The following is a 115343-nucleotide window of genomic DNA, read 5'->3' on the forward strand; positions in this document are numbered from 1 at the left end:
TTTCTCGACCGCTTCAATAAGAAATTTTCATATTAATAAAAAAAGGAATGAACCGGGGGAAACGGGTTTATTCCTTTTTTCAAAATACTGTGCAAATATAGTTACATTTTTAACTGTAAATTCAACGGCAGCCCTATCACGGCAACAATCGCGGACACGGGTGTTTCATAGGGTGAATGGATGGTCCGGCCAAGTGTATCGGTAAACAGCATAAAAGCACTCAGGAAATCGCACTCATTGGCAGGGTCAACCGATTATCCGTCCCGACCATTGCCCGCACGACATGTGGAACCATTAAGCCAATAAAGGCCGTATTTCCGACCAGTACAACAGAAGCACCGGCAAGCAGAATAATTACGATAAAAAGAATCGTCTTTATTTGTGTAATTTTTTGCCCCATCCCGAATGAGATGAACTCTTTGGACTCTCAACAGCCTCTGTTAGGCTTGTTAATTAGTTTCAATTTTCTTCTATTCTTTTCACATCGACAGTTACTTGCAAATGCTGTTTATTGGTGCCCTGATATACGCCTTTAACCGGCACGATATCACTATAATCCCGCCCATGGCCGATTTTTACATAACGCCAGTTTACTTTACCGTTATTGGTAGGGTCGAAACCCATCCACCCTGTTAATGGGACATAGGCTTCTACCCAGGCATGAGAAGCGTGCTGAACCTCGGTTTGACCGTCGTTTAAATCACCAATAAATTGATAGCCGCTGACATAACGGGCTGGGATATTAAACATCCGGCCGATGGCAATCATCAGGTGGGCGTAGTCCTGGCAGACCCCGCTTTTTAACTGGAGGGTTTCCTCCACTGTTGTATGAACATGAGTGACTTCAGTATCATAAGTAAAATATGAATAAATGGTGCTTGAAATTTGTTCTAGCAGCTCATATACATTGCCAGCGTTCCGTTCGTTGATTCTTTCCCGACAAAATGTTTTTAATTCAGGAGTGATGCGGGTGTAACCAGTTTCCATTAAATATTCCGCATACTTATTTTGAAACGGTTCACTGCTTAAAATATCCCGCTCGGTTGCAAAGGGAAGCCGATTTTTGGCGTCATGATTTTTCTCATCGGTTTCCACAATGGAATAAGAATGAATCAAAAGCTCCCGATGAGGGGAAGGTACGGTAAAAAAATGAGCGGTATTGCCAAAATAGTCTTCGTATGTAAACAGAGGGACCGAGGGCTCAACCACAATCGAATGTTTACAGCAGGATTGGCGGTCATCTGTTCTCGGTGAAAGCCGAATCTCATTGACACTGTCCGTTACTGGCTCCTGATAGGTATAATGGGTAAGGTGAGATATTTGTAATTTCACGCTGTAATGGTCTCCTCCTGAAAAAAGGTTTTTGAAATATCGATTCCTAGTTGATGGCAGGAAATTAACATATCGTTAAGCGGGAGCAGTCCGTCGAATTCAGGATGTCCGCCAGCAAGAATAGCTTTGATTTGCGCTGTCAATTGAATCACTTGTTCTGATAATATCGCAAAATGATAGTCTTGCTGCTTAATTGCATTTAAACAACTGTCCAAAGAGGTTAATGCGAAATGGACGGAACGCGGAAACCCCGGATTTAGCATCATAAATTCCGTCACTTTTGTGAAGGTTACTTCATCCGCTTGAAGCTTGCGGAAGGCTTCATAGCCGCCGACCGACTTGAGCAGAACAATCATGCGATTATAGTGATCCTTATCCCTATAAGGAAAGCCATCTTTTATAAAATTCGTAAAGATGGAATGGAGAATACGCACGGTGTTTTCCGCCCGCTCCAGATATTTGCCGGCTTGGATAAAATTCCACTCCATTCCCCGAACCATAACAGATTCTGCTATTCCATTGAACAGAGAGATCCATTCCCTTACGCGTTGATAGAATATATGAGGAGATTGGATCATCACGGTGTTGACCGTTTGTTCCTTTAACCACAGGAAAAAATCATTTATCGTATCCCATAGTTCGCTTGGCAGCAGCTGGCGTAAAGCCCGCATATTCGTTCTTGTTTGCTGGATGCAGGAAAAAATAGAATTTGCATGGCGCCGGTCAAAAGTTAGAAATTCCAGAACGGATGTTTCGTTAATATCCAGGTGACGAGTCTTAAAAAGATCAACATCCCCAATCGCGGAAACGAGCCTTTCCCAGATATAGTCCTGATTATTGTCTATTCCTTTCAGTTCATGGCGCATATGATAATTAACATCGATCAATCTCGTATGGTTTTCTGCTCTTTCCATATAACGGCCTACCCAAAACAACAATTCAGCGCATCGATTCATCATGATTTTTCACCTCATTAAATTTTTATAGACTTTGAGAATTGTCCCGCTCCTGCACCTAACTCCTCGGGTTCAAATAACCTTCGGCAATAAAAGTCAAAAGGCGGACTTTTCTTGCCGAAGAACATTTGCCTGTCGAAGCTGGTGGGAGGCGCCTCCGCTTTTCTTACAACACCCAAGTATCCTTGGTCCCGCCGCCTTGTGACGAATTAACGACGAGGGAGCCTTTTTTCAGTGCTACTCTAGTAAGCCCGCCCGGGACAATATGAATATCGTTCCCCATAAAGACAAAGGCGCGTAAATCAATATGGCACGGGTACACTTCTCCATCTGACAGAGAAGGGGCGCATGATAGCTTGATCGTTGGCTGGGCAATATATCGATCGGGAAAACGGACAATATTTTCGGCGAATACCCGGCGTTCGTGTTCCGATGCAGTAGGGCCGATCAACATTCCGTATCCTCCGGAAAGGCTCCTTTCCTTGACCACCATTTCAGATAAATGAGAAAGAACATACTCTCTGTCTTCCTGTTCCGAAAGAATATAAGTAGGAACATTTTTTAAGATCGGTTCTTCCTTCAGGTAGTACCGGATCATCTCCGGAACGTAAGCATAAATCGCTTTATCATCGGCGACTCCTGTTCCTGGGGCATTAGCGATAGCGATCTGGCCTGCCCGGTAAGCATTCATCAGTCCGGGAACACCTAATAAGGAATCGGGGCGGAAAGCAAGTGGGTCAAGGAATTCATCATCAATTCTTCTATAAATGACATCTACCTGCCGAAGTCCTTGAATTCCCTTTAAGTAAACTTTTTGATCAATAACGGTTAGGTCTCTTCCTTCCACAAGCTCAATCCCCATTTCTTGGGCCAGGAAGCTATGATCATAATAAGCTGCGTTATGTACACCCGGTGTAAGCAGAACAACGAGAGGATCCGGTTTGCCATTGGGAGCAAGGCTTCGTAAACTGCTTAATAAGGCGTTCAAACCATAATCAATATCCCGAACCTGGTATTCAAAGAATAACTTGGGGAAAAGATGCATCATCAAAGAGCGGTTTTTATAGACATAGGACAAACCGGAAGGGCTGCGCAAATTGTCTTCAAGAACATAAAATTCCCCGGTTTCACTTCGAATCAGATCGATTCCAGACAAAGGAATATAAACGTTGTTCGGAATATCCAACCCTGCCATTTCCGGGCGGAAATAGGGATTGGTAACAACCATTTTTCTAGGAATTACCTGGTCCTTAAGAATGTTTTGTTCATGGTAAACATCCCGTATGAATTCATTTAAGGCCCTCACTCTTTGTTTGAGGCCTTGCTCCAGCTGCTGCCATTCATTGGAAGTGATAATTCTTGGAATCATATCAAAAGGAATGGTTCGTTCTAGAGAGGAATCGTCCTGGTTGTCGCTGTACAGCGTGAAGGTTATTCCTTGTTTCACCATTTGCGATTGCATGAATGAGTTAAGATGATGCAGCTCTTCTGTCTCCATCTTTGAGAATTGCTGGTACAGTCTTTGATAAGGGGGTCTTACAAAACCGAGTTGATCAAATGTTTCGTCATAGAATGTAAGATTTGTATAATCGGAAAATACATGATTTTTCTTCTTCTTTGCTACCATGTCTATCATTTTGTTCCTCCACCTTTTTTTCATTGGTCACCTTTTATATGTAAGTTTTTATAACACGACATTCAACATGGATAAGTATATGCTAAACAGAATCTGCCAGTTTGTCGAAAGAGGTCTCGAAATTGTGACGATTTTGTGACAATATTGTGAACACTAGAAATAGATGGTAAAAAATGCATTATGATAGCAGGTGATTAAGTGACATATTCATGTTATGTTTCTTAACGCTCGATATGTTATCATAGGAAAAGACAGAGTATTTTGAAAAGAGGTACAGTAGGAATAGTGTAATAGGCGGGGGTTTAGTGTGAGATTAACAATCGGGAAAAAAATGTTCATAGGGTTCTTAGCAGCTGCGATATTTTTTGGAAGCATTAGTTTAATTTTCTATTATTACATAACCAAGGTCAACGAATCCTATTCGGAATTGATGGATCGGCGGGTACAGATTTTATCGAATACAAAAGATATTCAAGTGTTGGCCCTGCAGCAGACAAGCAGTTTACGGGGCTATCTTTTGACGCAAAGTCCGGATTTTTTATCGGAACTGCGGACAGCCAATACTACTTTACATAATCTAGTAAATGAAACGAAGTATTTGGTCATCAGACCGGAGACGAAAGAGGCTGTAGCAAAGTTAGAAGGACTTAATAAGGAATTCCAGAAACAATATGAAATTTTACTTGCGAACTATGAAAACAGTCATGATCAGCAAGCGGCTTCGGATTATTTCGTTAGGCACGTTTTGCCGATCGGTAAACAGCTGCAGCCTACTGCCAAATTCATAACCGAGCGCAACCAGCAATTAATGGAGGAAGGGATCAAAAAAAATACAGAGCTGGTTGATAGGGTGATGACAACGACCCTCCTATTAAGTATTTTGGCTTTTATTTCTACTATTGTAATTGGACTTCTGTTATCCCGGAACATTACACGCAATCTATTTAAAATAACGAAAGTGATTGCTGATGTCACATCCGATTTTAAAGCTAGTACGCCATTGCCGCGCATTGAGGTCCGCTCCAAAGATGAAACCGGAGATATCGCCCAGGCTTTTAATGAAATGGCCAAAGCTCTTCATGAACAAAGCTGGTTAGAGACAAATATTACCGAAATGGCGACCATGTACCAAGGTATTCATGATTTGGAGACGTTAGCGGAGCTATTCATTACGAAGATCACGCCGATGATGGGAGCGAGCTACGGTGTTTTCTATGTCACACAGGGGGTCAGGGAGCAAAAACGTCTCCGTAGGGTGGCCGCCTATGCGTATCGCGGCCAGGAAATGATTTCACCGGATGTACGCTTCGGGGAAGGACTGGTCGGACAAGCTGCATTGGAGAACAGAATGATGCTGCTTACGAATATTCCAGCGCACTATATCCAAATTTCTTCCGGGACAGGGGCGGCCCAGCCGGCCAGCATAATCATTATGCCGGTAGAATTTGAAGGGCAAGTGATCGCAGCCATTGAGCTGGCCTCATTTGATCAGTTCAGTTCCATCCAGCAAACGCTGCTTAAACAGGTATTAAACGATGTGGGAATTACCATTAACAGTGTGGCCGGCCGGATGCAGATTGAAAAATTGTTAAAAGAATCAAAGGCGTTAACCGAAGAGCTTCAGAGCCAATCGGAAGAGTTAAGACTCCAGCAGGAAGAACTGCAAAGCATTAACGAAAAACTCGAAGAACAATATAAGCACGCCGAACAAAAGTCAAACGAACTGGAAAAAACCAAAATGGAGCTCGAAGAAAATGCAGAACAGCTTGAGCTCAGTTCAAAGTACAAATCGGAATTTCTCGCCAATATGTCGCATGAACTGCGGACTCCGCTTAACAGCTTGCTGATTTTGGCCCGCCTGCTTGCAGACAATGACGATGGAAATCTAAAGGAGAAACAAGTGGAATTTGCCCGCACCATCTATTCGTCCGGAAAGGACCTCCTGCAGTTAATCAATGACATTCTGGACTTGTCCAAAGTAGAGTCGGGAAAAATCGATATTATTCCGGATGCAGCCAGCCTGATGAGCATTGGTACTTCTTTGGAAAAACAGTTCCTCCCTGTGGCACGTCAGAAGGGCCTGAAGTTTACCGTTCAGCAGGAGGAAGGATTGCCTGAAACGATCATTACCGATGAATACCGGCTGCTTCAAATATTAAAAAATTTGCTGTCCAATGCGATGAAATTTACCGATCAAGGCAAGGTAATGCTGCGGATCTTCAAAGCGGAGAAAGAGGCGTTATCCCAATATCCCGAAATGAAAAATATCGACTCAGCCCTTGCTTTTTCGGTCACAGATACAGGAATCGGGATACCGAAAGAGCAGCAAAACCTGATTTTTCAAGCATTTCATCAAGGGGATGGCACAACGAGCCGGAAATATGGCGGAACGGGACTGGGATTATCGATTAGCAAGGAAATCGCCCTGGTGTTAGGCGGAGTGCTTCAGATGGAAAGCATCGAAGGCAAAGGAAGCACGATTACCTTATTTTTACCTATAGATGGAGTGGACGATCCTGCTGCAGCGGGAAGTTTTCAGTTAGAAGCTGCTGCGGCCCTTGAAGAACCAGCCACAATTGAGGAAGAGACTCCTTTGTTACAGAGCAGTGATCCCTTCTGGTATGGCAAAAAAATCTTGATTGTCGATGATGATATGCGCAATATTTTTGCGCTTACGACAGCTCTCGAGAAAAAGCAGATGAAAGTCGTGTTTGCCGAAAATGGCTGCCAGGGGATTAAGCTCCTGCAAGAAAATCCTGACATTGAGCTCGTCCTGATGGATATCATGATGCCGGAAATGGATGGATATGAGGCGATTACCGCTATTCGGCAAATCCCTGTATACCAAGCCTTGCCGATTATTGCCCTTACTGCCAAGGCGATGAAAAATGACCGGGAAAAATGCATTGAGGCGGGTGCCTCCGACTACATCAGCAAACCTGTTCAGCTTGATCAGCTTTTTTCGCTGATGCAGGTTTGGCTGTACAAATAGGTGGAAGCAATGGGAAACGAATCATTAGACAAAAAGATATTATGTGAAACAGAAACGGCAGATGAGCTTGAGAAAATCGAAATGGAGCTGTTACTCGAAGCGATCTATCGGCATTATGGATTCGATTTTCGAAACTATGTGTTCTCGTCCGTTCAGCGGATAATTTGGCATCGAATTCAAGCTGAAAAGCTGGCCACTGTATCGGGTTTACAGGAAAAAGTTCTCCATGATCGCCAGGCCATGAAGACTTTGGTGAAGGACTTTTCTATTAATGTAACGGAGATGTTCCGTGATCCGGATTTTTTTCTGTCCTTTCGCCGAAATGTCGTACCGCTTTTAAAGGAATATGAGTTGATTCTCATTTGGCATGCAGGCTGTTCTTCAGGAGAAGAGGTCTATTCGATGTTAATCCTGCTGCATGAGGAAGGCTTGCTTGAAAAAACGCGAATTTATGCGACAGATATGAATGAACCAATCCTAAAAATAGCAAAACAGGGGGCCTTCCCCCTAAAAAGAATGCAGTTATATACCAAGAATTATTTAAAGGCCGGAGGAACAAGAGCATTCAGTGAATATTACACCGTAAAAGACGGACAGGCGGCCTTTCACTCCTTTCTGTGTGAAGATGTCGTGTTTGCTCCCCATAATCTGGCGGTCGATCACTCGTTTAATGAATTTCACGTGATCATTTGCCGAAATGTGATGATATATTTTAATACCAAGCTGCAAAATCGTGTCCATGACTTGTTTTTTGAAAGTTTAATTGTATCCGGAATTCTGGGGCTTGGCCAAAAAGAAAGAATTGCCTTTACCAGTAAGGCCGGGTGTTATGAGGAGATAGATTCGAATGAAAAACTATACCGCAAAATTAAGTAGTGAAACACGAAAAGTCAATATATTAATCGTCGACGATCGTCCTGAAAATCTGCTGGCGCTTGAAGGGGTGCTTGACTCTCCTGAATATGATTTAGTCAGTGCCTATTCCGGGGAGGAAGCACTGAAACAGGTGCTGACTAAAAACTTTGCCGTCATTTTGCTTGATGTGCAAATGCCGGGGCTGGATGGTTTTGAAACAGCCAGGCTCATCAAATCCAGGGAAAAGTCAAAGCATATTCCGATTGTTTTTATCACCGCGATTAGTCAGGCGATGGAGCATGTGAGACAAGGCTATTCTGCCGGGGCAATCGACTATATATTCAAGCCGTTTCATCCGGAAACCCTGAAAATGAAGGTTGAAGCAATTGTGACCATGCATCGGTACCAGGAGCAAATTAAGCTCCAAAATGAATTGCTGAAAGTCATCGGGGAAACCTCGATTGATACCATTACTACTCTGGATGAAGAAGGATACGTATTAACGGTTAACCCCGCAGCAGCGAGCATGTTTAGCTATACACCGGAGGAACTGATCGGAAATCATATCAGTATCATCGTTCCGGGGCTGATGGTAGAAGGGGATCATGAGTCCTGTTTAGGAAAGACGATTGAAACGTTTGCCCTTCGGAAGGATGACTTCCGGTTACCTGTAGATGTTCAGATTGGCGAGGCAAGGATGGAGCATCAGCGTATTTACGTTTGTTCCATTCGGGATGTTACCGGGCGTAAACAGACGGAGGAAGTACGTTTCCGGAAAATATTTGACGCCACACCATGCATGGTGTCATTAAGATCACTGACGGATAAGCGATATATCAATGTGAATGAAAGCTGGGTGAATAATACCGGTTTTGATTATGATGAAGTGATTGGCAGGCAGTCTGACGTACTGCAGTATATTATCGATACGGATGACAGCTGTGGAACCGATTTTGCACCCCTCGATGCGGAGAAACAGGTCCGCAATGCGGAGATGAGCTTTTTGACAAAGTTCGGCGATCTCCGCGAGGGCTTATTATCAACGGAAATTGTAAAAATTCATGGGGAGGAATTCCTTCTTAGTGTCATCACCGATATTACTGATAGGGTTTTTTTGGAGAAGGAAATGGTCCGTTTTGACCGTCTCAATATAATGGGGGAAATGGCGGCAGGCATTGTCCATGAGATTCGCAATCCGATGACAACCGTTCGTGGTTTTTTGCAGATGTCGAGAGATGCCTCCAGCCCTGAGTATTTTGATATTATGATCGAGGAACTCGACCGCGCCCATAACATCATTACGGAGTTTCTTTCAGTTTCGAAACCAAATCCGGAAAAACGAAAATTGAAGGATCTTAACTCTGTCATACAGGTATTATTCCCACTCATCCAGGCAAAGGCCATGTGCACAGGCAACCATGTCAGCCTTGAATTGAGTGAATGTCCGTTATTAAAATTAGATGAAAAAGAGATTCGCCAATTGATCCTCAATCTTTCGCTGAATGGTATCGAGGCGATGCCGGACGGCGGAACGCTGACAATCAAAACATTCCATGAAGCGGATGAGGTTGTCCTGCAGATACAGGATCAAGGCTGCGGCATCAAGGAAGAGCTGCTTGAAAAAATCGGCACCCCTTTCTTTAGTACAAAGGTACACGGCACGGGATTGGGTTTATCCGTTTGCCATAGTGTAGCTGCCCGGCACAATTCCAAAATAAAGGTGGAAACAAGCGGGCAAGGGACGACATTTAGTGTTTGTTTTAAGGCGGAGCAAGTATAGAGGGGGCTGTCCGAGAGTAAACTAGGTTTATCAAACATATAGAACAAGCGTTAACTGATATTCTTTAGAGACAGGTGTAGAGAAGCGGGTTGAAAAATTGATTGAGGTGCTATCCGGTTGGACAGAGATTACTTATGTGATTAGCCGTGATGTTGAGGAAAGTTCGCAAAATATGAAAGTGGAATTTATTAATCATCCATTTTATAAAACCTATGAATACATCATTCCTGTTCAGTTAATCTGTGCTCAAATTCCGCCGTTAAGAGGAGTGGATCCAAGTATCCCGAAGGATCCTAGATTTCATCAGAAATTGGAAAGTAAAAAAATTAGTTAGCTTTCTTTCGGAAGTACTAGGCCTTGGGCTTAGTACTTCTTTTTGATGGGATGAGAGAATGAAATCAGCACAATCATCGCCCCCGGTAATGCCACCGAAAACCCAATCCCAACCAGCACTAACCTTACAGGCGCGAGACCTTTATTCCTCTGAAAGGCAAATAGGTAAATTAAGCAGGCCGTAACAATGCACTAAGAAAGGCGACAAGCGGCAGGAGATATTCTGATGTACGATGGGAAAGTCCATTTAATAGCGGGCGCTTTTCAGGATGCCACTAATGCGGTTAATAAACAAAACAATTTATCCAGCCGGATGCTCAAAAAAGTGCGATGGTGTCTTCGCATAATGATGTGTTTAAACAGCGGAATAAGGAGATAGTAAGGCAGTTATTAAAATAGAGTGTTTTGCGAATTGAGTTAGGGTGAATTGTGCCCGTGGAATAGAAAAAGTTATGGCGGTACGGTCACAATAAAGAAATAATTGTGCCCGAAGTAGGTTGAAGTAAGGGCGTTACGGTCACAAAAAGAAATAATTGTGCCCGAAGTAGGTTGAAGTAAGGGCGGTACGGTCACAAAAAGAAATAATTGTGCCCGTGGAAGGAAAAAGTCATGGCGGTACGGTCACAAAAGGAAATAATTGTGCCCGTAGCAGGAAGAAACCATGGCGATACGGTCAAAAAAAAGATTAATTGTGCCTATAGAAGGAAAAGGCATGCAGGTTGGGGCAAAAAAAAGCCAGTGGCCACCGAAAAAATACCGGATAGCCCACTGACAACTTTTGTTAAACATCCACCAACTTACTACGCCGGCACTCCTCATGAAAAGCACGCAATCTTTTCGTCCGATCCATCAGCGTCTCCAGGAAATACTCCCAATCATCCACACGCTTCAACTTCTTATACAACGTACGCAGCTTCTTCAAATGCCGCACCGCCATCTTATAGCTCGACCGGTTCTTCTGATCAATCTCCCGCTGCGCCGTCTGATGAAGCATCCCCAGCAGCACCTCAGGCCGCTCCTTCTCAATCACCTTCAAGCGATCCTTCGGCAAATCATAAAAATCCAGCCCGACAAACGCCTGAAGCTCGCCCCAGCGGTCATACTGCTTGCGCTCAAACAACAAATACTCATACTCCCCAAAACTATATGGCAGCATCACAAGCAAAGCACGCTCATACAAATCGAACCGCTCATTCTCCCCACAATAGTTGGTCACACTTTTAATCGCACTCCGAGCAAACGTCACACAGCTATGATAACCGCCTAACGCCGCCAAATACGCCTTCACTTTTTGCAAAAATAACTCAATCAAAACTCCAACCCGGCGCCACGCCTTCAAAACAGACAAATACTCAATCCAATAAAGCAGATAAGGAACAATCTCCTCATCGGCAAACTGGCCGATCAGCTTCAGCGCCGTCTCATCATTCCCAATAAGCAGATTGAGGTGGACACCGGCGACCATCAGTACCAATGGGCTCTCCCAATCCTGAAGCCCTTTTAGTGCGGCCTCAATCTTCGTCAACTCAGCCTCACGCCACGCCTTCTTTTTGAAAAATACCACCCATAAATGCCGGTACAAATGAATCCGCTCACTCTCCAACCCATTCGCACACCGCAAGAGGTCAAACGCATCATCCTTCAGCCGCTCAATAAACTCATCAAACGCAAATGGCAGAGACTGTACGCCAATTTTAATAGCCAGTTCTTCCGCATCATCTAACAAATTGTGAAATAAGTGAAGATAGGCACGCCTTACCGTATCCTCATCATGCCCAAGAGATTCACTTAGCGCCGCCAGCTTTCGGAATGACACCACAATCGCAACCATTTCATATAGCAACCGCCATTCTTGCTCAACTGGCGCGCTCGCATGGATCCGTCGCTCATAAATCCCGTACAACTCTGGAATCACATAAGGGCTTGTATACTTTTTCGATGCAAGCAGCGTATCAAAGCTCACCTCAAACGACTGCACCCAGCGGCTGTAGTCTGGCTTTAAGATACCGTTCGCCTTAATCAAATCCTTGGCTGTCTGCATACCCCAGTCGGAAGCCTCCTTCTGCTCGCGTGCAGGCTCACGCCAAGCAGTTATCCAGTCCCCGACACTGCCAAACTTGGAAAACGCGGCGAAAAAGGTCGCCACCTGGTGGCGGCAAAAGCCCTCAGCTGGACAGGTACACGTACTCATCGAGGCAAAGACTAAATCCAGCTTTACATAGCAAGGCGTCACGTCTTGGACGGTAGACGTGATTTTATCATTAAATATTTGTAATTGCTTCACCACCCCTTGGCGGTACAGCATTAATCCCTTTTGGACAAGCTTCGCATCCTCTGTATCAGTGGGAACGAGCAGCTCCCGAACTTGTTCCTCAAAATATTCCATTTGTTCACTAGCAGGTGTGGACTCCAAGGCCGCAACCCCCTTTTAAAAAAATCCATATTCCTCTATTATAACCAAAAATTCAAGATTAGGTAATTCGTCTATATTCACACAAACTAATTTCTGAATTAAGTTCGAAGGGAAGGATAGCAGAAATAATGAAAAATCCCACCTTTATGGTGGGATTAGTGGTATTTAACTGAATTTAATTCTTAGAGAATATAAAGTGGAAAAAATCGCTGTATTAACTCGTTGTTTGGCAGATGAAATTAGTTTCACACTTATTGGATTGAACTCCATTGCCAGTATCTTCAAATGGCTGGCGATTCTATACGCAAGAGAAATTACCGTAACAATCTGATTGAGAAGTAGACTCGAGGGAGTGTTGCACAACATGATGCTTGATTTGAATGAAAGTGGTTAGCTTCATAGTGGAGATATGGAAAAATGAGCTATTTCCCGCTTCCATTAATCTGATTCTGCATAAGCCTCTATTGTTGTGTCTCTACACTCCCAGCATTCCACTCGATTCCTTTCCATAATCGCTAATTCTTCTCCACATTTGATACAAGTATCCATTAACAATTCCTCCTTCTGTGTTTTTTTGTAAACCTCCAACTTTATAATATATATAAGTTGGTAGAGTAATTATAACACAAAATATTCAGATAATATATATTAATTAAGTTACAAAAATTGCAGTCCTATCACAATGCCATGGGTAGTTAAATTACAAACTTTACTTTTCTATTAAAAATGACAAAAACAATAGCATGAAATAATTCTTTTTATTAGAATGAGGTTCAAATCAAGATTCTTTAATGAAATTTGTTTCATTTGGAGGGATTCATATGTTATTCAAAGCGAAAAAAAAAGCAGAAATAGGCGACCGTATCTTTTTTAAAAATGGAGTCAAAGGGATCGTTGAGAAGGTTTATGATAATTCTGTGATTACGAAGATAACCGAAAATAATACCGAATTAGAGTTTAAAGAAAATATAACAGTCATAGCACACAAAAATTATAAAGTTTTGGCATAGAAGTGCTGGATAGTCTTAAAAGGCTATCCAGTTTTTATTACCCAAGTTTTTTTTTACCAGGAGAAAAGGCTTATTTTAAAAAAAACGAAGAAGAAAAAAGGAAATAGACATTTATCCGAGAACTTAATTTGTATTAATAATAAGGAGTGTGCGAATTGGAAAAAATCCATTTTTTAGTAAGTGAATTTTTCTTTAGTATAGCCTTATGTGTTGTTGCTCTGTTTTTCGCCTTAAGATCCGATGTTTTTTCAATAACAGTTGTTTTTTTAGGTTTGATTGCTGGGTCCTTGATTGATATCAATTTACGTTCTATTTATAAAAATAAGTCGGTTAAAATTAGTGGGTATCTTGAACATAAACAAAGAGTTGCTGAAAAAGAGACAAGTATGTAATTTTCTTCAATGAATGAGTATTAAGATTTAAAGAAAGGCTGCCACATAATGGCAGCCTTTCTTATTGAGTAATGGTTTCATTCCTGACAAAAGCATTAGAACCGTCCCCATGCTCCAAAATGTTACAAAACTATTAAAAAATTTACAAATTCATTTATAATTCTAGTATTCTCTCTATTTTAACTTTGTAGTTGTTATAATGGAAAAAAAGAGAAGTGCTGGAGGATACATACATATGAGGAAAATAATCAGTATGGCAGCTGCTGCATTTATTGGGTTTGGTCTTTTTACGGCATCGGCCGAAGCGGCTACCGTTGTCAATGCAAATGTATTGAATGTACGTCAAAGTCCCGCTACGAGCTCTCTCATCATTGGAAAAGTAACAAATGGTCAGGCATTGGACGTGAAGAGTCGTCAAAATGGTTGGCTAAAGATTAGCTATAAAGGTAAAATCGGTTATGTAAGTTCACAATATACAAAAGAAACCAGTACATCAACTGGAGGAACCTATTACGTTAATGCCTCATCTCTAAACGTCCGTTCCGGAGCTGGGACGAACTACGCCCTGATGGGCAAATTAAACCGAGGACAAGCTGTTAACGTAAAAAGTGATCTTGGAAACGGCTGGTATCAAATTAGTTATAATGGCAGAACAGGTTATGTAAGTAAGCAATATGTAGTTAAAACCGCAGTAAAAGCAGCAGCAGAGTTCATTGTTGAAGCGACGGCATATACACCGTTGGAATCTTCTAGTGGAATGACAGCTGCAGGCTACAATATTCGTAAAAATCCAAACATGAAGCTGATTGCGGTAGATCCGAAAGTGATTCCGCTCGGTACCAAAGTCTGGGTAGAAGGCTATGGAGAAGCGATTGCAGGCGATACAGGCGGCGCAATTAAAGGGAATAAAATTGACGTTCTTTTTCCTACTGTAAAGCAAGCACTTCAATGGGGCCGCAAAAATGTAAAAGTAAGAATATTAAACTAAGGTCGAAGCGCGGGGACGGTTCTATTGCTTCTTTGGAAGCAGGAGAACCGTCCCCGTGCTTCTTTTTACTATTGTAATTATTAGTGGAACCGTCATGATTAACATAAGAATTAAAATACCACCGCTTATGTAGTATTGAAAATTAGGTTTATATCCAAAGCTACCAAAAATAAAAAAAGAAAAGATGAACAAAAAAGATAAAAATAGTTCAAAAATGAAGGTAAGGATAAAAAATAATAGATAAGGAATAACCACCTCTTTATAAGTCACGTGTTGTAAAGTTAGGCCTTCCCAACATAAATCGGCTAATTTATTTAGTTTCCTCATTTTTACCACCTCTATTAATCCTCATATTCTCTTCTCAGTTTTGACAATATTATAAGTTTCATAACAATAAATTATTATTTTTTAACTGATGGGTGAGGCAGCGTGAAGGCATGCTTAAAAACGATTAATATATAAATATGAAAAAACTCGTTAAAAAAGAGCATTGCTTACGAAAGCAATGCCCTTTTTAATTAAGGGTTTATTTAATTTGCATGCCTAGATTGCTGCGGTTTCGATCTCATTTCCACCACTTCCACCATTTCTTCTGGCTGGCGGCTGCAATCTGCATTCTTGTTTCTTCCTCTATTTTACTTCGTTCAACCAGCAATTGCTCAGTACGTTTTACATAATTTAAAATTTGATTAAGCTTCTCTTCTAGGGAAGCTTCCCGCACCGCCTTCTCCTTCAAATGTATGAGTAAATCTAAGTTTACTTGCTCCAAATGTTCGATACGGCCTAATAGCTCATCATGGTTACAATCCAGCTTAATATCCTGGTCATTAGTCGTCTCTAAGGGTACTGCTTCTTCAAGAGTTTCCGTACTATCTTTTTCAGAAACAATTGTCATCACAGATATAGCTGCCTGTTCTAAAGGCACACCGTCTTGCTTACTGAATTCTATTAATTTGCGGAGAGTGTTAACATCTTTATCAAAATAGCCTCTGTGTCCTTTAGTATTACGTTGAATAGGATACCCATGGCCTTCCAAGAGAATGGCATACTTCCGTAAAGTACTGCTATCTATTCCGAGCAAGTCTTGGACGTTTTTAGGTGAATATATTTCACTCAAAACATTACACCTCCGCTAGAAACTTTTAAATATACTAATTTTTACTTTGGGCTAGATAAAGCCATTATAACAAAGAAAATTTTTGAAGTTTGTCGAACTAATAGAGAGTAACCTATTTTTAAAAAGACTGTTAACTAGACTTAATAAAAGAACAAGAAAAAGGTGAGCTGGACTTACTCATGAGGAAATAGAGCCAAATTTCCCGCTTTTTTGTTATGACTCTATTAATGTTTCTGGCAATTAATTGATGTGTTTTGGCTTTGACAATTAAAATATTATCGACAAGTCCTATCCATTTTCATTCTTTGTCGTGGAGCTCTGCTGCATGGAGACTCTTCATCTTTCCTTTACTTTTAAATTGATTGAAAAGTGACATTATTCACGGATATTAAATAACAAATAAATTAAAATGAATTTTAGTTATTTAGCTAAGGTTGTGTCATTAAGAACACGTAGCTTAGTTAATCAAAAGACGTAAAGGGGGATAAAACGGTGAAAAAAAATGACTTACCGATTGTGTATTCATGCTCTGGATGTTCATCAGCCGCACAAACTGCTAACATGATTGCAATAAAAATGGATCGAGAAAAATTAGCTGAAATGTCTTGTATCGCTGGTGTTGGGGGTGATGTCAAACCACTTGTCAGAACAGCAAAATCAGGAAGAGATATCATTGCAATTGATGGATGTCCCTTATCTTGTTGCAAAAGTTCTTTAGCAAGACATGAAGTTCAGCCCAAACATCATTTTGTACTTTCTGACTTTGATGTACCAAAGATAAATGGTAAAGACCCTGACCAAGCCCTTTATATAAGTGTATACCAACGTATTTTGGAACTTATTAATCATCCTTCTTAATCGTTGATTGTATTTCTGAAACAATATTATGGGTTGAGAGAGAAAACACAATAATAAATAAAATAGTCGAGCCTGAAATATGCAAGTTCTTATGCACTTCTTGTATATTTGGGCTCTTTTTTCATTCATAAAATAGACTGCCAACACATTTTTGATTGCCGAAGCCGAAGCACGCTATTAATTATAAAAAAGGAATAGACCCATCAAGCTCAGGTGTATTCCTTCATATGATTCATTTAAAAAAATACTTATTGAAGCGGTTGAGAAATACTACTTAACGCATCCCCAGCTTCGTTGATATGAATGTCAACTGTTGCCAAGTCACCAATTGCACAAATTCCGACCATTTCTCCATTTTGTACTACTGGAATACGGCGAATTTGATGATCAGCCATCATTCGAGCACATTCATGGGCATCCGTTTCAGGAGAACAAGTAATAACATCCGATGTCATACAATCATGGCAATGTACAGAACCACAGTCTTTTCCATCAGCCACACAATTAATGACAATATCACGGTCGGTAATCATGCCTACCACTTTTTTACCTTCACAAATTGGTACGGAACCACAATTGATGTCACGCATAATTTTTGCTGCAGCTGTTACAGGATCATGGGGTGTACAGCATTGTACATTTTTTGACATTATATCTTGTACTATTGTCATTTTGTATTCCTTCCTTTTCTACTAAAAATTGATCGTTTTGATTATCTCAACTTATTAATTTTCAATTAGATTGGATATAGAAACACTTAGTTTATCATTTCGATTATCAAGATGATGAATTGTAGCTGTTCCATTTTGTTGATCGACATGTTCAATGTAGACCTGTCTTCCGTTACAGGTTACATTAGCCATAATTGGTGAACATGAAATTTCTTGTGCTCTTTGTGCGTCCATTTTATCTACCCCCTTTTTGCTTTGGAACAAATATAATATTTCCTTTTGTGAATTCGTTTATGTGAAAAATCCACTAAGAATGTTTTTATTGTCATTAACAAATTATAAAAAAGATAACTTAGAGAATTCAATCCAATACCTTGGAGGTAATCATGAATAAAGAAAAAATGATCGCAGACGAATTACAACATATGTTTTTAGAAGGTAAGCTAAAAGGTTATAAAGAAGAATATATCAATTTCGTTACGAGAAAATTAAGAACAGGGGACACAAGTATTGATGAATTAATGCAAGAGGATTCCGGATTGAAAGAAAAAGTGCTGGAAGCTTCGGAACATTTATGGAATCCCGAAATGAATGACAAAAATCACTATACTCAAATTCCTGGATACTTAAAGGGGATGCATCACTAAAAATAAAAAGGATGTAAATACATGTCTAAAAAAATCAAAGGTTACTTAATTTTATAATGGTATTACTACCGTGGTTATCGATACCTTTTATGGGATGGCATAACATAAAAAGATTTTTCACAGCATCCATCCTAAAGATATCGCCGCTGCTAAATTCCAAGCTTAGCGACAAAATAAAAGGTCGGTTAATGCTAACCGGCCTTTTATGTACATATTCAATTAGGATTTAGGTTTTTTGGATTTTATTAGCGGAATGTTTACTTAATTATTGCGAAAGAAGAACCAGTGGATACATTACCACCGGAATACTCAAAACTATCAGTCCCCTTACCATCGACCGTTCCGGAAACCGAGACATTATAGTAATCTTTGAAAGTTCCCTTTGAAAGTTTAATGTACTGGTTGAAATCGATCTGGACATTTTTGTCAGTGTATTTTGAGGTAGAATAACTCTTTGAATTAAACGCCCAGGTAAGATTGATAGATTTAGTACCAGCAGGAGTTTCATCGCCAGTGCAATTTCCTTCTTCATCGCAAGTAAAATCAACTTTATTTACTTCTACTGTCTGATTCACTTTGGCTGTACCTTTGTTAATGTCAAAGACCACTTTGGTTGCTGGTACTACAGCACTGCCATAATAGTATTCATCTTTTTCATTATCGTAGGTTTGGTAATAAAGGATATAAGAATCCTTACCTTCAAAGTTAGTAGAAAGGTATACAGAGGTATCGACAGTACCTTCTGATCCATAGAATGAAGCATCTTGAAAAGAACCTTTGTATACAGGGGAATTGCTTTGTGCCATTGCTGGCAGAGCCATAGTCAAAAGGAACACAACCGTCAGAATCAATACTTTTACTTTTCTCATTACGAACCTCCAGTTATTGGAAACCTAAACCGCTGTAATAATTTTACAATATAGTAGAAAAAAAGTATTTAAGTAAAGTTCGACAATTTTCACACTTTGAAGAAATTGATAGGGACGTGTATTGAGATTTGGTGGGTAATTAATAAGCTATTTAATATTCAATTAAAGGCTGTGTTTGATCCAGGAGGATCCGGCCTTTTTTGTTGAAATCCTTCTTGAAAGTCCTGAAAAAGAATCTTGTATATTTCGGATCTTTTTTCTTACTGCAACAACATTTTTGATTGCCTAGTACACACTATTAAACAAATATGTGCTATTTTAACTATTTTTAACAAGTAGGTAGGACTTAACTGGACAATATGATTAATGTTACTTAGACTAAACAATAACCACGATAACCTCTTACATATCTTTACTTCATCAGGTGCTATCAGAGAACGTCAAAGTATTCTCCATTGCAATCTACTAGACTTAAAAAGTAAAAATTAGTTCTTCGGGTAACTTTGATTTGTACAAAGATCAAATCAATTTGGATAACGAGGAGGAGTAATCATGTATATGGACCAATTGGCCACGATTAAAGTGATCGGTGTTGGCGGCGGGGGAAACAACGCCGTGAACCGTATGATCGAGGACGGAGTGGAAGGTGTAGAATTTATTGCTGTTAATACAGATGCACAAGCCATTCATCAATCAAAAGCAGAGACTAAGATGCAAATTGGGACATCCCTGACACGTGGTTTAGGAGCAGGTGCCAATCCCGAAATAGGAAAATTCGCAATAGAAGAAAGCAAAAATCAGATCGATGAAGTATTAAAAGATGCAGACATGGTTTTCGTTACGGCTGGAATGGGCGGTGGAACAGGCACAGGGGCAGCCCCTGCCATTGCTAAAATGGCTAAAAAGCAAGGTGCTCTGACCATTGGGGTAGTTACCCGTCCATTCAAATTTGAAGGCAAGAGACGGGCAATGAACGCGGAAATTGGAATTAACGCCATGAGGGAAGCTGTAGATACCTTAATTATTATTCCAAACGATCGCTTATTGGAAATAGTCGAACAGAATACACCTATGCTTGAGGCTTTCCGTGAAGCGGATGCTGTACTTCGCCAAGGGGTTCAAGGGATTTCCGATTTAATTGCGGTGCCAGGTTTAATCAACCTTGATTTTGCTGACGTGAAAACAGTTATGTCCCATAAAGGAACGGCCTTAATGGGAATTGGTATGGCTACTGGCAGCAATCGTGCTGCTGAGGCTGCGCAGAAAGCCTTAAATAGTCCTTTACTCGAAACGTCTATCAATGGAGCTCAAGGTGTTATTATGAACATAACGGGCGGTCAAAATCTAAGTCTTTATGAAGTACAGGAGGCAGCTGAAATAGTTGCTGCTGCTTCTCACGAGGAATTAAATATGATTTTTGGTTCGGTCATTAACGAAAACTTAAAGGACGAAATGATTGTAACGATCATTGCCACTGGATTTACTGAGCAAGAGGCTAAAGAAGAGAGTACTGTAATACAAAATTCTCCCGTACCATCAGAGGAAAAAATGTATAATCCATATCAAAGGGAACGACCTAGGCGACATAAACAACCCTATCCGATAAACCATGGCACACCCGTTCAAGATTATGATCGACACTCAGAAAACTCGGCAGAATCTCTTAATATTCCTACGTTCTTGCGCAATCGAAAAAGACGATAATTAATAAAATGCAAAAATTCCTGCTTACGACTAAAAGGCAGGAATTTTTTTTGCTCTCCAAATTACAATAGTATTTTGTTTCAATAGTTTTTTAGCAGCATTTGGTCTATGGAACGTACTTTATCATATGATTTTAATAATCTCTCAGGTACCAAGGTTCTGCCGAATTCCCAGGAATTCCTTTCTATTAAAGCTAGAAGCTGTTCTTTTTCTTCATCCTCACCATACTTTAGAGTGCGTAAATCATGTTTGTTTTTCTTAAAATCTAAATAATAGCCGAGCTGATGATAAAGAATAAGTTTAACACAGTCTTCATCTGTCTCTTTAATTTTAAAGTTAATATTGGCTATGTATCCATTTATCTGCAGGTAGTTAAACTTAATAGTTTTTGTAGACACGTTAAAACTCATCGGTGCAGGTAATTTATTGTTTATTTCATAATTAAGATCTAATTTGTGCTCTTGCAATGTATTTTTAATGATCTCCTCAATATCCCATATATAAAGCAACTTTCCCATCACTACCTTTCCGAAGAATTTAATTCACAGCAATTTGATGCTCTTCATATCTTTATTTTTAAAAAATGAAGGTGGAAAGTAAATCCTGCTATTTTCCTTTAGCCTTTATACCTATGTCAGGACCGAACCATATTTTTCTATTACATGTTTTGTGCATAGTTGCAACCTGGTTAAAATAAACAAAATGAAATACTCAAAAGGCTGTAGATTGGATGAAAGCAAAAGCCGCTATTTATCACACATAAAAGAGGTAAGCACCCTAAGAGTGCTTACCTATTAAAACCTCATCCAGAGAAATGATTCTATGCTTTAATTCTTCATTCGAATCTAGCACACCTATAACGATCTGATTATCTTCTGTTATTGTCGCATATCTAAAATGTTCGTCCTCATTAATGAGTAAAGTGGTTTCCTGTTTTGCCTCCATCCTCGCAAAGACATTCTCTGTGTATTCAAGTGGGAGGAAGTCATCTAATCCTTCTGCTGGTTCACCAACCCATCTAAATAGGAAATCCTTGATAGAAAATTGCTCAATCATCGACAATTTTTTCTTAAATGTTAGCTCGTTTACGAGTACAGTTTTCAACTTAATCACTCCTCAAATAGTAAGTAAAGTTTATACCTGCAAATGCCTAACATCAACTGTATTAGAGTGACAGAATATTTACATTTTGATTTCGGGCTATTGTTAAATGATTTAATAGTATTTTTACACCATTTCAAAGGGGGATGAAGCTGTACTCGTCATTTGGAGAGAAATAGAAGAACCCGAGGTCCATGCCTGCGTGATAAGTCTCCTATTCGGACAAGGCAAGGAGGAAATCGAGGTGGTAGTGTCCGAAGAGGACGTGTATTCGGACAAGGCAAGGAGGAAATCGAGATGGTAGTGTCCGAAGAGGACGTGTATTCGGACAGGGCAGGTAGGAAATTGAGGTGGTAGTGTCCGAAGAGGACGCCCATTCGGTCCTCCACTGTAGTATATAAAAACAATATTAGCAATAAGAAAAAACCAACCTATTATAAGGCTGGCTCCGAATTGATATCATCATTATTTGATAGACTAGAAAAATGCTCGAATAGATGAGTAAGATAGCTGTTCAATTCAAAACCGTCTTCATTAACAAACTCCGATAATAGCAGTAATTGATCATTCATATCTTCCATCTCCCTTTGAATGTCTTTACTACTACTATTCCCAAACTATCACTCTCTTATACATAAAAAATCTCCCAAACCGGGAGATTTTTTAATAGAGACGCTTAAATGCTGCAAAATGAGCGGTATAGTATGGACTATGTAAATTTGAAATCATGATGCCATGGGTTGCATCAGCCTGAATGAATTGATTCTCATTAAGATAGATTCCCACATGGGAGATACCCTGCTTATATGTATTTTCGAAAAATACAAGGTCACCAGCCTTCGGTGAGTTCACATAATAGCTGCGATCATAATAGCCTGCCGCTGAAGTACGAGGCAACGATATCCCTGCTTTATTAGCCACATAGTAAATAAATCCGCTGCAGTCAAAACCGGAAGCCGTACTGCCGCCCCAAACATATGGGATCCCTATTAAACTCTTAGCTATAGAGACCATCTTGGTCGCCGTATCGGTATCTGCCTCCGGTGTTGGTGCTGGTGCTGGTGCAGTAACCGTCGTAGTTTTACCATTAACCTTAAGTTTTTGCCCCACATAAATCGTGTCAGACTTCAGATTGTTTAATGATTTCAACGCAGTGACAGTCGTATTATAGATTGCAGCAATTTTCCCAAGAGTATCGCCGCTTTTTACCACATACGTGCTAGTTGTTTCGGTAGAAGGCTGCTTAGAAGTAGTAGGTGTTGGAGCAGTAGTAGTGGGCGTACTGGATTTCTTGGCATTGACCTGAAGCTTTTGCCCAACATAAATCCGGTCTGATGTTAATTTATTGAGTGTTTTTAACTGCTGGACCGTCATCCCAAATTGCTGTCCGATTTTCCCTAAGTAATCCCCGCTTTTGACAGTGTAAGTAGTAGTAGCAGTAGTAGTAGCCGTTGTGGTCGTAGGTGTTGGTGCGGTAACAGTTACGGTTTTACCCGGTGCAGATACCTTTAAGACTTGCCCAACGTAAATGACTGTATTCTTCAGGTTATTCCATTGCTGAATCTCGCCGACCGTTACATTGAAACGATTGGCAATCTTAATCAAGGCATCCCCTTTGACAACCGTATAGGTGGTCTGCTTGACAGCCTGAACGGAGGCAGTCGGTCCGGTAGAAGAAATCTGTAGTGTTTGGTTTACATAGATTACATCAGACTTTAAACTGTTCAATTTCTTAATATCTTCTACACTAGTATGATTTTTCTGGGCGATTTCCGATAGGGTATCGCCCTTTTGAACCTTATAGGAAGCGGCTAGAGCGGAGCCTGCAAAAAACGTCGAAAAGAGAGCTGTTGTCGAGAGAGTGCGAACGATAGTTTTCTTCATCTAGTAAAAATCACCTCGAATTTCATTATTTTATTAATTTTACCATAGTTTGCTAATATTTCGGGACAAAAAATTACGAAATACGAGAAATTATTAAAAATAAATGAGAAATTCGTCAGAACATTAAATTTTGATTAGCTAGTAAATATTGGCACTGAATTTCCAGAATTATAGTATAATAGATTTATTATTTGGGCTTTGTACATAAAGTTTGGTCATTTAGGAGGATTTTTTGTGAATGGTAGAAAGATAGGAAGTTTAATGTTAGCGGTGTTATTGATTACCACTGCTGTTCCTGTTGCGAGTGCGAACTCACAGGTAACAAGTACAGCCAATGTAAAAAAAGGCAGTCACAAGGTGACGGAAATTGTAGAAGTAGCAAAGCAACAGGCAAAATCCCGGACCGCAACAGTCAAAAAAGCGGTGACAACATCCTCCGGAAAAATAGAATATTCGAAGGATGAAATTCTAGTTAAATATAAAACAACGGTTAAGGCCCAAGACGTGGGAACAGTCGAAAAAGGGGCGAGCATCAAAAAGTCTAAGGACCTAGGTTCATCAGGTGTAAAATTATATAAAGTTCAAAATGGAAATTCCGTCGACAAAACGATCGCAAAGTTAAAGCAAGACAAAAACGTTGCATATGCTGAGCCAAACTATAAAATAACGGTTAATACAGTAAGCGACCCTTATTATAGCAAGCTATGGGGACTAAAAAATACGGGCCAATTCGTTTACGACTCTTTTGGTACAGCAGGCATGGATATTAATGTAGAAGAAGCTTGGAAAAAAACAACAGGGGCGAATGTCGTGGTCGGGGTTGTTGACGAAGGAATTGATATTAACCATACCGACCTCAAAAATAATATTTGGGTAAACACGAAGGAAATTCCAGGGGATAACATTGATAACGATCATAACGGCTATGTCGATGATGTCAATGGCTGGGATTTCGTCCACAAAGATAATACGGTTTATGATGTTTCTGATGGTGACGAGCATGGAACACATGTTGCCGGCACAATTGGAGCGTCTGCTAATAACGTAGGCGTGATTGGGGTAGCCCCAAATGTTAAGTTAGTGTCTCTTAAATTTTTGTCTCCAGACGGAGGATATACCTCTGATGCGATTGAAGCCATCCAATATGCACAAAAGATGGGCATTAAAATCTTGAATGCTTCATGGGGGGGAGATGAGTATAGTCAGGCTCTTTATGATGCCATTAAGAATTACGATGGTCTATTCGTAGCAGCTGCTGGCAATGAGGGGGTAAACACGGATTCTTTTGGGAGCTATCCATCGGCCTATGATCTGCCGAATATACTTTCTGTTGCTTCCGTTGATAGTGATGGCTATTTATCCTACTTTTCCAACTATGGAGTGAAATCGGTGGATGTGGCTGCCCCAGGTGAGAACATCTATAGTACAGCCCCATCCGGTTATCAATACATGAGCGGGACCTCGATGGCGACGCCGCATGTAACCGGAAGTGCTGCCCTTGTTTTAGCCAGCCATCCACAATACACTGCTGCGGAAATCAAACAATCGCTCATGGAAAATACGAAAAAATTATCATCCCTTTCAGGGGAAGTAGCCACTGGCGGCTTGATTGATGTCGGAAAATCCGTCACCTATAATGCAGATGACGATATTCCGGGAGTAGCTTTAACGGGTTCAAAGGTGACGGACAGTTTGAATCAAACTTCAGATCTAGATGATGTATATGCGGTCACTCTTTCGAAAGGTGAAAAGCTGACTGCCAATCTATCAGGGGCGGCCGGAACAGACTTTGACTTATATCTCTATGATTCCAAAGCAACTACTGCTCAATCTAGTAACGGCATTTTGAAATACTCGGAAAAAACGGGGACGTCTAATGAAAGTGTGACCTTTATTGCACCGTATGCGGGTACTTTTTATTTGGATACCTATGCCTATAGTGGAGTAGGATCCTATACTTTATCTGTTACATTAGGAGCAACAGCTGCAAGCTATGATAATAAAAGTGAAGTCTTGAATTTTGTTTCTTCGACACCGTGGAATGTCGTTGCCAATTCTTATGCATCAAGCGGTTCCTATTCGACTATTAATGCAGACAAATCAAGCGTGGAACTAGTCTTCAATGGGACTGGAATCCAATATAATGCTATAAAAAATGACCAGCAGGGGATTGCCCGTGTCACATTGGATGGGGCAGCCCAAAATGTCGATCTTTACTCAAGTGTCGCGAAGTATAATACGCCGGTATTCGAGAAAGTGAATCTACAGGCGGGAGTTCATACCCTTAAAATCGAGTGGACTGGATTAAAAAATTCTCTGGCACGTAAATCATCGACCGCGATTAACATCGATTCGATTACGGTCACGAATAAGCAAAGTATGACCGTTGAGGAGAATAATGCAGCTGTCTCTTATAGTGGAAGCTGGACAGGGGCATCCTCTTCAAGTCTTTCAGGAGGTACGGCAAAATATTCCGTTATAAAAGGCAGCTCGGCAGAACTTAAATTTACGGGTGAAGAAGTCAAGGTCTTAGGCTACACTGGAAACAATAGAGGGAAAGCGGATATTTATGTAGATGGAAAACTTGTAAAGACAGCAGACCTCTACTCTAGCACCACAAAGTATAAAGTCACGCTCTATGAAGCAACCAATCTTACAAAAGGTTCTCACGTTGTTAAAGTGGTTAATAGAGGGGAAAAAACAGCAGCATCCACAGGGACGGGCATTACGCTAGATTCCTTTGTCATTAGCCAAAAATATGGCAGTTACCGGGTAGAGGAAAATACATCATCCGCAACATATAAAGGCACATGGAGCACGAATTCTTCTGCCAATCATTCTGGAGGCACAGCTAAATACTCAAGTGCCACAGGTAATTATCTGGAGTACACCTTTACAGGACGAGGAATCACGCTATTAAGTTACACGGGTCCGGATAAAGGCATGGCTGATATCTATATTGACGGAAAGCTCATGAAGACCGTGAATATGTATACAAGCTCCACCCAATACCAAGTCCCTATTTATAGTGTAAGTGGTTTATCGCTGGGTTCACACAAGATTAAGGTAGTAACTAAAGGAGCTAAATCAACAGCCTCTACTGGAACAATGATTAATGTTGATGCATTTGAGGTAAGTGCCTACTAAAGACAAATAGGATGGGTTCCTTTTCCTATTGTAAAGCTATTAGTATATGTTATAAATAAGCATCGCATTTTAGCGGTGCTTTTTGCATAGGTGAAAAGAGTCTCTCTTATTAATTCAAGAGAACGTCATTCGGTGAGTTAAATAGATTAATAGACGACCGTGAGGCCAAAAAAGACACCCCCGGGTAGTCAATAGATTGCTATAGACGACCGCCAAGGCTAAAAAGGAGATCCTCGGGTAGTCAATAGGGGTTATAGACGACCGAGCAAGAGAAAAAAGAGCCCCTGGGTAGTCAATAGGGGTTATAGACAACCGAGCAAGAGAAAAAAGAGCACTGAAGGTAGTCAAGAGAGGCTATTGACGACCGAGTAAGAGAAAAAAGAGCCACTCGGGTAGTCAATAGAGAGATTAATAGACGACCATTAAGCCAAAGGTGAAGCGGAAGCCGGAATGGCCAAAATAAAAAGGAATTGTGCCCATCACGGTAAAGCGGGAGCGTTCTTGCTTACTGCAAGAACGCCCTCCTTATATAGCACTTCAGCCATGGATGCAACTATAAATGTGAAAAGCGGGGATACCTTATTGAAGTTCCAAGCAATATAATAGATCCGTTTCAGAAATTAAAACAGCTAATAAATTATCAAGTGATCGACTCAACGTAGGTCAGAGTTTATATATCCCTGAAAAAAGCAAGGTTGTGGCTAAAACGAGCACCGGCCCGGCTTCAACCGTGTAAACGGGGATACTAGGGGTTACCTTCTTAAAGAAGCAATTTCTGATTGATTTTCAATCTCTATTAAGAATTCTGTAACCTTCACATTTGAGGGCATCAATGGATGATTTCGAATGACATGGACAATATTTTGCATACTGTTGGATGAAGTTGCGTTTCCCTCTAGCCATTCTCTCATGCTGCCCTGAGGAAAATCCGAAATACAATTTTTAAACAGATAATCCAAAGTTTGCAGTTTCTCTTGTAAACCTTTATTTTCATATAGTTCCGTAAGATTCTCTCTATTACTCTCTCGATCATCATTTGATACGGTTACGAATATTTCTTCAACATTTTCCTGATAAACCGCCATGATGATGTCCCGCATGAAATCACTGAATGGGGAAAGGGTGGGTTCATAACATGGCAAGATTAAACTATTCGGTTGAAGACTAGTAATCTTTTTCATGATACCTTCCGAATTTTGCTCCATTCCAATCACAAACAACACTTTTTTCTCTTCATCCATATTCATTAAGTTCACCCCATTGTTTTTATGACAGTATTTTTTCCAAATCTCCTGAAAGTTTAAAGACCATGACCCTTTCACCGGTTTGGGTGCTAATATCGGTATGAAAACTGATTACTTCCAGACCTGTTAACGAAAAGATAATACGCTTGATTTCTTCAAGACCGGATTCCACCAAGCTGTTTCGTATCTTTTTTATGGATAACAATCCCTCTTTATCCTGACATAGTGAATATTCAGCAGGGGTTAATATTCGATGCAATGTAACAATGATCATATCCCGTAAGATATCAGACTTAACCGATATTGAACCGCGCCCAAGGTAGCTTTTCTCCCATTGAGTTAATGCTTTGCTGATTTCAGCTTCAAGATTGCCTTTTGACTTATCCATATTGAGCCCTATCCCTTCTGTACAATTAATTGGGTATACACGATAATCGTTAGGACATAAAAATTTTTTTACATCGGCAGGCGCTAAGACCAACTCTTCCAATTTCCTTCTGGATCAATGGACGCAAGCCGAAGCCATCCGTTTTGAACCTTTTGTTGGAAGGTCTGATCCTGAATCAACAACCGTTCCACATATTCCTTTGGTGCTTGGATTACCACTAGCAGCCTTAGAGGGGAATGATAGACCTGATCATCCGATTGCATCACCGACTGCCAGGGAAGTCCTACTAATAAGTCACTGGCGTTCCCCTGCATGACTCCAATTCCTGCTGTCACCGTTTGGGTTGCTTTATTTCCGCTGCCATAATAATGAGGGGCAACGGCTGAAGCGTAATATTGCAGGTTAATCATCTGACAAACCGTTGCTGGTCCAGAAATAATGCCAGAAAGAAGAGAACCATCTTTATCCTTTTTCCAGTTATAGTTGTGTAAAAAGACTCTCCCCTCTAGATCGTGGTGCCGGGTCAGCTTTCGTTCCCCGATCACGAACGCGGCATTACCCGCTAGCCCCCATTCCGGACGTATCTCACTCCAATCCTCTGAAAGGCGCTCTGCTTCTGCTTTAGGGTTTTTGAAGCTACCCTTGAGGGCGGGCAATTTCGGGATACGCTCGGCGTTTGCTTCTTCACTAACCTTTGGCAGTACAGCTTGAATACGGGTAAAAGCTCCTTCAGCCGTATCTGAAAGTTTCGGAAGATAGACCCAATGTAATTCATCAACCGTTGTCATATGCTCCGCAGCCGCAAAGACGGTATCGTTCGGAATCGAAATTCCCTTTGACTCGAGGGACTTCCTTACATTTGGAAGGTTACACAAAGTGGCGAGCACTCGCGCATTAAAAGCACTTGATGCTCCACCGCATGCCCCGCAATCAAGAGAAGCGGCGTATGGATTATTTGTACTGTGGCTGCCATGTCCGCAAATCACCACGAATGGCGCGAAACGATCGGTGAGTCCGATCATTTTTAAAGCCTGTTCCACATACTGCACTTTCTCCTCCTCTGAAAAACCAATCGGTATCTCTTGTTTAGAGGTGTCGATCCGGTCAAGCGTTAAAGACGCCTCAGGTTTCGTCAACCATTTGTCAAGCAGGTTCTTAAAGAGGCGTCCTGTCCTTCTTGGCATAAAACTGCGGGTCAGCGTTTGCACACCTATCCATGGTCCGCTGATCTCTGGCAGCAACAAGCTTGCAGGCAGGTTGTGTTTCATCGTTTGAAACGTGCTCTTAAGAGAATATACTGTTTGCAGCCGCTGGTAAAATGGTTTCTGTTCAGATTCAGGCAAGTATTCTTTTACCTTGAATTGCGGCTTTGATATGACCGGCAGGGAAGGATGGCTATGTTCGCTTTCTAGTTTACAGGTTTCAATCGGCAAGCCGAAAAACCCAGCTGCTCCAAAGGTTTCAACACCATCTGCCTGTTCCAGTTTGCGGCGAAAGGGCTCTGACCGTACATCAATACAAAATACAAATTGTGCCAATGCCGGCTTTATTTGATCCGAAGTCTGCTGCTTCGAAATGATTTTTTTCATTAATTGATCTTCATATGTTTTTTCCCAAGCTTCCAGCCAAAGTCTATTGCGGATTATCTTATCAAAACGCCAAGCAAGGGTCAAACGAGCTTTTTGTTCAACAGAAGGCATCTGTGACCATGCACTGATTGGCAGGTTCCCCCAATGGAGCCAGGCAGCAATGAATGATTCTAGGAGCCCTTCATCCTCCTTTTTTTGCTTAGGAAAAGGAAGATGAGGATGAATCAATGCCAGCTCCATGGAAATTCGTACAGCCAAATAGTCAGTAAGCAAGGAGCTTTCCTTTATTTGTTGCTGCGACCGCCAAAGCAACGTTCCTGCCCATCCTGGCAAGGCAAGTAAATGTGCTTCAAGATAGGCTTGAACCTCTGAATCAGGTATTCCTAATTGAGTTAAGGCTTCTTTTAAAGCAATGTCAGCTGCTTTCGGCCAATTTTTTAGCTGCTTTCGTGCCTCAGGGCGTATGGCTGGGTCAAAGGAAACCATTCCACGCCATGCATGATAGAAACCTTCCTCGCGATTGGGCATAGACCAGACTGCCTGAGAATCATCCAAGAACAATTTACACCACTTAATCATATGGCGGTTAAGATCCTCTGAAATCCCCTCATCGCAAATCTGATCCAAACGCTGACTAAGGGTTTGCACGGATGATCTTGCCTTTATCGCTGACTGAACGCTGCTTAATTTCTTTGCGATTCTTTTTACTTCGGGAAGTACCGTCAAGTTGGAGGACGGCTGATCCTGCAAAAGGGCAGCGCGGCAAAACTGCTCTGCCGTCTCGCGTGGGAGTTTGAAGGACTGCTGATTTAGCCATTGCTGAAGTCCTTCTTCTAGAAAATTCAAATCAATTTCTCCCTGATTCCGTGCGGTCTGCAATACAGAATCATGGGGAAGTAGCTCTAGATCACAAATGTCTTTGAAGCGGCGTGCCGTTTGTTCAAAAGATTGCCATTCTAAGCCTGTCCAAGGGCTGCGTGCCGCAAACTTGCTAATTGGACCAAGTGGTGCGATGACTTCGCTCGCTGATTTTACTAAATCTTGAATATCAAGATCTTCAGATACCTTTTCCCATTGTAATGTTCTGGCTAATGTCGGTGTCATCTATATGACCTCCTATTAGAAAAATATTTCATCAAATATTTTGGATGGCTTTCAACTAAATCTTTGTGAGGCTCACCCAAATGAACGAGCCAAAGATAAATCACCGTGAATAAAGTGGAAGAACGATGGTTTGCTAACAATAAACCAAAAGAACTGCCGCCAAGCAAGATAAGCAGGACCAAGATGGCCGCAGGTATAGGTAGTTGACTTCCATTCAGAACTGTTTCATGTAACAGACTGTCTAATGCAGTATGGATAATGTTGAACATGAAGCCCGCTCCTAGAAGCAAAGTAAGTCCAGCCATTCGACCAATACGGCCGCACCCAAAAGCCACAAGTCCGTTCCAAGCAAATGTGACGGACCATCCTAAAATGAAGGTACTTATCATTTGATAACCCTCTCCATGAGAAGTAAGCCAATAACCAATCCCCGTAAGGAGACCTAAAATCCCTCCAGTCATGATCCATAAATAGGGCAACGGGCGGTTCTTAAAGGAAGACGGCTCCTTGTCATGAATCGCGGATCCGGACTGTAAGAAAAGGCTCGCTTTGAATAGTCCATGTAAAATAGCATGAACTATGGCTGCCAAATAGGCGCCTAATGCACACTGAATGAGCATGAACCCCATCTGGGCAATGGTTGAGCCAACCAACTGTCGTTTATAGTCTACATGGACCAGCATAATTCCGGTCCCCAGCAGCACGGAGATACTGGACAAAACGAGTAACATAATCTGTGCTGAATCGCCGCTAAAAAGCGGTGCGAAACGAGTCAGCATGAGACCGCCGGCATTCACGATACCAGCATGCATGACAGCTGAAACAGGTGTCGGAGCAACGACAGAGTCTAATAGCCAACGTTGGCAAGGAAACTGTGCAGATGGAATGACCATCGCCACGATCAAAAGGAGGTTCATACAGGTCCTCTCCCACGGGGCAAGTTGTGCTAAAGTGTTTTTCGCAAGGACAAGCGATAGCTGCCAATGTCCTGTAGCTTGTGTCATCCAGATAACAGCTAGCACCAAGATAAGCCAACTGAGTAAAAAGAATCGTCCTGAAATGTTTGCAGCCTTTCTGGACACCTGCCATTCTTTATTTAATCGAATAAGCCCTGTCAGTCCCAAAAGGGTAACCCCCCAACAGACCAACAAAAGGTGAAGATCATTACTGATCCAGGTAAGGGTATTTGCAGTCGTAGTGATGGTAATCAGGGTAAAATATTTTCGGTAAGAACGATCACCGAATAAGTAACGAACAGAATAGCGTTGGACAATTAACCCAATGGTAAGAACAAAAAGGGCTAGGAGCCATGATAGGGAATCAAAATGCCAAGGACCAAACATGAAAGATCCATTGTTAGAGACAAGCCCCAACAAGGCGACGATTGGAGGTAACGAAATAATACCGATGTGAAAACGAACAAAAGATAAGGGAATCCTTACGTATAGCAGGAATAGTGCGCTTAGCAAAGAAACTGCAAGCACGGAAAAAAAGACAGTTGGAAATGATATAATCTCAAGATAATGGAACACCTAACTCTCCCCCGTAAAAATAATAGATACAAAGTTTTTACTTCAATACAGTATTTTTCTGCTGAAAGGGCTTTAAAAAACAAAAAAACCGGCAATTTTTAAAGTGAATGGTCATTTTAAAACCATCAAACTTTGAAAATTGCCGGTTTACTTTTAACTGCCCAATTTGGCTATTAAATCGTCTACCTATTATCAAATTTTATTCCTTTTAAGTCGGAAGTATTTTTGATTGCTACTTTCACTAGATTTCCTTTTTCATAAAAGCCAATAGGAGATTATTAACTGTATGCTAAAGTGATCTATATGAATATGAAATTCTTTAATTATTATATTTATGCACTAAATATTACTCCTTTAAAAAAAAGGTGTCAAGTCTGCTTATGCGAGGTTTACTTATATTTGCCCTTTGTAAGATTCAAATTATAGGAATATCCGCTGGAATGCCAAATCGCACCTAAAGCCACAATCGTAAGTGCCTACTAAAACAAGAAGCTGACTCATACGGAGTCAGCTTTTTCTTATTGTTCAGACTATATATCAATCATGGTATGACCTCTATTAAGGTATAAAAAATGGCTTTGGGTTTAGAGCAGTAAGAAAGCTTGTTTGTGGATATATTTTTTTAATAACCTTTTGGAAACCAAAGTTAAAAATGCATCTGCAACGATTATTAAGAAAAAATGAAAGGATTTCACCTTAATTTTAAATACATCAAGATTTTTGTATAAAGCAGTTAAACATGCGAAACAACAAATTCAGCTTGTCCCTGCAAGAAAAACTGACGAACCCCTTGTGGCAATAGAAAATGGCTGCCCTTCGCTACAGCAAAAGACTTGTCAGCAATGGTGATCTCTGCTTTCCCCTCAATCACACTCACTTGTAAAAAGTCTTGTGTTAATTCACGAGATGCTTTCCCGTTCAATCGCCAATGATAAACGGAGAAGTATTGCTCCTCGACAAGTTTCTTTTCCACTAAATCCCCAAACACAGTTTCCGTTTGTTCTACCTTAGCATCCTGATGGGGAACGGTTGTTACTTGTTTGGCACGCACTAAATGTAATTCGCGTTTATTACCTGCTGCATCCGTTCGGTCATAATCATAAACACGATACGTGATATCCGAACTTTGTTGTGTTTCTAAAATGACAATGCCTTTTCCTATGGCATGAAGCGTACCACTAGGAACATAGACAAAATCACCGGCTCTTACCTTCACCCGTCTTAATAGCTTGTTCCATTCACCTTCATCGACGTTTCGCTCTAATTCTTCTCGTGAATGGGCATGATGGCCAAGCACAAGCTCCGCACCTTCTTCAGAACTCAACACATACCAGCACTCAGTCTTACCATATGGTACACCTTCCACTTCACGGGCATACTGGTCATTAGGATGTACTTGAACAGAAAGATCATCAGCCGCATCCAGTATTTTAACTAGCAATGGATACTCTTCTTGATTATCTAACTTTTTATTAAAAAGCTCACCATGTTTGTTCCAGGCATCAGCTAAAGTTCTCCCTGCAAGTGGACCATTAATAATCATGCTTGGACCATGAGGATGAGCAGAGATAACCCATGCTTCCCCTGTTTGCTCATCCGGAATATTATAATGGAATTCTGTTTTTAATTTTTGACCGCCCCAAATTCTCTCTTGAAAAACCGGCTGTAAAAAGATAGGTTCATTTTTGTACATAATATCCTCCCCTAGTTACGTTAATAGTAGAAATGAAGCATGAGAACCGTCCCCTTGCATCCTTTTTGCTGCCTTAATGAAATCCAGTAGTGAAACCGTTTCATGGTCTGCTATAATGAAAAGAATCGAGGTGAAATCTATGCGTTTTGAAGAACGAGTACATAAATTCGAATATAAGTTAAATGATACCGACGACCAAATTATTGAATATATTTTAAAGAATAAAGAGGAATTCACTAACCTATCGATTCAATCCGTAGCGGCAAGTCTATTTACTGTCCCCAATACCATTACAAGACTTTCGAAAAAGCTTGGATATGACGGGTTCTCGCACCTAAAAAATAGCATTAAGGAAGAACTCGAATCGTCCAAAGCTCCCGATGAGGAAAGTTCCTATTTTCTTATTCAAAAAACGTTCGAACTCATTGATATGGAACAAATTGAAGCGACCGCTAAAATGACGCATGATGCAAAGCATGTCTTATTCTTTGGTGTCGGTGATTCCGCTGATTTTTGCGAAATTATGGTGCGAAATTTACGTGTGGTGGGAAAAGCTGCAGAGCACTATATTCATCGCCATGAAATGCTCAACATGCTTGATCAAATGAACAAACAAGACGTTCTGTTTCTCATCAGCCTCTCGGGTGAAACCCCGCAAATCCTTGAGATGGCTGAACGAGCAAAACAAAGAGAAATTCCGATTATCTCATTAACACATTTTACTAGGAATTCTCTGCAAGAAGCAGCTGCTATCAATTTATATTGCTTTGCACCTAAAAAAGTAAAAAATGGTTACAATATAACCGACCGAACTCCGGTTATGATTGTATTACAAACATTATCGCAATTTTATTGGGATCACTTTTAAAAATGTGTACATATACACATGGAAACGCTTAATTGTAGTTTTACTGTGTAAAAATAAGAAGAATCGCTCTTCTTATTTTTTTTTTTGTTACGATTAATCCGTAAATGAAAACACTTTCACATATGGAGGTAATCAATATGCAACTTCAAGCACTTACCTCACCAAGCCTAATCAGTACTGGCCGTACCTTTAGCAGCAAACAAGAGGTTATCCAGTATTTAGTCAAACAGCTAGGTGAAGCTGGAAAATTACACTCTGAAGAAGAATATCTTCAATCTGTATACGATAGAGAAAAGCTTTCTCCAACAGGCTTTGAAGGCGGACTCGCTATTCCGCATGGAAAGTCTAAGGCCGTTAAGGAAGCCGCTTTTGCCGTCGCTACACTGAAAAAACCATTAACCGACTGGGAAAGTATTGATCCCAACAATGAAGTACAGCTTGTGATTCTGCTTGCCATTCCAGAAAATGAAGCGGGTTCAACCCACCTTACATTACTGGCTGAATTTGTAAGGAGATTATCAAACGAATCTTATAAAGATCGACTTCTACGAGCGAAAACAAATACCGAATTATTTGAGCAACTGGATAAAACAGAGGCTCAGGAAGAAACACGAGCAGGAAAGAAGTTGAACAAAACCATCTTAGCGATTACCGCATGTCCAGCTGGAATTGCCCATACCTATATGGCAGCAGAAGCTCTTATCAAAGCCGGAAAAGAATTAGGCGTCGATGTATTTGTGGAAAAGCAAGGGGCGAACGGCATTGAGGATCGCCATACAACAGCACTTTTGAAAAAGGCGGATGCGGTTATCTTTGCTAATGATGTGGCGGTCAAAAATGAGGAACGTTTCACGCATTTACCAAAGCTGAAAACATCTGTGGCAGCACCACTTAGAAATGCAAAGAAGTTAATAGAGGAAGCATTAGAAAAAGCAGAAGTAACACCGAAAAAGCAATACAATCCATCGCAAACCGCAGAATCTTCGCCAGAAGACGATGGAAAAAAATCATTTAAAACCGAAATCAAAGACTCAATTTTAACAGGTATTTCTTATATTATTCCAGTCATTGTGGCTGGGGGTATGACATTAGCCGTAGCGGTATTAATCTCGCAAGCGTTTGATCTCCAAGACGTGTATGCAAAAGAAGGTTCCTGGCTTTGGTTATTAAGACAACTGGGAGGCGGTATGCTTGGACAACTAATGGTGCCAATATTAGCCGCTTATATGGCCTACTCCATTGCGGATAAGCCTGCGCTAGGACCAGGTTTTGCAGCAGGTGTGGCCGCCAATCTAATTGGCAGTGGATTCCTTGGTGGTATGCTTGGTGGTTTCCTTGCTGGTTTCTTCTTGAAATTCTTAAAGAAACACGTGCAGCCAAAAGGAACATTTGCAGGGTTTATTAGCTTCTGGGTATACCCAGTGATAGGAACACTAGTTGTCGGATCTATCATGTTATTCGTCATTGGAAAACCACTTGCAATGATCAATCAAGGCTTAATTGATTGGCTTGGCAGTCTTTCTGGAGCAAATGCGCTTATCCTAGGAGCCATTCTTGGTGCCATGGTTTCATTTGACTTAGGCGGACCAGTGAACAAGGCAGCCTATACATTCTGTATTGGGGCAATGGCAAGTGGTAACTTTATCCCTTACGCAGCCTTTGCATCAGTAAAAATGGTTTCAGCCTTTTCTGTAACTGCGGCAACGATAATTGGGAAAAAGTATTTTAACAAACAAGAACAAGAAATTGGCAAGCAAACGTGGCTGCTGGGTCTGGCTGGGATTACAGAAGGAGCCATTCCGTTTATGATTAATGACCCATTACGTGTCATTCCTTCCTTAATTGCTGGCTCAGCCGTCACAGGGGCAATTGTAGCCTACTTTAATATTGGTTTAAATGTACCAGGTGCAGGAATTTTCTCCTTAGCCTTACTAAAAGGACAACCTGCACTAATGGCTGCAAGCATTTGGCTTGGAGCAGCCTTAATCGGAGCTGTTATTTCAACGATTCTATTAATTTTAACAAGAAAAAGTAAAGTGAATAAGGAAAAAAAAAGTAGCATTTCGACACGAAAAGCAGCCTAAGTTGTAAAAAAATATTTGGTACCTAGAGATTACGCATCTAGGTACCATGGATATTTGGAGGACATCATGAAAAAAGTTCATATCGTACCCCATATGCATTGGGACAGAGAGTGGTACTTTTCAACCGAAGAGTCTCGAATCTTATTAGTTAATAATATGGAAGAAATTCTGAAAATGCTTGAAACCAATCCCGATTATCCCTATTACGTTTTAGATGGTCAAACCGCTATTCTTGAAGACTATTTTGCGGTTAAACCAGAAAATAGAGAACGGGTGAAAAAACTTGTCCAAGAAGGCAAACTGATCATCGGCCCATGGTATACACAAACAGATGAAATGGTAGTTGGCGGAGAATCCATTGTTCGTAATCTACTCTACGGTTTAAAGGACAGTGAAGAATTTGGCTCTCCGATGAAGATTGGCTACTTGCCCGATTCCTTTGGCCAATCTTCGCAAATGCCGCAAATTTTAAATGGGTTTGATATTCAATACTCTATCTTCTGGCGCGGGACATCCGAACGTCATGGTACAGATAAGACAGAATTTTACTGGGAAAGTGATGAGGGATCCAAGGTTTTAGTTCAGCTATTCCCGCTTGGATATGCGATTGGTAAATACCTGCCTGAGGACGAAGAAAAACTTCAGGAGCGTATTGATAAATACTTTACAGTGCTTGACCGTGGAGCGACCACTGAAAATATCATTCTCCCAAATGGTCACGATCAAATGCCAATTCAGGAAAATATTTTTACGATTATTGAAAAACTAGAGCGCCTATACCCTGATCGTAAATTTTTCCTGAGCAAATATGAAAATGTATTTGCCGAAATTGAAAAAAGCCAATCCTTGCCAACCATCCAAGGCGAATTTTTAGACGGAAAATACATGCGTGTCCACAGAAGTATCTATTCTACACGGATGGATATTAAAGCGGCGAATGCAAGAATTGAAAATAAAATTACGAACATCCTTGAACCATTAGCATCCATTGCTTATACACTTGGCTTCGAGTATCATCATGGCTTGATTGAGTTAATTTGGAAAGAAATCATGAAAAACCATGCCCATGACAGTATCGGCTGCTGCTGCTCCGATAAAGTTCACCGTGAAATCCTGAATCGATTCTTCTTAGCAGAAGAAAAAACCGATCAACTGATTGAACACTACAAGCGCAAAATCACCGATTCAATCGACACGGATCGCAAGGAAGATCGCTTAAATGCATTTAACATGCTTCCATATGAACGAAATGAAGTAGTGACCACAACCGTTATTACAAAGTTGCCTTCCTTTACATTAGAGGATGCCGATGGAAACATCATTCCATTTGAAGTTTTGAATAAAGAAGAATTGGATCCTGGCTTGATTGACCGGCAAATTGTTCACTATGGTAACTATGATCCTTTCTTTCAATATACTATCCAACTGAAAGATTCCATCCCTGCAATGGGGTATAAAACCTACTTTATCGTCAGCGCAGATAGCACAACGGCGAATACCCTTTCTGCAAAAGATATGGTAGAAACAGATTACTATAAAGTCTCAGTGAATCCTAATGGAACGTTAAAAATTTGGGATAAGCAGCTGGAAAAGGAATTTAATAATGTTCTGCTGTTGGAAAACGGCGGCGATGATGGTGACGAATATGACTTCTCGCCTCTGCCAAATGAAACACTTATTTACAGTGATCATGCCGAAGCCAACATAAACATGACTCAGAATGAGTTACAAGCACAAATAGATATTCAGTTAAAGCTCGAAGTACCTGGCAACTTAGAAAATCGAAAAAGCAATACCATCGACCGATTTGTAGAGGTAGCTTGGAAAATTACGATTCCGAATCATCAGCCAGTCATAAAAGTCGACGCAGAAATCGATAATCAGGCGAAGGATCACCGCCTTCGTGTCCTAATTCCAACAGGAATTGCTTCCTCTGTTTCCGTCTCGGACAATCAGTTTGGTCACATTAAGCGTGATGTGTATGATACAGCAATGGAGGTCTGGGAAAAAGAAAATTGGGACGAGCGACCAGATTCCATTTATCCGATGCTCTCTTTTGTTGGTTTATCAGATGAGGAACATGGGGTAAGTGTGTTAACCAACAGCACACGTGAGTATGAGATCATTGGAGAGAATTATGATACGATTGCGATTACCTTATTCCGGAGTGTTGGTGTATTAGGAAAAGAAGAAATGCTGAGAAGACCAGGCCGTCCATCCGGCATTAAACTGCCTACACCTGACTCACAAATGCTTGGTAAGCTGAACCTGGACTTTGCGATTACCACACATAAAGGCACGGTTTCAGCAGCAAACACAGGCAGGATGGCGAAGGAATTTACTACACCTATCCAGACATATAATAAAATACCGTATAATGCGATGAAACTAAATCCATCTGGTATACCGACACCATTATGCTTTAGTTTGCTGCAAGAAACGAGTCCTACTGCTGTGTTAAGTACATTAAAAAAGGCCGAAAAGGAAAATAGATTAGTCCTACGTTTCTATAACCCGACAGAACAAGATATACTTTCATCATTTACCTTAAAAGGTTCAGTTGAACAAGTACATGAAGGAAACTTAAATGAAAAAGCCATTGCTCCAATGGAATTAGAAAATAGTAGCTTTACTATGTCATTAAAACGGAATCAGGTAAAAACAATATTAATTAAATAATCTCTAAAGAAAAAAGCCTAATCTCTCAAATATTGGAAGGATTAGGCTTTTTGTCTATGAAAACTAGTTACACATTTGATGCTCCGTCTCAACGGTCGAAGGGAAGGAACGATGGTGGCCGTACGGTGGATAAGGCCCCGGATCAAGAGTCGAAGGAAAGGAATTGATGGCCGTACGGTGGATGGGGTGCCGTCTCAACAGTCGAAGGAAAGGAATCAATAGCCGTAGAGGGATGAGGCGCCGTCTCAACGGTCGAAGGAAAGAAACCGATGAATGTACGAGGGTTGAGACCTCGGCTCAAGAGTCGAAGGAAAGGAATCGATGGCCGTACAGGGTATGAGGCCTCGGCTCAAGAGTCGGAAGAAAGGAAACGCCGGCCGCACGGGGGATGAGGTCCCCACCCAACAGGTCATTTCCGAGTCAATAAAAAAACTGAAAGGAGTACCCTTTCAGTTTTTTACCGCCTACTATTGGAACAACCGCTGAAACAACCAAATCGTTCCCAACGCAACAATCGCATACGAACCATAGGTTACAATTTTCCCAGAGTTTCTAAGCTTAAATAGATAAGATAACAACGGCAGCAACAATAAAACAATCGTCAATTGGACAGCTTCAATGCCCAGGTTGAAATTAAGCAGCGCCACGGCCAGATGGCTCTTCGGAATGCTCATCTCTCGTAAAATCGTCGCAAACCCAAGACCGTGAATCAAACCAAACAAGAAGGTGATACTCCAGCGATAGCGGATCTCTTTTCTAAAAATATTCTCAGCTGCCACATAACAAATACTAAAGGCAATCGCGGCCTCAACAAACCGGGACGGCAATGTAAACCATCCTAAAACAGCCAAGCTGAGCGTAATACTATGCGCAATCGTAAAGGCCGTAACAATCGCCGCATACTGTTTAAAGGTTTGCTTCCGCAATAACAAGGCAAGCAAAAATAATAGGTGATCATAGCCAGTTAAAATATGAAGCATTCCAAGTTTAAAAAAGGAAAACCATGACGTTGCCGCCGTTTTTTCAACAGGCTTTTCCGCCCGCGAAGGCTGCTGCACCTGTGTAGTGTCAGGCTGTGCCGTTTGGCCTTGCTCCTGCTGAACCTCGGTTACCAAAACCGTCCAGGTCCGCTCTTTTCCTTGTAAGACACCTTCACTAGATTCGCCATAAATCGAAGCCGTGATCAGGTCAACATAGTTAGTACCTGTGTCATGATAATAAAAACCATCATTATAATTAATGGTATCACCCGGTGAAAAGGCCGGGAACGTCATATAAGTAGATAAATATTCTTTATTTTCCTTTTTTACAAGCTTCATAGATTCAATCGTAGCTGTTTGTTCCTTATTTCCTTTATCAAGGGTAAGGCCTTCCTCGATTAACTCTTCTAAATGATGTTTATTCTTGTTAATTTCTGATTTTTCAAGGACAAAGTTTTTATTTGCATCTAGACCGGGTATTAATTCTATAACGGATAGAGTGTCAAGGGTAAATACCACTTCTGTGTGGTTACTGTCCACAGTCATTTTTGTATAACTCGCACTATAGGCATGGGCAGATGCTTTAGAAGGAATCGTTATCCAAACTAATAGAATAATCGATAACAAGATCAAAGTTATTGGTCTAAAAGTATAGAAATTTCGGTTTTTGTTGCAAAGATTACCCACAGTATTCCTCCTGAAATTACTATTTGTAAATAATATTATTAATGGGAATTGATAGGGTTTTATTCCAATCCTACTTCTATATAATCATATCCTAATCGCATTTGTACACATGGAATTAAATTCTTGTCCAAAAATCTGTCACACTTTCTATCTTTCTATTTAGAAATTTTGTAGAATAATGATGTAATTTAAATTATTCAGAAAGAAGGGGGACTTGGGGCTGCTTTTTTTAAAAAATATATATATAAAAGGGTGGAGTTTGAATGAAGGGGAAGAGTAAGAGGTTCAAGCGTTGGACGAGCTCGTTTATGGCAGCGCTTCTATTGATTAGCACGTTTTTGCCGAGTAGTTTCATAGGCAGAGCGCATGCAGAGCAGGCTGACCATGTCGTTATCTCTCAAGTATATGGGGGTGGAGGTAATAGTGGCGCCACTTATTCGAATGATTTTATTGAATTATACAATCCAACTGATAGCGATGTATCCCTAGAAGGATGGTCTGTTCAATGGGCAAGTGGGACAGGCACTACATGGGCGGTTAATCTTCTATCAGGGACAATTAAATCTCACGGATACTATCTAATCCAGGAATCCGCAGGAACAACTGTAAAGGATAAACCCCTGCCAACTCCAGATGCAACAGGTCCTTTTACAATGGGAGCAGGCTCTGGGAAAGTGGTACTAGTTAATTCAAATAATACCGTTTCAGGACAATCTCCAACAGGTGTAATCGATTTTGTATCGTATGGTAATGGTTCTAGCGGTTATGAAGGGTCTGGACCAACAAAATCACCATCTGCAAGCTTAAGCGTAATCCGCATACCATATGCCAATACAGCACCAGCTCAAGGTCTAGGCAATGCCTGGGATTCAAATGACAACGCAACGGATTTTGTGACAACTACTCCCAATCCAAGAAACAGCCAAAGTCCTGTAGAAGCCCCAATGGTCCCAGTAACCAGCTTACAGCCAAAAGGTTTGAACATTCAATTCTTACAAGACGGTACAACTGGAATCGTAACAGGGAAACCAGAAGCAGTAGAACCAGGTTCAATCGTAAAAGTATATGAAACCGCAGCAAAAGGAACGGCCCTTGGTACAGCCACTGCCAATGCTGACGGTTCATTTAAAGTCGATATCACTAAAACACTATCCTCTATATATGTTGCTGCAACACAAGCGGGTCTAGCCGAAAGTGCAGCGATCCAAATCGATGTCGCAGCGGCAAGTACATCAGTGGCACAAGCAAAATTAAGCTACGTCGTAGCGAACGGTATTGGTACTTTAGTTGGCGGCGCCGGTGCTGCAGCGGCTAACGCCAACATCAATGTTTACGCAAATGAAGCAGCAACAGAAAAATTAAACACACAAGCTGTGACAGCAGGAACAGGAGGAGACTTCTCCGTTACAATTAACAACGCTCCTAACACCGTGTATGTCACACAAATCACCAGCTCGGCAAAAGGAATCATGCTGCAGAGCAATCCTGTATCAGTCTCAAAGGCTGACACAACTGCAGTGACAAAGATTGCCGAAGTTCGGACATCCGATACAAAAGGACAGCCAGTTAACCTTAATAAGTACTTTACCATTGAAGGTATGGCTACCGTTGATAACCAAATTCTTGGAACCCAGAAGCAAAACTTCTATATTCAAGATGATACAGCGGGTATCAACATTTTTCATACTTCCCTAGATTTAGGTTATCAGATCCTTAAAGGAGATAAGGTCCGCATCACAGGGAAAGTCCTAGTCTATAATGGCTTAACCGAATTCGAACCTACTTCAATTGAAAAAATAAGCGAAGGAAACCCAATTCCAGCAGCTAAAACATTAACAATTGCTGATTTAAACACCTATGCAACAGCGGAACCGTTAGAAGGAAGCCTTGTAACGGCAACAGGAAAAGTTTCAGCAGTGGCTGCTTCAGGTGCCAACTATAACGTTACCTTTGTCGATGATAACAATAAAACCACGACACTAAGGGTAATGGGAGCAACAGGAATTAAACCAGATACAGATCTTGTAACTGGAAAAAGCTATACTGTGACAGGTGTGTTAGGCCAATATACAACCAACGCATCAGCAACAAACGGTTATCAGCTTTACCCTCGTAATGTCAAAGATATTGCGCCAATGTTAGGCATATCACATACACCATTAACTCAAAGTTTTAATGGCGCAAATGTCGAGTTTGAAGCGAATGCCGACGGGGCGGAATCTGTAAAGGTTTATTACAGAGCAACAGGCACCACCGACTTCACTGCCTTGCCAATGGTCAATGGCGGAGATGGACGTTATACAGCCACACTAACAGCTGCAAACGTGCCGCAAAACGGTTTCGAATATTACATTGAAGCAAAAGCAGGTACACAAGTTCAAACTTCTGGTACTAGTGACGTTCCATATCCAGTAACCTTAATCGAGGATACAGAAGGACCAGCGATTACAGGTATGACACCACAGGACACAACAAAAGTAGAAAGCCCAACACCAGAGATTTCTGCTTTTATTGATGATCCAAGCGGCGTCGACGAAACAACAGTTCAAATGTGGCTGGACAGCAAAGAGCTAACCGCTCCAGCAGCAACCATCAGCAAAACACAGGTAAAATATATACCTGAACAAGACCTTGCGCTTGGAACACACATAGTGAAGGTTACAGCAAAAGATACAAAAGGCAACCGAGCAGAAAAAACATGGACATTTGAAGTGGTACCACGTTTTACAGGCGGTAATCACTACCGCGGTACAACGCATAACCACACAAACATTTCCCATGACGCAGCAGGTACTCCTGAGGATGCATTAAAAGCAGGAAAATTCCATCATTATGATTGGTTTGCTTTCTCAGACCACTCACATGATATCGACCCTGAAAAGTTGGGAACAGACACGGTTGTTCGTAAAACAGCAGATGGCAAGGATGTACCAGAACGTTCAGGCGGATCGGACTGGCAATTAACAAAAGATCTAGCTAAACAGTACACAACCAATGATTATGTCGTATTCCCGGCGTTTGAGATGACCTCAACAACATGGGGACACTCCAATATCTTCGGTACCGATAACTTTATCGACCGAAATATTAACGGCAAGCAGTACCAAGACTTAAGCCAGTACTATGCATGGGTCATGACATACGACGACATCGTCGGTCAATTCAACCATCCAGATATGTCAGCCAATGCGTTCAACAACTTTAAACCATACGATGCCAATGTAGATAAGCTATTTACAATGTTAGAAGTAGGTAATGGGTCCGGACACTACGGCTATGCCAATGCGGAAACGAAATTCTACTCTGCCTTAGATTTAGGCTGGCATGTCGCACCAACGTATGGGGAAGACAACCATGAAGGAACATGGGGTCAAGTCAATGCCCGTACAGTTATCGTGGCGGACGATCTTTCGCAAGCATCCCTGCTTCACTCAATGCGCAATATGCGCGTGTACATGGAAGAAGATCCTAACTTCACGTTAGACGTATTAGCCAACGGCTACTACATGGGTTCAACAGTCGACAGCAAAACCCTAAAATTTGATATTAAGGGAAGCGACTTAGTAACGGAAGCTCATAACGACACGGATTATAGCTATTTACCAACAAGCTACAAATCAGATGATAGAATCCAAAAAGTAGAACTCATTACAAACGGCGGTAAAGTAGTCGATTCTTATGAGCCAATGACGAAAGACTTCTCTTGGAAACCAACCTATACGGTTTCAGGCGGCCAGCAATGGTTTGTTGTAAAAGTAACCCAAATGGACGGCGAAAGAATTTATTCTTCACCAATCTGGTCAAAAGAAGAACCAGTCGACGTAAAAGTAAACAGCATTGATATCGACGGCGGCGTCATCATTGGCGGCAACCCGGCAACCTTAAAAGCTACCGTTGCGAACAATGGTACACAAGTCGTTAAAAACCTAAAAGTCGATTTCTATTATGACGAAGTAAAGCAAGACAATTTGATTGGAACGAGCACGATTTCTTCGATCCTAACGAAAGCTTCAGCAACAGCGTCTGCCACATGGGCGACTCCGTTGATAGGTGATCACAAAATTATTGCGGTTGTTACTTCCCTAGATGGTCTCGATTTAGGCGATACGAAGTTTGTTTTACCAGTAAAAATTAAAGAGCCGCTTGGCGTGAAAGTATTAATCGATGCCAACCACGGCAATGAAAATACATCAGGTGACAGCGGAACGTATAAGGACAACTTAAAAGCCTTTACACTGATGCTTCAAAAAGAAGGGTATACGGTTGTTGAAAACAAAGCAGCCCTTACAGATGAAACGTTGAGCGGTGTGAAGGTATTAGTACTCACTCATGCAAGAACAGCCTTAACAGCAGCAGAAAATGCAGCTGTTGCAAAGTTTGTAAAAAATGGCGGTTCCTTATTGATGGCTGGAAAAAGTAATAACAGCACAGACCCAACGATTAATAACGCCCTTCTTGGCGAGATTGGTTCGGCCATCCGCATGGGGAACGACGGTGTCTTTGACTTAAGCAAGAGCGGTAACTTCTGGAGCGATCCGACGGTCAGCCCATATGCAGTCCGAGTGCATCCTGGACTAGTGTCAAACTTAATTACCGACCGCGTATCGTTTATTGATTACTACAGCGGAACAAGCTTATCAGGGGTCGATAATAAGGCGTTAACAGACGGCGGTAAAGTAACCATCCTTGCAAAAGGAAATGAAACCACATATCAAGGCAATATTAAAGGTGGCTACAGTTATGATGCGGTTTCCGATGAAACAGGCGGTTCTGCGATTCCGTTAATTGCATCTGAGGAAATTGGTTCGGACGGACGTATCGTCGTTTCCGGTATGAACATCTTTAATGACAAGCAAATGGACGAATCATATGAGCCAAAAGGAAATGATGAATTCACGTTAAACGCCATAAACTGGCTGGCTCATCGCGAAACGAAAGTGTCTAAAATTGCCGAAGTACGATCGCTGGAAGATGGCATAGATGTAGTCGTAGAAGGTACGGTTACAACTGCCGCAGGCAATTTCTTTGATGCGTTCTATCTGCAGGACGAAACAGGCGGTATTATGGCATTCCAAGAAGTTCCTGAAGGCTCATTGAAACTAGGCGATAAAGTACGTGTTCATGGACACATCAAGACATTTGAAAATAACAAAGAATTAGAGTTTACTAGCTTTGCAAGTGACGTTATTAAAATTGGTTCAGGGGATCCAGTCCAACCTAAGACAGTGGCTACTGGTGAAGCGACCAGTGCTGCCAACCAAGGATTACTGGTTAAGGTAACAGGAACGGTTAAATCAAAATATGATGATAATTCTTATGTAATCAACGATGGTTCAGGAGATGTATTAGTCTTTACAGACGGATATATTGTCAACCAAAGCGGTCCTGTTCCTACTCTTAAAGTCGGCGACACGTTAGAAGCAGTCGGTCTTTCTGGGGCATTCTCAGAAGGCACACGGATCCGTGTCAGAGATACAAAAGAATTAGTTGGTTTCGATAGAACCGCACCAGAAGCACCAGTGGTAAATGGTGTAACTGATCAAGCTGTTGCGATCACTGGAACAACGGAAGCCAACGCGAAAGTGGAAGCAAAAGTGGATGGGAATTTACTTGGCTCAGCAACAGCGGGTGAAGATGGTAAATTTACAATCTCGATTGCAACGCAATCAGCAGGAACTAAAATCGCGGTTATGGCAACAGATGCTGCTGGCAATCCGAGTACAGCAACGGAAGTAACCGTAAGCGATGTAACAGCACCAGACGCACCAGTCGTAAACCCAGTAAACGATAACGATGTCCTGATCACTGGTACTACAGAAGAAGGCGCAACTGTATCAGCCAAAGTAAATGGTGAAGAAATTGGCAAAGCTACAGCCGTTTTTGGTGGCACATACAGCATTAGTATTGCTAAGCAAGCAGCTGGGACGACGATTTCTATTACTTCAGTTGATGCAGCAGCTAATGTAAGTACAGCAACTGAGGTAAAAGTTACAGATGAAAAAGTAACAAAAGTAAGTGTAACAACAGCTAAGCCTGGTATACAGGTATTCAAAGAAGACATTCAATTTATCGCTACCTCAGAGGGAAGCAGAACTCCTGAATATCGATTCTCGATCATTGATAAAAAGGGAGATGTTATCTACACGCAAGCTTATGGGGCAAGCAATACATTGAAATGGACAGCCAAAAGTCCGGGCACCTACACCATTATCGTTGAAGCAAAAGACATGTTTAATACGGGATTATTCTCGTATTATTCTGAAGCTAGTGCGGAAATGAGTTTTGATGTAGCAGCGGGTAAAGGTAATAACAAATAACTCATTTAAGGTGGAAAGAGTAGAATCATTACTCTTTCCACCTTTTTTCTTACTCAGGCCCTTGCTTTAATATGTTGCCCTGTACAAAGTGTGAACTACGGACAGGCTTTGGAAAATCAAGGACCATTGAGTCCGAACCTGAGTAGACTTCGGACAGTTTTTGAGAATTCAAGGGCCATTGAGTATAAACCCAGTTTATTGAGCCCTAGGACAATAAAACCAATTAACCTAAATCATAGAAATAGGAAACCATTCTTTAACAAAGGGGATTATAAATCCATTGTATGAGGCCCTTGGATGGAAGCACAGGAACCGTCCCCAGTGGCAGGTAAATCCGGAACCGGTAGGCAAATCTTCGAAAGTGTCCGGTAAAATTCCAAATTTGGCAGGTAAATCTCCGAAAGTGTCCGGTAAAATTCCAAATTTGGCAGGTAAATCTCCGAAAGTGTCCGATAAAAATCCAAACCTGTCCGGTAAATCTCTGAAACTGGCAGGTAAATCCGGAACCGATAGGCAAGTCTTCGAAAAGCACCAGAACCGTCCCCGCGCTTTCTTACATTACCTTACATCTTTCTTAAATCTACAAAAATGGGAATATAGGACAATTTACCTCAGTATATTAGACTCGTATGGTTCTTACATACGATATTACTGATGGGAGAGATGGTATGAGAAAGAAGACAACGGCTTTACTAGTAAGTGTGGGGTTGATTTTTTCTAGCATCCCTGCGTTTGCTGCAGGAAATCAATCAGACGGTGGACCTCAAAATGTCAAAAAGGCAACACAAAAATTCAACTCGGTGATTCAAATTCCGGAACAAAGTCCTCAAAGCAAAAAGGTAAAGGCCACTTATAAAAACGATGCGGGTAAAAAGCATAAAGAGGGAGAAGTCATCGTCAAGTTTAAGAATGCCTACACAACAGAAAGTTTAGGGGCTCTTACAACGAAACTTAGTTTGAAGACGAAAAAGAATCTAGGTAATAATAATACGAAAGTCGTAAGCTTCAATAAGAATATTCCAATTGAACAAGTGCTTAAATCTTTAAATGATTCCCCGCTAATAGAGTATGCGGAACCAAACTACCTGATTAAACCAGATGCGGTTTCTGATCCATTGTACGGCGAATTATGGGGAATGAAAAATACGGGTCAGAACATTCAGGGGGTTACAGGTAAAGCAGGTATCGATATCGGTGCGGAGGGCGCTTGGGCGATAACAAAGGGTAGTTCAAGTGTCGTCATCGGTGTCATTGATACCGGAGTAGACATTAACCATCCGGATTTAAAAGCGCAAATCTGGAAAAACCCTGGCGAAGTGGCAGGGGACGGCATTGACAATGATAAGAACGGTTACGTAGATGATGTCAATGGCTGGGATTTCTATAACAACGATAACTCCGTTTATGATGAAGCTGATGGGGATGAACACGGTACCCACGTCTCAGGAACCATTGCAGGAACAGCCAATACCACAGGCGTAATTGGTTTAGCGCCAAATGTAAAAATTATGTCACTTAAATTCCTGGGACCTGATGGAGGATATACAGACGATGCGATTTTAGCCGTCAATTATGCCAAAGCAAAAGGGGTAAAAATCACCAACAACTCCTGGGGTGGAGGAGGCTTCAGCCAAGCCTTATACGATGCCATTAAAAACTCTAACTCCCTGTTCTTAGCAGCTGCAGGAAATGATGGAACGAACAATGATTCATCACCACACTATCCATCAAACTATGATTTGCCGAATATTATATCGGTTGCCGCCCTTGATAACACTGGTAATCTAGCGTATTTTTCCAACTACGGTGCCACATCAGTTGACATTGCTGCTCCTGGTCAAGATATCCTAAGTACAGTTCCAGCGTGGTTTGGAGATTATACCTATGCCTACGATTACTTCAGTGGTACTTCGATGGCAACGCCGCATGTCACTGGGGAAGCGGCATTAATTCTTAGTAAGTTTCCAACCTATACTTCAGCGGTAATCAAGGATGCGATTCTGAAAAAGTCAACCGCTCTTTCTTCACTGAGCGGGAAGATATTAACGGGTAGTATGGCTAGAGCAGACAAGGCGCTTGTGGTTCAATCAGACAATGACATCCCAGGCATTGCATTCCCAGGCACCAGTGTGACCAATACGCTAAGTTCTACAACAGACTTGGATGATGTTTACTCAATTAATCTAGTGAAGGGTCAAAAAATCACGGTAACCTTGTCCGGAGCAACGGGTACGGATTTTGATATCTACCTATATAATAGCACTGCGACAACGGTAAAAAGCAGTGCGAATATCGTCGCTTATTCCGAAAAGGCAGCCACATCAAGTGAGACCTTTACGTACACAGCTCCAGCAGATGGCAAATATTATTTGGATGTTTACGCGTATAAGGGAGCAGGCAGCTATACAGCAACCCTAAAAACCGATCCGATTGCCGGTGCTGGAACCTATGAAAATACGGCCAAGCAAATTGGTTATACTCCTTCATGGAGTACGGTATCCAATACAAATGCCTCAGGTGGATCCTATGCTGTGACCAACGTAGCCGGAACCAAGGCCCAGTTTACCTTTAATGGAACATCTGTAACGATAACTGGTACAAAATATGCAAGTCAGGGATATGTAAAGGTAACGTTAGACGGCGTAAGTACACAAGTAAGCCTTTATTCCGCTAGCACACTCTACAAGCAGAACTACTATACGAAAACAGGGCTCACCTCAGGCAAGCATGTTCTCACGATTGAATGGACAGGGAAATCGGCGACAGGCGTGAAAAAGTCCGCAACCGGAATCAATCTCGATAAAATAACTGTAAAATAGTAGATTTAATAACCTTACCGGTTTTAAAAAACCGGTAAGGTTATTTTTTGAGGACCTTTATACAATAAATATGAAAATTATTGTGATAGGAAAGAGAATATGTATTTTACTAATCAGTGCCGACAATTTCTGTAACCATTAATTAAATATCTACAATTCATTGACAGTCGCCTGTAGCAGACGGCTGTATTTTTTTGAAAATTCCAAACTTCTTATTCTCTAAAAATATTATTATGGTAAAATATAGTATATGAAAGCGCTAAACTTCAGTAGAGTGGGAAGGAGTTATCATGAAGAAACTATTAATGATGGTAGTAATCGCCTTTGTAATGTTAGGATTTATGCCTAACCAGGGGTCAGCAATTGGAGTAGAACCCCAAATGCAAGTAAAACTAGTTAATTATTTAGCAAACAAAACGAGTATCTCGTTAAAGGTAACAGGAACCTACTATTTAAATGGGACAACCACCCGTTTAAGTGCAGCAAAAACCTACACGTTAAAGTTAGTAAACCAAAAGAACACGGATGGGAGTATCAAGCCATACATAAGTTTATACGATGGTTCAACAAGACTATCCTTAAGAGACAACATATCAATAAAGACGAGCAGCCGGAATGATACGGCTACGTTAAGTAACCATACATACTTAGGGAATTTTAATTTTTCTGTAGACAATGGACGCTATGTAGGGGTAACCAATACGGTCTATCTAGAAGATTATCTGAAATGTGTCGTTCCTTCCGAAATGTATGCCTCATGGAACAAGGAAGCGCTGAAATCACAGGCGGTAGCAGCGAGATCTTATGCCTATTACCGTTTAAATAAAGTGATCAATGATACGACTACCTACCAGTTCTATGATGGAACAGCCAGACTACATCCTAATTCTACGGCAGCAACCCAGGAAACGGCGGGTCAAATCGTTACCTATAATGGAAGTGTCATAGATACCTTATTTTCTGCTTCGAACGGCGGAATGACGGAAAGCAATTACAATGAGTTCGGAACCCCTGCACTTCCATATTTTCCGGTTCATCGAGATAGCTTTGATACAAAAATAAAGTGGAACCCAATTATACATAAACAACAAATCAATACTACTGGATTAGATCTCTTGAATCCCGAAAAATGGTGGGATCAAACATATGAAGCGGATCAAACCATCTCTAAAAATATTAAAACATGGCTATCCCAGCATGGTTATAGCAATAAACAAATAAAGATTATCAGCATCCCCAAATTGACTTTCTATGACAAGACCACAAGCGGCCGGGTCACAAGAGGGGATATTCAGTTCCGCTTTTATGTCAAGGGCAAAGTGGATTCAACGGGTAAGCTTCAGCTGCAAACGATCAGCTATACGGGTGTGATTGCTGATAATGTTCGTAGTATTATTGGAAAAGATGTGATTCCCAGCACGTTAATCTCTAACATGACACAAACTAGTTCTGCCTATTCCATTACAGGAACAGGTAAAGGCCATGGGGTAGGTATGAGTCAGCATGGTGCTAATAACCGTGCGAATGCAGGGTCTAAATACAATAGTATCTTAACCTTTTATTATCCACATACTGTTGTTTCTAAGGTATATGTTTTAACAGCCAATTACTAAAGGATAAGACATAATTTTTACAAAAAAAGGACAGAGATCATTTGATTTCTGTCCTTTCTGTTCGTTCTTCCTTTTTTCTTGTATTCTGACGGAATACACGGTTTAAAAATATGGGTATAGCTAACATTCGCTTAGATCTAGTCGGCTCCTTAAATAACCTATACAGCCATTCGAGATTTAAATCAATGATAAATTTAGGAGCGCGTTTATTGACACCAGCCCAAATATTTAAACAACCGCCAACCCCGATAAATACACCTTTATTAACCTTATGAAGGTTTTTTGATATCCACTTTTCTTGTTTGGGGAATCCTAACCCAACAAAGATGATATCAGGTTTACTCTGTTGAATTTCATTGATAATTTCTTGGTCATCATGAAAGTATCCGTGGTGAAACCCGGCAATCTCGATATGTGGAAATGCTTTTTTGATATTTGACGCAGTCATATCTATTATATCTGGTTTAGTACCTAATAAATAAATTTTATAGTTTTTCTTATTAGAAAGTTCCAGAAGCCTGGACATCAGGTCAAATCCGGTCAGCCTTTCCTGAAGATGCTGACCCAAGATTTTAGATGCAAGGATAATACCGACACCGTCCGGAATGATATAATTGGATCTTTTCAAAACCTTTTCATAGTCAGGATTCGATTGTGCATACGTAATAATCTCTGGATTAGCAGTAACGATAAATGTTTTTTGAGCAAGCTTGATTCTGGAATGGACCTCGTTTACGAGCTCATCCATCGAATTATTTACAAACTGGTATCCCAGCACTTCTCTAAAGTTGAGCATATATCACAAACTCCTAATCCAAACTAATGATGGATAAATTATTATGAACAAAAATGATAGACGTTATTATGAATTGGATATGAATAGAAAAAATGTAAAATAACATTTATAATTTTAACATAAAATTCGCTTTTTCGACACAAATACAAGAAAACAATTTATGCCAAAAGTACTATATTGACATTACTTTATAAAATATTACAATAAATTCAATAGTTAGGAGGAAATAATTTGAAGAAGAAAAAAAACATGAGGGACACTAATGTTTAGAGAATTAGCCATTGCCGGTTATTTAGCAGTATTTAAGGTAGTCTTCACTTTGTTGAAAATGTTCCCTCAGCAAAAAAGGGTCTCCTTTGTTATTTCTTTTGAGGAAAATGTCATCCATTTGTATCGGCAATTACAAAAAAAAAATCCGTCATTGGAAATGGTCTTTTTATGTGCAGCGACTGTATCAGAAGAATTTACACAAGAAATAAATGCACAAATCATCCCTTTTGAAAAGAGAAGCATCCGTGATTGGGTTTCTTCATTATATTATTTAGCTACATCTAAAGTGGTTATCATTGATAATTATTATGGATTTTTATCTGTCGTAAACTTTAAAAAAAATGTCGAATGTATTCAAATATGGCATGCGGCTGGTGCCCTAAAAACATTTGGCTTGAAAGACCATTCAATCACTAGTCGCAGCCAGGCTGCAAGACGAAGATTTCAACAAGTATATGACCAATTCGATAGAATAGTTGTCGGTTCAGAAGAAATGGCCGCGATTTTTAGTGAAGCCTTTAATGCCCCTATGCAACGAATGCTGCGAACTGGGATTCCGAGAACGGACTTTTTTTATGAACAGGATACTATACATGCCATAAAAGCAAGCGTTTATAAAAAGTATCCCCAACTAGTTGGAAAAAAATTAATCTTGTATGCACCAACCTACCGTGATGGGCAATTAGATAATAATGAAATACATCTCGATCTAAAAAAAATGCAGCAGGCATTACAAGATGAGTATGTTTTGTTAATTAAGCTTCATCCGGCCGTTAAAACAATTAATCATTACGAAGAGCAATATCCGAATTTTGTGGTTGATTTTTCAGGATATAAGCGGGTGAATGAACTGTTACTGGTGGCTGACTACTTAATAACCGATTATTCTTCGTTACCGTTTGAGTATGCACTCTTAACAAAGCCAATGATCTTCTTCCCGTATGACCAGGATTATTATCGTCAAGAAAGAGGCCTAATTAATGACTATGAAAAAATTGTCCCAGGTCCTGTTGTTCATGATACCGATCAACTTATAAAGGTAATAGAGGCAAATCAATTTGACAATCAGATGATAAAAGATTTCTCGGATAGATGGAACCGATATTCAAAGGGGAAGTCAGCTGATAATCTTGTTCAATATATACAGAGCCTAATCAACAAGGATTGATAACTGCTGAAATATTCAAGGAGAAGGGAATTTTCCCTCTCCTTATTTTAATTTCTAAGACCCTTTCATTGCTTCAGTATAAATCTTAATCTTTTGTTTAGCCTGATTTAGGATGGCCGTCTTTGATTTAAAATCATTCATTACTTTGTTATTCTTAATGTCATTGCCCTTACTTTTAGTTAATTGTAGTGTAGTAGTATTTTTCGTCCTTACTATTTTGTTATTGATAATTTTATTTTGATGACTAGTAACTCCAAGTAATGTACTGCAAGGATACGAAGAGTCCAAACAGGTATCAATAAAAGAATTCCTTTCAATAATGTTGGAATCAGCCTGCTTTAAATTCAAACCAGATCTTTGTGAACGAATAAAATAGTTATTCTTAACCGTGTTATGACTGCTTTGATTAAAGTAAATGGGATCTTCACCGCTATCCACTACGACATTATTTTCAAAGACCACATTCTTAAATCCTTCAAAATGACCAAATTGGCTTATGGATTTTTTAAATACATTATTTCTAATCACAATATTTTTATTGTATCGCAAAGGGGTTATTCCATCCTTCGCTCTTGAATAACTATGCGTACCGATCGCACGGATGACATTTTCAAAGTGGCTGTTTTGTATCGTAATATTTGTGGATACGGTTCGATCATAGCTCCCAAAAGTAGGAAAGGAAATCTCCGTAGCTTCTTCAATTTGAATCAGTTCATAGTTTTTTGAAGTAGTGTTTGTGTAATGGACGTTACCAAACCAACATCGATCAAACAAAACGTTCTTAGAAGAAGAAATTTGAAAATAATGTCCGTTTTGTCCATTAATGATAGTTAAATTACGAAAGGAAATATTTTCAGCATGCGCGATATTAAAGGCAACCGTGCCCTTATCGTCTGGTATTGGTGCATTGATTGTGTTTAGGTCAATGGTGCCGCCCTTAAAGTGAATATTACCTTCTCCGTTGTATTTTGTTGCGTAGTGTGTGTTACCTACTTGACCATTAGTAAACAGATAGTACCCTGTCCCGACTCTTTTAATGGTTGCTTTTTGATTGAGCGTAACAGATGTGTTCTTATATATTCTTAATGATTTGGTATGATAGACCCCTTTAGGAAAGTATAATTTAATGCTTCCATAGTCTCTGGCTATGTTTAGAGCATTTTGAATAACTTTGGTATCATCAGCTATTCCGTCACCTTTTGCTCCAAAATCTTTGATGTTAATGAGTGGACTGTCAATCCATACCTTCCCATTCCAATAAATAGGTCTATTCAACGTAGTATCAAAATAGACAAATCCTTTTACAATACCAGTGGGGCGTTCAGATGACGACCCCTGTTTCTTGATGTGCATTAGATTAGTTGTATGCGCTGCTTGCGTGACATGACTAAATACCATCTTATTAAGATAATCGTCAGCAGCAACCTTCTCGTTATTTCGATTTTTACTTCCATTAGTATTGATAATAATGGTAATCGTAATGATACTAATAAAAATAATCACGGCTGCAAGGATTAAATGTTTTTTCATACTAGATCCCCCAAATTCCACTATTAATATAGGGTAACAAAATGACACGAAGTGTCAAGGTAATAGAATGAGATTGAAAGAGTACGTGAGAAGATTGGACAAACTTCTTTATGAAAATAGGAATATATTGTATCCTAGTTAGTAAAGTACTTTACATAATCTTTACAATATCGGCATTGTGCTTAACACATATTTACAATTTCTTAATACTTATTGACTTTTTTTTATAAAATATTACAATTCTATAGTAGAGTTCATATGAAATTAATAGATTCGAATATATAGATATAAATAGTAGAAAGTGGGGGTTACATATTGAAAAAAGTTTTAACCTACGGCACCTTTGACTTATTACACTTTGGACACATTAACCTTTTGCAACGTGCAAGAGAATTAGGTGATCATCTAACAGTCGCCTTATCAACAGATGAATTTAATGCCATTAAAAATAAAAATGCTTACCATAGCTATGAAAATAGAAAGGCCATTCTTAAATCTATCCGTTATGTGGATGCAGTCATTCCGGAAACAGAATGGGATCAGAAGATTAGAGACGTTCTCATCAACGATATAGATATTTTCGTTATGGGTGATGATTGGAAAGGACACTTTGACTTTTTAAAAGAGTATTGTCAGGTTATCTACCTTCCAAGAACAGTTGGAGTTTCCACAACAAAAATAAAGCGTGATTTGTTAACGGTATCCAATGCTTAACAAGTATTGGATTTTATTTTTATACCAAACTTTAGACAAGATAGCTATTTATATTAATAATATGACCATCAGCTGTGAAAACTAATCGTATCAATGGCATTGTATCTCCTACTAAATATTTGCACAGAGGCAATATGGAGGTTGTATTTTGAGAAAGCTTTTTAAAGCAATGAAAAAACCAGGGGTTATCATAAAAAGGATTTATCATATTTTGTTCAACATAATTGGTTTTTTGCCGGTCAAAAAAAACTTGATTATATTTGAAAGTTTTCTCGGCAAACAATATAGTGATAATCCTAGGGCGATTTATGAATATATAAGGGACCATCTTCCAGAGTATGAATTACTGTGGAGTATTAATAAAAGGTATAAACAAACATTTCAGGAATTAAACATTCCGACAATAAATCGCCTTTCAATTAAATGGCTCTTCGTAATGCCGCGGGCACATTATTGGGTGATTAACAGCAGAATGCCTTATTGGATTAGAAAGCCCAATCATACCGTTTACCTTCAGACGTGGCATGGAACCCCGCTTAAGAAATTAGCTGGTGATATGGAGGAAGTCCATATGCCAGGAACAACCACTGAGATGTACATAAATAGTTTCTACAAGGAAGCACGTAATTGGGATTATTTAATTTCTCCAAATACTTATTCCACCACCATTTTCGAACGCGCTTTTAAATATGACCGAGGAAAAATTTTAGAAACTGGCTATCCTCGAAATGATTTCTTAATAAATCTTAGTACAAAGGAATATATAAATCAGATGAAAGAAACACTTGGGATTCCCAAGGATAAAAAGGTGATTTTATATGCCCCAACTTGGCGGGATAATGAATATTACGCCATTGGGAAATATAAGTTTACCTTAAATATCGATTTTGATCAGCTTAAGCGCTCTCTAGGGGAAGAGTATGTGATATTATTAAGGCTGCATTATTTAATTGCCAATAAAATTGATGTATCTACATATAAGGACTTTGTTTTTGATTTCTCTGCTCATGATGATATTCGTGAGCTTTATATCATAAGTGATTTACTGATCACCGATTACTCCTCAGTATTCTTTGACTATTTATGTTTGAAACGGCCGATTATTTTTTATACTTATGATATAGATACGTATCGGGATAAATTAAGAGGATTCTATTTTGATTTTGAAAAGGATGCACCTGGCCCGTTAGTTAAGACGACGGATCAGTTAATTAAGGCAATAAAACAGGTGGATTTAACAGGGGACGCCCCATCAGAAACATTATTAAGGTTTCACAAGGAATTCTGTCATCTCGAAAATGGTGTTTCAACCGAAAGAGTTGTAAAAAGTGTTTTTTTGGAAAGGGCAACAGAATGAAATCATTAATTCAGGTTATTAAAGAAAACATTACAAATATTTATTTAATTATCCGCTTATCCCTTTTTGAACTAAAGAGCAGTAATAACAGTCATTATTTGGGTATGCTGTGGGAAGTTCTCAATCCCATGATTCTCGTAGCAATCTACTGGTTTGTTTTTGGTTTTGGGATTAGGGGAGGAAAGCCTGTTGATGGAATTGAATATCTACCGTGGATGCTTACGGGCTTTATTGTTTGGATTTTTATGTCTCAGTCCATTCTCCAAGGTTCTAAATCAGTCTATTCAAGAATTAAAATCATTGCAAAAATGAACTTCCCGATGAGTGTGATTCCCACTTTTGTGATTACATCGAAGTTTTATCTCCATCTCGTCCTAGTGGGAATCATTATGGTCATCTTAGCGATATACGGTTATACACCGACATTATACTTTATACAACTGCCATATTATATTGTGGCCAATCTATTATTACTTCTCGCAATATCATTGATCACATCAACATTATCAACGATAATTCGGGATGTGCAGATGGTTGTCCAGGCAACAGTAAGGGTCCTGATGTATGTCACACCGATTCTTTGGTCCAACCAGAATATGCCTGAATATATTATCAATATTATGAAATTAAACCCTGTTTATTATATTGTTGAGGGCTACCGTTCGGCTTTGCTTGGGACGGGTTGGTATTTTGTTGAAAACCAAGCATATACCCTCTATTTTTGGGTGCTCGTGTTTGTCTTGTTATTATTAGGTTCCAGTCTTCATGTGAGGTTCAAGGAGCGGTTTGTAGATTACTTATAATGAGATATAGTATTTGAAGATTTGTAGTATTATAAAGAAAACTCACCGCATCTCGGTGAGTTTTCGTCTTTTTATAGAATTACAAGCCAATCTTGCTTGGCTTAGGAAGCCTAGAATCGATACTGATGATTTTGTTTAATTCGTTAACAACCGATTTATAATAGCCAGTTTCAAAATGATGCGGGCCTAATATAACCAAATCCGCTGGTGCATCAGCCTGTCCAATATAACCGAACCTTAACATATCTATCACTTTAGCGTTTGGCAGCTTGGCTAAGAAATAGTTGTTCATTTTCGTCCATATGTTGTTTACATGGATAAACCTTGATTTAGTAATATGCTTACTATCAAAGAACGATGTAATGCCACCATTCATGTCATAAAAGCGGTCAGTAAGGAGAGCTAAATTTAAGACAATTTTTTCCTCCGGGATGATGTCCTTGATCTTTTCAATAAACGAATCAAAAGACTTTGTCCACAATTCAAAATATCCAGGCTGAAAACAATCAACCGTTTTTCCTTCTTTAAGCAGCGTTGTATTATAGTAATTTGTTTTTCTTGTGTATAAATTCCGTGTTAAATATTGATTGGGACCAAACTGTAAAACACCGTGCATGGCATCAACAAAGAAATCAAGTAATAGATATTCCGCGCCTGAATCCCGTAATGCCTTATCCCAGTTCTTTAAAAACTCCCATTCAATTTCCAATAACTTTTTATTAGAGACATCCTTAAACCAACTAGGGTCATAAGGCAGTGGATCACTCGCTAAGCCGATAATGGATGGCCAAAAATAACTATAGGATACATTAAAATACTTCTTATAATCTGGATTAAAATAGTCAGCAGAGTTAAATGAAGACCTTGAAAAACAGGTCCCCATGACCGCAATTGGAACTGGTTTTGTATCAATGATCATCGCTTTAAGGATAAGTGTATCATCAAAAGAACATTGGACAGAGGTATTTTCAATGGTTAAAGCTTCTTGAAAGTCGAATTTATTTAGCTTATACAATTGATTGTTATATTCTAAAAATACCTTGTAGGTTCTTTTAAAGGTTGACGTAAAATCTCCAAATAGCTCCTTGAGATTGACGGTGATCGTTAAATCTTTAGACACGGTTTTTTCATAATATAAAATCGTATCCTTGTTTTGCATTCCATTTAGATAACTTCTAATTTGCAGCTTAGATGTACTTTGTTCAGAATCTCCATTAGGATTCTGAAGTTTAATGGTAAGTTTTTCATCATTAATAGCTATGTCATTTACATTAACGGATAATTCTTTCTGGATGGTTCGAATGGAGAGATTTCCAGTTACCCCTTTTAGCAAAGAAACTTCATAGATATCCTCTATTAAACACCACTTTTTGACGCCCACCTGAATGTCACCGATATTTAATGGAACCTGTATGGAAAAATTATTACATTGGTACTCCACATAGAGATCAAAAATTTCTTTTTCTCCCAAGTTGAACCCGGATAAACTATTTGCATTTAATGTAAAGGAGTTTGCTTCGTCTTCAAAAACGGAATCCCATTCATTATAAGTTTGAGTGGTACTCGCAACGGAACGCTGCTTAACATATAGTTTATGTCCACTAAAATTCGAGGGTCCATTATTTAAAAGCGCTGTAATCTGGAACTTCACTTTGTCATTGTCAAATTGCAGTTCTTTCAATATAGGCTTAATGTTCTTAGCCAACACTTGAATGCCTAAGGAGTCCTTGGATATTACATAATATTTTATATCGAGCAAAGGCGATATATTAGAGATTTGCTTGCTGTTTATATATTCAATCATGTTCGGTTTAATGTATAGCTTATGATATTTATTGTTGTGTTTGATGAGAATGTCAATGACATTTCTTTTCCCAGATAGATGTTCAAACTGGTTGATAATATCTGTAATATTTACTGTTAACTCGAAATCTCCCGAATGCTTATTGGGAGCAAGTAATACCTCTTGATGACGTTCCAGCAGGCCCCAGCGCTCATTGTCACGTAAGCCGAAGCAGACCTCAATCGGATCATTTCCGGTCTCTGCAGAAAATAAAAAATGAAGCTTCCCCTCATTAATTTGAAGCTTGTTGATCTGAAACACTTTATTCACCCTTTGCCCCTTCGAATATTTCTCTGTCTCTGTCTATGTTTATTTCTCTGTCTATATCTATGTTTATTTCTCTGTCTATATCTATTGTAGTCTATCCATTAGAACGACTTTCGCCAATTCTCCGAGGAACGTTTTATAATAATTTCTCTCATAATGGTGCGGTCCACTGCCGCCATATGGATAATCTAAACTTGCATAATAATTATATTGGGTTAAGTCAATGACCTTAGCACCTGGCACCTTTGTTAAGAAGTAATTATTCATTCTTTCCCAAGTGTGATTAATAAAGTTAATCTCGGTTGAAGTGAATTTTTTGTCCTTACTAAAGCTGGATGATTCACGATTTTCATTGTAGTAAGGATCTGATAATCCGCCAATGTTGAGAATCACCTTATTTAAATCCATAATTTTTTCTAATCGTGTAATGAATTCATCACATGACTTTTTCCAGGTATCCCAGAAGTCTGGATGCCTAAAGTCAAATTGGGTAGTCTCTTTTAAAAGTTTGTGTTTGTAATAATAGGAACTATGCATATCTCCGTTTTGTCCTAAAAATCGTCCGTCCGGAAGTCGTCTCACCCCATGAACAGCATCCACAAAAAAGTCTAGAACAATATAATCGGATTGAACCTTTTGTAAATCTTCAAAAGTCGTTTTTTCATATTCCTTTCGGATATTATCAAGAACTTTTTCCGGCACATCCGTATATTTGGTGACATCAAATGGAATCTTTGGTCCGACAGCACTAATTAATGATATCCAGAAATGTGAATAATCGAGACTAAAGTAAGATTTATAATCCGGATTAAAGAAGGGATTTGAGCTATTAAAAGCAGCCCTTGAAAAACAACTACCCAAAATACTGATTCTCACCGGATTCTTTGTTTTCGGAGTTACAGTTATTTTTATTCCCTTTTCTAATGTAAAGGAAATCATCCATTTAGTAGTTGATGCTTTGTGAACAATTTTCTCTGGCAACTGAAGTTCGACAATTACATCGGAGGAAGGATGATCGTATAAAGCGATAGAGTAGTCCTGTGTATAATTGGCCGTAACCTCTGAGAAAAGCTCGCCTAAATCTAGCCGTAAAGACAACGTTCCATTCTGAACTTCACTAGTAAGAAGCGATTTATATAAAGTATATTCAATGTCATTTAAGGCTTGAGTATGTCGAAACAAACCAGCTTGCAGGGTATCGGAATGCAGAGAACTTACATCAATCTGCAAGTTAATGATTTTACCATCCAACTCATAATTCATTACATCAACAAAAGGGGAAACCTTTTCGACCCGAATGGATAGACTCTTTTTAGCGGTTGAATACAGCTTCGATTTTAAATTCTCGTTAAAATCACACTTGACTAGTTTAACTTGGTCTTCCAAGAAAAGTGGCAGTTCAACAGAAACGTTTCTATCCATAATTTCAGCGATAAAATCTAGGTTACTAACCTGATCATATTCAAGCGTATTTAAAGCATCTAGGTCAAGGCGATACACCCCTTGGTCAATGGGTTCCAATTGAATACCTGGATGATAAATTAATATGTCTTTAAAGATCCTCTTCTTTACCTGAAGGTTGGAAATATCAATGGTATGGCCATTATAATTAAACGGTGATAAGTGAACAGATAATTGCTGTTTTTCTAAATCCAGTTTATTGACTTTGCATGTTACATTAATCTTTGTAATATTAAGTCCAAGCGAATTTTTGTTATTCGTGAAGTTGACTTTAGCCACTTGACAATAGTGAACGCTTTCTATTTTCTTGAGTTTTTCTGCGATATCCTTTTCAATCTTTAATTGTCGATATTCGCCTTGATGATTAATATAAATCCAAACAATTTGCTTTGTTAAATTTATTAATGAAAAGTGATCCGCTAATGAAGATAGGGCTATTTTAATTTCATGCTGGGTCCCATCACTATTAACATCCGCTTCAAAATACTCATTGTAGGCACTGACCGCATATCGTGTCATATCTTTTAGCCGCAATTCTGCCTTTAAGTCACTTAATGGCTTGGCACTAGAAAAATGTATCGTAATAAAGTGTGTATCGAGTGAAAGATCCTTTATTTTATACATAAACACAACTCCCTTAGGAAAAGGACAGGAAAGACAACCTGTCCCTTATGAATTCTTTCTTATTTCTTGTTACCCTTTGGTTTAGCATTACTTTGACTTTTACCTTTGCCACCACTATTACCTTTACTTTTTGACTTCTTGATGAAGGCCTTAATGGCTTTATATGTTCTTTCACAGTTTTTCTTATCCACATATTTAAAGTACTTGCTTCGTAAAGAGCCAAACTCTTCTTTTTCTTGAAAATCTCTGTTAATGTATTCCTCTACGGAATCCACTAATTGGTCGACGGTAAAGGCGCGATCCCCAAATAACTCGGTCTCCATATCCAAGTAGCTTCCTTGAAAGGCAGTGTATTTATCTACATCAAATTGGAAGAAGACAACCGGTTTCTTCTGATAGTACATTTCCCATGCGACACTGGAGTAATCCGTGATCAGCATGGAAGAATCCATTAGAAGTTTATTGACCTTTTCCTCACCATATTGGTAAATCTTGATGTTTTGGTTATCGACATTAAACGTATCGATATAGGTTTTAAACTTTGGATGGATATAGAAGCTGAGTTTAACCCCGCTTTTCGCTAAAAGTTCCTTTAAACGCTCCGAACGGAAGAATCCTACGTAGTTTTTATAATAATCGGATTCAACAAATTGCTCCTCTGGGAGATCATCCATCCAGGTTCTCCATGTTGGCATAACAAAGATCTCTTTTTCCTCACCAGAGGTATCTTCTAAGACGTCCCAGCGGCAAAAGCCGGTAACCGCGATTTCGTCTTCGTTATAGTTAAAGTATTTCTTAATAATATTTTTCTCATAATCAGAAGTCGCAATGAACAGGTCGACGGCACTGTTCTTAGTTTTTCTAAACACGTAATCAACCCGTTTTAGGGCTGTAACACCATGCTGTAAAAAGACATGTTTTTTCTTTTTTAGAGCCTGAAGCAATTTGCCCTTCTGAATCCGAATATCATAGACATGTCCCTTTGATTCCGATGAAACCAATAACTTGGCAGCGTACATATAGAGCATGTACTTAAAGCTCATGAACTCAATTACTTTATCTTTCATATGGGCAACATTTTCGTAGTCGGGTGAATCCCTTTTAATGATGTAATAAAAGTCCTTCTTTTTATTGTTTTCATAGCAATATTTAAAGAAGTAATAACCATTATCCTGTGCACCCTCAGAGAATTTCTCATACCCTAACCAGATATCTTTTCGGTCAAAGTATTTTTGGAATAAACGATAGGTGTAATAGGCGATATTTTCTTTGATTTTAAAAGCATTCGCTTCGTAGCTTGGCTTTTCACGATACGTAAGAGCTAATGTGTTGGCTCCTGAGATATAAGGGTAAATAAAATAGCCATTATCATAGGTAAAGGAGTACTCGGTTATTTTTGTATCGATTTCTTCCTTTACTTGTTTCGTGGGATTTTTAATTTTAACAGGGAAGACCATACCTTCAAGATCAATTAATAAGAACATATCCCAATAAAATGGCTGGAACTCATGGTTGGCTACGTCAACTTCAAAGGTAACGACACTTTTCGAGCCATTATTTTTTGAACTTGTTACAGGCAGTTCGTACTCAATATTTTCATCCGCTTTGCCTCGATACTTTAGCATAATGTTGTTGACGGCGAACTGATCCACATCCACAAGCTCTACTTCGGCTGTCCCAACGATTTTCGATCCGGACATATGAAAATTGGTTAAAGAAATCTTTGGAGCTACCCGCTCATTATCGACATTCGTTTTTTCATTCACAACGATTGATAATTCATTATAAACGGTTAAATAGGGAACAAAGACGGTGTTACCTCTGGTCGCAATCGGTGCAAAATAACGTAAATGCTTTGGTGCCAGTTCATCGTAAAAACATCCAACTTTTCCAGTCTCGATGATGTTCCCATGGGTAATTTCCATATGGATGTCCCATCTTGATTTACCATATTGGTATGCGTCAATAAACTCCGCCAGATGAAGGGTAATAACACCTTTTTCAAACACAGTTGCAGGGTCGATATCCACTACCCAAGTATCCGTGCTATTTCTTGCTTTAAGGGTAACCCGGAGCATTTCAATTTTAATAACCGGGATATCACTAAGCCTAAATTGTATACCTGCGTCAAAGAATTGAAGGTCTTGAATACTAATATTCGAATTGATGTTAGTGTACATCAGTTTTTGATAGGTGAGTTTATCGCCAAATAGCAACCCAAGATCATTCTTGGTGGAGATATAGACAATGACGTTCATTTTATCGCTAAGTGAAACAGGTTTGAAATATCGTTGATTGTCCCCAGCTGCCCAAACCGTTTGTTTCTTAAGTTTATAGATCTCTAAATGGTCATCTTCCTGATTATAGGCCTTAAGATAGAATTCCCATTTTTCATTAAGATTGAACTTGCTTGGAGCTAATGCTCTCGCTAAATCAATTTCTAAGGAATCATCAGAAATGGTGTAATAATCTGGATGGATTAATAGAGAATCCGTATTTTTGGTACTCTTTATCTCTAAACTCCATTCCCTGTCAGCGAGAAATTCAGATATTATTTCTGGATTGTAATGAATCGTCATTTTCTCCTGATTAACGGTAAGTTTATGATAGTTAATATCTAGGATTTCTTTGGTGCTTCTTTCATAATCGAAGAGCCAGTGATCGACAGCAACAAAGGAAATTTCACCTTTAGTTGTGATATAGGGAAGTACTTTAAACTTTTCCCCGATGTCAACGAGGTTGAATTTTTGATTTTGAACAATGTCATCTTTTAATAAAACACGGAAGGTTTGGATCACACGACCAACTTTAATATTTAGGAATAAATCATATCGTGATTTTAAGCTCCATTTTCTGCTCGTTAAATCAAGTGTGATTCTATGATCATTGAGTAATTGATAGCGGATGACTTTACTATCATTACTTTTTCTTTTATTTATAACAAAATAAAAGTCCTCGAGTTCGTTAAAATGAATTCCTGATGTTAATTCAAGTGAGTTATTCGTTATGGTTACATCTTTAACATAGGTTTTATCATTAATAAAGGTACAAAAACTTTTATAGACCTCAGATTTACTCCCATATAAAATGGAAAGCTCGTTTTTGGTCGTTAAATAGAGTACCGCTACCTTTTCCGGATTTATATGATATGGAGTCTGTAAATACTTCATGGAACGTTCTTTTAATTCTGGAACAGGTTTGTACAGACGAACGGCAGTATCATCGGATGTATACACATATACATCTAGAATTGTTTTATCCTCTGATTGAAAGGGAACTTGGTTTAGATCCAAGTAAAAACCAGTCTCGGTCCCAATCTTGACTAACTCAACTGGATAGTTGACACGTGAACCGGACTTTCGCTCCGCGATCTCCACTGTTACGGATGCTTCATCGGTAAAGGGGGACGGGTCTTTAAAGGTTACACTTAATAAATGCTCTTTAATGTCATAGGAAGACACCCTAATTGGCTCTGACATTTATTGATCACTCCTTCTTGCTGTTTTAACGTCTAATTAACTTATTTTTCATATAATTGGCGAAGTGGAAGAAAAATTCATTTTTCTTAGAATACGCCCAAATGGTTCGTAAAAGAGATGACTCATAAAGGCCTAAGCCTCGTTTTTTCTTGGCTAACTGCTTCTTATGGTTTAGAATCTCCTCATATATACGGCTGGAATTTTGCCGGTCTGTATATTTGAGATATTTCTTTCGCATCAAAGCATACGTTTTTTCCTCTTTGAATTGTCGCTTTGCATATTTCTTAATCAAGGAAAGTAAACCGTCGACGGTATGGGCTCGGTCACCAAACAGGTCTTTTTCCATATCGATGTAGCTACCCTGATACTTCAGGTAGTCATCCAAATCAAACTGATAAAAGATGATCGGTTTTTTCTGATAATACATATCCCAGGATACACTTGAATAATCGGTAATTAATAAGGATGACTTCATTAACAATTCATTCAATTGGATATCTCCAAATTGATAAATTTTAATTCGAGGATTTTCACTCGAGAACTTATCAATATAGGCCTTGAATTTTGGATGAATAAAGAAATTAAGATGAATATCATACTGGTCTAATGTTTGATTAAGTTCTTGGGAATTTAGCAATGACTCGTACTGCCGGTAATATTCCGAAAGTATGAATTTTTCTTCAGGAAGGTCATCCATCCAGGAACGCCAGGTCGGCATTAGAAGGATGGTGGATTTCCCTTGGGATTGATCCGTAAGTACATCCCAGCGGCTTAGGCCTGTGATAATGACTTCATCATCGCTATAGCCGAAATTTTGTTTAATAATTTCTTTTTCATGCTCAGAAGAGACGACAAATAAATCAACTGCCCCTTTGCTGGACTTTTTAAATACCTGATCAACCCTCTTCAAAGCAATGACACCATGTTGTAAAAATACTTGGCGTTTTCGATCCAACGCCTTTTTTAACAGCCCCTTTTGGACTCGAATATCGTAGACATGGCCTTTGGATTCTGACGATATTAATAATTTTGCGGCAAACATATAGACCATATATTTAAAACTCATATAATGAATGGTTTTATCTCTCATCGCTTGGAGGTTGTCATAATCGGGTGAATCTTTTTTAATGACATAATAAAAATTCATATGCTTGCCTTGTTGGTAGCAATATTGGAAAAAGTAAAAGCCATTATCCTGGGCACTATCGGCAAATTTTTCAAAGCCAAGCCAGATGTCTTTTCGGTCAACATACCACTTGAAAATGTGATAGATAAAATAGGCCAGCTTTTCCTTAAAATAAAACAATGATGTTTCATGCTGCTCTTTTACCTTATACAGAAGAGCGATCGTGTTGGCCGCTGTTACATACGGATGGACCCAGTATCCATTTTCGTACGTAAACGATTGTTCGCCGGATTTATTATTAACCCGCCTGCGGACCAGATCTGCAGGATTCCTTAACCGAATCATTGTTTCTTGGTCTTGAATATCCACAAGCAGATAGAAGTCCCAATAATAATTCTGAAGCTGAAGCTGGGAAATATCGAAGTTAAACAATACAAAGCTATCTAAATGGGTCTGTTTTTGTTCAATGATTGGAAAAGGGTACTCAATGTGGTCCGTTTTGCTTCGATATTTTAAAATCAAAGATTTTACCCGAAAGGATTGAACCTCGGGTAGCTTCACATAAACTTTCCCGTTAATGCGGCTGCCTCTCATGTTAAATTGCAAGATCTTGACGTCTGACTGAACTTTTTCGTTAGCGAGATGGTGCGCCTCATTAATGACTAATGCGAGACTGTTGTGCTCTGTTAGGTAAGGTGTAAGCAAGTTTACGCCAGATGTTTTACTTGAGAAGAAGTACCTTTTACTCTTCGCTGCTACTTCTTGGTCATAGGTCCCCAATTTCCTTCTCTCTGACACCCCAAGATCATTTACCTCTTCTAGATAGAAATCCCAGCGCGAAGTCTGATTATAATAAACCTGACAAAAGTTACGTAAATCTACTACCATTCGCCCATTTTGGAGTTGTGCGTTCTCCGTCCATTCAGTCTTTGAACTTCTTTCCACTAGCACAAGCTGAGTCTTGGGCTTAAATGGGCTCTTAACAGAGAAAGAAAGAACCATTTTTTGCTGATTAAACTGTAGATCACTAATAATAGCTTTATCTCTCTTCTTAAGGAGCAGCAGTTTAGATGCCTCTCCGTAAACAAGGCTAAGTCTATTGCCCTTCGTTGAAAAAAAGGCCATTTTTTGTTGATCCATCAATGAAAACCATGAATAGGTGATTTTATTTAGTAAGGGCTTTGATAAAATGGTTAATTTGTAGTTTTTACCATTGCTGAAACTAACAAAAATACGGAATGTGCTAACGTTGCCATTGGGATTTGGAAAATCAATAGAATGAAAAGGGAGTTTAAACTGAATATGTTGTTCATTGGTTTCTACTACGTGGGCAGGATATCGCTTTTCACACTTTAATTCTTGATTATAGAAGATGAAAGTGAGATTTTGGTCCTCTAAAGGGTTTTTGTGGAGTACACCGGTTAACACTCCGTCTTTATAGTCTACATCCAATAACTGCATACTTTTCACTAAAATAACCCCCCTTTACGAACACGCTCTATGGTTGAAACCCTAAATATTTTAACATGATTCTATCTAATGCGACAGGAAATGATAATATTTTTCTCGTCTTCCACTAATTTCTACAAAAGTGACATACCCTACTTTGTATGCTCTATTATTTCCTTCTTTAATAAAAAAACCCTATTTCTCATTAGAAATAGGGTCTAGAAGAGCTATTTCAAAACCTTTTCTCTGTTTAAAACTTCGTTTAAGAAGTCGAGTACATCACCGCGAAGGTCATTATGCTGAAGTGCGAATTCGATTGTCGTTTTAACGAAACCAATCTTTTCTCCAACATCAAATCGTTTTCCTTCAAAATCATAGGCAAAGACACGCTGAATGCTGTTTAAATGCTGGATGGCATCCGTAAGCTGAATTTCGCCGCCAGCTCCTGTTTCTTGATTTTCTAAAAACCTGAATATCTCAGGTGTTAAGACATATCTGCCCATAATGGCTAAATTAGACGGGGCCGTTCCTGCTTTAGGTTTTTCCACAAAGTTATTGACTTGATAGCGTCGTCCTTGTTTTGCACCCGGATCAATAATACCGTATCGGTTGGTTTCTTCCTCAGGAACGGTTTGAACACCAATAACAGAAGAATGTGTTTCTTCGTACTGATTAATAAGCTGCTTTAGACATGGTGTTTCACTTTGTACGATATCGTCGCCAAGGAGAACGGCAAAAGGTTCATTACCGATAAAGTTTCTTGCACACCATACGGCATGTCCTAATCCCTTTGGCTCCTTTTGTCTGATATAATGGATATCGGCCAGGTTAGAAACATAATTAACAGCTTCCAATAACTTGAATTTCTCTTTTTCCAGTAGGTTTTGTTCTAATTCTGGTGTATTATCAAAGTGGTCTTCTATTGCCCGTTTGGATTTACCGGTTACAATAATAATGTCCTCAATTCCAGAAGCAATTGCTTCCTCGACAATGTATTGAATCGTTGGTTTATCAACAATCGGCAGCATTTCCTTTGGCATAGCTTTTGTAGCTGGTAAGAAACGTGTTCCCAATCCAGCAGCGGGTATGATTGCTTTTCGTACTTTTTTCATATTTATACTCCACTCCAAATGAATTAATTTATCTACACTTTTGGACGTATTTTAGTCTAAACGAAAATGTAGGGGTTGTAAATATTTGTTCTGGAAATGAAATCCCATCTTAAAATAAATTAATATCTTTTTAATAATCCCAAAATTTATGACATTTTCCTACTTTTTTAAATTTGTGCTATGATGTCAATTGAGAGTTTTTTAAAGAGTAGGGTGTATTTATTTTCTTCATTATATAAAATAAAATAACGACAAAATATAGACAGTTTAGAAATACAAGTAGCAAGGAGAAAACATGGATAATTCAGTTGTTTTTGAACATGTCACGAAAAAATACAAAATGTATAAAAAGACATCTGATAAATTATTGGATTTGGCATTACCACAAGGCTATGGTAAGGATTTTTATGCATTACAGAATATAAATTTTACAGCAAAAAATGGCGACGTAATCGGCATTATCGGGGTCAATGGCGCGGGGAAATCGACGATGTCAAACCTCATCTCTGGTGTGATACCACCCACCCAAGGGAAAGTAACCATCAAGGGCGAAGCAGCACTCATTTCCATTGCGGCTGGGCTGAATAATGAACTGACAGGCAGAGAGAATATCGAATTAAAATGCCTAATGCTCGGCTTTAGGAAAGATGACATCGAGCGGTTAATGCCGGAAATTATTGAGTTTGCCGATATCGGGCAATTTATCGACCAACCGGTAAAAAAATACTCAAGTGGGATGAAATCCAGGTTGGGTTTTGCCATTTCAGTTAATATTGACCCGGATATCTTAGTAATCGATGAAGCACTATCTGTAGGGGATAAAACATTTTACCAAAAATGTGTAGATAAAATGAACAGCTTTAAAGACAAAGGAAAAACCATTTTCTTCATTAGTCATTCAATTGGTCAAGTAAAGGAATTCTGTCAAAAGGCGCTCTGGTTAGAGGCGGGGGAAGTAAGGGCTTTCGGACCTGTCGAAGAAGTCGTCCCGAAGTATGAGAAATTTATCCGGGAATTCAATAAGTTATCGAAGGAAGAGAAGAAACAGTTTAACAATGAAATAATGGAGAGACGGAGCAGGGCACAGGTTTCACCGGAAAGCAAAACCTCTGATACATTGGAAAGCAGCAGCACGCCTGTACCAGGAATTGGGAGCTTATCACGTCTAAAACCCAAGAAGAAGAGCTCGTCGTTATGGTTAAATTCATTATTAGTAATTGTTTTATTAATTGGTGCGGCGGTTTTACTATTTAAATGGAATAATGTCGTAACTTACTTCCAGGCAGACAAAAGAGAGCACGTCACGAATGAAGAGAAGAGTAAAGAAGCATCTCATGCAAAGGAGGCGGAACCAGCCTCTAAGGAAACTACAGCTCCTGTGAAAGATGTTCGCTATGTACTTGTGAATACAGGGTTTGTAAGAGATATGCCGGATTATGCTGAGAGTCAAAAGGTTACGACGGTAAACTTCGGGGATGCCATCACCGTAGAGGAAATGAAGGAAGATCCTGTTCAGGGGTTTAATTGGTTAAAATTCAAATTAGCAACTGGACAAGATGTTTGGATCAGTGAAAAGCTTGTGACCAAATTGGAGCCGCAACCGGATGAGTCCGAGTTTGTAGCCTCTGTTAGTTCGCTGACAGATAATGACCAATTAGGTGAGTCATTATCTGCTTTTGGGAAATCAGAGCAGGAAATTGGTGCAGATGCAGACCCTGCTACGATGGCGTTTAATGATCAAGGTCAATTGAGCGAACTTCATTTAAATCTAGACCGTCTAACTAGGCAAGAGGTAATGGAGCAGTTAGGTGAGCCCGCACTCCGCCTCAATAATTATACTTATTTATATCACGGGGAGGACTATGACTTTATCTTATATGCCAACAATCTAGGTCACTTTACAAAAATGACAGTGAGACCGGTATCGGGATAGGGTCCTAATTCATACTAACCTGAATGATGATACATCGTTCGGGTTTTTCTAGCACCCGCTACTTTTAAAGGTTTTGGAATACTTTAGTCTTAAAAAGAAGGAATAAATGAAATGAATCAAAAAATCAAAGTAATGACAGTCTTCGGTACAAGACCAGAAGCAATAAAAATGGCGCCACTTGTCAAAGAGTTAGAGAATAATAGTGACATCATCGAATCCATTGTGACAGTTACTGCGCAGCATCGTCAAATGTTGGATCAGGTATTGGAGATTTTTAACATTACTCCCAACTTTGATTTAAACATCATGAAAGACCGGCAGACATTAGTCGATGTGACAATCCGAGGATTAGATGGATTAAATAAGATACTTCAAGAAACAAAACCAGATATCGTGTTGGTCCATGGGGATACTACAACGACTTTTACGGCAAGTTTAGCAGCGTTTTACAATTCCATTCCAATTGGTCATGTGGAAGCGGGGCTTCGTACCTGGAATAAATTTTCTCCCTATCCTGAAGAGGTGAACCGTCAATTGACTGGAGTGATGGCCGATTTGCATTTTGCTCCTACAACTCAATCCAAAAGAAATCTTGTTCAAGAAAACAAGCAGGAGGATAGTATTTTTATCACTGGTAATACAGCGATTGATGCCTTGAAAACGACTGTAAAATCAAACTATTCGCATACTGTTCTAGATAGGCTGGGAAATGACAGGTTAGTCCTTATGACTGCCCATAGAAGAGAAAACATAGGGAAGCCAATGGAAAATATGTTTAATGCCATTAGAAGGCTAGTGGAAAAACATGCTGATATCCAAGTTGTCTATCCGGTACATATGAATCCTGTTGTAAGACAAATCGCCGATAAAATTTTGGGTAATCATAATCGGATCCATTTAATTGAGCCACTAGATGTCATCGACTTTCACAATTTTGCGTCTAGATCATACCTCATTTTAACTGACTCTGGCGGCGTCCAAGAAGAGGCGCCATCGCTAGGGGTTCCTGTGTTAGTGCTTAGGGATACAACGGAACGTCCTGAAGGGGTCGAAGCGGGGACTTTGAAGTTAGCGGGTACTGAAGAGGAAGTTATTTTTAATTTAGCTGATGAGCTGTTAAGCAATACAGAAGTGCATGATTCGATGTCGAAAGCGTCCAATCCTTATGGCGATGGTAATGCTTCAAAAAGAATTGTTGAAGCAATCTTATATTATAAAAATATTATCAAGACTAGACCGAATGACTTGGGAGAATCCTAATAAAACTGATGGTTTAATTCCCATCAGTTTTTATTATCATCTTAGTTGGAACGCAAGTTAACATAAATTCGTAATTAGGAGTAAATGAAATGAAGAGCAAAGGCATTATTATATTTCTTTTAGTAGTAACCTGTTTCTTAGCAATTATAGTGATAAATGATCATTTTATAAAAGAAAAAGATAGTAATTATACGAACAATAATAAAAAACAGGCTATAGAGACTAAAAAAGAAACAAAAAAGGAATTAATTTATTCGCCTATGGGGGACAGCCTAACAGAGGGCTTTGCTGCAACTAAAGAAGGCAGTAGATATACCGCGGTTTTAGCTAAATTAATAGAAGAAAAGTTAGGTTATCATGTTATTCAAAAAGGTGTATACAAATCGGGAAGTACGTTATGGCAATATGGTTTGCCGAATTTTGATAAAATAAATGAACAAAATCCCGACTTAATTACCATAGAATATGGAACAAATGACTTGCAACATGACAACAGACACGAAACTCCATACCAATTTAAGTATAATTTACTGCTACTTCTCAACAAGATACAAAAGGATGATCGAAAAATAGTTTTAGTAACAACCTGGAATAGAGGGGAAAAATCAGCGCCGTATGATCAAGTGATCAAAGAGGTTGGTTTAAAAAAGAAAATCCCAGTTGCCGATATCTCTTCAGTGTGGGAAAATCGAACAGATACACAGGGTCCAAGAGGGCTTCAAACACCATATGGAGTTAGTGACAATTTTCATCCCAATAATAAGGGGCACAAGGAGATAGCAGAAATAATTTTTAAACAAGTGTATCCATTATATAAGTGACTTGATAATACTTTGTTTAACAACAAATGCTTTAAGGCAAGGTCACGGAAATAGTTTTTTTATAAGGACACAATGTGTTCGAAAATATACAAATACATACGGAGGTTAATATGAACAATCCTAAATACAAACGAGTGGTTTTAAAATTAAGTGGGGAAGCACTTGCTGGTGAGTCCAGTTTTGGTATTAAGCCTTCTGTAATCAAATCAATTGCTGAACAGGTAAAAGAAGTAGCAGATCTAGGCGTTGAAGTAGCTGTTGTCGTTGGCGGAGGTAATATTTGGCGCGGTAAGATCGGCAGTGAGATGGGGATGGACAGAGCAACAGCAGATTATATGGGAATGCTTGCAACTGTTATGAATTCTTTGGCGCTTCAGGATAGTTTAGAGCAATTAGGAATTCAATCACGTGTACAAACATCCATTGAAATGCGTCAGGTTGCTGAACCATATATCAGACGCAAGGCGATGAGACACCTAGAAAAGAATAGGGTTGTGATCTTTGCAGCAGGTACAGGTAATCCTTACTTCTCAACAGATACAACAGCAGCATTAAGGGCAGCGGAGATTGATGCGGAAGTGATCTTAATGGCTAAAAATAATGTCGATGGAGTTTATTCTGCAGACCCAAGAATTGATCCTAATGCCACTAAGTATGAAGACCTTACATTCTTGGATGTCATTAAGGAAGGCTTAGCCGTTATGGATTCAACTGCTTCTTCATTATGTATGGATAATGATATTCCATTGATGGTGTTCTCAATTATGGAACAAGGCAATATCAAAAAAGCCGTTATGGGCGAAAAAATTGGAACAATTGTTAGTGGGAAAAACTAATGCCAAGGCAGGTCATCCTTCATTATAAAAACTAGACCGAAGGAATTTGGTGGGTCCTGCTAAGAGTAAGTATAAAAAAACTGATGGGGTGTGTTACCCCCATCAGTTTTTATTATCAAACTTATTTTAGTTCTAATTGAGCCCTTAGTTCATTTTGAAGTCTTTGCTTCTCTGCATCAGAAACTAAACCATAATAGATACCGCCAATTTTAGTTCCTGTCTCTTTGATTTCCATTTGGGTGATGTTACTGCCAACAGATTTATAATTCTTTTGAATATCGACCATTTCATTAAAAGTAAGGTTTGTTTTGACATTCTTGCCAAGTGCACTGAAGATATTAGAGTAGTTCGTCAAGCTTGATACGCTTGCACCTTCTTTAATAACTCCTTGAATAATTTGACGCTGTCTTGTTTGACGGCCAAAGTCGCCGCGAGGGTCTTGTTTTCTCATTCGTGCATATGCTAGCGCTTGTTTACCGTTTAAGTTCAATTGACCTTTAGCAAAATGATTGCCATCATAAGAGAAATCTAAATCGTTTTGAACGGTAATACCGCCAACGGCATCAACGATATCTTTAAATCCTTCCATATTGACCTTCATGTAATAATCAATCGGGATATTTAAGAAGTTTTCAACTGTATCAACTGACATTTGCACGCCTCCAAAAGCGTAAGCGTGGTTGATTTTATCTTGTGTACCTTTCCCGACAATCTCAGTACGAGTATCACGTGGAATACTTAGCATCTTAACTGAATTAGTATTTGGATTAACCGTCAAGACAATCATGGTGTCAGAGCGGCCTCTGTCACCCGCTCGCTCATCGACACCAAGCATTAACACTGAGAATGGATCTTTTTCTGTAATCGCCACTGGTTCTGTGCGCTTATCTGATTGTTTTTGCTCAATCGGCTCATGCATGGTTTCAACAGCCGTTTTTAACGAATTATATACATTATAAGCATATACTCCTCCGCCTACGATGAGGACAAGAAGAATAATACCTGTGATCTTCAGCCAAGTCTTTTTCTTTTTCTTATTTTCAGATCGCATATATTACCTCCAAAAATTTTACAATTATTTTGCACTCGATAAATAGAATACCAAAAAAGTAGGAAAATAGATATATAAAAAAATATGTAAATTAATTAGAAGTTGTTGTTTCGTTTATTCTAAGTGATTCTGGGGAAAGTATATTAAGCTGAATAATCAAACCAATGATTAGGAGTAAAATAAATGAAGAGTAAAAGTATTATCATATTTCTTTTAGTAGTATCCTGTTTCTTGGCCATTATAGTGATAAATGATCATTTTATAAAAGAAAAAGATAGTAATCAAACGAACAATAATAAAAAACAGACTATAGAGACTAAAAAGGAAAAAAGAAAAGAAATAATTTATTCGCCTATGGGGGATAGCTTAACAGCTGGTTTTGCTGCAACTAAAGAAAGCAAAAGGTATACAGCTGTTTTAGCTCAATTAATAGAAGAAAAGCTAGGTTATCATGTTACTCAAAAAGGAGTATATAAATCGGGAAGTACATTATGGCAATATGGTTTGCCGAATTTTGATCTTATTAATGAACAAAATCCCGATTTAATTACTATAGAGTATGGAACAAATGACTTGCAAAATGATAACAGACACGAAACTTCATACCAATTTAAGTATAATTTACTGCAATTACTGAACAAGATACAAAAAGAGGACAGAAAAATAGTTTTAGTAACAACCTGGAATAGAGGAACAAAATCTGCACCGTATGACCGAGTGATTAAAGAGGTTGGATTAAGAAGGAATATTCCAGTGGCCGATATCTCTTCAGTATGGAAAAACCGAACGGATACACATGGTCCAAAAGGGCGTGAAACACCCTACGGGACTAGTGATGACTTTCATCCCAATGATAAGGGACATAAGGAGATAGCAGAAGTAATTTTTAAACAAGTGTATCAATTATATAAGTAACTGGATAAAGGATAGTTAGTTTCGGTACAAAAGCTGGCAGGTTTCACCTGTCAGCTTTTTTTGCCTTCGATGAACGTCAAAACCTTGATAGTGTCTCGGTGATTAGTATAGTTCTTGCTGTTGGTGCAACTTAATTGAAACTAAGGGCCTAATATCCAGAAGAAGGATACGTAGTATAGCTCTAATGTGGCGAGTTAACGGAGAGATTTAGGGAAAATTAAATTAGGTCAAAATTACCAATATATGTGAAAAAGAAGGATAATGGCCAAATTCGTCGAAATTATAGCGATATATATCATATAAGGGAGAGGACCTCGATGAGAAGCAGCCGGCCTTATAAATCCCCAAATGCTGCGATGTTATGGTCACTTGTTCTACCAGGATTCGGACAACTATACAACAAGGATTATTTTATCGGTATCATATTATTAGTATTAGAATTCTTAATCAACTTAAAATCACACCTAAATCTAGTTCTAGTAAATACGTTCAATGGGGATCTCCTGCACGCACATGAGTCGGCTAATTACAGCTGGGGGCTATTCTATCCATCCCTATATGGCTTTGCCATCTGGCATGCTTATAATTCAGCTAAGGCCAATAATAATAAACTGGAAGGGAAAACAGTTGAAAAACGAACCTATTTTTCGGGGTTCTTTATTGGGCTGGTTATTGGTATGGATTTCGGCTTATTTTGGCATGATGGGAGTTTAATAAAAACGTTCCCTTTTTTGGACTATCCAGTTTTTAATGGCGTATTATTTGGACTACTGCTTGGCTTAATAGGTAACGTATTGGAAAAGGAACTCTACCGGAAATCTCAAAAGAAAAGTACAGAGAAGATCGAATAAAAACTTACATTTGATGTGGCTTTGCTCTATAAAAGGGCATGCCTGATTTTATTTGTTCTAATATTTCGACTTTTTACGCAAATATTTCACATATTACGACTGGAAATATATTTACATTGCGGAAAACTTAAAGTAAAATAGGAAACTAGTAAACTTGCAAAGGGGGATTTTGGAGGTTGGAGCGTAAACCTAAGGGGAATAGCCAGAATAATGTCGATTTTACACAAATTGTGATAAAGGCATACGATAAAGGTGTTAATGAAACCGAAATTACTCTAGAAAAATTGATTGAAGACTTAAAAGCTGATTTAAGACAATTGGTCATTTAATTATATAAATTACCTTAAGCTGTTAAGGAAATCCTTGCGGCTTTTTTTATTGGGTTTATTAATAGTTACTCATGATTGAGGATTAAAAAAATCCTAGTTTCTTCTATTATATATATAATGTAAGTGTTTACAGTTTAATCTCAGACTCGTAATTCATCTGTCCAGTGAGTAATAGTGGTCCAAGGAAATATAGGGAATTTTAACCAAATTTAAATTCCCTCTTCTATTTTCTTACAATTCGGTGTTTAATAGAGTATGTGCAATGAGATTGTTATATTTTGAAATAGTAGTGTAATATTTTTGTTAAATTATGAAAAAAACAACAAATTATGATATAATACTCTAAGTTTTTATTTATGCTTTTAGGAGGACGAAATGGAAGAGACAATTAGTTTAAAAGAACTATTTGAGACATTGAAAAAACGATTATGGTTGATCGTGTCGATAACAGTCATTGCCGCAGTCATTAGTGGAGTCATCAGTTACTATTTTTTAACCCCGATCTATCAGGCATCTACACAAATTCTCGTTAACCAAACAAAAAATGAACAAGGTGTTTACAACTCAAATGAAGTACAAACAAACCTTCAATTAATCAATACGTATAATGTTATCATTACAAGCCCGGCGATTTTAGATATTGTTTCAAAAGAACTGGATTTAAACATTACAGCTTCCCAACTAAAAGGCAAGATTACAGTGGGAAGTGAAAAGGATTCTCAGGTTGTAAACTTGTCAGTTCAGGATTCAAGTCCCGAAGTAGCTGCTCAAATTGCCAACAAAACAGCGGAAGTGTTTAAACGTCAAATCCCGAGCATTATGAAAGTGGATAACATCAGTATTTTAGCGAAAGCAGATGTATCTGAGAATCCATCTCCAATTAAGCCAAGGCCATTACTAAACGTGGTAATTGCAATAGTTGTTGGTTTAATGGCAGGTGTCGGATTAGCCTTCTTACTTGAGTACTTAAACAGCACGATTAAAAACGAACAAGATATTGAAAAGATACTAGAGCTTCCAATCTTAGGTGTTATTGCAACGATTGATGACCAAAAAATCGAAGAATTGAAAATGCACCGAGATTCAAGAAGATCAACTGGAAGAGGTGAGTCACTTGGCTCTTAAAAAGAAAAAGTCACAATCGAATCCAAGCAGAAAATTAATTACCAGTGTCGCACCGAAGAACGCGATTTCTGAACAATACCGTGCCATCCGTACCAATATTCAGTATTCCTCGGTTGATGAAGAAATCAGAGCGATAATGGTCACATCATCCGGACCGGCCGAGGGAAAATCGACTACAGCAGCAAACCTGGCTGTAACCTTTGCCCAGCTTGGGAAGAAGGTATTATTAGTCGATGCCGACTTACGTAAGCCAACAGTTCACCATACCTTTCAAGTCAACAACATCTATGGTTTTACAACGGTTTTGACCAAGCAGACAACCCTTGAAAAAGCAGTAGTGGAAACAGTAGAAAAGGATTTGTTTATCTTAACGTGTGGTCCAATACCGCCAAACCCAGCAGAGTTATTAAGCTCGAAATCCATGGAGCAATTTATTACAGATGCAAAAGAAATGTTTGACTATGTCATCTTTGATACACCACCATTATTAGCAGTGGCCGATCCGCAAATTCTGGCAAATCAGTGTGACGGTACTATTTTAGTTGTCTACAGTGAAAAAACGGAAATTGAACTGGCGAAAAAGAGTAAGGAACTATTACAAAATGCTCAAGGTAAGCTGCTTGGTGTAGTGCTAAACCATAAGGAAATAAAGAAAAATGATTATTACTATTATTATGGGACTTATGGTACAAAATAACCATTCGACAATTTTCGTCCCTTTACTAGGACTTTCGATGGTGCTAGTATAATAAAGTAGGAATTAAGTGGAAATGAGTGGGACCTATGATCGACTTGCATTGTCACATATTGCCCGGGATTGACGATGGGGCAAAGGATCTGTCGGAAAGCATCCAGATGGCTCGCAAGGCTGTAGAACAAGGTATACAGACCATAGTGGCAACGCCGCATCATTTAAATAATCACTATGAAAATCCAAAGCAACAAATCTTGGAAAGAGTTGAGGAGTTAAACCGAGTATTACGGGATGAAAAGATAGATTTAAAGATTCTCCCCGGCCAGGAGACGCGGATTTACGGGGAATTGGTAAATGGCTATGAGATGGGAGAAATTCAACCGGTGAATGGTAGTCAATATGTATTGGTTGAGTTCTCCTCCAGTCATGTCCCGAGATACACGGAGAAGTTGTTTTATGATCTACAGGTGAAAGGACTTATCCCAATCATCGTTCACCCGGAACGGAACCAGGAAATCATTGAACAGCCGGACCTCCTTTATAAGCTTGTTCAAAATGGGGCTTTAACTCAAGTGACGGCTGGCAGTGTTTGTGGTGACTTTGGCAGGAAAATTAAGAGTTTTTCATTACAGTTAATCGAAGCAAACTTAACACACTTTATTGCATCTGATGCTCACAATACGAGAAGCCGTACATTTAAGCTGAGAGAGGCTTTTGACCTTATCCATGAAAAGTATGGGAATGAAATGGTTTACCTATTCGATGATAACGCAGCCCTTGTGATAGAAGGCAGCAATGTTTATAAAGAAGTGCCGGAAAAAATTAAAAAGAAAAAGTTCTTTAAAATTTTTTGAGTAAATGATTGTATGGTACAACAATTTTCAGGTGTTTATACCTGAACGGCGAGGCTTCCCTGTCCGTTATCCATGGAGGTACTCGGTCATACTGTGGGTCATAGGAATGGCCTTAGACGCATGTCGTCAATAGTATGGTGTGAGGACGGGTTAGATGCCCATTTTAAAATAAAAACGAATAAATATCTAATGAAAGAATAAGCGTGAATCCGCTTGCAATTCCATTAGGTATTTATTTTTTTGCCCCAGCACTTTAGTGGGGGAAAGAGTTTAGTAGATAAACAAATGATAGATGGGGGTATATGATTTGAAAAAAGTTAGAAAAGCAATCATCCCAGCAGCTGGACTGGGGACTAGATTTTTACCAGCAACGAAAGCAATGCCGAAGGAAATGTTACCAATCGTTGATAAGCCGACTATTCAATACATAATTGAAGAAGCAGTGGCGTCAGGTATTGAAGATATTATAATCGTTACAGGTAAAGGCAAGCGTGCCATCGAAGATCACTTCGATATGGCAATGGAGCTCGAGGAGAACCTAATTGGAAAGAAAAAATTTGATCTGCTAGAAAAGGTTCAATTTGCAACGAATCTAGCAGATATCCACTACATTCGTCAGAAGGAACCCAAAGGACTTGGACATGCGGTTTGGTGTGCTAGAAACTTTATTGGGAATGAGCCATTTGCCGTTCTTTTAGGTGATGACATTGTTCAAGGCGAAACTCCTTGCCTTCGTCAGTTAATTAATCAATATGAAGAGACCTACTCTTCAGTGATTGGCGTTCAATCGGTTCCTGACCAAGAGACACATCGTTATGGGATCATTGATCCTTCATCACAGGACGGAAGATTGTATCAGGTTAACAACTTTGTAGAAAAACCAAAACCAGGTACAGCACCGTCGAATCTAGCGATAATGGGTCGATATATATTAACTCCAGAAATTTTTATGTTCCTTGAGGAGCAAGAAAAAGGCGCTGGGGGAGAAATACAGTTAACGGATGCTATTCAAAAATTAAATCAAATTCAAAGAGTATTTGCTTATGATTTCGAAGGGAAACGGTATGATGTTGGTGAAAAGTTTGGTTTTGTCAAAACAACTTTAGAATTTGCCTTGCAGCATGAAGACCTCCATGATGACATGATCGATTACTTGAAAAAACTCGTTTCTACTTTAGATATAGAAAAAGTATTGTAGAGAGAAGGTAGGGGTTCAGGTTGCCTGATTTATCAAATCAAAATGTTGTTTACTTAGATGAACAAAATGCTAGGATTGAAGTAAATAACGGGAAGATGTATATAATAACTAAGAGATTAATTGATATCATCGGTGCTTCATGTGGAATTATATTTCTGTGTCTTCTATTTGTTTTAATCGCCATCTTAATTAAGATTGAAGACCCTAAAGGTAAAGTTTTTTTCTCGCAAAAGCGTGTTGGATTGAATGGAAAAGAATTTAAAATGTATAAATTCCGTTCGATGGTCTCAAATGCAGAGGAGAAATTGCGAGAACTATTAAAATATAACGAAGTAACTGGTGCCATGTTTAAAATGAAAGATGACCCTCGAATAACTAGAGTTGGAAAGTTCATTAGGAAGACAAGTATTGACGAGTTACCACAGCTTTTTAATGTATTAAAAGGGGATATGAGTTTGGTAGGACCACGTCCACCACTTCCAAGAGAGGTTGCTGTTTACACTGAATTTGATAAACAACGTTTAATGGTAACCCCTGGTTGTACAGGATTATGGCAAGTGAGTGGTAGAAATAGCGTGGGTTTTGAGGAAATGGTTGAACTAGATCTTACTTATATTCAAAATCGTACGGTATTATTCGATGCGAAGATCCTTTTTAAAACAGTTTTGGTGCTTTTTGGATCCAAGGATGCATTTTAGAGTTTATAAAAATGCAGAAAGTAGCGCTAAATATTAATTCTTCTATGATTTAAAGGAAATGGTTTAAATATATGCTGAAAGGCGAAAATGATAATGGGAATGAAAAAAAATGTTGTTATTATTCATTCACTGTATTATCCCACTATAGTAGGGGGGGCAGAAATATCTACTAAAATCTTGGCAGAAACCTTATCTGCCAAATATAATATTTCTGTTATTGCAGTCGGTGGACACAAAAGTACTGATGGAATTTATGTAGAGGAATTAAATAATGTAAAGATATATAGAATTCCTTATAATAACCTTTATTGGATTGGTGTTAAGAAAAATAAATCTTTAATTAGTAAGTTAATTTGGCATATTATTGATATATATAATCCAGTGCAATATAAATTAATAAAAAAAATATTGGGCGAAATAAAACCAGATATAATACACACGCAAAATCTACCGGGATTGAGTCTATCAGTATGGAAAGTTGGTAAAGATTTGAACATTCCTATAGTTCATACCTTAAGGGACTATTCATTGTTATCTCCCGTTGAATCCAAAATCTTTTCAAGATTTTATAAAATGATATCAATTTCATTTAGTAGATATGTATCTGTGGTTACTGGAATATCAAATTTTATCCTTGAGCAACATTTAAGTAAAGGTATGTTTGTAAATTCTCGGAATTTTGTAATTCCCAATGTGGTAGAATCTGATGTTATAATTTCAAACAAAAAAATTGAAGATACTCCAGTTAGAGTAGCTTTTTTTGGACAATTAGCTTCAAATAAAGGATTAGAATATCTAATAAACGCAATTAGGGAAATTGATACTAGGATAGTTTCTACTTTAGAAATTTATGGAGATGGTCCTTTAAAAGAAGACCTAATGAAATTATCAATTGGTGATACTAGAATAAAATTTAATGGAAAGATTCCAAAGGAACAAATTCAATTAGCAATGTCCGATGTAGATTTGGTAATTGTCCCATCAACTTGGGAGGAACCATTTGGGCGAGTGATTATTGAGGCCTACCAGGTTGGTACTCCAGTACTGGCATCTAATGTAGGAGGTATTCCGGAAATTATAATAAATAATTCTCATTTATTCGAACCCCAAAATATTGATTCTATTAAAGAGTCTATACTATCTTATAATAGATTATCTGTTTATGAGAAAAGGCAGTTAAGTGAACAGTGTATTAAGTATAGTCAGTCTTTTAACACTGAAAATTTATTAATAAAACACGAAACAATATATGAGAGACTTATTAAAAGTAGAAGGAAAGAGAAAAATGATTAATGAAGTCAGTTTCATGACTAATTCCAAATCTAGAAATAAGATTCTAAGTTACTTATTTGTGTTCACTCTTCTTATATATATATCTTTTTATGGAACATTGTCTATATTTATTAATAATTTTCTCTTTAATGTAACCAAAGATGTAGCTTTAATTTTATTAGCGATTTACTCAATAGCAAAAGTACGATTATATCTTGGGAATAATTACCTAAATGTCTTAATTGCTACACTTCTTACTTTAACTATATTTGGTTTTTTAGGTACTATTCTTTCAGGTAATTATATAGGATATATTTATGGGTTTAAAATAACTATTCTACCGATTTTTTTGCTACTCTTTGGGGTTTTAATATCAATGAATACAAGTTTTATAAAATACGAAAAGTTATTCTTGTTGATTTTTATTATAAGTATTGCTATTTGGATTATGCAGTATTTTTTAGGAATCGAGCAGTTGATAAATATGGGATTTAATTATGGGGTGAATGTAAAAACTTATCTAGGTGATTTACCAAGGCTACCGTCTATGATGGGAGTACCTGAAAGTTATGCTTTTACTCTAGCTCTTTTAGGTTTATTGCTAGCTAATGGAGAACTATTTTCTGGATCTAAGTCTTCACAATCTTTAATAAGAATTTTCACAATCACTTTTTTAAGCCTAGCAACTATTAGAAACGCAATAATACTTTGGATAATAAGTGAGATTATGGTTTTTTTGTTTAGTTTTAGGAATAAAAGCGTTAAGAATTTTTACTTATATGCTTCGTTTCTTCCATTCTCTCTAATTATAATTCTTGTTTTAATTTATTATTATATATTTTTTACGAATCATAATTTTAGCTTGTTTGCATATGATTCTTTAATCGATCGTCTGGATCATTGGGGGCTTTATTTGCCAGGTATTTCTTCTATCAATGGTTGGATTGGATTCGGATTAGGTAGCATAGGAGCTGCAAGTAGAAGGACTGCAACTCTAGGATATAATTCATTAGATTATGCTGTTGATAATCAGTATATAGCACTTTATCAGCAGTTCGGTATAATTGGTTTCTTAGTATTTCTTATCCTAACTTTCCTTATTTTAACTTTACTGTATAAGAATGCTATTAACAATAAACGTAAAAATGCGCAAGTTGCATTTTCAATATTTACAGCTACTCTAATTGTATCTTTTTTTGGGAACAGCTTAGAGGTTTTCCCTTTTAATATTATGCTATGGTTAATTATTGGTAATGGTATTTCACAACCTATTCATTTAGGAATGAAGCGTAATTGATTTTATTAATTCAATTACGTTTTTTTATTGTTCCTTTATTCTGGAATATTAAAAAATAATTGCTGTCATTTAAATAGGCTAATTTAAAATAGTTAGTTGAATTTTAGTAATAAAATATATCAAGAGTATGAAAAGTAAATAATCGGTCAAATAAAATATAATTTAAATGTTAAATAACTATTTTGAGTAAATGAAATAAATACAATATTTTGTTTTTAGGTAAAGTAATTCACTTGTAAAGGTTAGGTTAAAATGTGATGCTGAAAAATTCAATTTGGTCATTTATAAACATAATTGGAATACAGATATTTGCTGTAATAGTTAATGCTTTACTTGCGAGGATATTATACCCAGAGATTTTTGGAATTCTAGGTATGGCAACAGTATTTACAGGTTTAGTTTTAGTTTTTCAGGATTCAGGATTAAATGCTTTTTTAATTCATAAATCAAATATTAGTCAAAAAAATATAAATGCAATTTTTTGGCTTAACATCCTTATATCGCTATTATTATCTTTGTTACTGATTTTGATTGCTACTCCTGTTTCTAATTTTTATCAACAACCTGAAGTTTCAACAGTAATTTATTATGTTGCATTAGGAGTAATTATTGGATCTTTTGGGATGACATATCGAGCAGTGTTGGTGAAAAATAGGGAGTTTAAGAAACTTACAATAATTGATATGGTTGCGGAGTTAGCAAGTAGTGTCATGTCCATTACATTAGCAATATATCATTTTGAATTATTAGCAGTAACAGGTAAGTTATTAATGAGGCCTTTATTCCAATCTGTACTTCTGTTAATAACCTCTGGTAAATATTTTCTAAATAAGCCATCTTTTCATAATATTAAAGAAATGATCAGCTATAGTAGTAGAATTTTGGGGTCTCAGATATTTATTTATTTTAATAATAATATTGATTATTTTTTAATAGGTAAATTACTTGGCAGTAAGAGTCTTGGATTATATACTATTGCATTTCAATGGAGTGTATTAGCTCGATTTTATATTGCTGGAGCGATTTCAAAAGTGGCTTTCCCTGAAATTTCTAAACACAAGGATGATTTAGATTTTGTGAGGAATTTGTACTTAAATATTATAAGCAGAACAAGTTTTTTAACGTTTCCAATATGTATTGGTCTATTAATAGTAGCACCTGAGTTTATTAAAATTGTTTATGGTGACAATTGGGAAAGTGCAATACCAGTCCTTCAAGTCTTGTTAATTGCAGGTATGATTAGTTCAATCATAAATGTTGGTGGGGCTGTATTTAATGGGCTTGGAAAACCAGAAATAGATATGTGGCTAAATATAATTTCTTTTGTATTTCTAGGAATAGCAATCTTTATAGGTTCAAATTTCGGAATTTTAGGTGTTGCATTAGGCATACTGATTAGATCATTAATTTTTGGTTTTGTACAAATATATATTATTAACAAAACTATTAGGCTTCCACAAATTATCTATTTAAATTCTTTATTGCCTAATCTTTATAGTACGATAATAATGGGCGTCTCTTTATGTATTGTAAGGTTTTACTTTATAGGAGAATCTGTATTATTAAATTTAATCATTATTGTTACATTAGGTATCTCTCTATATATATTTACCTCTTATTTTATTAATAAAAGTGAATATATATGGTGGAAGAATAAGTTAATACCAAGTACTAAAAAGTATAAGTTAAATATTTGATTTTTCTATGTATTAGGAAATGCCATTTATTTAAGAGTAACAACTAGAAGGGGAAAAGAAATGAAAATTGCAATTATTTCAAGATATTTACCTAGTGGATCAAAGGGTGGTGTTGGATATCAAGTACATTATTTATCCAATCATCTCGTGAAAACAGGACATGATGTAACGGTATATTCAATGTTTGAAAAGCCAGTTGATGCATTATACGATGTTGTAAAAGTTTCTATAAACAAACCTAAGCAAAAACTTTTGAAAGTATTTGCTTTTGCCGTTGAATTAAATAAACAAGATTTTTCTCAGTATGATATCATCCATTCACATGGTGATGAATATTTATTGTGGGGGAAAAAGAAACCAATAATAAGAACATTTCATGGATCTGCCATTGCCGAGGCAATACACAGTAAAAATTTAAAGGGATTTATTAGACAGATGATTTTATACCCATTTGAATTTTTATCCTTAATTCGTTCCGATTATTCAGTAGGAGTATCGTTAAATACTAAGAAATGCATTCCATTGATTAACGAGGTTATTCCAAATGGAGTTGATATCCATTCCTTTGAAAAAAATAATGTTAAAAAAAGTTCGGAACCCTCAATTTTATTTGTTGGAACAATAGAAGGAAGAAAAAGAGGTAAGTTATTAGTAAAATGCTTTAATGAAATCATTAAACCGGCTTTCCCAGATGCAAAGTTATGGTTAGTTTCTGATCAACCGGTTCAAGGTGAGGGAGTGGTAAATTATGGTAGAGTCGATACAAACACTCTAATTGACCTTTATAGTAGTTCATGGATCTTTTGTTTGCCTAGTAGTTATGAGGGGTTTGGAGTCCCTTATATAGAGGCGATGGCTGCAAGTTCAGCTGTTGTGGCAACTCCGAACATGGGGGCCAAGGAGATACTTAAAAATGGTGAATTAGGTATAATTGCTCGTGAACATCGTTTGGGTGAAGAAATAATACAATTATTAGGCGGTATGGAAAAAAGGAATGAATTCATAAATAAAGGTAGAAATGAAGTACAAAAGTATAGTTGGGATTGCGTTTCAAGTAGCTATTTGAAACTATATAAAAACCTCGTAAAAAAAAATAATAAATAATAGTATAAAAAGGTGATAGTGTTGACACGCAGATTATTTGTAAGTCTAGATTTTCCGCCAGAAAGAGGGGGAATTCAAAACTATGTTTATGGGATTGTATCAAACCTAAATCCACATGAATCATTCGTATTAACATCGGATCATATTGGGGAAGACAATTATAGCGAATTTGATAAATCTCAAGATTTTAAGATTTTTCGGACTGCTTTATCAGGTAGAAAAAGTATTTTTAAGAAATTAACGTCAATCTTAATATTAATTTATAAATTAATATACTTGAAGTTCAAAGTAGGTTACAAAGAGATACACTTTGGAAATGTTTTTCCAATTGGGTTGGTAGGGCCTTTAATGAAGAATCTATTAAATATACGGTATGTGGTATATATTCATGGATTAGATGTTCTTAGTTTAAAAAGGAAATCTAAGTTTTCTTATATCTTATTATTATTTATCTTAAAAAATGCTAACAAAATAATCTGTAATAGTAGCTATACCAAGAATATAATTCTTAATATGGGAATAAAAGAAAAAAAAGTGGCCATAATATCACCTGGTATAGATGTAGAAAGTTTTAAGAGTGAGAATAAGAAAAATTTATTAATTGATAATTATAAACTTTATGGAAAAAAAGTATTACTGACTGTTTCTAGATTAGTCGAGAGAAAAGGACATGATATGGTCTTAGAATCCTTAAGAACTTTAGTGAATGAAATTCCTGATATATGTTATGTTATTTGTGGTGATGGCCCTGATAGGTCAAGGTTAGAGCATCTTGTAAAAAAATATAGTTTAGAAAGTTCAGTGATTTTTACAGGAAGTCTTCCCAATGAAGAAGTAGATGCTTTATATAAAGCTGCGGATCTATTTATCATGCCAAGTAGAGAAATTAAAGATAAAGGTGACGTTGAAGGCTACGGTATCGTTTTTCTTGAGGCAAATTATCATAAATTACCTGTAATTGCTGGTAATAGTGGTGGAATAAGTGACGCAGTATTAGATGGGGAGACAGGTTTTCTAGTAGATCCAATAAATTACTATGAAATAACAGATAAAATTAAAAAACTTTTATTAGATCAGGAATTATCGGTTGAAATTGGGGAAAAAGGATACAGTTGGGTTGTAGATAATTGTCTATGGAAACATAGAGTGGAACAATTACAACAACTGAAGATTTAACAAATAAAACCCTTATCTTGTCTAATTCATAGTTTTTGGGGAAATTTTAAAAGCTACTACGCAATTAAAGTTCTACCATCTTAGGAATTTAAACACACTATAGCACTATATATCAAACCACATGGATTTTATTTTTATGAAGGTTGGTGGTTTATCATTATTTCTATGGAGGGAATTTATGAATAGGAGATTTGGAGAATTAGATTCCATACGAGGTTTAGCAGCCGTAACAGTTGTTTTGTCACATAGTATCACAATTTCTGGATTAGTAGCTCCGGGAACAAATTTTGCAAGTATATTTAATATGATTATTGTAAACTCACCGTTGAAAATTTTATTATTAGGCCATGAAGCAGTAATCCTATTTTTTATTTTAAGCGGTTTTGTACTTTCCCTTTCCTATTATAGAAATGCTAATCAAACATACTTTTCCTATATTATAAGAAGATTTTGTAGAATTTATATACCATATTTATGTGCAATATTATGTGGCATTCTAATGAGAATTAGCTTTTCAAAAGATATATTTCCAGAGTTATGGAATACTCATATAGACTGGGGAGTAATTTTAAATCATATTTTTTTACTTGGTATGTTTAATCAAAATGCTTTCGATCCGGTGGTGTGGTCATTAGTTCATGAGATGCGAATCTCTATAATCTTTCCTTTTCTGATACTGTTAATTAATAAGTTCCATTGGAAAGTCAATATTGTATTTGGAGTGATATGCTCTTTATTAGGGATATCTCTTCATTATTTATTTAAGAATAAATTGGATTTATATACGAATTATTATGATTCTATGCATTATATTCTAATGTTTACAGTAGGTGCCTTACTAGCAAAATATAGTCTAGATTTAATAAAAATTTATCAAACAAAATCTACATGGATTAAATTTCTATTCTTTGTTTCAGGATTATGTTTTTATATTTACTCTAGGGCGGTAGTTATGAGGTTTCTTGATGACTCTTTACTAATCACTCTGGTTTCGGATTGGGGAACAATGATTGGCGGAGCTATTATTATTATCACTTCAATAGCTGAAAAGAGGGCATCAAAAATCTTATTAATTAAACCTATATCGTATATAGGAAAAACATCTTATAGTATATATTTATACCATTTGATAATATTCCTAACTTTAAAAAACCTATTAAATGGGATGTTAAGTAATTGGTTAATTTGGTTATTAGGGATGTTATTTTCGTTATTAGTATCTACTATTATGTATTTTATAATCGAAGAACCTAGTATTAGTATAGGTAAGAAACTCACAAAAGTTAAGTTTGGAAATGGTAATAAATCAGTCGCATAAATGGAGGAGACTTGTGGAAATTTTTATAAATGGTAGATTTTTAACCCAAAAAATCACCGGAGTCCAAAGATTTGCATTAGAGATTATTAAGAGGATCAACCAATACACAGAATGTAAGGTAATAGTTTTAGTTCCAAAAAATTACAATTATATTCATGCTATAAGAGATGTTGAGGTAAGAAAAATAGGAGTTAATTCAGGTCATTTATGGGAACAAATCGATTTATACAAATATGTGAAGTCTAAACCGCTAATAAATCTATGTAATACTGCACCTATTATAAAACGAAATCAAATAGTTGTTATTCATGATACAGCTGTTTATTCTGCACCTAACGGTTTTTCGAAATTATTTAAGATTTGGTATAAAGTTCTTTTTTTCTTTATAAGTAAATTATCAAAAAAAATTTTAACTATATCAAATTTCTCTTCAAAAGAAATACTAAAATATTTAAATATAAGTAAAACAAAGCTTGCTCAAATTAGTGAAGGTACTGAGCATATTAAAGAAGTTAAAGAAAATAAAGATGTTCTTGGAAAATATGGTTTGGAGAAGGGTAAATATGTATTCGCTGTTAGTAGTTTAAATCCAAATAAGAATTTTGAGGCACTAATAAAAGCTACTCAATTTTTCCAAGAAAAAAGTTTCAACATTGTTATCGCTGGAGGGACAGATCCGAAAGTTTTTGGGATTTCGAACTTTGAGGGAAATAATATAAAATATTTAGGTTATATAACAGATGAGGACTTAAAGGGTTTATATATGAATGCGGGATGCTTTGTATTTCCTTCAATATATGAAGGTTTTGGTTTACCACCACTTGAAGCGATGTCAGTAGGTTGTCCAGTAGTTGTATCTAGAATTGGGCCCATCCCTGAAGTGTGTGAAGATGCAGCGATATATTTTGATCCTTATGATGAAAGAGATCTTGCTAATAAGATTCTTATGGTAATGAATGATGAGTTACTAAAAAAGGAATTACAAAGTAAAGGATACCAACAAGCACAAAAGTTTTCATGGCAAAACGCATCACGTCAATTGGCCAATCACACTAGTTGTCTTAATTTTGAATAGTTTAGTTAATTTTTATTTAAAGAAAGGAGGAATATAATTGAGGGTACTTCATATAGGTGAATATATTAAAGGTGGAGTTGCAACATATATAAGAGAAGTTGTAGACTTTCAAATTTCAAGAAAAGAAATTACTGATATATATTTAATGCAAAGTAGTTCAAATTCAGAAGTAACTTATAAATTACCAGATACCCACTTAATTACTTATAATTATAAGCGGAAGATTCCCTACTTTATAAAATCTTTATTTAAAATTAATAAGGAGATAAAAAAATTAAATCCTGATATTATACATGTTCATAGTACCTTTGCCGGAGTTTTTGTAAGACTACCATTACTTTTTTATAAGAGGGATTTTAAAGTTATTTATTGCCCACACGGTTGGGCTTTTTGTATGGAGACTTCAGAAATTAAAAGGAAAATTTATTTGGCAATAGAGAAACTACTGGCTAAGAGAACGGATTTAATTATAAACATATCTGAATACGAACAATTTGAATCAATAAAAAGAGGGATATCTAGAGATAAATTACTATTAATTAATAATGGTATTTCTAATCAAAGGGAGATAAGAAATATACAATTGGATCTTGATAAAAACAAAATTAATATTTTATTTGTGGGTAGATTTGATAAACAGAAGGGTTTAGATATCTTGTTAAGTTTTTTAAAAACTTATGATAATAATGCTTTAAGATTTTACATTATTGGTGACAATGTACTAGAAAACATCGATATTGAGATACCTTCTAGTGTTATTACCTTGGGTTGGATTGATAATAGTAAAATTGATTCTTATTACAGTCTGTTCGATGCAGTTATAATTCCTTCTAGATGGGAAGGATTTGGACTTGTGGCAATTGAAGCGATGAAAAATAAAAAGGCTATTATTGTAAGTAATAGAGGTGCATTACCTGATTTTGTTAAGGTCAATAATGGTTATGTTTTTGAACTTGAAAATTTAGAGACACTAGAAATAATATTAGATTCATTAAACAAAGAGGAGTTAGTCCAAAAAGGTAATAAGGGATTTGAATTATTTAATAGTTGCTACACCAGTATACGAATGAATGAAGAAATTCTTAATTGCTATGAAGAACTATTACAAGAATAGTTATTATTAAAATGTTAAATTATGTATCATATTGAAAATAATTAAATATGTAAAATTCTTTTAAGACACGTATTTAAGCACCAATTTTGGTATGTATACTCTAAAAACAGGAAATCAGGAGGACAAAATGAAATTAGTTTTATTATCAGGCGGCTCAGGTAAACGATTATGGCCTTTATCCAATGATGCAAGGTCAAAGCAATTTTTGAAAGTGTTACTTAATGAAGATAACGAGTTACAGTCAATGGTACAAAGAGTTTGGGGGCAATTAGAGAAATTAGGATTGACTGAATCAGCGGTAATTGCAACAAGTAAGTCCCAAGTAGAAATGCTTCAAAACCAAATTGGTAAGGATGTCCCTATAATTGTTGAGCCAGAAAGAAGGGATACATTTCCTGCAATAGCTCTTTCAGCTTCTTACTTATTTTCTAATGGAATAGCAGCTCGAGACGAGATTATAGGTATTTTACCAGTTGATCCATATGTAGAGGATAAATTTTTTGCTAGATTATTAGACTTAGGAGATATATTAAATTCATCTGAAGCAGATTTGGCTCTAATGGGGGTACAGCCAACATTCCCTTCTGAAAAATATGGTTATATTGTTCCAGATAAAATACTATCTACTGATAGCTTTGTAAAAGTTAGTCATTTTAAAGAAAAGCCAAAAACTGAAGAGGCAAAATTATTATTAGAGCAAAAAGCATTGTGGAATTGCGGTGTTTTTGCATTTAAACTTAATAAGATTATTTCTTTATTAGAGCAAAAAGGGTTACCAACAAATTATGAAGAATTATCAGCTAAGTACGGTCTTTTACCAAAAATAAGCTTTGATTACGAAGTAGTAGAAAAAACTGAGAATATTATTGCAATTCCATATGAAGGCCAATGGAAAGACTTAGGTACATGGAATACCTTAACGGAAGAAATGGGGACTAATATTCTTGGTAAAGCACAGGTAAGTGAAGATTCTAAAAATGCACATATTATTAGTGAGTTAGACATACCAATTTCGGTACTTGGATTGTCAAACATTTTAGTAGCAGCTAGTCCTGATGGGATACTAGTTACTGATAAGGATTCAAGTCCAAGGGTGAAAGAATTAGTCGGTAACCTAGATCAAAGACCTATGTACGAAGAGCGTCGCTGGGGATGGTATCGCGTCTTAGATTATAATAAATATGAGGAGCAAAATGAGGTATTAACCAAACGTATAAAAATATCAGCTGGAAAAAATTTAAGTTATCAATACCATAAATATCGAAGAGAAGTTTGGACTATTGTAAATGGTGAAGGAGTTCTTCTTTTAAATAATGAATTCAAAGTTATTAGACCTGGGGACATAGTAGAAATTCCAATTGGAACTAAGCATGCTGTTAAGGCTGTTACCGATTTAGAGTTTATTGAGGTACAAACGGGTACTCAATTAGTAGAAGAAGATAATCATCGTATTTTCTTATCATGGGAAGAGATTGAAGCAAATGTCTATTCACTAATTAATTAGTTGTTCTTTCTGTAGCTCTACGAAAACAGGTAGACTATTTAATAATGCAGCCAATGTAATTATTATTATGTAATATCTTAAATATTGAACTGTAGGTATACAATTAATTAAAAAGGATTAATGTATCAATATAATACATGCTGTAATATAAATATAGGAATCTGATTTGCATAGTATGTTACCAATAAATAAACTTTTAAAAAGTACTTTGACAGTTACAGTTGTTTTATCTAATATTATTTTTTCATAGTCGAAACTATTTAAAAAGGTGGAATTAAAATTGAAAATTGCTGTTGCAGGAACTGGATATGTTGGCTTAGTAACCGCGGTATGTTTGGCAGAGCATGGGCATTTCGTTTCTTGCGTAGATATAGATGAAAGAAAAGTGGCATTAATGAAGTCAGGGATTTCTCCCATTTATGAACCAGGGCTTGAAGAATTAATGATAAAAAATATGGATAAATTGACATTCACAACAGATTACAAAGCAGCATATAAGGATGCAGATGTTATATTTATTGGAGTAGGAACTCCAGAAAAACATGATGGTTCGGCTAATTTAGCTTATGTATTTACCGCTGCTGAACAAATTGCACAAAGTATTGAAAAAGATTGTATTGTTGTTGTGAAATCAACTGTACCTATTGGGACGAATGAAAAAATTGATTATTTGGTTAAAAATAATCTTAATTTTAATGTAAATGTATCAATTGCTTCAAATCCTGAATTTCTTTCACAAGGTACAGCGGTGAGAGACACCTTATGTGCGTCTAGGATTATAATTGGAGTAGAAGAAGAATTAGCAGCTCAAGTATTAAAGGATGTGTACAAGGATTTTGGTGCTCCTATCCTTGTTACAAATCGAAAGAGTGCAGAAATGATTAAATATGCTTCAAATGATTTTTTAGCATTAAAAATCTCTTTTATAAATGAAATTGCTAACCTTTGTGAAATTATTGGAGCAGATATTGAAGATGTAGCCCAGGGAATGGGATATGATAGTCGCATAGGAAATCAATTTTTAAAATCAGGAATTGGTTATGGGGGCTCTTGCTTTCCAAAAGATACTAAAGCTCTGAATTGGCTTGCAAACTTCCATGACTATGAATTAAAGACTATTAAAGCTGCAATTGAAGTAAACGAAAACCAAAAGTTAAAATTAATCAAAAAATCCCGGAAATATTTTAATACCTTAAAAGGTTTAAATATAGCTGTATTAGGTTTAACCTTTAAACCAGGTACAGATGATTTAAGAGAAGCACCATCATTAGTAAATATTCCATTAATGCTTGAAGATGGAGCAAATGTTAAAGCATGGGATCCTGTTGGAGTCGATAACTTTGAGAAGTTTATTCCTAATGGTATAACATATTGCCTAACGATTGAAGAGACTATTAAAGATGCAGATGTATGCTTTATCTTTACTGAGTGGAATGATGTAAAAGATTTTGACTTAAACAAATATAAAGAGCTAATGAAAAGACCAATTATTTTGGATGGAAGAAACTGTTATGATATTGCTAGTGCTAAGGATGCTAATTTAGTTTATGATTCAATTGGAAGAGAAACGGTTAATAGTGTAGAGGTACTTGTATAGGATTGAAATTTATTCAGAGGAAAGAACCAAAGGTTCTTTCCTTCCTTTAATTCTTTAGATTATAATCCTAGAATCTAAATCGTCAAAATTCTAAGATTAGGGGGATATTATTTTGACTTGGTTAAAGAATGCAGAAAAATGGCTTTCTTTTAATAATTTAGAATGTGATATAAAAGAAGCATTATTTATGATGGAAAGCGATAAAAAATTATTAGAGGATAGTTTTTATAAACACTTAGAATTTGGTACCGGTGGTATGCGCGGGGAGCTGGGCCCTGGAACTAACCGATTGAATACTTATACCATCCGCAGGGCAGCTGAGGGATTAGCAAAGTATATCGTTGAACAGGGGGAGGAAGTTAAACAGCGTGGGGTTGTGATTGCCTATGATTCACGCCATAAGTCTCCGGAATTTGCGTTAGAAGTTGCTAAAGTGGTAGGTAAGCAGGGAATTAAGACATTTGTATTTGACGAACTTCGTCCAACACCGGTTTTGTCTTTTGCGGTTAGATATTTACATGCCTTTTCAGGAGTAGTCATTACAGCAAGTCATAATCCGCCTGAATACAATGGTTTTAAGGTGTATGGAGAGGATGGTGGCCAAATTCCCCCAGAAGCAGCGGATACTATTATTAAATATGTAAATGCTGTTGAAAATGAACTTACTGTCGAAGTGGCAGAAGAGCAGGCACTTCTATCAACTGGGTTATTAACCTACATTGGAGAAGAGGTTGATAATGCCTATGTAGAACAATTGAAATCACTTCAGCTAAATCCTGAGATAGTAACTGATGTCGCGAAGGATTTGAAAATTGTATACACACCATTACATGGTACAGGGAATAAACCTATCCGTGCAGGGCTAAAGGTATTCGGATTTGAACATGTTACTGTTGTAAAGGAGCAAGAACTACCAGATGCGAATTTTTCAACAGTCAAGTCGCCTAATCCCGAAGAACATGCAGCCTTTGAATTAGCCATAAACTATGGTGAAGAAATTGGTGCGGACATTCTCATGGCGACAGATCCTGATGCGGACCGATTAGGTGTAGCCGTAAAAAACGGTTCTGCTGAATATGTGGTATTAAGCGGAAATCAAATGGGAGCATTAATGCTTGAGTATCTACTATCGCAAAAACAATCCAAGGGCATACTTCCTCAAAATGGTGTTGTCATTAAAACAATTGTTACCTCTGAAATCGGTCGGGCCATTGCAGAGTATTATGGTATCCAAGCCATGGATACACTGACAGGTTTTAAATTCATTGGAGAGAAAATCAATGAGTTTGAACAATTGGGCCAGCATAACTTCTTATTTGGTTATGAAGAGAGCTATGGTTATCTGATTGGCGCTTTTGTACGTGATAAAGATGCCGTTCAGTCTGCGATTTTTGCAGCAGAAGTAGCGGCATATTATAAATCGAAAGGCATGACCATGTATGAAGGTCTTCTAGCAATCTTTGAAAAGTATGGTTTTTACCAGGAGTCACTTCAGTCAATTACCTTAAAGGGGAAAGATGGAGCAGAACAAATTGCTCGTTTAATGGATACATTTAGAAATGAAGACTTGATAGAGGTAGCGGAAATTAAAGTAACAGCAGTGGAAGATTATGCAACTTCTGTAAGAAAAGATGGTATTTTGGAAAATAAGATTAACTTACCTACATCAAATGTATTAAAATTTTATTTAGCAGATGGTTCATGGTTCTGTCTACGTCCGTCTGGTACAGAGCCTAAGGCGAAATTTTACTTTGGTGTTAAAGGAAATTCAATAGAACAAAGCCGGGAGAAATTAGTTATTTTACAAACTGCAGTTATGAGTAAGGTGAATGATATATTATTAACAAAAGTATAACTTTATATCCTTTTTATTATTAAAAGAAGAAAGCACTAATATTCAGCACCCTTGTCCTCTTTTCAGACAAGGGTGTTTTTTTATTTCCGTATATTCAGGCTGAGTGTATATATTGTTTATAAAAGTACTTGGAAAATTCGGTAATATAGATTGAAATATAACCAATGGTTAGCTTTTTGATATAGGCTATTCCTCTTTATTAACTTATCTTGCTTTACCTATTTACAAAAATTGTTAAATGTTAACGGTGTAAATGAAAAAATAGGAGGATTTATTTTTGAAACGCTATGATGAATTAGACTCTTTAAGAGGACTTGCCGCACTTAGTGTGGTTATTTACCATGCATTAAATTTGACCATTACTAATTGGAGTGAAATTAACAATATTATTTGGAGATTATGCATGTATTCTCCACTAAGATTGCTATGGTCTGGTCATCAATCTGTAATCCTTTTCTTTGTATTAAGTGGTTTTGTATTGTCATTGCCATTTTATAGGACAAAGGTTGACTCTACATTCTATTTTCAATATTTAATTAAAAGGATATGCAGAATTTATATACCTTTTGCTATTTCTATTGGAGCTGCCATCCTAACAAGAATATACCTAACAGGAACAGTAAATTTGGAAGGATTATGGATCGGTCAAATTTCTTGGAAACCGATATTACAGCATTTATTTTTAATTGATATGTTTAATCAAAATTACTTCAACCCCGTCGTTTGGTCTTTGGTTCATGAAATGAGGATATCCATTATTTTTCCGATTATTATAGCCGTTATTTTAAAGTACAATTGGAAAAATGTGTTAACTTGTTCTTGGATTTTATCAGTTTTAGCTATAGTAATGCATTATTTATTTCAAGATAAAGTAGATATTACAACTAACTATTTTGATACTTTTCATTATATTTTAATGTTTGTTGTTGGCTCTTTAATGGCTAAGCACAAAGAAAATCTAATAAGACTATATAATTCAGTAAAACTTAATTTGAAATATGGAGTACTTTTATTAGGTTATTGTCTATACGCTTATTCCATTGGAATTCATATCCCATTTTTTGGTCGTTATATTGGCGATTGGTTTACTACATTAGGCAGTATGTTGATAATAACAACTGTTATTTCTGGAAGTTTGCTAAGTAAACCCCTTTTATTAAAACCGATTGTTTTTATAGGGAAGATAAGTTACAGCGTTTATTTATCTCATTTAATAATCTTTCTTGCATTAACTAATAATTTTTTAGGAAAATGGACAAATTCAGAAATATGGATAGTGGGGCTTTTATTAACATTTATTATTTCGACAATATCCTATTACTCTATTGAAATTAATAGTATGAAGTTGGGAAAAAATCTTGCAAATAGAGTTACCAAAAGAAAGACTGTACAAAATAACACAGAAATGTCAGCATAAAACGCTATTGAAGAAAATAGTGAAACATACTCACTAGCACGTAAATGCTAATGTATAAGGAAGGCAGTAGATTAATTAAGTAATCTTCTAAACAGGGACAAACACACTTTTTCTTAATTAGATTTTTCAAAGGGAATCAGTTTATTTCCAATACAAAAAATCATCAAGTTGTCTTTATAAGACAACACCGCCATTTTCAATAACAGAAATAATAGTCTTATTTGCCGCCGCTAGCATAACACTCATAGAGCATGGGGGAGAGAATAGTGAGACACTCAAACTAAGCATCTTACAATGGAAGAGTTGGTAGACTATAAATATAGGGGATTTCAAGTAAGATGTAAGGCTTGCAGTTATTTTATATTAGCTTATAACAGATTAACATAATGAGGAGGGCTTCTTTTGGTACCGTTATTTTTACAACCCGTTTTTAAAGAAAGAATTTGGGGTGGTACAGCTTTACAGGAACTATTCGGGTATGAAATTCCGAACGAAAACACAGGGGAGTGCTGGGCGATATCTGCACATCCTAATGGGCCCTCTATGATAGAAAATGGCCCTTATAAGGGGATGACGCTAGATCAATTGTGGAGTGAGCGTCCGGAGCTCTTTGGATATCCAAAGGAAAGGGTTTTTCCTTTATTAACCAAGATTTTGGATGCGGACATGGATTTATCGGTCCAAGTTCATCCCAATGATTCCTATGCATTAGTTCATGAAAATGGTGAACTGGGTAAGACTGAATGCTGGTATATCATTGATTGTAAAGAAAATGCCGATATGATTTTCGGGCATAATGCCAAAACGAAGGAAGAATTAAAGCATCAAATTCAAAATGGTCATTGGAATGATTTGCTTCGCCGAGTGAAAATCCAACCAGGTGACTTTTTCTATGTCCCAAGTGGGACTATTCATGCTTTATGTGAAGGAACGCTTGTATTAGAAACGCAACAGAGTTCAGATACAACCTACCGGGTGTATGACTATGATCGCCGAGATACAGAAGGGAACTTAAGGGATCTTCATTTGGAGAAAGCAATGGAGGTTACTACTGTTCCGCATCAAGATGATGTAATTACAAGGGCTGTTCATGAAAATGGTAATACTAGGATTACGACATTTGTGAAATCGGAATTTTTCTCAGTATATAAATGGGAGGTTGATGGCAAGTCTAGCTTTGCATTTAATGATAAGTATTTGCTTTTTAGTGTGAGTGATGGTGAAGGAACCCTTTCACATAATGGGAAGTATTATGGATTGAAGAAGGGGACCCATTTTATAATTCCTGTGGGCTTTGGGGAGTTTGTGGTAGACGGGAATTGTGAAATGATTGTGTCGCATACTTAAGAGAGTAAGGACCATTAGACAAGCAGCTGGTCTTGAAAGTAAGATTATCTTGCCGTCATCTAATGTATTGAAATACTAATTAACGGGGCTCATGGTCAGTCTGAGTCGTTTAGAACAGAGCCTAGAAAATTTAACGGCTATATAAACGGCCGTAATGAATATGGTAAATGATAGATAGGTTGCAAGGTTATAACCTCATAATTCAATTCTAATAGGAAAGCACTACTAATTCGCACCCTTTTCCTCTTAGGAAAAGGGTGTAATTTTGGAAATTTAAGAGACAGCATAATGAATAAAAGAAAATGGTGGGTACTTGGAGCCGTAATTTGGATGCTTACGATTTTTACCTTACCCAGCTGCCATACTTTACTGGGGAGAATACCTGTAAAGCCGTTCATAAGGTTGTCGTAACAGAACATCAAACGATCCATACACCTAGCGTTGACACTACAGAAGTAGATTCCCTGAACTTAGTCATAAGAAAGGCGACACATATTACCGTATTCGGAATTCTTGCCTTCTTATTGTTTAAGTCACTTGAAATCAAACGATTCTCTTTTATTATCTCTTGGTTTCTAACTGTACTATATGCCATGTCTGATGAGTATCATCAATCTTTTATGCCAGGTAGGGTGTCCTCTCAAAAAGATGTATTCTTGTTTGATTCTGTAGGCGCGTTGCTAGTTCTCTTTATTACTTATTTAATAAAGAGAAAGAGACTGATCAAAAACCGTAATTTAAGGCCTATAGGAGACTAATTCCAGACAAAATCATAAGCCAATCATCTAGCTAGATGCCTATATCTGCTGATTGGCTTAATTTTTAAATGTAAGCGATTACTGAATAATACTGCTATTTCCGGATTGTTTTTATTTTTCTTTAGAATCCAAAAAGTTGGTCTATTAATTTTTAGTATAACTAATGAATACCCAAATTAATTAAGAAAAAGAGTGTATTTAAAAATACACTGCGTTACTTCCAGTTTCTTTTAAATTTAAAAACCTCTTGTATATAACCATATACCGATACAGGAGAAATAATTAATTGATAACCAAGAATGAAAAATATAAAGCCTGAAATATTTTTTCTGATTTTTAAGTCTAATGCTTTAAATACAACATTTCTTTGATAGAAATAAAGAATACTATAACTGATAAGTGTTAAAGGTAATACAAGTAATGTCATTGGGCCAACAATCCAGTTATAACCAAAGAAGGCCAAAATCAGTCCCGGAATCCAACATAGGGTATAGGTAAGATCTAAATATGGCATGATCAGATTTATGCCTGTTAAATATTTAACGTAAACTTGAGGCTGCTTCCAAGGCTTTATTTCGTTCAATCCTTCAATCATGCCTCTTGCCCATCTTGCTCGTTGTCGTACAAAGTGAATAAACGTACTTGGAACTTCAGTAAAAGAAACAGCCAATGGCTCAAAATATACTTTCCATTTTTTCTGAAGCAGACGCCATGTTAGCACAATATCCTCACCTATGGCATCAGGCCAACCGCCTACTTCTTTAATGCAATTAGTTTTATAAAGACTATAAGCTCCTTGGGCTACCAATGTTCCTTGGTACAAGCCTTGAAGTCTCTTAATGGATGCAATCCCTAAGAAGTAGTCCCATTCTTGAATTTTTGTCCATAAATTCTCTCTGCTGTTTTTTGTTAGAACAGATCCTGCAACGGCACATACGTCTTCAGGGCTAGATTTCATGCGTGCCACAAGATACCGGATAGAAGATGGATGTAGTAGAGTATCGGCATCAATTGTAATCACATAAGGAGTCTCTACCCATTCTAACGCGTGATTTAGAGCATTGAATTTTCCGGGTTTCTCTTCATTAAGTAACTCAATTTCAATTTTTAATTCCCTTTTAGCCTTTACTACTTCATGAACTGTTTTATCTGTCGAACCATTATTGATAACAAATACCTTTACTTTTCCTGAATAGTCTTGTTTATCAATGTAATGTAAAGTCTGAAAGATTTTGTCTTCCTCGTTATGTGCTGCTATGAGTATGGTAATCTCATCATTCGGATATTCATTCTTAAAGGCAGGTTGGCGATCTAGAATTAAGCTTATGACTAAAAAAGCATTCAGATAGCCGGGGATGTAGGATATACCACCAATGATAAGTAGGGCTAATGGAAACGATACGATTTTTGCAAGGTCCTCTAACCATGGAAGTGCTATATATATAGAAAAGCACATCCATATAAAAGCTGCTATATGACTGATCCAAAACTTTGTTTTTATTGGTATATATTTTCTTTTGAATTCTTTTGTTACTTGGGAGTTAATGGGACTTAATACTGGTTTCATAGAACATTAGCCTTTCTTTTATGAAAAAGTAATAACATCCTATAATACCATGATTTTAATTAGAGGGAATTGAGGTTTTAATGTAAAATAAGGAGTAAATTGGAAGGGACTATTATTTGTAATACAAAAAGTTTCTTTGGATTATTGTGTATTATTATTCGTTACACAACTTGAAACAACTTTTATTCTTAAGACATACCGATTTTTAAGTGGGTGTTTTCGGATATATAATCACCAATCAATGATGTTCGGTCTTATATGGGTCTATCATAATCTAATCGTTTTATTTGTAAATATTAACTTGAGCCAGAGTGATCACTTCAATAGTGAGCCACTTTATTCTGAGTTATTTCCATTTTTGGTGTGAGTAGATTAGGGTATCTTGTTCCGTGGGGCTGATACCCTAATCTTCTCGTGTACTTACTGATTTATAATGTGAGGGGCTGTACTTAGCTAGTTATTCTTCTTTTTCATCTCTAAATAAATCGCCAATTAAACCTAGGTCTTCTATTTCTTTATAAAGCTCAGAACCATCCATGCCTAGGGCTTGTGCAATTTTTTCGAAGACAGGTAGACTTGGCAAGCTCTTTCCTGTTTCAATATTACTCATCGCTTTCCTTGTTATTTTACATTCAGCTGCCAGATCATCTTGAGACATTTTCAAATCACGCCTTTTCATTACTATTAATTCTCCAATTGACTCTATTTCATATTCCTTCATGGGAAATTCCCCTTTTACCCCAATTACATAATTTGGGCAGGGGGGAGCTCCCAAAAGAGCGATACGGTTATTTTTCATATTATTCTCCTTAAGTTTAAGTAATGGATCTATCCTTTATTTGTTCATTCTTATTCTACGTATCTAGCAGGATTTTTTATTATCCCATTCCAAGATACTGATATAGGACCTTTCAAGAGAGCTGTTAAAGGCTAGCTCCTTTTGTGGAAGATTTTGCTTTTTAGTTAACCGCTGTATTCCACTAATGATTTAAAGTTGTATCTGCCTTCTTTCAACTTGTTAATTTGTCTCTGCTTTTCTGATTCATTGAAGTATGAGAGGGGATGAGGATGGTTCCCTCTCTCTCTGGAAATATTCTTCAGTAGAAGAGCGGTTTGGATCTTGTTGATAAAATAGTACTTCTTCAAATCGATAATGATTGAAACACCATTGCTAAGTTCAACTTCAGTCTTGCAGCCGCGGGTCTTGGTTTTGACAATATGATCAGGATTAAACCAAACACAATCTTCCTTTTTGGGGGATTTATATGGAAAAAGACAAATGCCCTTATATGGGTTGACAAGGATGGGGCACATATTGATATTGCCAAGTATGTTTTTTGTACCTTTTATAGCTCCTTTTAAATCGAAGCCTATGTATTTCAATGTGTCGTCCATTACCTGTATTGGTGTTCTGTTTACTAAGAGTGTTTGCCCGCCGACCATAATTCTCGCACAAAACTTCCCTTCGTTGTTATATTCACCTGTCATTAAAATGATGTCCTCATCCAATAAATAAAACTGATCAATAATCATAAAACATCTCCCGATTTGTTTTTTTGAACTACTTAAATTAGATTAGCGCGAACATTTTTGTGAGCAACTAAGTTGAGGTTTACTAGATTTGTGCTTGAACTTCACCTCTTTTGCTGCAGGTTCTATACCTGGTTATAATAGGTGCATTCGCCAATTCGATTGTTTGGAAATAGAATTGTAAACATGGGAGCGATTTCCTCTAACATTATTTAATTATAATTAGGATTTTTTAACCATGTACTAAAGTGCACAAAATTCGTCAAAGTTTGACATATTTGTTACAAAAATTGGGGAATCATGGGGGAAGCGTGGGGACGGTTCGCGTGCTCCTTTTTAATGATTGCTCTTTCCTAATTCATTATGGCTTCATTCGATCGGGCAGATTTTGTATCGATTGGACCACGAGATCTAACTTCGACTCAATCCGGTAAAGTAGATAGAGGGTCACCACGATGGGGAATCCTACTTCGCTAATGAATGGTATAATTTGTTCCACGAGTCTTCACTCCTTTCATATAAAGGTATAGTTCCGAAGCAGAAGAACCGTCCCCGCGCTTCCACAGGAGAACCGTCACCCACGATTTAAAAAAAAGGCCGGGTTCATGAGAATCCGGCCTTGCGGTTATTATGCTAGTTCATAGTCGGTTACATTTCGGTCGATGATTCTTGCCCCTTTTGCTGAGGCAAGTTTGCCGCTGCCTGTAGTAAATACGTTAGCTGCAATAATCTGCGCCATGGAAAGTTTCACCACATCTTCATCCACTGGCTCCTTTGGATTATCGACGGTGATTTTCGCCGTTTTTCCAAACTCGGTGTCAAATTGTAATTCTAATGTTTTGGCCATTTATTTTCACCTCCTATCATTGGATATTTATTGGACATTAACCGATAATCTCAGAGCTGTCATTGCGTTCCACTTTGTTTAAGTCGCCATTACATAAAACTGAGATCGCTTGGGCTGCTTGGAACAGTTGGTCAGCTGTTGCCGCTTTCGTTACATTGCTAAACGTTTTAGACTTTAAGATTGGATTTCCTTCGTTATCGATGCCCGCTTGAAATACCAACCGAAGCTTTGTCGTTTCTAGTAATCCTTGTGCCATCTTCGATCACCTCCTTTCGTCTTATATATATAGTTTGAGAGACTTAAAGGACAGGTAGGTCAAAAATATTTTTACGATTCCAAAGGCAGAACGCACCTTATTTCAATGAGGTGCGTTCTGCCTGTTTTTTTATGATTTCAAATCACTTCGATTGATTATTTCTATAATTATCCATATAATCAATTATATAGAATGTGTGTTCGGGGTGAGGGGTATGGCGAAGGAGAAGAAAATACGTTATATAGTAGAGTTAGATGTACTTTTAGAGACATTTCAACTGCATATACTAGAAACTAGATTTGAAATTGCTCGTCATATCTCAAATGCTTGTAAAGGAAAAATGCTAGAAAACATTGCTCTTATGAGAGCTGATGAAGAATATCAATTATGGTTGAAGAAAGAAAAATCTGAAGTACGGTCGGCTGCACTAGGAGAAATAAGAGAAAAATATGATGTCTCTCAAACCGGGGCTGAGCGAATCGTCAAAGAAATGGGCAAACATTTTAAACAAAAGAAGCCTAAAAATTTGAAGCATAAACAAAAAGTACATTTAGATTCTCATATCGTACAGAAAATTGCCCTTCAAGTTTGGAAGTCTATTTCTGACTATCTTTTCGGAAAAGGCAAAAAGGTGCATTTTAAAAAGTACGGACAATTTGATTCGGTTGAAGGAAAAAACAACGAAGCTGGTTTAACCTACGAAAACGGAGTTTTATATTGGAATGGTTTAGAAATGAAAGTTCATGTTCCAATGAAAGATAAATACATACAGAAGGCTCTACACGATGAAATCGCCTATTGTCGCCTGGTTCGAAAGACTATTAGGGGGAAAGTCAACTATTATTTGCAGTTAGTATTAAAAGGTACTCCTCCACAAAAACACAAAACTTGTGATGGTGAAGTCGGATTAGACATTGGTATATCAACCATTGCAGCTGTATCGGATAAAGATGTAATGATTGAGGAATTTTGTGATGGCTTGGAAATGATGGAGAAAGAAAAACGGAGAATTTTTAGAAAAATGGATAGGTCTAGGAGGGCGACCAACCCTAATAGGTACAAAGAAAACGGGACTATAAAAAAGGGGAACAGAGATAAATGGATACGTTCTAAACATTATTGGAAACAGTTGTTTAAGCTAAAAGAAATCTGCCGTAAGATAGCCTCTGTTCGAAAAATTATGCACAATAAACTAGCTAATACCATTCTCAATATGGGAAACCAGGTATATTGCGAAAAAATGAATTACAAGGGGCTCCAGAAAACAAAGTTCGGCAAAAGAATTGGATACAAAGCACCAAGCATGTTTTTATCCATTGTTAATAAAAAACTATCTTATCAAGGATTAAAAATTGAGTACGTAAATACGTGGACGGTGAGAGCTAGCCAGTATTGCCATGTGTTAAATGATTATCAGAAGAAGAAGTTGTCTCAACGGTTTCACGTCCTACCGGACGGAACAAAAATACAGAGAGATTGTTACTCCGCTTGGCTAATTAAAAACGTAAATAATGCAAAAAATAAAGTAAACAGAAAGAAGTGTATAACCGAATATTTATCGTTTCTTGAAAACTACAAAAAGACCGAAAAGTTGCTTCGGTCATTAAATAAAAAGTTTATATTTAGCATCGGATTTTAATTATTTAAAATTCAAACCTTTGCCGTGTTGAATCCCACGGAAGAACAGGAAATCTATGACGTTAGTTTTAGAGATCTCTTGTTTGGCAGGTTAAAGCCAGATGCGAATACTAAACGGCGACTGGAAAACCACCGGGTTCCGCCATGTCTAAGACTGTCTTTCTTTTGCGTGGAAGAGCTGTTCATTCGCGAATGTTGCATGGAAAACTCATGAGTCTAAACGGCAAGAATTGAATGATCTAATGTTCTTGTCTAGTAAGGAAAGGGGAAAGTACATGTACCCTTCATTCAAAGAAGGTCTAATCTTTTAGAACCACCCTATTTCAATGGGGTGAGGATTCAGAAGTTTGTTGTTTGCGTGTTGTATAGACATGTATAGACACGTAAAAAGGGCTGTGCCATGGGTTGGCACAGCCTAGGATTTGATTCTCCAGTTTCTCAATATTCCGCATTGTTATTTGTTTGGATTAGGAAGATGTATAAATAGAGGATTAAATGGCGACCCCTGAAAGGAGGGGCAAGAGATCACACCTATATGTGTAAAATAGAAGGCTCTGATGGTAGTAGTAAGGAAGAATGAGCGTTATGGATTGTCATAGTCTCCTATTTTATCAGTTATCTTGGGTTTAATTTTATCGATTATTGGACAAGCTTGGGGGGAGGGAGGAGAATTCGAAATGATGACTAGAAAAGAGTATTTAGAAGCCATTACCTTTGTTAAGGAAGAAGAGGAAAGATATAAACGATTAGTTCGTTTAATTTCCAATCAGCTGGACAGGGATTTAACAGGAAAAGAAATCAAATATATTCATTGGCTGGCTGGTATCGATACAGAAGCGTTTGAGGTATTTGAAAAGATATTCGAAGATATTGGTTAAGAAGAGGGGGCTGATGAGGCCTCTTTGTTATAGATAAAGAACATTTGTATCATTTTAATTAACAGGTTAGTATAATTAAGCCCATATTAGGTATAACTGAACATATTTATTTACTAGCGGGTTAAAATTAAGCTTGGGGAAGGCTCTTAATGAATTGGTATAAAAGTGCACTATTTTTGTAGAATCATAGGATTATAATAACCTGATTTCCTCGGCAATTTTCTTACCGTCATTTTAAGGGAAATCCATATATAGCGGTCATTACACTGGATTTAATTAAACGTTTGATTAGTATGGCATAAAGGGAAATTAGTCGAAATAATGGAACAAGAATGGCGAACAACGTCTAAAGTTGTTAGCCTAAACCTTATCCGAAATCTTTTTGTTTGCGGCAGCGAGCTTCCTGGTAGTTTCGTCGAGCACAGAGATGTTTTTGCTAATAAAAATGTTATTCATTCAGTTAGAAAAAGATTGGACCTGACCCGTATTTTGAAACGAATTGTTTTGAAATCCGTATTTATAACAATTACAATTGTTATAAGTATAAAAAGGGCGGTTGGGGAAATGGAGAAATTCTTAAAAGGACTTTTGATGGGTCTTTCGATTGTTGCTGTGGTGGGGGTCATTATTGTCGGTGTTCTAATATATCAAGTGACTAGCAATGGGAGTGAAAAAACAGTAGCGGATACAGGGTCTTCGCTTGATACGGAAGTCGAAAACGATGGGGAGACTTCACTTGATACGGAAGTCGAAAACGATGGAGAGTCTTCACTTGATACGGAAGTCAAAAACGATGCCGAGCTTGAAAAAGAGATTACTGAAGGTATTTACATACCTACAGAAAAAGAATTCCAATGGATTGTTCACCGTATGACGCACCAAAAAGTTGCTGCAGATGAAAAAGATGGAGCGACCGAAATGACACCCGAAAGAATTGACCAATTACTTAAAACATTAGATGAAGCCGATTATGTCTACAAAGATGTTTATCTAGGAATCTTGAACGAATGGGATAAAGGGAATTTCCAAAATGCGGTCGAAGCACACAACGAAATTCTTTCCCTTCAAAACGGGACAATCGGAGTTGCGACACGGTTGTTGACACCCGAGGAAGAACAAGAATTCATTGAACAAAACTTTCGATAAGATGCGGACGGAAAATCCTTTGTGAAATGTAAAAGAGTAAGGATCCTATCAAGTTGTGGATCCTTACTCTTTTATTTTTATTTATTATTATCCCAGCTGATCCAGCTGGATAATGGAAGAGGACATAATCCCTATTGTAATAGAAGGATATAATCGTTATATAATAAAAATGGATAATAATATGACTAGAATGGGGAAGTAGAGTAGATGTTTAAAAAGGGATTAGCCATCTTTGTTGCCATGTTTGTTTTACTTTCAGGATTTCTTGTAGCTAAACCGGTAGCTGCAGCAAGCGTAACAAAATATGTAACAGCGACTGCATTGAATGTCAGAACGGGTCCGGGAACGACCTACCAAATTGTAACAACCATTAAGCAAAACCAAGCTGTCACTGTGTCACAAACGAAAGGCTCTTGGGATCAAGTAACTGTTGCTGGTAAAACAGGTTGGGCATCCAACCAATACCTAACCACTAAGAATTTGGCGGAGAGGTTAATGACAGTAGGAAGCAACAAACAGTTAATTCTTGTCACTGCTAATGGCTACAATACCTCAAATGCTGAAATTCGTACCTTCGAGAGAAATTCCCTAGGGAAATGGGTACCTGTTTTAACCACCACAGGCCATATTGGTAAATATGGATTTGCCACTGCCGCAAGTATGCGTGAAGGCGGTAAAAGGTCTCCAATCGGAAAGTACTCCATTGGAACCGCATTTGGACGTTATGCAAATCCAGGGACCAAAATGCCTTATAGAAAAATCACTAGCGATGATGTTTGGGTAGATGATCCAACTTCAAAACTTTACAACACTTGGCAATCAAGAAGTAAAACACAAGGTCAATGGAATAGTGCTGAAAACATGAATATCGCAGCCTATACCTATGGTTTCGTTATCAACTACAATACACAACGAACTCCGTATAAAGGTAGTGCGATCTTCTTCCACATTGGAAGTGGCTATACGCTGGGATGTACCTCCACCTCACAAACGAATGTTGTCAGCATCTTGAAATGGTTGGACCCTAATAAGAATCCAGTCATTATTCAAACTCCGATTCAGGAGCTAAACAAATACTGATTCTCCTCGGAGAAACAAAAAGCCAACAGAGTATTTCTCTGTTGGTTTTTTTGCAAAATAGGGATTACCCAGGCGGCCAAAGAAGAGAAAGGGACACATTTATGAATTGTGGCATTAGCCCACGACTGATCAAGAGCACAAGATATTAAAAGGCCTTTACATTAGGTACAACTTTGAGCATACCATTATGGATTTCTTTCTTTGGATGGATAAAAATAGCCATTCATGTTTTTTCCACGTAGTCAGGGGAGTGAACGTTTTTTATTGATAGTTTATTTATGGTAAGGTTTATAATAGAAATCAAAAATAAACGATACGGAAAGGAAATGGGATATGCGTTTACAGGGAAAGAAAATTATCAGCTTGGTTCATCATGAATTTGAGGATTTAGAACTTTGGTACCCGATTTTAAGGCTTAAAGAAGAGGGGGCAGTTGTCCATTTAGCAGGAGAACTTGCTAACGAAACCTATATTGGTAAATATGGCGTTCCCGCTAAGTCCGAAGTTGCTTATGCTGATGTGAAGGCTGAGGACTATGATGCCATACTAGTTCCTGGTGGATGGGCTCCTGATAAAATTCGCCGTTTTCCTGAGGTCCTTAGTTTACTCCAGGATATGAATGCCAGTGAAAAACCAATCGGTCAAATTTGCCATGCAGGATGGGTCCTCATTTCTGCAAAAATTCTGGAAGGTAAAAAAGTAACCAGTACACCTGGTATTAAGGATGATATGGAAAATGCAGGAGCCATCTGGTATGACGAGCCTGTCGTCACTGACGGTCACATTGTTTCAAGTCGCCGGCCGCCTGATCTGCCTGACTATTTACGGGAATTTATTTCTGTATTAGAACGAAAATAAAATTGTTTGTCACACTGGGAAGATCAGTGAGAATAAACTGTTCATTTTAAATGGACAGTTTATTTTAATTACCAATTACATGGAAAAACTCCTATTCGGAATGATACGAGTTTTTAGTAAGTGCAAGGTTGATCCAGGGTAATAGGATGGATATCATTAATAATTTAACTACGAACCTTTCAATCTTTAATGACTGGATAAGATGAGTTGTGGACAGCTCTCGACATTTTTTTCATGCAATTGGGGTGACAAATGCAGAAATGACGTGGAAAAGATTGTTTTTAAACAAATGTTTGATTAGATGCGAAAGATAGCGAACTGACAAGAGGGATGTAAGTTGAGTCGATAACAATAGAATTTTCCGGGAAATTGTAGTTTTATCTGTGAAATATTCTCACTTGGCTCGACAATCTTTTTTACTAGTTTTGAAGAGTAAAGTAAGAGGGACGAAACTTTCAGCTTTTTTAATTAAATGTTTGATTAGTATAGCATATAGGGAAATTTGTTGTTATGATGTCGTTCCTTGTCATAAAAATTAATCATTAACTACCCGGATCATACGTGTATATATGGTTTAATTTGATTTAGGAGTGAATAAAATTAGAGGAGTCCTCGAAATTAAGTCAATCCGCAGAGAGACGATTTAATGGAGAGACAAAAGTGTTTTCAGAGCTTCTTGGAACCTTGGGTGTTTACTGGGTTTTTCCAAAATTTTTAATGTGAGGAGAATTTTTATGAACTTAGCATTAAAAAGATCATTACTTAAATGGGCTCTTGTGACGCTAGCTTTCATTCTTATGATAGGATGTTCAAGAAATAGCAGTACAACAGGCGGTAATCAGGATCAGAAAGACACCACTTCCAACAATCCACCCCCATCTTCTTCCACTTCTCATTCATCTGATGCATCAAAATCAATTGTCTATAAAAATACAAAATACGGTTTTAGCTTTAAGCTTCCTGCAAATTGGAGAGGTTATTCCATTATAACTGATCAGTGGGAGGGGGTCGCTAATGATAACGGTAGTATAGTAGATGAAACAGGGCCGATTATATCTATTAGAGATCCTAAATGGACTAAGGAAACCCCACGCCAGGACATCCCCATTATGGTATTTACACTTAACCAGTGGAACTCACTTAAGCAAGGCGTATTTCATGTAGGAGCCGCTCCTGTAGATCCAACTGAATTGGGTCGAAACAATGATTACGTGTTTGCACTTCCTGCACGATACAACTATGCCTTTCTACCGGGATATGAGGATGTGGAAGAAATTTTAGCCAATAATCCTTTACAGACAACCCAACTAAAATAAGAGGATTGGCTAGATTAGGAAAAATATTCATTGTCATTTAAGGATTAATAGATTGAGTTTCTTATGAAGTTGATCTGGAAAAGAAGCATGGGGACGGTTCTCATGCTCCTTGACTGCTAGTCTCCTAAATCATTACGGTTTTATTTGGTTGGGAAGATTTTATATCTATTGGACTACCAGATCTAACTTCGACTCAATCTGGTAAAGCAGACAGAGGATCACCACGATAGGGGATCCTACTTCGCTAATGATTAGTATGATTCGTCCCGCGAGTCTTCACTCCTTTCTATAAAGTGCTGATTCCGAAGCAAAAGAACCGTCCCTGTGTATTCTGGATCCGGTTATTTAACGTATGGCTTGTAATCTACGTCAACCTTATCTTTTTCTTGGTAGGGTGCCAGCATAAAAGCTGCTTTAAAAACGGTATCTCCCTTGTTGATTAAATAGTGGACTTTTTTTGGTTCAACATGAATAAAGTCTCCTTGTTTACATTGGAAAATTTCCTCGTCTATATGAATTTCTAGTTCTCCCTCTAAGATAAAGAAGTTTTCCTCCATCACGTTATGATAATGTGCTGTAAAATCCTGTCCTGGTTGTAACACAACGACACCGAAGTTCATTCTCGGTCCTTTCATAAGGTACTTAGGACCACTATCACCAAATCGGTATTCTAGCTCATTCTCGTTTATAACAGTCATTTTGTTCACTCCTTTGGATGTTTTATAGTCCTGGGGCAATCCACATATGGTTTGTGTATCCTTGATCTGCTAGATCTAGTTGTACCTTGTACACAGCCTCCCACTTTTTATATAACTCTTCATAAATGAAGTGATTCGATTCGTTTGGTTCGAGGGTTTTTTCGAATTTAACCACTTGAGTAATGGCTTCATTAAAACTTTCATAAACGCCTGCTCCAACACCAGCACAAATGGCCGCACCTAGTGCTGTCGATTCCTTTACAAATGGAACTTTTACCTTTATATTCAGAACGTCAGCAACAATTTGGCACCATAGATCACTTTTTGAAGCCCCGCCTCCAAAAACAATCGATTCCGGTGATTTGTTTGTTATTTTGGAAATGATTTCGATATTGCCCTTTGTGACAAACGCGGCATTTTCCATAATGGCCCGGTAAAACGTTGCTTTATTATAGGAGCTATCAAACTTAAAATCTATGAAACTTGGTGCCGCATGTTTCCATGAAAAGTAGTTCATTTTATCGGAAAACGTGCAAATCATTCCATTGCAGCCAGCCGGTACATTTTGGGCTCTTTTCTCCATTTGGGCATAAATGCTTTCCCCGCTTTCTTTCTGAAGAAAGGCTTCAAGCTCACAAAACGTATCCCTGAACCATCTCATGATCAATCCAGGAAAGAAGGCGATGGCCTCATATTGCCAAGTGTTTGGGATGGCATGGCAATTCACTCTTACTTTGCAAAGATCATTGATTTCAACATGATTGGTTGTATATTCATATTGCCAAAAGCTCCCGCCTAAAACAGCTGCATCCCCTTCGTTAATGACCCCCATGCCAATACAGCCTAATTGAGCATCGCCACCCCCTGCCACAACGATCGTTTGAGTGCTTAATCCCGTAAGTGCTGAGAACTCCTTAGTCACATGGCTAATAATGGATCCGCTTTCATTTACAATCGGAAAAATATCACTTCTAAGATCTACCTTCTCAGCAATGCTAGGATCCCAAACTCTTTTCTTAATATCGAAAAGACCAGTGGTGCAGCCATTCGAAGGTTCAACCGAAATCACATCGGTCATACGATATGTAATCCAGTCGTTCAGCATTGTAACGTATTTAACTTTGTTATAGGTTTCAGGGTTATTATTTTTTACCCAAAGGATTCTCGGAATCGCTCCTAATGAAAAGGTCTGTCCAGAAACATGATGAATGTCTGCTTCGATTGTGTCACTTATTTTACAAAGGTGAGCCACTTCATCGTTTGATCTTGAATCCACGTTGGCACAGGCCCATAATTCCTTCCCGTTTTCATCGTATAGGACAATGGCTTCACGCATACTTGTGGTTGAAATAGCCACAATGCTTTCAGGGTTAACCTTACTCTTAGCTAAGATTTCCTTTATTAGATTGATGATAATGTCTATATTTTTCTCGATATCAAAGTCCATGGAGCCTGGATACCGTTTATCTTCATGATGGGTCCATTCTGATTGTGTAACAAATTGTTCATTGCCTAGTGTGTTAAATAAAATGACTCTGACACTGCCGGTTCCGGCATCAATCGCCATTAAGTACTTTTCCATGCTATTCACTCATCCTTTCTATTCCTTTAGGGATTCATGACCAGGAGCATTTCATTCAATTAGACTTTTGGCAACAACCTCATCTGTAATTAATACATCGATATAGCCCCCTTTTAGTGCACCGATAATAGCCTCTCTTTTTTCAACTCCTCCAGCCACGGCAACAACATGGTTCAGTGATTTTAATAAATGGATATCAGTACTAACCAGTTGCTTATGCAAGGGAAGATCTAGAACATGGCCATTTCGATCATAAAATTGGCTTAATAAATCTCCTGCAGCCCCCAATGATTTATAGATTTCCATTTCATGCGTGCTCAAATATCCTTCCTTTACAAGGGTGGCCCGTTCGTTTACTGCTCCAATGCCAATAATGGTGATCGTAGAGTAAGGGATCATTTCAAAGATTTTCTTGATTGGTTTTTCATTAATCAACTGTTTGGCGAGGTGTTCGGTAGATGTTAATAATGGGGCCGGCATAATGTAATGGTTGTAATTGGGATTTGTATAATAATCGGATGATGAATCGATAGCTGTTGGAATGTAGAATTTGACGCCTCCGGATAACGA

89 protein-coding genes and 3 pseudogenes (1 of these 92 running past the window's edge) are annotated in these 115343 nt (G+C 37.8%); 55 read left to right on the forward strand and 37 right to left on the reverse strand.

What is annotated here, in order from left to right; translation table 11 throughout:
- Positions 1-101 precede the first annotated feature (101 nt).
- The 4 genes and pseudogenes from COD92_RS06770 to COD92_RS06785 all read right to left on the reverse strand — a co-directional run.
- Positions 102-403: pseudogene (locus COD92_RS06770) on the reverse strand (iron chelate uptake ABC transporter family permease subunit); the annotation flags it as partial.
- A 56-nt stretch (positions 404-459) separates the two neighbouring features.
- Positions 460-1332 (reverse strand): transglutaminase family protein, encoded by an 873-nt coding sequence (locus COD92_RS06775; protein WP_098995979.1) that lies wholly within the window; start codon positions 1330-1332, stop codon positions 460-462.
- A complete protein-coding gene (locus COD92_RS06780; RefSeq protein ID WP_098995980.1) occupies positions 1329-2291 on the reverse strand; it encodes an alpha-E domain-containing protein in 963 nt (320 codons plus the stop codon). The genes COD92_RS06775 and COD92_RS06780 overlap by 4 nt, the downstream gene beginning before the upstream one ends.
- Positions 2292-2454: 163 nt before the next feature.
- Positions 2455-3924, reverse strand: coding sequence for a circularly permuted type 2 ATP-grasp protein (locus COD92_RS06785; protein ID WP_098995981.1), 1470 nt, complete (start codon positions 3922-3924; stop codon positions 2455-2457).
- A gap of 307 nt (positions 3925-4231) precedes the next feature.
- On the opposite strand from COD92_RS06785, the gene COD92_RS06790 reads away from it, so the two are divergent.
- The 4 genes from COD92_RS06790 (at position 4232) to COD92_RS06805 (ending at position 9885) form a co-directional block, all read left to right on the forward strand.
- Positions 4232-6916, forward strand: a complete 2685-nt coding sequence (locus COD92_RS06790; protein WP_255295248.1) for a response regulator — start codon at positions 4232-4234, stop codon at positions 6914-6916.
- Between the two features lie 9 nt (positions 6917-6925).
- Positions 6926-7792, forward strand: a complete 867-nt coding sequence (locus COD92_RS06795; RefSeq protein WP_098995982.1) for a CheR family methyltransferase — start codon at positions 6926-6928, stop codon at positions 7790-7792.
- Positions 7764-9551, forward strand: a complete 1788-nt coding sequence (locus COD92_RS06800) for a response regulator (protein ID WP_098995983.1) — start codon at positions 7764-7766, stop codon at positions 9549-9551. The genes COD92_RS06795 and COD92_RS06800 overlap by 29 nt, the downstream gene beginning before the upstream one ends.
- A gap of 97 nt (positions 9552-9648) precedes the next feature.
- Complete coding sequence (locus COD92_RS06805) at positions 9649-9885, forward strand: phosphoheptose isomerase family protein (protein WP_098995984.1); 237 nt, start codon at positions 9649-9651, stop codon at positions 9883-9885.
- Between the two features lie 41 nt (positions 9886-9926).
- Here the strand turns inward: COD92_RS06805 and COD92_RS32680 are convergent.
- Positions 9927-10105, reverse strand: a pseudogene (locus COD92_RS32680) (iron chelate uptake ABC transporter family permease subunit); the annotation flags it as partial.
- On the opposite strand from COD92_RS32680, the pseudogene COD92_RS32685 reads away from it, so the two are divergent.
- Positions 10093-10283 (forward strand): annotated as a pseudogene (locus COD92_RS32685) (thioredoxin reductase); the annotation flags it as partial. The pseudogenes COD92_RS32680 and COD92_RS32685 overlap by 13 nt on opposite strands.
- A 382-nt stretch (positions 10284-10665) precedes the next feature.
- Here COD92_RS32685 and COD92_RS06820 read toward each other — a convergent pair.
- On the reverse strand, positions 10666-12297 hold the full coding sequence (locus COD92_RS06820; RefSeq protein WP_255286818.1) for an SWIM zinc finger family protein: 1632 nt from the start codon (positions 12295-12297) through the stop codon (positions 10666-10668).
- A gap of 196 nt (positions 12298-12493) precedes the next feature.
- On the opposite strand from COD92_RS06820, the gene COD92_RS32690 reads away from it, so the two are divergent.
- The 4 genes from COD92_RS32690 (at position 12494) to COD92_RS06835 (ending at position 14687) form a co-directional block, all read left to right on the forward strand.
- Entirely contained in the window at positions 12494-12628 is a 135-nt protein-coding gene (locus tag COD92_RS32690) for a hypothetical protein (RefSeq protein WP_255295249.1), read from the forward strand.
- Positions 12629-13118: 490 nt separating this feature from the next.
- Positions 13119-13307 (forward strand): DUF2187 family protein, encoded by a 189-nt coding sequence (locus COD92_RS06825; protein WP_098532512.1) that lies wholly within the window; start codon positions 13119-13121, stop codon positions 13305-13307.
- Positions 13308-13462: 155 nt separating this feature from the next.
- The gene (locus COD92_RS06830) at positions 13463-13699 is read left to right on the forward strand and encodes a hypothetical protein (RefSeq protein WP_098532513.1); all 237 of its coding nucleotides are present in this window, start codon (positions 13463-13465) and stop codon (positions 13697-13699) included.
- A 235-nt stretch (positions 13700-13934) separates the two neighbouring features.
- Positions 13935-14687 (forward strand): 3D domain-containing protein, encoded by a 753-nt coding sequence (locus tag COD92_RS06835; protein ID WP_098532514.1) that lies wholly within the window; start codon positions 13935-13937, stop codon positions 14685-14687.
- Between the two features lie 565 nt (positions 14688-15252).
- Here COD92_RS06835 and COD92_RS06845 read toward each other — a convergent pair.
- Positions 15253-15804: a MerR family transcriptional regulator gene (locus COD92_RS06845; protein ID WP_098995986.1), complete on the reverse strand. Its 552-nt coding sequence runs from the start codon at positions 15802-15804 to the stop codon at positions 15253-15255.
- Positions 15805-16296: 492 nt separating this feature from the next.
- Between COD92_RS06845 and COD92_RS06850 the strand changes: the two genes are divergently transcribed.
- Positions 16297-16662, forward strand: a complete 366-nt coding sequence (locus tag COD92_RS06850; protein ID WP_098532517.1) for a putative zinc-binding protein — start codon at positions 16297-16299, stop codon at positions 16660-16662.
- Between the two features lie 248 nt (positions 16663-16910).
- On the opposite strand, the gene COD92_RS06855 is transcribed toward COD92_RS06850, so the two are convergent.
- Both COD92_RS06855 and COD92_RS06860 read right to left on the reverse strand, forming a co-directional pair.
- Positions 16911-17333 carry a CBS domain-containing protein gene (locus COD92_RS06855; protein ID WP_098532518.1) on the reverse strand — a complete coding sequence of 141 codons (423 nt, stop codon included), beginning with the start codon at positions 17331-17333 and terminating at the stop codon, positions 16911-16913.
- A 54-nt stretch (positions 17334-17387) separates the two neighbouring features.
- Positions 17388-17567 (reverse strand): H-type small acid-soluble spore protein, encoded by a 180-nt coding sequence (locus COD92_RS06860; RefSeq protein WP_098995987.1) that lies wholly within the window; start codon positions 17565-17567, stop codon positions 17388-17390.
- A 152-nt stretch (positions 17568-17719) separates the two neighbouring features.
- Between COD92_RS06860 and COD92_RS06865 the strand changes: the two genes are divergently transcribed.
- Positions 17720-17980: a hypothetical protein gene (locus COD92_RS06865; protein ID WP_141561081.1), complete on the forward strand. Its 261-nt coding sequence runs from the start codon at positions 17720-17722 to the stop codon at positions 17978-17980.
- A gap of 257 nt (positions 17981-18237) precedes the next feature.
- On the opposite strand, the gene COD92_RS06870 is transcribed toward COD92_RS06865, so the two are convergent.
- Positions 18238-18849 (reverse strand): hypothetical protein, encoded by a 612-nt coding sequence (locus COD92_RS06870; RefSeq protein ID WP_098995988.1) that lies wholly within the window; start codon positions 18847-18849, stop codon positions 18238-18240.
- A gap of 552 nt (positions 18850-19401) precedes the next feature.
- On the opposite strand from COD92_RS06870, the gene ftsZ reads away from it, so the two are divergent.
- On the forward strand, positions 19402-20553 hold the full coding sequence (ftsZ, locus tag COD92_RS06875; RefSeq protein WP_098995989.1) for a cell division protein FtsZ: 1152 nt from the start codon (positions 19402-19404) through the stop codon (positions 20551-20553).
- 80 nt (positions 20554-20633) lie between these two features.
- Here ftsZ and COD92_RS06880 read toward each other — a convergent pair whose 3' ends face one another.
- The 4 genes from COD92_RS06880 to COD92_RS06890 form a co-directional block, all read right to left on the reverse strand.
- A complete protein-coding gene (locus COD92_RS06880) occupies positions 20634-21071 on the reverse strand; it encodes a hypothetical protein (RefSeq protein WP_306418582.1) in 438 nt (145 codons plus the stop codon).
- A gap of 259 nt (positions 21072-21330) precedes the next feature.
- Positions 21331-21657: a hypothetical protein gene (locus tag COD92_RS06885; RefSeq protein ID WP_098532522.1), complete on the reverse strand. Its 327-nt coding sequence runs from the start codon at positions 21655-21657 to the stop codon at positions 21331-21333.
- Between the two features lie 431 nt (positions 21658-22088).
- A complete protein-coding gene (locus COD92_RS31820; protein WP_176541414.1) occupies positions 22089-22226 on the reverse strand; it encodes a hypothetical protein in 138 nt (45 codons plus the stop codon).
- Between the two features lie 91 nt (positions 22227-22317).
- Positions 22318-23538 (reverse strand): C40 family peptidase, encoded by a 1221-nt coding sequence (locus COD92_RS06890; protein WP_098995990.1) that lies wholly within the window; start codon positions 23536-23538, stop codon positions 22318-22320.
- Between the two features lie 234 nt (positions 23539-23772).
- Between COD92_RS06890 and COD92_RS06895 the strand changes: the two genes are divergently transcribed.
- Positions 23773-26685 (forward strand): S8 family serine peptidase, encoded by a 2913-nt coding sequence (locus COD92_RS06895; RefSeq protein ID WP_098995991.1) that lies wholly within the window; start codon positions 23773-23775, stop codon positions 26683-26685.
- A 752-nt stretch (positions 26686-27437) separates the two neighbouring features.
- Here COD92_RS06895 and COD92_RS06905 read toward each other — a convergent pair.
- From COD92_RS06905 to manA (COD92_RS06925), 5 genes are all read right to left on the reverse strand, one after another.
- Positions 27438-27932 (reverse strand): carbonic anhydrase, encoded by a 495-nt coding sequence (locus tag COD92_RS06905; protein WP_098995992.1) that lies wholly within the window; start codon positions 27930-27932, stop codon positions 27438-27440.
- 19 nt (positions 27933-27951) lie between these two features.
- Positions 27952-28317, reverse strand: a complete 366-nt coding sequence (locus COD92_RS06910; protein ID WP_098996171.1) for a Na-translocating system protein MpsC family protein — start codon at positions 28315-28317, stop codon at positions 27952-27954.
- Between the two features lie 83 nt (positions 28318-28400).
- Positions 28401-31010, reverse strand: coding sequence for a DUF2309 domain-containing protein (locus tag COD92_RS06915; protein ID WP_098995993.1), 2610 nt, complete (start codon positions 31008-31010; stop codon positions 28401-28403).
- A complete protein-coding gene (locus COD92_RS06920) occupies positions 31007-32542 on the reverse strand; it encodes an NADH dehydrogenase subunit 5 (protein WP_098995994.1) in 1536 nt (511 codons plus the stop codon). The genes COD92_RS06915 and COD92_RS06920 overlap by 4 nt, the downstream gene beginning before the upstream one ends.
- A 733-nt stretch (positions 32543-33275) precedes the next feature.
- A complete protein-coding gene (gene manA / locus COD92_RS06925) occupies positions 33276-34235 on the reverse strand; it encodes a mannose-6-phosphate isomerase, class I (RefSeq protein ID WP_098995995.1) in 960 nt (319 codons plus the stop codon).
- A gap of 139 nt (positions 34236-34374) precedes the next feature.
- On the opposite strand from manA (COD92_RS06925), the gene COD92_RS06930 reads away from it, so the two are divergent.
- From COD92_RS06930 to mngB, 3 genes are all read left to right on the forward strand, one after another.
- Complete coding sequence (locus tag COD92_RS06930) at positions 34375-35103, forward strand: MurR/RpiR family transcriptional regulator (RefSeq protein ID WP_098995996.1); 729 nt, start codon at positions 34375-34377, stop codon at positions 35101-35103.
- Positions 35104-35240: 137 nt separating this feature from the next.
- Positions 35241-37187, forward strand: a complete 1947-nt coding sequence (gene mngA / locus COD92_RS06935) for a PTS 2-O-a-mannosyl-D-glycerate transporter subunit IIABC (RefSeq protein ID WP_098995997.1) — start codon at positions 35241-35243, stop codon at positions 37185-37187.
- A gap of 66 nt (positions 37188-37253) precedes the next feature.
- Positions 37254-39866: a mannosylglycerate hydrolase gene (mngB, locus tag COD92_RS06940; RefSeq protein ID WP_098995998.1), complete on the forward strand. Its 2613-nt coding sequence runs from the start codon at positions 37254-37256 to the stop codon at positions 39864-39866.
- 467 nt (positions 39867-40333) lie between these two features.
- Here mngB and COD92_RS06945 read toward each other — a convergent pair whose 3' ends face one another.
- Positions 40334-41533 carry a HupE/UreJ family protein gene (locus COD92_RS06945; protein ID WP_255295250.1) on the reverse strand — a complete coding sequence of 400 codons (1200 nt, stop codon included), beginning with the start codon at positions 41531-41533 and terminating at the stop codon, positions 40334-40336.
- Between the two features lie 263 nt (positions 41534-41796).
- Here COD92_RS06945 and COD92_RS06950 point away from each other — a divergent pair, with 263 nt between their 5' ends.
- The 3 genes from COD92_RS06950 to COD92_RS06965 all read left to right on the forward strand — a co-directional run bounded on the left by COD92_RS06950 (position 41797) and on the right by COD92_RS06965 (position 52282).
- Positions 41797-47850 carry an Ig-like domain-containing protein gene (locus tag COD92_RS06950; protein ID WP_098995999.1) on the forward strand — a complete coding sequence of 2018 codons (6054 nt, stop codon included), beginning with the start codon at positions 41797-41799 and terminating at the stop codon, positions 47848-47850.
- A gap of 668 nt (positions 47851-48518) precedes the next feature.
- Positions 48519-50669 (forward strand): S8 family serine peptidase, encoded by a 2151-nt coding sequence (locus COD92_RS06960; protein WP_176550396.1) that lies wholly within the window; start codon positions 48519-48521, stop codon positions 50667-50669.
- A gap of 290 nt (positions 50670-50959) precedes the next feature.
- Positions 50960-52282: a SpoIID/LytB domain-containing protein gene (locus COD92_RS06965; RefSeq protein ID WP_098996002.1), complete on the forward strand. Its 1323-nt coding sequence runs from the start codon at positions 50960-50962 to the stop codon at positions 52280-52282.
- Between the two features lie 37 nt (positions 52283-52319).
- Here the strand turns inward: COD92_RS06965 and COD92_RS06970 are convergent, their stop codons facing one another.
- On the reverse strand, positions 52320-53078 hold the full coding sequence (locus tag COD92_RS06970) for a WecB/TagA/CpsF family glycosyltransferase (protein ID WP_098996003.1): 759 nt from the start codon (positions 53076-53078) through the stop codon (positions 52320-52322).
- Between the two features lie 262 nt (positions 53079-53340).
- Between COD92_RS06970 and COD92_RS06975 the strand changes: the two genes are divergently transcribed.
- Positions 53341-54516: a CDP-glycerol glycerophosphotransferase family protein gene (locus tag COD92_RS06975; RefSeq protein WP_098996004.1), complete on the forward strand. Its 1176-nt coding sequence runs from the start codon at positions 53341-53343 to the stop codon at positions 54514-54516.
- Between the two features lie 54 nt (positions 54517-54570).
- Here the strand turns inward: COD92_RS06975 and COD92_RS06980 are convergent, their stop codons facing one another.
- Positions 54571-56046, reverse strand: coding sequence for a right-handed parallel beta-helix repeat-containing protein (locus COD92_RS06980; protein ID WP_098996005.1), 1476 nt, complete (start codon positions 56044-56046; stop codon positions 54571-54573).
- Between the two features lie 315 nt (positions 56047-56361).
- Between COD92_RS06980 and tagD the strand changes: the two genes are divergently transcribed.
- The 3 genes from tagD to COD92_RS06995 all read left to right on the forward strand — a co-directional run bounded on the left by tagD (position 56362) and on the right by COD92_RS06995 (position 58920).
- Positions 56362-56760 carry a glycerol-3-phosphate cytidylyltransferase gene (tagD, locus tag COD92_RS06985; protein ID WP_098996006.1) on the forward strand — a complete coding sequence of 133 codons (399 nt, stop codon included), beginning with the start codon at positions 56362-56364 and terminating at the stop codon, positions 56758-56760.
- Between the two features lie 148 nt (positions 56761-56908).
- Entirely contained in the window at positions 56909-58117 is a 1209-nt protein-coding gene (locus COD92_RS06990) for a CDP-glycerol glycerophosphotransferase family protein (protein WP_483295670.1), read from the forward strand.
- Entirely contained in the window at positions 58114-58920 is an 807-nt protein-coding gene (locus COD92_RS06995) for an ABC transporter permease (protein ID WP_098996007.1), read from the forward strand. Before COD92_RS06990 ends, COD92_RS06995 begins: the two co-directional genes overlap by 4 nt.
- Positions 58921-58999: 79 nt before the next feature.
- Here the strand turns inward: COD92_RS06995 and COD92_RS07000 are convergent, their stop codons facing one another.
- From COD92_RS07000 to galU (COD92_RS07020), 5 genes are all read right to left on the reverse strand, one after another.
- The gene (locus tag COD92_RS07000; RefSeq protein ID WP_098996008.1) at positions 59000-61033 is read right to left on the reverse strand and encodes a DUF6270 domain-containing protein; all 2034 of its coding nucleotides are present in this window, start codon (positions 61031-61033) and stop codon (positions 59000-59002) included.
- 81 nt (positions 61034-61114) lie between these two features.
- The gene (locus tag COD92_RS07005; RefSeq protein WP_098996009.1) at positions 61115-63115 is read right to left on the reverse strand and encodes a DUF6270 domain-containing protein; all 2001 of its coding nucleotides are present in this window, start codon (positions 63113-63115) and stop codon (positions 61115-61117) included.
- A gap of 59 nt (positions 63116-63174) precedes the next feature.
- Positions 63175-66594: a CDP-glycerol glycerophosphotransferase family protein gene (locus tag COD92_RS07010; RefSeq protein ID WP_098996010.1), complete on the reverse strand. Its 3420-nt coding sequence runs from the start codon at positions 66592-66594 to the stop codon at positions 63175-63177.
- 25 nt (positions 66595-66619) lie between these two features.
- Positions 66620-69181, reverse strand: a complete 2562-nt coding sequence (locus COD92_RS07015) for a CDP-glycerol glycerophosphotransferase family protein (protein WP_255295262.1) — start codon at positions 69179-69181, stop codon at positions 66620-66622.
- A 215-nt stretch (positions 69182-69396) separates the two neighbouring features.
- Positions 69397-70281, reverse strand: coding sequence for a UTP--glucose-1-phosphate uridylyltransferase GalU (galU, locus tag COD92_RS07020; protein ID WP_098996012.1), 885 nt, complete (start codon positions 70279-70281; stop codon positions 69397-69399).
- A gap of 295 nt (positions 70282-70576) precedes the next feature.
- Here galU (COD92_RS07020) and tagH point away from each other — a divergent pair, with 295 nt between their 5' ends.
- From tagH to pyrH, 4 genes are all read left to right on the forward strand, one after another.
- Positions 70577-72214 carry a teichoic acids export ABC transporter ATP-binding subunit TagH gene (gene tagH / locus COD92_RS07025; RefSeq protein ID WP_098996013.1) on the forward strand — a complete coding sequence of 546 codons (1638 nt, stop codon included), beginning with the start codon at positions 70577-70579 and terminating at the stop codon, positions 72212-72214.
- Between the two features lie 111 nt (positions 72215-72325).
- Positions 72326-73474, forward strand: coding sequence for a non-hydrolyzing UDP-N-acetylglucosamine 2-epimerase (gene wecB, locus COD92_RS07030; RefSeq protein WP_098996014.1), 1149 nt, complete (start codon positions 72326-72328; stop codon positions 73472-73474).
- Between the two features lie 89 nt (positions 73475-73563).
- Positions 73564-74295, forward strand: coding sequence for an SGNH/GDSL hydrolase family protein (locus COD92_RS07035; protein ID WP_098996015.1), 732 nt, complete (start codon positions 73564-73566; stop codon positions 74293-74295).
- Between the two features lie 110 nt (positions 74296-74405).
- Positions 74406-75131 carry a UMP kinase gene (gene pyrH, locus COD92_RS07040; protein WP_098996016.1) on the forward strand — a complete coding sequence of 242 codons (726 nt, stop codon included), beginning with the start codon at positions 74406-74408 and terminating at the stop codon, positions 75129-75131.
- Positions 75132-75252: 121 nt separating this feature from the next.
- Here the strand turns inward: pyrH and tagU are convergent, their stop codons facing one another.
- Positions 75253-76182 carry a polyisoprenyl-teichoic acid--peptidoglycan teichoic acid transferase TagU gene (gene tagU / locus COD92_RS07045; RefSeq protein WP_098996017.1) on the reverse strand — a complete coding sequence of 310 codons (930 nt, stop codon included), beginning with the start codon at positions 76180-76182 and terminating at the stop codon, positions 75253-75255.
- A gap of 183 nt (positions 76183-76365) precedes the next feature.
- On the opposite strand from tagU, the gene COD92_RS07050 reads away from it, so the two are divergent.
- From COD92_RS07050 to COD92_RS07150, 22 genes are all read left to right on the forward strand, one after another.
- Entirely contained in the window at positions 76366-77097 is a 732-nt protein-coding gene (locus COD92_RS07050) for an SGNH/GDSL hydrolase family protein (protein WP_098996018.1), read from the forward strand.
- Between the two features lie 317 nt (positions 77098-77414).
- Entirely contained in the window at positions 77415-77948 is a 534-nt protein-coding gene (locus tag COD92_RS07055) for a DUF5683 domain-containing protein (RefSeq protein WP_098996019.1), read from the forward strand.
- A gap of 176 nt (positions 77949-78124) precedes the next feature.
- Positions 78125-78277 (forward strand): YwzD family small protein, encoded by a 153-nt coding sequence (locus COD92_RS31830; protein ID WP_176550397.1) that lies wholly within the window; start codon positions 78125-78127, stop codon positions 78275-78277.
- Between the two features lie 375 nt (positions 78278-78652).
- Positions 78653-79402, forward strand: coding sequence for a YveK family protein (locus COD92_RS07060; RefSeq protein ID WP_098996020.1), 750 nt, complete (start codon positions 78653-78655; stop codon positions 79400-79402).
- Positions 79392-80099 (forward strand): CpsD/CapB family tyrosine-protein kinase, encoded by a 708-nt coding sequence (locus COD92_RS07065; RefSeq protein ID WP_098996021.1) that lies wholly within the window; start codon positions 79392-79394, stop codon positions 80097-80099. Before COD92_RS07060 ends, COD92_RS07065 begins: the two co-directional genes overlap by 11 nt.
- A gap of 86 nt (positions 80100-80185) precedes the next feature.
- Positions 80186-80950 carry a tyrosine-protein phosphatase gene (locus tag COD92_RS07070; RefSeq protein WP_098996174.1) on the forward strand — a complete coding sequence of 255 codons (765 nt, stop codon included), beginning with the start codon at positions 80186-80188 and terminating at the stop codon, positions 80948-80950.
- 307 nt (positions 80951-81257) lie between these two features.
- Complete coding sequence (galU, locus tag COD92_RS07075) at positions 81258-82148, forward strand: UTP--glucose-1-phosphate uridylyltransferase GalU (RefSeq protein ID WP_098996022.1); 891 nt, start codon at positions 81258-81260, stop codon at positions 82146-82148.
- Between the two features lie 20 nt (positions 82149-82168).
- Positions 82169-82846: a sugar transferase gene (locus COD92_RS07080; RefSeq protein ID WP_255295251.1), complete on the forward strand. Its 678-nt coding sequence runs from the start codon at positions 82169-82171 to the stop codon at positions 82844-82846.
- Positions 82847-82939: 93 nt separating this feature from the next.
- A complete protein-coding gene (locus COD92_RS07085) occupies positions 82940-84139 on the forward strand; it encodes a glycosyltransferase family 4 protein (RefSeq protein WP_176550398.1) in 1200 nt (399 codons plus the stop codon).
- The gene (locus COD92_RS07090; protein ID WP_098996024.1) at positions 84132-85415 is read left to right on the forward strand and encodes a hypothetical protein; all 1284 of its coding nucleotides are present in this window, start codon (positions 84132-84134) and stop codon (positions 85413-85415) included. Before COD92_RS07085 ends, COD92_RS07090 begins: the two co-directional genes overlap by 8 nt.
- Before the next feature lie 257 nt (positions 85416-85672).
- Positions 85673-87112 carry a lipopolysaccharide biosynthesis protein gene (locus tag COD92_RS07095; protein ID WP_098996025.1) on the forward strand — a complete coding sequence of 480 codons (1440 nt, stop codon included), beginning with the start codon at positions 85673-85675 and terminating at the stop codon, positions 87110-87112.
- A gap of 60 nt (positions 87113-87172) precedes the next feature.
- Complete coding sequence (locus tag COD92_RS07100; RefSeq protein ID WP_098996026.1) at positions 87173-88216, forward strand: glycosyltransferase family 4 protein; 1044 nt, start codon at positions 87173-87175, stop codon at positions 88214-88216.
- Between the two features lie 21 nt (positions 88217-88237).
- Entirely contained in the window at positions 88238-89392 is a 1155-nt protein-coding gene (locus tag COD92_RS07105; protein ID WP_176550399.1) for a glycosyltransferase family 4 protein, read from the forward strand.
- 178 nt (positions 89393-89570) lie between these two features.
- Positions 89571-90710, forward strand: coding sequence for an acyltransferase family protein (locus COD92_RS07110; RefSeq protein ID WP_176550400.1), 1140 nt, complete (start codon positions 89571-89573; stop codon positions 90708-90710).
- A gap of 13 nt (positions 90711-90723) precedes the next feature.
- The gene (locus COD92_RS07115; protein WP_255295252.1) at positions 90724-91785 is read left to right on the forward strand and encodes a glycosyltransferase family 4 protein; all 1062 of its coding nucleotides are present in this window, start codon (positions 90724-90726) and stop codon (positions 91783-91785) included.
- A gap of 37 nt (positions 91786-91822) precedes the next feature.
- A complete protein-coding gene (locus COD92_RS07120; protein ID WP_098996030.1) occupies positions 91823-92899 on the forward strand; it encodes a glycosyltransferase in 1077 nt (358 codons plus the stop codon).
- A gap of 127 nt (positions 92900-93026) precedes the next feature.
- Positions 93027-94403: a sugar phosphate nucleotidyltransferase gene (locus COD92_RS07125; protein ID WP_098996031.1), complete on the forward strand. Its 1377-nt coding sequence runs from the start codon at positions 93027-93029 to the stop codon at positions 94401-94403.
- Positions 94404-94683: 280 nt separating this feature from the next.
- A complete protein-coding gene (locus COD92_RS07130; RefSeq protein ID WP_098996032.1) occupies positions 94684-96000 on the forward strand; it encodes a UDP-glucose dehydrogenase family protein in 1317 nt (438 codons plus the stop codon).
- A 112-nt stretch (positions 96001-96112) separates the two neighbouring features.
- Positions 96113-97855, forward strand: a complete 1743-nt coding sequence (locus COD92_RS07135) for a phospho-sugar mutase (RefSeq protein ID WP_176550401.1) — start codon at positions 96113-96115, stop codon at positions 97853-97855.
- A gap of 277 nt (positions 97856-98132) precedes the next feature.
- The gene (locus COD92_RS07140; protein WP_098996033.1) at positions 98133-99272 is read left to right on the forward strand and encodes an acyltransferase family protein; all 1140 of its coding nucleotides are present in this window, start codon (positions 98133-98135) and stop codon (positions 99270-99272) included.
- A gap of 402 nt (positions 99273-99674) precedes the next feature.
- Complete coding sequence (manA, locus tag COD92_RS07145; RefSeq protein WP_098996034.1) at positions 99675-100619, forward strand: mannose-6-phosphate isomerase, class I; 945 nt, start codon at positions 99675-99677, stop codon at positions 100617-100619.
- Between the two features lie 302 nt (positions 100620-100921).
- The gene (locus COD92_RS07150) at positions 100922-101377 is read left to right on the forward strand and encodes a VanZ family protein (protein ID WP_098996035.1); all 456 of its coding nucleotides are present in this window, start codon (positions 100922-100924) and stop codon (positions 101375-101377) included.
- Between the two features lie 214 nt (positions 101378-101591).
- Here the strand turns inward: COD92_RS07150 and COD92_RS07155 are convergent, their stop codons facing one another.
- The 6 genes from COD92_RS07155 to COD92_RS07180 form a co-directional block, all read right to left on the reverse strand.
- Entirely contained in the window at positions 101592-102944 is a 1353-nt protein-coding gene (locus tag COD92_RS07155) for a glycosyltransferase family 2 protein (protein WP_098996036.1), read from the reverse strand.
- Positions 102945-103401: 457 nt separating this feature from the next.
- Positions 103402-103743, reverse strand: a complete 342-nt coding sequence (locus COD92_RS07160; protein WP_098996037.1) for a helix-turn-helix domain-containing protein — start codon at positions 103741-103743, stop codon at positions 103402-103404.
- A gap of 164 nt (positions 103744-103907) precedes the next feature.
- A complete protein-coding gene (locus tag COD92_RS07165; RefSeq protein ID WP_098996038.1) occupies positions 103908-104477 on the reverse strand; it encodes a competence protein ComK in 570 nt (189 codons plus the stop codon).
- A 358-nt stretch (positions 104478-104835) separates the two neighbouring features.
- Positions 104836-104973 carry a YvrJ family protein gene (locus COD92_RS07170; RefSeq protein WP_098996039.1) on the reverse strand — a complete coding sequence of 46 codons (138 nt, stop codon included), beginning with the start codon at positions 104971-104973 and terminating at the stop codon, positions 104836-104838.
- A 129-nt stretch (positions 104974-105102) separates the two neighbouring features.
- Positions 105103-105321, reverse strand: a complete 219-nt coding sequence (locus COD92_RS07175; RefSeq protein WP_098996040.1) for a DUF2922 domain-containing protein — start codon at positions 105319-105321, stop codon at positions 105103-105105.
- Between the two features lie 37 nt (positions 105322-105358).
- Entirely contained in the window at positions 105359-105577 is a 219-nt protein-coding gene (locus COD92_RS07180; protein WP_098996041.1) for a DUF1659 domain-containing protein, read from the reverse strand.
- Positions 105578-105791: 214 nt separating this feature from the next.
- Between COD92_RS07180 and COD92_RS07185 the strand changes: the two genes are divergently transcribed.
- From COD92_RS07185 to COD92_RS07210, 6 genes are all read left to right on the forward strand, one after another.
- On the forward strand, positions 105792-107216 hold the full coding sequence (locus tag COD92_RS07185; protein ID WP_098996042.1) for a transposase: 1425 nt from the start codon (positions 105792-105794) through the stop codon (positions 107214-107216).
- 676 nt (positions 107217-107892) lie between these two features.
- Positions 107893-108093: a hypothetical protein gene (locus COD92_RS07190; protein ID WP_098996043.1), complete on the forward strand. Its 201-nt coding sequence runs from the start codon at positions 107893-107895 to the stop codon at positions 108091-108093.
- A 321-nt stretch (positions 108094-108414) separates the two neighbouring features.
- The gene (locus COD92_RS07195) at positions 108415-109239 is read left to right on the forward strand and encodes a DUF6241 domain-containing protein (protein ID WP_098996044.1); all 825 of its coding nucleotides are present in this window, start codon (positions 108415-108417) and stop codon (positions 109237-109239) included.
- 207 nt (positions 109240-109446) lie between these two features.
- Complete coding sequence (locus COD92_RS07200; protein ID WP_098996045.1) at positions 109447-110319, forward strand: SH3 domain-containing protein; 873 nt, start codon at positions 109447-109449, stop codon at positions 110317-110319.
- A gap of 333 nt (positions 110320-110652) precedes the next feature.
- On the forward strand, positions 110653-111177 hold the full coding sequence (locus tag COD92_RS07205) for a type 1 glutamine amidotransferase domain-containing protein (protein WP_098532576.1): 525 nt from the start codon (positions 110653-110655) through the stop codon (positions 111175-111177).
- 734 nt (positions 111178-111911) lie between these two features.
- On the forward strand, positions 111912-112493 hold the full coding sequence (locus COD92_RS07210) for a hypothetical protein (protein WP_098996046.1): 582 nt from the start codon (positions 111912-111914) through the stop codon (positions 112491-112493).
- Positions 112494-112834: 341 nt separating this feature from the next.
- On the opposite strand, the gene COD92_RS07215 is transcribed toward COD92_RS07210, so the two are convergent.
- The 3 genes in view from COD92_RS07215 to COD92_RS07225 are tightly spaced (at most 51 nt apart) and all read right to left on the reverse strand, a layout consistent with a single transcriptional unit that may run on beyond the window.
- Complete coding sequence (locus COD92_RS07215) at positions 112835-113191, reverse strand: cupin domain-containing protein (RefSeq protein ID WP_098996047.1); 357 nt, start codon at positions 113189-113191, stop codon at positions 112835-112837.
- Between the two features lie 22 nt (positions 113192-113213).
- Positions 113214-114773: an autoinducer-2 kinase gene (gene lsrK, locus COD92_RS07220; protein ID WP_098996048.1), complete on the reverse strand. Its 1560-nt coding sequence runs from the start codon at positions 114771-114773 to the stop codon at positions 113214-113216.
- 51 nt (positions 114774-114824) lie between these two features.
- Positions 114825-115343, reverse strand: the 3' portion of a protein-coding gene (locus COD92_RS07225; protein WP_098996049.1) for a sugar-binding transcriptional regulator. Its footprint extends 402 nt past the window's final position; 519 of the gene's 921 nt are visible here — the last part of the coding sequence; its start codon lies off the right edge, out of view; it ends in the stop codon at positions 114825-114827.

Source organism: Bacillus sp. AFS037270, from assembly GCF_002585305.1.

Excerpts from the sequence above, each read along its gene's own strand:
- ftsZ (WP_098995989.1), top strand. The coding sequence starts at position 19,402 with ATGTATATGGACCAATTGGCCACGATTAAAGTGATCGGTGTTGGCGGC.
- COD92_RS07180 (WP_098996041.1), bottom strand. The coding sequence starts at position 105,577 with ATGGCACAAGGATTACTAGAAACGACAAAGCTTCGGTTGGTATTTCAA.
- pyrH (WP_098996016.1), top strand. The coding sequence starts at position 74,406 with ATGAACAATCCTAAATACAAACGAGTGGTTTTAAAATTAAGTGGGGAA.
- COD92_RS06890 (WP_098995990.1), bottom strand. The coding sequence starts at position 23,538 with ATGAAGAAAACTATCGTTCGCACTCTCTCGACAACAGCTCTCTTTTCG.
- COD92_RS06785 (WP_098995981.1), bottom strand. The coding sequence starts at position 3,924 with ATGATAGACATGGTAGCAAAGAAGAAGAAAAATCATGTATTTTCCGAT.
- mngB (WP_098995998.1), top strand. The coding sequence starts at position 37,254 with ATGAAAAAAGTTCATATCGTACCCCATATGCATTGGGACAGAGAGTGG.
- COD92_RS07090 (WP_098996024.1), top strand. The coding sequence starts at position 84,132 with ATGATTAATGAAGTCAGTTTCATGACTAATTCCAAATCTAGAAATAAG.
- COD92_RS07005 (WP_098996009.1), bottom strand. The coding sequence starts at position 63,115 with ATGTATAAAATAAAGGATCTTTCACTCGATACACACTTTATTACGATA.
- COD92_RS07010 (WP_098996010.1), bottom strand. The coding sequence starts at position 66,594 with ATGTCAGAGCCAATTAGGGTGTCTTCCTATGACATTAAAGAGCATTTA.
- COD92_RS07070 (WP_098996174.1), top strand. The coding sequence starts at position 80,186 with ATGATCGACTTGCATTGTCACATATTGCCCGGGATTGACGATGGGGCA.
- COD92_RS07210 (WP_098996046.1), top strand. The coding sequence starts at position 111,912 with ATGAACTTAGCATTAAAAAGATCATTACTTAAATGGGCTCTTGTGACG.
- COD92_RS06950 (WP_098995999.1), top strand. The coding sequence starts at position 41,797 with ATGAAGGGGAAGAGTAAGAGGTTCAAGCGTTGGACGAGCTCGTTTATG.
- COD92_RS06800 (WP_098995983.1), top strand. The coding sequence starts at position 7,764 with ATGAAAAACTATACCGCAAAATTAAGTAGTGAAACACGAAAAGTCAAT.
- COD92_RS07055 (WP_098996019.1), top strand. The coding sequence starts at position 77,415 with ATGAGAAGCAGCCGGCCTTATAAATCCCCAAATGCTGCGATGTTATGG.
- wecB (WP_098996014.1), top strand. The coding sequence starts at position 72,326 with ATGAATCAAAAAATCAAAGTAATGACAGTCTTCGGTACAAGACCAGAA.
- COD92_RS31820 (WP_176541414.1), bottom strand. The coding sequence starts at position 22,226 with ATGAATGATCAATTACTGCTATTATCGGAGTTTGTTAATGAAGACGGT.
- COD92_RS06880 (WP_306418582.1), bottom strand. The coding sequence starts at position 21,071 with ATGGGAAAGTTGCTTTATATATGGGATATTGAGGAGATCATTAAAAAT.
- manA (WP_098995995.1), bottom strand. The coding sequence starts at position 34,235 with ATGTACAAAAATGAACCTATCTTTTTACAGCCGGTTTTTCAAGAGAGA.
- COD92_RS07050 (WP_098996018.1), top strand. The coding sequence starts at position 76,366 with ATGAAGAGTAAAAGTATTATCATATTTCTTTTAGTAGTATCCTGTTTC.
- COD92_RS06780 (WP_098995980.1), bottom strand. The coding sequence starts at position 2,291 with ATGATGAATCGATGCGCTGAATTGTTGTTTTGGGTAGGCCGTTATATG.
- COD92_RS07205 (WP_098532576.1), top strand. The coding sequence starts at position 110,653 with ATGCGTTTACAGGGAAAGAAAATTATCAGCTTGGTTCATCATGAATTT.
- COD92_RS06865 (WP_141561081.1), top strand. The coding sequence starts at position 17,720 with ATGAATAAAGAAAAAATGATCGCAGACGAATTACAACATATGTTTTTA.
- COD92_RS07110 (WP_176550400.1), top strand. The coding sequence starts at position 89,571 with ATGAATAGGAGATTTGGAGAATTAGATTCCATACGAGGTTTAGCAGCC.
- COD92_RS06910 (WP_098996171.1), bottom strand. The coding sequence starts at position 28,317 with ATGGATAAGTCAAAAGGCAATCTTGAAGCTGAAATCAGCAAAGCATTA.
- COD92_RS06975 (WP_098996004.1), top strand. The coding sequence starts at position 53,341 with ATGTTTAGAGAATTAGCCATTGCCGGTTATTTAGCAGTATTTAAGGTA.
- COD92_RS06825 (WP_098532512.1), top strand. The coding sequence starts at position 13,119 with ATGTTATTCAAAGCGAAAAAAAAAGCAGAAATAGGCGACCGTATCTTT.
- COD92_RS07060 (WP_098996020.1), top strand. The coding sequence starts at position 78,653 with ATGGAAGAGACAATTAGTTTAAAAGAACTATTTGAGACATTGAAAAAA.
- mngA (WP_098995997.1), top strand. The coding sequence starts at position 35,241 with ATGCAACTTCAAGCACTTACCTCACCAAGCCTAATCAGTACTGGCCGT.
- COD92_RS06915 (WP_098995993.1), bottom strand. The coding sequence starts at position 31,010 with ATGACACCGACATTAGCCAGAACATTACAATGGGAAAAGGTATCTGAA.
- COD92_RS06835 (WP_098532514.1), top strand. The coding sequence starts at position 13,935 with ATGAGGAAAATAATCAGTATGGCAGCTGCTGCATTTATTGGGTTTGGT.
- COD92_RS06965 (WP_098996002.1), top strand. The coding sequence starts at position 50,960 with ATGAAGAAACTATTAATGATGGTAGTAATCGCCTTTGTAATGTTAGGA.
- COD92_RS06980 (WP_098996005.1), bottom strand. The coding sequence starts at position 56,046 with ATGAAAAAACATTTAATCCTTGCAGCCGTGATTATTTTTATTAGTATC.
- COD92_RS06870 (WP_098995988.1), bottom strand. The coding sequence starts at position 18,849 with ATGAGAAAAGTAAAAGTATTGATTCTGACGGTTGTGTTCCTTTTGACT.
- tagU (WP_098996017.1), bottom strand. The coding sequence starts at position 76,182 with ATGCGATCTGAAAATAAGAAAAAGAAAAAGACTTGGCTGAAGATCACA.
- COD92_RS07085 (WP_176550398.1), top strand. The coding sequence starts at position 82,940 with ATGGGAATGAAAAAAAATGTTGTTATTATTCATTCACTGTATTATCCC.
- COD92_RS07195 (WP_098996044.1), top strand. The coding sequence starts at position 108,415 with ATGGAACAAGAATGGCGAACAACGTCTAAAGTTGTTAGCCTAAACCTT.
- COD92_RS07165 (WP_098996038.1), bottom strand. The coding sequence starts at position 104,477 with ATGATTATTGATCAGTTTTATTTATTGGATGAGGACATCATTTTAATG.
- COD92_RS06855 (WP_098532518.1), bottom strand. The coding sequence starts at position 17,333 with ATGACAATAGTACAAGATATAATGTCAAAAAATGTACAATGCTGTACA.
- COD92_RS06960 (WP_176550396.1), top strand. The coding sequence starts at position 48,519 with ATGAGAAAGAAGACAACGGCTTTACTAGTAAGTGTGGGGTTGATTTTT.
- COD92_RS07160 (WP_098996037.1), bottom strand. The coding sequence starts at position 103,743 with ATGAAAAATAACCGTATCGCTCTTTTGGGAGCTCCCCCCTGCCCAAAT.
- COD92_RS07215 (WP_098996047.1), bottom strand. The coding sequence starts at position 113,191 with ATGACTGTTATAAACGAGAATGAGCTAGAATACCGATTTGGTGATAGT.
- COD92_RS06795 (WP_098995982.1), top strand. The coding sequence starts at position 6,926 with ATGGGAAACGAATCATTAGACAAAAAGATATTATGTGAAACAGAAACG.
- COD92_RS07155 (WP_098996036.1), bottom strand. The coding sequence starts at position 102,944 with ATGAAACCAGTATTAAGTCCCATTAACTCCCAAGTAACAAAAGAATTC.
- COD92_RS06860 (WP_098995987.1), bottom strand. The coding sequence starts at position 17,567 with ATGGACGCACAAAGAGCACAAGAAATTTCATGTTCACCAATTATGGCT.
- COD92_RS06930 (WP_098995996.1), top strand. The coding sequence starts at position 34,375 with ATGCGTTTTGAAGAACGAGTACATAAATTCGAATATAAGTTAAATGAT.
- COD92_RS06970 (WP_098996003.1), bottom strand. The coding sequence starts at position 53,078 with ATGCTCAACTTTAGAGAAGTGCTGGGATACCAGTTTGTAAATAATTCG.
- COD92_RS06905 (WP_098995992.1), bottom strand. The coding sequence starts at position 27,932 with ATGAATATGGATGAAGAGAAAAAAGTGTTGTTTGTGATTGGAATGGAG.
- COD92_RS07035 (WP_098996015.1), top strand. The coding sequence starts at position 73,564 with ATGAAGAGCAAAGGCATTATTATATTTCTTTTAGTAGTAACCTGTTTC.
- COD92_RS07095 (WP_098996025.1), top strand. The coding sequence starts at position 85,673 with ATGCTGAAAAATTCAATTTGGTCATTTATAAACATAATTGGAATACAG.
- COD92_RS07200 (WP_098996045.1), top strand. The coding sequence starts at position 109,447 with ATGTTTAAAAAGGGATTAGCCATCTTTGTTGCCATGTTTGTTTTACTT.
- lsrK (WP_098996048.1), bottom strand. The coding sequence starts at position 114,773 with ATGGAAAAGTACTTAATGGCGATTGATGCCGGAACCGGCAGTGTCAGA.
- galU (WP_098996012.1), bottom strand. The coding sequence starts at position 70,281 with ATGAAAAAAGTACGAAAAGCAATCATACCCGCTGCTGGATTGGGAACA.
- COD92_RS07190 (WP_098996043.1), top strand. The coding sequence starts at position 107,893 with ATGATGACTAGAAAAGAGTATTTAGAAGCCATTACCTTTGTTAAGGAA.
- tagH (WP_098996013.1), top strand. The coding sequence starts at position 70,577 with ATGGATAATTCAGTTGTTTTTGAACATGTCACGAAAAAATACAAAATG.
- COD92_RS07125 (WP_098996031.1), top strand. The coding sequence starts at position 93,027 with ATGAAATTAGTTTTATTATCAGGCGGCTCAGGTAAACGATTATGGCCT.
- COD92_RS07015 (WP_255295262.1), bottom strand. The coding sequence starts at position 69,181 with ATGCAGTTATTGGATGTAGACTATAAAGACGGAGTGTTAACCGGTGTA.
- COD92_RS07100 (WP_098996026.1), top strand. The coding sequence starts at position 87,173 with ATGAAAATTGCAATTATTTCAAGATATTTACCTAGTGGATCAAAGGGT.
- COD92_RS07150 (WP_098996035.1), top strand. The coding sequence starts at position 100,922 with ATGGTGGGTACTTGGAGCCGTAATTTGGATGCTTACGATTTTTACCTT.
- COD92_RS07185 (WP_098996042.1), top strand. The coding sequence starts at position 105,792 with ATGGCGAAGGAGAAGAAAATACGTTATATAGTAGAGTTAGATGTACTT.
- COD92_RS06995 (WP_098996007.1), top strand. The coding sequence starts at position 58,114 with ATGAAATCATTAATTCAGGTTATTAAAGAAAACATTACAAATATTTAT.
- COD92_RS07175 (WP_098996040.1), bottom strand. The coding sequence starts at position 105,321 with ATGGCCAAAACATTAGAATTACAATTTGACACCGAGTTTGGAAAAACG.